The sequence below is a fragment of the Tahibacter harae genome (assembly GCF_024437735.1).
Taxonomy (GTDB): Bacteria; Pseudomonadota; Gammaproteobacteria; order Xanthomonadales; family Rhodanobacteraceae; genus Tahibacter; species Tahibacter harae.
Map to the genome: position 1 here is coordinate 173,015 of NZ_JANFQO010000004.1, position 113,891 is coordinate 286,905.

A 113,891-nucleotide genomic window follows, 5' to 3' on the forward strand; every position below is an offset into this window, starting at 1 on the left:
CCATGAACGGCAGCTCCATGTGCGTATGCGGATCGATGCCGCCAGGCATCACCAGCAGGCCGCCGGCATCGACCACCGTGGCGCCGGCCGGTGCTTGCAGATCCGCACCGATCTGCGCGATGCGGCCATCGACGCAGAGCACGTCGGCGCGATAGCTATGGGTGGAATCGACGACGGTGCCGCCGCGGATCAACAAGGTCATGGGTTATCTCCAACGAAACACGACGCGCAGTTCCGGCGCGCGCGGGAAAGTGGTGTGATGCGACACAGCCAGGCTGTGCGACTCCCTCTCCCCCAACGGCAAAGCCGTTGGGGGAGAGGGTTGGCGTGAGGGGGCGTAGCAGATTCGCGTATTCAACACAGAGGAAACGAAAGCGGCCAGGCTTCGCTGCAGCGCAGCCGACAATCGACAGACACAGGCCGCCGGACTCAGGCACGCGAAGCCACATTCGCCTGCGCGGCATTCGATTCAGCCAGGCGCATCAGCAGCGCGTAGACCACGGCCGAAATGCCCAGCCCCGCAAACCAGGCATAGGTATACAGCGTGCGGAAAAACTCCGGCACGCCGCCGAAGGACTGCGGAAACGCCGCAGGCAGGAAGCCCGGCAGGTTGGGCAGCACGCCGGCCAGCAGGGCGATCACGGCCGCCGGGTTCCAGCCGTTGCGGTAGGCATAGACGCCGCGTTCCTCGAACAGCTGGCGCAGGTCCAGCCGCGTGTTGCGCAGGAAATAGTAGTCCACCAGCATGATGCCGGCGACCGGCCCCAGCAGCGCGGAATAACCCACCAGCCAGGTAAAAATATAGCCTTGGGTACTTTCCAGGATTTTCCACGGCATCGCCAGCAGCGCGATTCCCGCCGTGATCAGCCCGCCGGTGCGATAGGAAATCCGCTTGGGCGAAAGGCTGGCGAAGTCATAGGCCGGCCCGACCAGGTTGGCGGCGAGATTGCAGCACATGGTGTCCAGGGTCAGCACCAGCAGGGCCAGGCCTACGCCTATGCCGGTGAAGCGGCTGGACAGATCCACCGGGTCCCAGATCGCCTTGCCGTAGATCACCACCGTGGCCGACGTCACGATCACCGACATCAGCGCCAGCAGCCCCATGGGCACGGGCAGGCCTATGCTCTGGCCGATGAGCTGGTCGCGCTGCGAACGCGCGAAGCGGGTGAAATCAGGGATATTCAGCGCCAGCGTGGCCCAGAAACCGACCATCGCCGTCAGCGAAGGCCAGAACACGCTCCAGAACTGCCCGGCCTTCTCGCCGCCTTCGATGAACTTGGACGGCATGGCCATCATGCTGCCGAAGCCGCCGGCATGGGTCAGCGCCCAGCCGACCAGGAACAGGCACATCACGATCTTGACCGGCGCGGATACCGTCTCCAGCCAGCGTATCGATTCGGTGCCGTGCACGACGAAGTAGAGCTGCAGCGCCCAGAACGCGAGGAAGCAGACCAGCTGCCCCGCGTTGATGCCCAGCAGCGGCAGCGGATCCGCATGCAGCGCATTGCCGGTGATGATGTTGAGCAGGGTGTACATGGCCAGACCGCCGAACCAGGTCTGTATGCCGTACCAGCCGCAGGCAACCACCGCGCGCAGCAGCGCCGGCAGCCTGGCGCCCCGGGTGCCGAAGCTGGAGCGCACCAGCACGGCGTAGGGAATGCCGTACTTGGCACCGGCATGGCCGATCAGCAGCATGGGCACCAGCACGATGGCATTGCCCAGCAGTACCGTGGTCACGGCCTGCCAGGGCGACATGCCCTGATCGATCAGGCCGGCGGCCAGGGTATAGGACGGTATGCACATCACCATGCCTATCCACAGCGCGGCGAAGTGATACCAGGTCCAGGTGCGCTGCGCCGGCGTGGTGGGCGCCAGATCGGCGTTGTACAGCGCGCCTTGCGACACCTGGCTTTCGCTGGCGGGCGTTGCGGTCATCGACGGCTCCGGGGGCTGGTGCTGCGCAAGGGCTGAGGTTACGGCCTGGGGCGCGGCCGCGCTATGCCGGCTCCTTCACCCGCGCCGGATTGTTCTCGTGCGTGGTCCAGTTGGCATAGCCGCCCTCGTCCACCCGCACCATGCTGATGCAGCTGTCCACCGGGCAGACGTGCATGCACAGGTTGCAGCCGACGCATTCGGCGTTGTCGACCTCGAAGTGGCGCTTGCCGTCCTTTTCCTTGCGTATGGCCTGGTGTGCGGTGTCCTCGCAGGCGATATGGCAAAGCCCGCATTTGATGCACTTGTCCTGGTCGATCAGCGCCTTGATGTCGTACTTGAGATTGAGGAACTTCCAGTCGGTCACGTTGGGCACGGCGCGGCCGCGGAAATCCTCCAGCGTGCGATAGCCCTTCTGGTCCATCCAGTTGGCCAGGCCCGCGATCATGTCGTCGACAATGCGGAAGCCGTAGTGCATGGCCGCGGTGCAGACCTGCACATTGCCCGCGCCCAGGGCCATGAATTCGGCCGCGTCGCGCCAGGTGCCTATGCCGCCGATGGCGGAGATCGGCAGGTTCGGGGTTTCGCTGTCGCGCGCGATCTCGGCCACCATGTTCAGCGCGATGGGCTTGACCGCCGGGCCGCAGTAGCCGCCGTGGGTGCCCTTGCCGTCGACGGTGGGCGTGGGCGCCATCAGGTCCAGGTCCACCGAGACGATGGAGTTGATGGTGTTGATCAGCGATACCGCATCGGCGCCGCCGCGGAAGGCGGCGCGGGCGGAGTGGCGGATGTCGGTGATGTTCGGCGTGAGCTTGACGATGCACGGCAGGCGCGAATGCAGCTTGACCCAGCGCGCTACCTGTTCCACGTATTCGGGCACCTGGCCCACGGCCGAACCCATGCCGCGCTCGGACATGCCGTGCGGGCAGCCGAAATTGAGTTCCACCGCATCGCAGCCGGTGTCCTCGACCATGGGCAGTATGGTTTTCCACGACTGCTCATCGCAGGGCACCATCAGCGACACGACCATGGCGCGGTCGGGCCAGTCGCGCTTGACCTGGCGGATCTCGTCCAGGTTCACCTGCAGCGGACGGTCGGTGATCAGCTCGATGTTGTTGAGGCCGGCGATGCGCTGCCCGTTCCACTGCACCGCGCCGTAGCGCGAGCTGACATTGACCACGTGCGGATCCAGCCCCAGCGTCTTCCACACCACGCCGCCCCAGCCGGCCTCGAAGGCGCGGTTGACGTTGTAGGCCTTGTCGGTCGGCGGCGCGGAGGCGAGCCAGAACGGATTGGGCGAACGCACGCCGACGAAGTTGTTGCGCAGGTCTGCCATCTCAATTTCCCCCGTTGCCGTTGCCGACCAGGCGCGCATGGATCGCGCGCGCCGCCCGCTTGCCGTCTTCCACCGCCTGCACGGTCAGATCGACCTTGCCGCCGACGCAGTCGCCGCCGGCCCAGACGCCGCGCAGCGAAGTCTCGAATTCCGCATTGACCACGATGCGGCCTTTGCTGATTTCCAGCAGCGCACCGGCATCGCCGTCGGCGCGCGGCGGCAGCAGCACCTGGCCTATGGCCTTGAGCACGCTGTCGGCAGGCAGGGTGAGCAGGTCGCCGGTGCCGAGCAGGCGGCCGGATTCGTCGAGCTGGGTGTATTCGAATTCCATGGACGTGACCGCGCCGTCGCGGCCGAGGATGCGCCGCGGCGCGGCCCATTCGATCACGTTGACGCCCTGGGTCTTGGCGAATTCCTGCTCGGCCCAGGTCGCGCTCATGCTGGCGCTGCCGCGGCGGTAGACCAGGGTGACGGATTCCGCGCCCAGCTTCTTGCTCTGCACGGCCGCGTCGATGGCGGTATTGCCGCCGCCGATCACCACCACCCGGCGGCCCACCGGCAGCTGGCTCAGATCGTCGCACTGGCGCAGGTCGGCGATGAAATCCACCGCGTTGCGCACGCCGGCCAGTTGCTCGCCTTCCACGCCGAGCGCGTTGACGCCGGCCAGGCCCAGGCCCAGGAATACCGCGTCGTAGTCGCGGCGCAGGTCGGACAGGTGCAGGTTCTCGCCCAGCGCCTGCCCACCCTGCCAGGCGATGCCGCCTATGCCCAGCAGCCACTCGATCTCGCGCGCGGCGAATTCCAGCACCTTGTATTCGGCGATGCCGTATTCGTTCAGACCCCCGGGGCGCGGCTTGGCATCGAAAAGGGTCACGTCATGCCCGGCCCGCGCCAGCGCGTGCGCGCAGGACAGGCCGGCCGGGCCGGCGCCGACCACCGCGATGCGCCGGCCGGTCGCGGCGGCGCGCTCGAACAGCGCGGCGTCGGTGTCGAATACCCAGTCGGTGGCGTAGCGCTGCAGCGCGCCGATCTGCACCGGCTGCGATTCGGCCGTATTGCGCACGCAGCTGCCTTCGCAAAGGATCTCGGTGGGACAGACCCGCGCGCACATGCCGCCGAGGATATTGGCGCCGAGGATGTCCTGCGCCGCGCCGCGCAGGTTGTCCGTGGTGATGCGGCGGATGAAGCTGGGTATGTCGATGCCGGTGGGACAGGCCTGTATGCACGGCGCGTCGTAGCAGTAATAGCAGCGTTGCGCGGCGATCAGCGCACTCTGCCGGTCCAGCGGCGGCGCGACATCGTCGAAATTCTGCGCCAGCGTGGCGGCCGGCAGACGCGCGGCGGCGATGTCGGCGAAATCTTTGCGGGGCATTCGGACTCCTGGGTTTGTAGCGGTTGCCTTGGAAGTCACTGTTTCCCGGCCGGCACGTCAATCCTTGCCGGCGGCCGGCTTTCTGCTTTCACGCCAACCGCATCCGCCGTGGCGCTTCAAGCTCCCTCTCCGCCAAGCTCGCCTGGGGGAGAGGGTTGTGGCAAGGGGGAGACGCCGAGGATCGCCTGTCAGGGGATTTTCGCCGCGCCGCAGGTCACGTACCCGCGAACCTCACACGCTGCGCCTCGCTGAAACGCTTCCCCCTCACCCTGCCCTCTCTCCCAAGCAAGCCTGGGGGAGAGGGTTCTGCAGCTTCAAACTTTCCCGCCACCTGCGCGTTGCCTTCCCCAGCAACACCCGGGCAAATATCTCCGATCAGCTCTGCGCCCGCTCCAGCATCGCATGCAGCAACACATTCGCCCCGGCCTCGATCCACTCCGGCGTCGCATCCTCGATCTCGTTGTGGCTGATGCCGCCGATGCAGGGCACGAACACCATCGAGGTCGGCGCAACCTGGGCCAGGTAGCAGGCGTCATGGCCCGCGCCCGAAACGATGTCGCGATGGGAGTAGCCGAATTTCTGCGCGCCGGCGCGCACCGAGGCGACGCAGTCCGCATCGAAGGGCACCGGCGCGTAGTAGAAGATCTGTTCCAGCTTGCTGACCTCGACCGCCGATTCCTCGGCCGCCTCGGCGATGACGCTGCGCAGGTCGGCGTCCATCTGCGCCAGCACCGCGTCCTCGGGATGACGCAGGTCGACGGTGAAGAACACGCGGCCCGGGATCACGTTGCGCGAGTTGGGATGCACCTGCAGCATGCCGACCGTGGCGCAGGCATACGGCGCGTACTTGTGGCCAATGGCGTTGACGCGCTGGATCACCTTGGACGCTGCCAGCAGCGCATCGCGCCGGCGCGGCATGGGCGTGGGGCCGGCATGGGATTCCTGGCCGGTGTAGACCACCTCGTACCAGCGCTGCCCCTGGGCCGCGTGCACCACGCCGATGGTCACGCCTTCGGCTTCGAGAATCGGACCTTGCTCGATATGCAGCTCGAAAGCCGCATGTATCGGCCGGCCGCCGACCGGGAGATCGCCGGCATAGCCGATGCGCGCGAGTTCCTCGCCCATGGTCTTGCCATCGACATCGGCGCGCGACAGGCCATATTCCAGGCTGAACACGCCGGCGAATACGCCCGAGGACACCATCGCCGGGGCGAAGCGCGAGCCTTCCTCGTTGGTCCAGATCACCACTTCGATGGGCCGGCGCGTGACGATGCCGTGGTCGTTGAGCGTGCGCACCACTTCCAGTCCGCCGAGCACGCCGTAGATGCCGTCGAACTTGCCGCCGGTGGGCTGCGAATCCGCGTGCGAGCCGGTGATCACCGGCGCCAGGCTGTCGTCGCTGCCGGCGCGGCGCGCGAAGACATTGCCCATCTTGTCGATGCCGATGGTGCAGCCGGCCTCTTTCGCCCAGCGCACGAACAGGTCGCGGCCCTGGCGATCCAGGTCGGTCAGCGCGAGCCGGCAGACCCCGCCTTTCGGCGTCGCGCCGATCTGCGCCATCTCCATCAGGCTGTCCCAGAGGCGGCGGCCGTTGGTGCGGACCAGATCGGAAGGTTCGGACTTGAGTACGGCGCTCATGGCGGGCTCCGGTGCTGCGGGAAACGGGACTGTCGACGGGAAACGGGCGGCCTGGATCCGCGCTCAGGTATGCGGCATCACGAACTGTGCCCCGGCGCGGATGCTGGTGGGCCAGCGCGTGGTCACCGTCTTGAGCCGCGTATAGAAACGCACGCCTTCCGGACCGTAGACATGATGATCGCCGAACAGCGAGGCCTTCCAGCCGCCGAAGCTGTGGAAGGCCATGGGCACCGGTATCGGCACATTGATGCCGACCATGCCCACCTGCACGCGCTGCACGAAATCGCGCGCCGCATCGCCGTCGCGGGTGAACAGGGCGACGCCGTTGCCGTATTCGTGGGCGTTGACCAGGGCCAGGGCCTCGTCATAGCTGCCCACGCGCATCAGCGACAGCACCGGGCCGAAGATTTCCTCGCGGTAAATGCGCATGTCGGGCCGCACGTGGTCGAACAGGCAGCCGCCGAGGAAGAAACCGTCCTCGCAGCCGGCGACCCGATGGCCGCGGCCGTCGACGACGAGTTCCGCGCCCTCTTCCACGCCGAGATCGACATAGCCGCGCACCTTGTCGCGGTGCGCGCCGGTGATCAGCGGGCCCATGTCCATGCCTTCCAGGTCGCCGCGGCCGATCTTGAGCGCGGCCACGCGCGGGGCGAGCCGGGCGGCGAGCTTGTCGGCGGTCTCGTCGCCGACGGCGACGGCGACGGAGATCGCCATGCAGCGCTCGCCGGCCGAGCCATAGCCGGCGCCGAGCAGGGCATCGGCGGCCTGGTCCAGGTCCGCATCCGGCATCACGATCATGTGGTTCTTGGCGCCGCCGAGCGCCTGTACGCGCTTGCCCGCGGCGCAGCCGGTGGCATAGATGTAGCGCGCGATCGGGGTGGAGCCGACGAAGCTGACCGCGGCGATATCCGGATGGGCGAGGATGGCGTCCACCGCGGCCTTGTCGCCGTGCACCACGTTGAACACGCCCGGCGGCAGGCCGGCTTCGGCCAGCCAGTCGGCCAGCAGCAGCGACGGCGAGGGATCGCGTTCCGAAGGCTTGAGCACGAAGCAATTGCCGCAGGCAATCGCAATCGGAAACATCCACAGCGGCACCATGGCCGGGAAATTGAACGGCGTGATGCCGGCGACCACGCCCAGCGGCTGGCGCAGGCTGTGCGAATCCACCGCGCTGCCGACGTTCTCGGTCACTTCGCCCTTGAGCAGCTGCGGAATGCCGCAGGCAAACTCGACCACTTCAATGCCGCGCTGCACTTCGCCCAGCGCATCGCTGTGGGTCTTGCCGTGTTCGGCGGTGATGGCGGCGGCGAGTTCGCCGGCGCGCTGTTCGAGGATCTCGCGCAGCTTGAACAGCACCCGCGCGCGCTTCAGCGGCGGCGTGACCGACCAGGCCGGAAACGCGGCCCGGGCGGCGCGCACCGCGGCATCGACTTCGGCCGCCGTGGCCAGCGGCAGGCGGCCGGTCTGCTCGCCGGTGGCCGGGTTGTATACGGCCGTGGTGCGGGCATCGCCGGCGGCGGTGCGCTCGCCGGCGATGTAGTGCGGAATGACGACAGGAGCCAGCATGCTTTTCTCCCTGCGCCCTGCCTGGCGATGGCGGGGCCGGCGCAAAGGCGGCGCGCGCGCCGCCGGTTCGATGACGAGGTTCTAGCGCAAAACGGCGCGCGGCCGCATCAGGCCACGGCCCGGATGCAGGCGCGCACGCCTTCGATCATGTGATCCAGCTCGGCGTCCGTGGTGATTACCGGCGGCGCCATGGCGACGGTATCGCCGGTGAAGCGCAGCAACAGGCCGCGCTTGAGCCCTTCCTCGAACAGGCGCAGGCCGCGCAGGCCGGGCTGGCCCGGCAGCGGCGCCAGTTCCACCGCGGCGGCCGCGCCGCAGTTGCGGATGTCGACGACGTTGGGCTCGCCCTTGAGTCCGTGCACGGCGTCCCCGATCTTGCGCCCCAGCTCGGCAAAGCGCTGCGGCACGGCTTCCGCGTGCAGCAGGTCCAGCGTCGCATGCGCCGCGGCCACGGCCAGGGCGTGGGCGGAATAGGTGTAACCGTGGAACAGTTCCACCATGTAGTCCGGGCCCTGCATGAAGGCGTCGTAGATCGCGTCGGTGGCGATCACGCCGCCCATGGGCACGGTGCCGTTGTTGACGCACTTGGCGAAGGTGATGAGGTCCGGCGTGACGCCGAAGGCCTGCGCGCCGAACCAGTCGCCCATGCGGCCGAAGCCGCAGATCACCTCATCGAAGATCAGCAGGATGCCGTGCTTGTCGCAGATTTCGCGCAGGCGCTGCAGATAGCCCAGCGGCGGCACCACCACGCCGACCGAGCCCTGCATGGGCTCGACGATGACGGCGGCGATGGTGGAGGCGTCGTGCAGCGCGACCAGGCGCTCCAGTTCGTCGGCAAGATGCGCGCCCCAGGCCGGCTGGCCGCGCGAGAACGCCATTTCCTTGAGATTGTGCGTATGCGGCAGATGATCCACACCCGGAATCATCAGCGGCGCGAACATCTTGCGGTTGGCGACCATGCCGCCGGCGGAGATGCCGCCCAGGCCGACGCCGTGATAGCCCTTCTCGCGGCCGATGATGCGCGTGCGCGAGGCCTCGCCGCGCAGGCGGTGGTAGGCGACGGCGATCTTGAGCGCGGTATCCACGGCCTCGGAGCCGGAATTGGTGAAGAACACGCGGTTGAGGCTGCCCGGCGCAACCGCGGCGATGCGCTCGGCCAGGCGGAAGGAATCGGGACTGGCGACCTGGAAGGCCGGGATGTAATCGGCCTTGTCCAGCTGCGTCTTCACCGCCTGCACGATGTGCGGGTGGCGGTGGCCGAGCGAGCTGCACCACAGGCCGGAGAGGCAATCGAACAGGCGCTGGCCTTCGACCGTGGTGTAGTAGGCGCCTTCCGCGCTGACCAGCAGGCGGTCCAGCGGCCGCTGGCGCTTGAAATAGCGGTTGTGCGTGAACGGCATCCAGTACGGATCGAGGTTGAGATCCGTCTCGGTCTGCGGCGCCGGGGCGGCGGCTGCGTGATTCATGGTGGGCTCGGTCCTGGGTTGTTGCGCGGAGCGGCGGGTGCCTGCCGGGGCAGGCTCCGCCGCGTTGCCGCGCTAGCTTGCCGCGCGGCGGGAACTGCGGACAAGGCCGGGCCGGATGGAGCGGACCGCGGCCGTGTTCCAGCCGCGCGGGCGCGGCGAAAGTACAGTGCGCCGCGGACTGCCTGCCGCAGCGCGGATCGGCGAGACCGTTTCGCCGACCGAACGCGGAGCCTTGCACTACCGGCGCGCGGATGCAAGCGGCGGCGCAGCGCGGCGCCGGCGTGCTAGTTTTTCCGCCTCTACCGCCAACCGCCAGCACGCCATGGACCTCATCCTGCGCCACGCCAACCTGCCCGACGGGCGCCGCGACCACGACATCGGCATTGCCGCCGGCCGCATCCAGGCCGTGGCGCCGGCGCTGCCGGCCGGTGCGGCGCAGGAAATCGACGTGCGCGGCCGGCTGGTGTCGCCGCCCTTCGTCGATGCGCACTTCCACCTGGATTCCGCCCTGACCCTGGGCCAGCCCCGCCTCAACCGTTCCGGCACCCTGCTCGAAGGCATCGCGCTCTGGGGCGAACTCAAGCCCGAGCTGACCCAGGCGGCGATCCGCGAACGCGCCCTGGCGTATTGCGATCTGGCCGTTGCCCAGGGCCTGCTCGCGATCCGCAGCCATGTCGATGTCTGCGACGACCGCCTGCTCGCGGTGGATGCCCTGCTGGAAGTGAAGCGCGACGTCGCACCGTATCTCGACCTGCAGCTGGTCGCCTTCCCGCAGGACGGCCTGCTGCGCAGCGCGACGGCGCAGCGCAATCTGGTCCGCGCGCTGGACCGCGGCGTGGACGTGGTCGGCGGCATTCCGCATTTCGAACGCACCATGGCCGACGGCGCCGAGTCGGTGCGCATCCTGTGCGAGCTGGCGGCCGAACGCGGCCTGCTGGTGGACATGCACTGCGACGAATCCGACGATCCGCATTCGCGCCATGTGGAGAGCCTGGCCGCGCAGGCCCACCGCCTCGGTCTGCACGGCCGCGTCACCGGCTCGCACCTCACGTCCATGCATTCGATGGACAATTACTACGTTTCCAAACTGATACCGCTGATGGCCGAGAGCGGCGTCGCCGCCGTGGCCAACCCGCTCATCAACATTACCTTGCAGGGCCGCCACGACAGCTACCCCAAGCGCCGCGGCATGACCCGCGTGCCGGAACTGCTCGCCGCCGGCGTCAACGTCGCCTTCGGCCAGGATTGCGTGATGGATCCCTGGTATTCCTTCGGCAGCGCCGACCTGCTCGAAGTCGCCCACATGGGCGTGCATGTGGCGCAGATGACCTCGCAGGACGCGATCCGCCAGGCCTTTGACGCCGTCACCGTCAACGCCGCGCGCATCCTGCATCTGGATGGCTATGGCCTGGACGTGGGCTGCCGCGCCGACCTGGTCGTGCTGCAGGCGGCCGATCCGTTCGAGGCGATACGGCTGAAGGCGGCGCGGCTGTTCGTGCTGCGCGGCGGCAAGGTGATTGCGCACAGCGAGCCGCGCAACAGTGTGCTGGCGCTGGCGGGAAGGCCGCAGCGTATCGGTCCTGAATTTGCCCCGGGCTCCATCGCCTGAAAGCAGCGGCGGTGCCGCTCAGCGGTGTTCGGTCTGCCAGGAAGCGTTTGCACAAGGCCCGCATGCCGTCGTACACGGCGGCATGGCCGCTTGTCCAATCCGATCTGTCCTGCCTGGCGGCAGGGAAAGGGCATCGGCAAATTCAACGGGCGCGAGGAATTTTCCGAATTCAACTTACCTCATGAATTGAAGCTACTCATCGCGGATGATGAGTTTTGCCAAGCTGCGATCGGGCGGCTTGCCGGCGTGGCACCCACAAAAAAGCCCCGCATCGCTGCGGGGCTTTTTGAGGTGATCCACCGGCCGGAAGCACGGTGGATCGTGGTGCAGCGCTGACGCGGACTATCAGAAGTCCATGCCGCCCATGCCGCCCATGCCGCCACCGTGGTCGTGGCCGCCGGCAGCCGGCGCTTCCTTCTTCGGCGCTTCGGCGACCATGGCTTCGGTCGTGATCATCAGGCCGGCGATGGAAGCCGCGTTCTGCAGGGCCGAACGGGTGACCTTGGTCGGATCCAGGATGCCGAACGCGATCATGTCGCCGTATTCGCCGCTGGCGGCGTTGTAGCCGAAGTTGCCCGAACCTTCCTTGACCTTGTTCAGGACGACGGAGGGCTCTTCGCCGCAGTTGGACACGATTTCACGCAGCGGCGCTTCCATCGCGCGCTTGGCGATGTTGATACCGTGGTTCTGGTCTTCGTTGTCGCCCTTGATGGCGCCGATGGCCTGCAGCGCGCGGATCAGCGCGACGCCGCCGCCCGGGACGACGCCTTCTTCCACTGCCGCGCGGGTCGCGTGCAGGGCGTCTTCGACGCGGGCCTTCTTTTCCTTCATTTCGACTTCGGTCGCGGCGCCGACCTTGATCACCGCCACGCCGCCGGCCAGCTTGGCCACGCGTTCCTGCAGCTTTTCACGGTCGTAGTCGGAGCTGGTCTCTTCGATCTGGGCCTTGATCTGCTTGATGCGGGCCTGGATCGCTTCGGCATCGCCGGCGCCGTCGATGATGGTCGAATTTTCCTTCGACACGACGATCTTCTTGGCGCGGCCCAGATCCTTGATCGTGGCCTTTTCCAGCTGCAGGCCGACTTCCTCGGAGATCACGGTGCCGCCGGTCAGCACGGCCATGTCTTCCAGCATCGCCTTGCGACGGTCGCCGAAGCCCGGGGCCTTGACGGCGCAGACCTTGACGATGCCGCGGATGGTGTTGACCACCAGGGTGGCCAGCGCTTCGCCTTCGACTTCTTCCGCCACGATCAGCAGCGGCTTGCCGGCCTTGGCCACGCCTTCGAGCACGGGCAGCAGCTCGCGCACGTTGGAGATCTTCTTGTCGTGCAGCAGGATGTACGGATCGTCCAGCTCGGCCTGCATGGACTGCTGGTTGTTGATGAAGTACGGCGACAGGTAGCCGCGGTCGAACTGCATGCCCTCGACCACGTCGAGTTCGTTGTCCAGGCCCGAGCCTTCTTCAACGGTGATGACGCCTTCCTTGCCGACCTTCTTCATCGCCTCGGCGATGATGTCGCCGATGTTGGAATCGGAGTTGGCCGAGATGGTGCCGACCTGGGCGATGGCCTTGTCGTCGGCGGTGGGCTTGGACAGGGACTTCAGCTGGGTGACGGCGGCCGAGACGGCCTTGTCGATGCCGCGCTTGAGGTCCATCGGGTTCATGCCGGCGGCGACGGCCTTCATGCCTTCGCGGATCAGGGCCTGGGCCAGCACGGTGGCGGTGGTGGTGCCGTCGCCGGCAACGTCGGAGGTCTTGGAAGCGACTTCCTTCACCATCTGCGCGCCCATGTTCTCGAACTTGTCGGCCAGTTCGATTTCCTTGGCGACGGAGACGCCGTCCTTGGTGATGGTCGGGGCGCCGAAGCTCTTTTCGAGCACGACGTTGCGGCCCTTCGGACCCAGCGTGGCCTTGACGGCGTTGGCCAGGACATTCACGCCGCGGACCATGCGGGCGCGGGCGTCTTCACTGAAGCGGATTTCTTTGGCTGCCATGGGATATGACTCCGGAAAATGGGGGTTGAACGTGAGTAACTAGAGAAAGGCGGGGCGGGCTGCGGCGGGGCTTGCGGCCTTCGCGCCCGGCCCGGGCCGGTCTCAGGCTTCGATGACGGCCAGCAGATCTTCTTCGCGCATGACCAGCAGCTCTTCGCCGTCGATCTTCACTTCGGTGCCGCTGTACTTGCCGAACAGGACCTTGTCGCCGGCCTTGACCGCGATCGGGCGGACCTTGCCGTCTTCCAGGATCTTGCCGGCGCCGGCGGCGATGACTTCACCGCGGACCGGCTTTTCGGTGGCGCTGTCGGGGATGACGATGCCGCCGGCGGACTTGGTCTCGGCTTCCAGGCGCTTGATGATGACGCGGTCGTGCAGAGGACGAAGCTTCATGGGTTGTTCCCTCAGGTAGTGGCAAGGAATTGATTGAAAGAGATTTTCCAACGGTTGCTAGCACTCTCCGTCGGTGAGTGCCAATTTTAGCCCGGCACGGTGACAGAAGGCCAATCCCCCGTTGCGTGGCCGACACATAGGGCGCCGGAAATAGCTTTCAAGGGCACCGGGGTGGGCGGCGCGGGCGGCACGGGTTATGGTGCGCGCCCCTGAAGCCGCGGCTGCCGCCATGTCCGCCCTGATCGTCTATTGCACCGTGCCGGACCAGGATCTGGCCGACCGCCTGGCCCGCGCCCTGGTCGAGGAAGGCCTGGCCGCCTGCGTCAACCGCCTGCCGGGCGTGGTCTCGACCTACCGCTGGCAGGGCCAGACCCAGGTCGATGCGGAGCTGCTGTTGCTGATCAAGACCACGCGCGCCCGCTTCGAGGCGCTGCGCCGGCGCATCGTCGAGCTGCATCCGTATGAACTCCCGGAGGTGATCGCGGTCGATGTCGCCCTGGGCCATGCGCCCTACCTGGACTGGCTGGCCGAAAGCACCGCCGCCAGGCACTGAGCCGCCGCTACGCACATCGAACTGCAAGGACTGCGCAGCCGCGCCGGTCTGTGTCTGCCCCCGAACCGCTGGAGCCGCAATGAGTCGTTTCGCCCGCTATGCCCTGCTTGCCGCCGGCCTGCTGGGATTCACCCAGGCCCAGGCCCAGGACGACGAGCTGCTGCGGGTGGAAGAGGCGTTTGCGCTGACCTCGCAGGTAGTCGGGCGCGACGCGATCAAGCTGGAATGGAAGATCGCCGACGGCTATTACCTGTACCGCACGCGCATGAGCACGCGCAGCAGCCAGGCGGATCTCAACCTGGCCCCGCTGGAGCTGCCGCCGGGCGAGCCCAAGAACGACGAGTTCCTGGGCCAGGTCGAGGTCTACCACGGCAAGGTCACGGCGACGCAGGCGCTGAAACCTGGCCCCGACCTCACCACGGCCGAGTTCGCCGTCACCATCCAGGGCTGCCACGAGCGCGAGCCCAAGATCTGCTACCCGCCGTATACCGCCAAGCTCAGCCTGCCGCTGCCGCCGCCCGAACCGGGCGCCGCCGCGGCGGAACCGGCCGGCGCCGGCCTGCTGCGCGGCCCGGCCGCGGCCACACCGCCCGGTGCGCTGAGTTCGGCCCTGAACCAGCTGGGCAAGCCGGCCGCGGACGCGCCCATGGACACCGGTACCGCCGTCCCCGGCGAGGAAAAGCTGCCGCTGCCGCCGGAACAGGCCTTCGTGTTCGAGACCATCGCCACCGGTCCCACCGAGCTGCTGGCGCGCTGGACCATGCCCAAGGGCTATTACCTGTACCGCGACAAGACCCGGCTGAGCGTGCCCGCCGACAGCGGCGTGCGCCTGGGCACGCCGCGCTGGCCCGTAGGCACGCCGCACAAGGACGAGCACTACGGCGACGTCACCGTCTATTTCGACCAGGTCGAGCTGCCGATAGACCTGGGCCGTGACGACGGCAAGCCGGCCAAACTCAAGCTGCAGGCCGAATTCCAGGGCTGCGAGAACGACGGCGTCTGCTATCCCATCATGACGCGCACGGTCGAGGTGGAGCTGCCGCAGGCGTCGGCGGCGCAGCTGGACATGGCGCGGGCCAAGCTCGCCACCAGTGCGGCACCGGCCGCCGCCGCGAGCGGCAATGCGGAAGACCAGTCCGAGGAACAGCGCCTGGCCGCCCAGCTGTCCAGCGACCGCCTGCTCGCCCTGATCTCGTTCTTCGGCTTCGGCCTGCTGCTGGCGTTCACGCCCTGCGTATTTCCCATGCTGCCGATCCTGTCGGGCATCATCGCCGGGGCCGGCGAGAATGTTTCGACGCGGCGGGCGTTTGTGTTGTCGACGGTCTATGTGCTCGCGTCCACCCTGGTGTTCACCATCGCCGGCGTCGCCGCCGGCCTGGTCGGGGCAAACCTGCAGGCGCTGTTCCAGCAACCCTGGATCCTGACCAGCTTCGCCATCCTGTTCGTGCTGCTGTCGCTGTCCATGTTCGGCTTCTACGAACTGCAGCTGCCCTCGTCACTGCAAAGCCGCATCGCCAGCGTGAGCAACCGCCAGCAGGGCGGCTCGCTGACCGGCGTGGCCGTCATGGGCGTGCTGTCGGCGCTGATCGTAGGCCCCTGCGTGGCGCCGCCGCTGGCCGCGGCCGTGCTCTACATCAGCCAGACCCGCGATCCGGTATTCGGCGGCCTGGCCCTGTTCACGCTGTCGCTGGGCATGGGCGCGCCGCTGGTGGTCGCCGGCACCGCCGCCGGCAAATGGCTGCCGCGCGCCGGCGCCTGGATGGACTCGGTCAAGGCCGTGTTCGGCGTGAGCTTCCTCGCCCTGGCAATCTACATGGTGTCGCGCTTCCTCGATGCGGGCTGGATCATGCTGATGATCGGCGTGCTCGCCGTCGCCTGCGGCGTCTACCTGGGCGCGCTGGAGCGCCTGCCGGAAGAAGCTTCGGGCTGGCGCCGCCTGTGGAAATCGCTGGGCGTGGTGTTGCTGATCGCCGGCGCGGCCCAGCTGGTCGGCGCCTTCGCCGGCTCGGCCGATCCACTGCAGCCGCTGCGCGGCCTGGGCGGCGGCGGTGGCTCAGCGGCCGCGCCGCAGCACCTGCCCTTCCGCACCATCAAGACCATTGCCGACGTCGAAGCCCAGCTCAAGCAAGGCAAGCCGGTGATGCTGGACTTCTATGCCGACTGGTGCGTGTCGTGCAAGGAAATGGAGAAGTTCACCTTTACCAAGTCGGACGTGCACGCGGCGCTGCAGCCCTACACCCTGCTCAAGGCCGACGTCACCGCCAACGACGCGGAAGACCAGGCCCTGCTCAAGCATTTCGGCCTGGTCGGCCCGCCGGTGACGATCTTCTTCGGCGCCGACGGCAAGGAACGGCGCGCCCAGCGCCTGACCGGGTTTGAATCGGCCGAGAAGTTCGTCGCCCGCGTGGCCAAGGCGGCCGGCCGATGAGCTGGCGTCAGACTGCACTGATCGGCGTGCTGGCCCTGGGCGCGGGCGTGGCCGGCCTGGTCGCCGGCAGCATCCTCACCGGCCAGGGCGCGCCGCGCGCGATCACCGACGCCCTGAGCACCACCGCGGCCGGCCGCTGGCTGGCCGAAGCCTGGATCGACGCCGCCACGCCGGCCGGCCCGCCCGGCGTCGCCGTCGCTGCCAAGGGCGATCCCGCGCCCGCGCTGGCCCTGGCCGACCGCGAAGGCCGCAGCACCTCGCTGGCGCAGTGGAAGGATAGGCTGGTCGTGATCAATTTCTGGGCCACCTGGTGCGCGCCCTGCCGCAAGGAAATGCCGGAACTGGACCGCTTCCAGCGCAAGCATGCGGGGGCCGGCGTGCAGGTCGTCGGCATCGCCGTGGACGGCAGCGCCGAGGTCGAAGCCTTCCTGCGCGAGACGCCGGTGGGCTATCCCATCCTGCTCGCCAGCGGCGCCGGCCTGAATCCGTCGCTGCCGTTCGGCAACACCTACGGCGCCCTGCCCTTCAGCGTCCTGCTGGGCCGCGACGGGCGCATCCTCGATACCCGCCTGGGCGAGGTCACCGAGGCTTCGCTGGAAACCTGGACCGCGCCGCACCGCGGCAGCACGCTCTGAGCCCGGCAGCGCGGCGCGCAGCTCCGGCAACGCCGCCGCGCAGCGGGAAACAAGGCCTCGCCGCGGCGGCGGCGAGGCTGCGCCACGGCGTTGCCGCCGCGCGCCGTATGGAAACCCGCGTCCGGCTGCGCCTGCCTAGACTGGCGCGATCCCGCGGAGCCCGCCATGACCGAATTCATCCTCAACGGAAATCCCGCCAAGCTCGATGCGCCGGCTGAAATGCCGCTGCTGTGGGCGCTGCGCGATGTCGCCAACCTGACCGGCACCAAGTTCGGCTGCGGCCTGGCCCAGTGCGGCGCCTGCACCGTGCATGTGGACGGCAATCCCACCCGCGCCTGTATCACGCCGCTGGGCAGTGTCGCGGGCAAGCGCGTGACGACGATCGAAGGACTGGGCGCCGGCAGCGCCGAACACGCCGTGCAGCGCGCCTGGCAGGAGCTGAATGTTCCGCAATGCGGCTACTGCCAGGCCGGCCAGCTGATGAGCGCCGCGGCGCTGCTGGCGCGCAATCCGGCGCCGGCCGATGCCGACATCGACGCGGCCATGGCCGGCAACCTGTGCCGCTGCGGCACCTATGTGCGCATCCGCGCCGCCATCCACCGCGCCGCGCAGCTCGCGCGCGAAACCGCGGCGGGAGGCTGACATGGACGGCTCCCGCCGCGATTTCCTGCGTCTGAGCCTGCTCGGCGGCGGCGCCATGCTGCTGGGCATCGCACTGCCCGCCGCGCAGGCGCAGACCGCGGCGCCGCCCGCACCGCCGCCGGATCCGAACCTGTATGTGCGCATAGACCCGGACAACCGCATCACCATCACCACGCCGCGCTCGGAAATGGGCCAGGGCGTGCGCACCAGCCTGGCCATGCTGGTAGCCGAGGAACTGGAGGCCGACTGGCGCCAGGTGCAGGTCGCCACGCTGGGCCTGGACGCCCGCGCCGGCGACCAGGGCACCGGCGGTTCCAACAGCGTGGCCGGGCTGTACGAACCGCTGCGGCGCATCGGCGCCAGCCTGCGCGAACTGCTGATCGCCGCGGCCGCGGCGCGCTGGCAGGTGCCGGCCGGCGAGTGCGCGGCGCGCGACAGCGTGGTCACGCATGCGCGCTCGCAGCGTTCGGCACGCTATGCGGACCTGATCGAAGCCGCAGCGAAACTGACGCCGAATCCCGCGCCGGCGCTCAAGCCGCGCGCCCAGTGGCGCCTGCTCGGCAAGCCCCAGACCGGCAAGGACTGCGCCGACATCGTCCACGGCCGCGCCGGCTACGGCCTGGACGTGCGCCGCCCGGGCCAGCTCTACGCGCAGATCGAACGGCCGCGCCGCTTCGGCGCCCGCGTCGCCAGCTTCGACGCACAGGCCGCCCTGGCCGTGCCCGGCGTGAAACAGGTGTTCGCGCTGGAGCCCGGCCCGGGCAACATCGCCGGTGGCGTGGCCGTGGTCGCGACCTCGACCTGGGCCGCCGCCCAGGGCCGCGCGAAACTGGCCGTGCAATGGAACGAACAGGACGCCGGCAGCGACGACAGTGCGGCGCTGGCGAAAGCCGCCCTCACCGCGCTGGACGCGGAACCGGCCGAGGCGGTGAACAAGGTCGGCGATCCGGACGCGGTGCTGGCCGCGGCGGCCAGGGTGATACGCGCGGACTACCAGCTGCCCTTCCTCGCCCATGCCACGCTGGAACCGCAGAACGCGACCGCGCAGTGGAGCGGCGACCATCTCACCGTCTGGGCGCCGACCCAGTTTCCCGGCCTGGCCGCGCGCGGCATCGCCAAGGCGCTGGATATCAAGCCGGAACAGATCACCCTGCATATCACCCTGCTCGGCGGCGGTTTCGGCCGGCGCATCAACGGCGATTACGCGGTCGAGGCCGCCCTGGTCGCGCGCCAGGCCGGCGCACCGGTGCAGGTGATGTGGACGCGCGAAGACGACCTGCGCCACGACTTCTACCGGCCCTTGGCCGCGCACCGCTTCGAGGCCTGCCTGGACGCGGACGGCTGGCCGCAGGCCCTGCGCCACCGCCAGGCCGGCACGCCCATAGGCGCGACCTACGACAGGACCGGCCAGCGCACATTCGGCGCCGAGGAGATCGAAGGCGCCGGCAACGGCTTCTACCGCGCCCCCAACCGCAGCAGCGGCTATACCGCCCTGGCCGCGCGCGTGCCGCGCGGCTGGTGGCGCGCCGTGCACACTACCCATGCCAGCTTCGCCATGGAGTGCTTCATCGACGAACTGGCCGCGGCCGCCGGCAAGGATGCGCTGGCCTATCGCCTGGCCCTGATCGACACCATTCCCGTGCCCGCGCCGGGCCAGGACAGCGACTACGCTTTCAACCCGGCACGCATGCGCGCCTGCCTGCGGCGCGCGGCCGAACTGGCCGGCTGGGGCAAGCCCCTGCCCAAGGGCCAGGCCCTGGGCCTGGCCTGCGCCATCGACCACCGCAGTTATGCCGCGCTGGTGCTGCAGGTCTCGCTGCAGGAACGGGAACTGCGCATTCACCGCGCGACCTGCGTCGCCGACTGCGGCCTGGTCATCAATCCCGACGGCGCCCGCGCGCAGATCGAAGGCGGCATCGTGCAGGGCCTGTCGGCGGCGCTGGGCGAGGCTGTCACGCTGAAGGACGGCGCGGTCGTCGAGGGCAACTTCCACCAATACCGCCTGCTGCGGCTGGCCCAGGCGCCGCTGCACATCGACGTGCAGTTCATCGAAAGCGACGCGGTAAAGCTCACCGGGCTGGGCGAACCGGCGCTGCCGCTGGCCGCGCCGGCCCTGGCCAATGCGCTGCACGCGCTCACGGGCAAGCGCCTGCGCGAACTGCCGCTGCGCTGGAGCTGAAACCACGGGAAATCGGGCCGGCGCGCCGGGAGGTGCCCGGCCGGCCCAGGCGGAGGCAGTCAAACATCGGCGAATATCGCCGATATGGACAAGATCGGCAGGCAAGCGCAGACTTCGCGCCCCAGCCGGCGCCTATGCCGGCACCGGAGAGCCGGCTTGGCCAGAATCCTGCTGTTGCATGGTCCCAACCTGAACCTGCTCGGCACGCGCGAGCCGGACAAGTACGGACATGCAACCCTGGCAAGCATCGTCGGCGATCTTGAGGCCATCGCGCAAGCAGCCGGCCATGAACTGCACAGTTTCCAGTCCAACGCCGAGCACGCCCTGATCGACCGCATCCACGCTGCGCGCGAGGACGGCACCGCCTTCATCCTGATCAATCCGGCCGCGTTCACCCATACCAGCATCGCCCTGCGCGACGCCCTGCTGGCCGTGGCGCTGCCGTTCATCGAGTTGCATCTGTCGAACGTGCATGCGCGCGAGCCCTTCCGCCAGCACTCGTATTTTTCCGACATCGCGGTCGGCGTGATCTGCGGCTTCGGCGCGCACAGCTACTCGCTGGCGCTGCAGGCCGCGCTGCAACGCCTGACCTGATGTTTCCTTTCTAGTTCACCGCACCTGAGGATCCGTCTGTGGACCTGCGCAAAATCAAGAAGCTGATCGACATTCTGGAAGAGTCGAATCTGGCCGAGCTGGAAATCAAGGAAGGCGAGGAAGTCGTGCGCCTGAGCCGCATGCCCCGCGGCATGCCCCTGCCCCAGGCGCCGGCGCCGGTCGTAATCGCGACCGAGAACGTGGCCATGCCGATGCCGATGAAGTCGCCGACCGAGGCCGCCACCGGCAGCAACGGCAACAAGCCCGCCAACGACCTGCCCCCCGGCCACATCGTGCGCGCGCCCATGGTCGGCACCTTCTACGCCTCGCCGGCGCCGGACAAGCCGGCCTTCGTCAGCGTGGGCCAGTCGATCAAGGTCGGCGACACCCTGGGCATCATCGAGGCGATGAAGATGTTCAATCCGGTCGAGAGCGAAGTCGCCGGCACCGTACTGAAAATCCTGGCCGAAAGCGGCCAGCCCATCGAATTCGACCAGCCCCTCTTTGTCATCGGCTGAGGGGCGCGTCCATGCTGGATAAAGTAGTCATCGCCAATCGCGGCGAGATCGCCCTGCGCGTACTGCGCGCCTGCCACACCCTGGGCATCAAGACGGTGGCGGTGCATTCCACCGTCGACCGCAACCTCAAGCACGTCGGCATGGCCGACGAATCGGTCTGCATAGGGCCGGCGCCGGCGGCGGAAAGCTATCTCAACGTGCCGGCCATCATCGCCGCGGCGGAAGTCACCGACGCCCAGGCCATCCATCCGGGCTACGGCTTTCTGTCGGAGAACGCCGATTTCGCCGAACGCTGCGAGAAATCCGGCTTCATCTTCATCGGCCCCACCGCCAACGTGATCCGCCTGATGGGCGACAAGGTCGAGGCGATCAAGGCCATGAAGGCCGCCGGCGTGCCCTGCGTGCCGGGTTCGGGCGGACCGCTGGGCGACGACCCGGTGGAGAACGGCCGCATCGCGCGCGACATCGGCTATCCGATCATCGTCAAGGCGGCCGGCGGCGGCGGCGGCCGCGGCATGCGCGTGGTGCATACGGAAGCGCATCTGCACAACGCCATCACCATGACCAAGTCCGAGGCCAAGGCCGCCTTCGGCAACGCCATGGTGTACATGGAGAAGTTCCTGGAGAACCCGCGCCACGTGGAAATCCAGGTGCTGGCCGACGGCCAGGGCAACGCCATCCACCTGGGCGAGCGCGACTGCTCCATGCAGCGTCGCCACCAGAAAGTGGTGGAAGAGGCGCCGGCGCCCGGCATCACGCCGGAGCAGCGTGCCGAGATCGGCAAGGTCTGCGTCGAAGCCTGCCTGCGCATCGGCTACCGCGGCGCCGGCACCTTCGAGTTCCTGTACGAGAACGGCCGCTTCTACTTCATCGAGATGAACACCCGCATCCAGGTCGAACATCCGGTGACCGAGCTGGTCACCGGCATCGACCTGGTGCGCGAACAGCTGCTGATCGCTGCCGGCGAGAAGCTGTCCATCCGCCAGGAGGACGTGCAGTTCACCGGCCACGCCATCGAATGCCGCATCAACGCCGAGGATCCGGACACCTTCATGCCCTCGCCGGGCACGGTGAAGCGCTTCCTCGGCGCCGGCGGCCCCGGCGTGCGCCTGGACACGCACATCTACGACGGCTACAGCATCCCGCCCAACTACGACTCCATGATCGGCAAGCTGATCGTGCACGGCCGCGACCGCGCCACCGCCATCGCGCGCATGCGCCTGGCCCTGGCCGAGATGGTCATAGACGGGGTCAAGACCAATATCCCGCTGCAGCAGCGCATCATGAGCGACGTGGGCTTCCAGGCCGGTGGACAGAACATCCATTACCTGGAGAAGCGCATCGCCGAACAGAAGGAAAAGGGCATCGCCCTGGGCTGAGCCCGCCGACCATGGCCTGGATAGAACTCTCACTCACCATCCACTCCAACGAGCAGGAGCGCATCGAACTCGCGCTGGAAGACCTGGGCGCGCTGTCGGTGACCCTGCTGGATGCGGAAGACCATCCGATCTTCGAGCCCGCGCCGGGCGAAACGCCGGTGTGGCCGACGATCAAGCTGGCGGCGCTGTTCGATGTGGCGGTAGACCGCGCCGGCCTGGTGCATGCGCTGACCGAGCTGGTGCCGGAGATCGCGCCGGACCAGCTCGAATTCCGCGACATCGCCGACGCCGACTGGGTGCGCGCCTGGATGGATACCTTCCAGCCCATGCAGTTCGGCCGCCGGCTGTGGATCTATCCGTGGAACATCGAGCCGCCCGAGGACCCCGGCGACAGCGTGATCGTGCGCCTGGACCCGGGCCTGGCCTTCGGCACCGGCACGCATCCGACCACGGCGCTGTGCCTGGAATGGCTGGACGGCATCGACCTGCGCGGCAGGCAGGTGCTGGACTACGGCTGCGGCTCGGGCGTGCTGGCCATCGCCGCGCTGAAGCTGGGCGCGGCGCACGTGATCGGCGTGGACCTCGACCCGCAGGCGATCGAAGCCAGCCGCGACAATGCCGAGCGCAACGGCGTGGCGGCGGGGCTGGAACTGTGCCTGCCGGCCGCACACCACAACGCGCCGCAGGACGTGCTGGTCGCCAATATCCTGGCCGGTCCGCTGGGTGAACTGGCGCCACTGTTTGCCGCCGCCTGCAAGCCCGCCGCGCCGTTCGCGCTGTCGGGCATCCTGGCGGGACAGGAGGCCGAGCTGCTGGAACGCTATGCGGAATGGTTCGAGCAACTGGAGGTCGCCCAGCGCGAGGACTGGGTGCGCATCAGCGGGCGGCGCAAGGCATAGTAGGCAACGCCCGCGACGGCACGGCACCAGCCCGCCGTACCGCGCCGCCGGTGATTGGCGCAGGCACGGCGTGACCACCGCAAAGCCGCGGCCGCCGTCGCAGCAGATGGACTGCCTGGCGGGAATACGCCGCTGCCGCGCTTGAAAACCCCGTTGCGCCAGTCCACGCTAGCCGCGCCCTTCCGCCTGACCCGCTCCACACACGCCGCCCCGCCATGTACACGCAATGCCCCGAATGCGCGACCGTCTACAACGCCGATGCGGCGACGATCGCGCGCGGGCACGGCATGGTGCGCTGCAGCCATTGCGATGCGCTGTTCGATGCACTGCTCACTCTGGCCGACCACCTGCCGCCGGAACCGTTTGAACGTCTGGACGTCCATACGCAGGACGCGGACCCGCCGCGTCTGGGCGTGCCCGCCTACCGGCCCAATGCCCAGGCCGTCACCTACACCTTCGATCCCGACGAACGCCCGCGCGCGCGCGAAGCACGGCGCCAGTCCAACCTGCCGGCCTTCGCGCGCCACGCGCGCCGCAGCGGCGGCCGGCGCTGGCCCTGGGTGATCGGCGTGCTGCTGCTGGGGCTCAGCCTGGCCGGCCAGCTCGGCTATGCCGAACGCGACTATCTGCTCAACAACGATCTCGCGCGGCCGTGGCTGGACCGCGCCTGCGCCAGCCTCGGCTGCAAGCTGCCGCTGCGCCATGCCAGCCAGCAGCTGGAACTGCTTTCGCGCGACATACGGCCGCACCCTTCGGTGGCCGGCGCACTGATTGTTTCCGCCACGGTGCGCAATGCGGCGGAGTTCGACCAGACGTTTCCCGTGGTGGAAATCACCCTGTCGGACCTTGACGAAAACCGTGTCGCCATGCGCCGCTTCCAGCCGCGCGACTACCTCGGCGACACGCGCGCGATCGAGCGCGGCCTGGCTGCCGGCGCCAGCAGCGCGCTGGTGTTTGAAGTGCGCGATCCGGGCAAGAACGCGGTCGCGTTCGAATTCAAGTTCCTCTGAGCCGCGCACGCGGCGCGCGACGCATTTCTGCTGAGAGATGTTTGCCGATTGCGACAGTTGGCACTTACCAAGCCGCCGCCGGCGCGCTAACATCCCCGCCCCGTCGGCACTCGCATCCGGCGGTCATGGAAGATCAGACCCAGGTTGCCCAACACCGTGAATGCCGTCACCGTCCTGCGCCCTGAACAGGCCCCCGATGCCGTCGCCGCCCAGCCCGCCCTGCGCGAATGCGTGGCGCGCGCGGTACGCCGCTATCTCGTCGACATGGACAACAAGCAGGCCGAAGGCCTGTTCGACTTCGTCATGCAGGAAGTCGAGGCGCCGATGCTGCACGAAGTGATGTCGTGGTACGGCGGCAACCAGAGCAAGGCGGCGCTCGCCCTCGGCATCAACCGCGCCACCCTGCGCAAGAAGCTGTCCCAGTACGGCCTGCTCTGAACCGCGCCAGCCCGCCGGCACCTGTTCCCGACAGCGCCGCTTTCGACGGCGCCGACACGCCAAATAATCATAGGCCGCAGCGGCTCGCCCGCGCCGGCCGCGGGCTATAATCCGCGGCCCATTCTGTCTGGCGATTTCCCATGTTCGACGCCACTCTCGTGCCGGTGCGGCGCGCCCTGATCAGCGTGTCCGACAAGACCGGGCTGCTGGATCTCGCCCGTGGTCTGGACGCACTCGGCGTCAGCCTGCTCTCCACCGGCGGCACCGCGCGCGCGCTGCGCGACGCCGGTCTGCCGGTCACTGACGTCAGCAACATCACCGGCTTCCCCGAGATCATGGACGGCCGGGTCAAGACCCTGCATCCCAAGATCCACGGCGGCCTGCTTGGCCGGCGCGGCATCGACGACGCCGTCATGGCCCAGCACGGCATCAGTCCCATCGACCTGCTGGTGGTCAATCTCTATCCGTTCGAGAAAGCCACGGCGCGGCCGGACTGCACTCTGGACGAAGCCATAGAGAACATCGACATCGGCGGCCCGGCCATGCTGCGCGCCGCGGCCAAGAACCACGAGCACGTCGGCGTGGTGACCGATCCCGCCGACTACGCCGACCTGCTGCAGTCGCTGCACGCCTTCCAGGGCACGACCATGGAGCTGCGCCGCCGCCTCGCAGCGAAAGCCTTCGCCCACACCGCGCGCTACGACGGCCTGATCGCGAACTGGCTGGGCGCGCGCACCGGCGAGCGCGAGGACAACTACCCGCCCAGCCTGCACCTGAACTTCCGCCGCGCGCAGACCCTGCGCTACGGCGAGAACCCGCACCAGTCGGCGGCGCTGTACATCGAAAGCGATCCGCCGGCCGGCATCGTCGCTACGGCGCGCGTGCTCGCCGGCAAGGAACTCTCGTTCAACAACATCGCCGACGCCGACGCGGCGCTGGAATGCGTCAAGGCCTTCGGCAGCGCGCCGGCCTGCGTCATCGTCAAGCATGCCAACCCCTGCGGCGTGGCCCTGGGCGACACGCCCATGCTGGCCTACGAACGCGCCTATGCCTGCGACCCGGTCTCGGCCTTCGGCGGCATCATCGCGCTGAACCGCTCGCTGGACGTGGTCACCGCGCGCACCATCCTGGACCGCCAGTTCGTCGAGCTGGTCATCGCCCCGGAAGTGGACGAAGCTGCATTGGCGGTATTTGCCAAAAAGCCCAATGTGCGCGTGCTGGCCACCGGTCACTGGCCGGAGCAGGCCGCGCATACCAGCGACTACAAGCGCATCGCCGGCGGCCTGCTGGTGCAGGATGCGGACCGCGACACCCTGCTGCTGTCGGACCTGCAGGTCGTGTCCAGGCGAGTGCCCAATGCCGAGGAACTGCGCGACCTGCTGTTCGCCTGGCACGTGGCCATGTACGTCAAGTCCAACGCCATCGTCTATGCCCGCGGCGGCCAGACCATAGGCGTGGGCGCCGGCCAGATGAGCCGCGTGATCTCCGCCCGCATCGCCGCGATGAAGGCCGAGGAAGCCGGCCTGGAAGTGAGCGGCAGCGTAATGGCCTCCGACGCGTTCTTCCCGTTCCGCGACGGCATCGACGCCGCCGCCCAAGCCGGCATACGCGCGGTGATCCAGCCGGGCGGCTCCCTGCGCGACGAGGAAGTCATCGCCGCGGCCGACGAGAACGACATGGCGATGGTATTCACCGGCGTGCGCCATTTCAGGCACTGAGCCGCAGTGGAGCCGGGATTGGGAATGAAGGGATGCGGGATTCGCAGGAGCAGCGGCCGCAGCGCTTGAATGCCGCGGCGCTGTCCTGCGGCACGAAGCCGGGATTGGCGAGTGAGGATCAGCGTTGATGAAACGGCCACAGCGCCGCTTCACCAATCCCGCATCCCTTCATTCCCAATCCCGGCTCCTCAGTTCCACTCGTACAGCTTGTAATAGACCGGCGCGACCGGGCCGTCCTTGGGATTGCCTTCCAGGCGGCCGTCGCCGTCGGTGTCGATATAGGTCCTGGTGATGCCGCTCTTGCTGGTAATGCGGATCATGCTGATCTTGCCGCTGGCGCGGTATTCCTCGACCGTGTCGTCGCCTTCCTTGCGGATCTTCACGTCCGGCGGCGTATCGCCCTTGGCGTCGGCGGGCTTGGCCTTGACGCCCGGATCGTCCAGTGCCGGCGGCGGCGCATCGACGAGTTCGCTGCCGTCCACCGGCTTCTGCTTGGGCGGCTCGGCGGCAGTCGCCGCATTCAGTCCGCAACACAGGCCGAGCAGAAGGAACATCAAAGGTGCGGGTTTCATGGCGCGCTCCGGTAGCTGCTGGTGACCGGCGCCGCGGCACCTGCGGCGCCGCTGCCGGAATGCCGAGCAGGATAGCAAACGGGCCTGAACGGATTGTCGGCAAAGCGCTGCCGCCGCGTCCGCATTGAAAGGCGCGCCGGGCTGGGCCAAGCTCGGCGTCTGCAAGGAGACTGCCATGCCTACCCTGGTGCTGATCGACGGATCCAGCTATCTCTACCGCGCCTTCCATGCGCTGCCGCCGCTGAGCAACGCAGCCGGCGAGCCGACCGGCGCGCTGTTCGGCGTCGTCAACATGCTGCGCACGCATCTGAAGGCCAAGCCCGATTACGCCGCCTTCGTCTGCGATGCTTCCGGCCCCACCTTCCGCGATGAACTCTATCCGGCCTACAAGGCCAACCGCCCGCCCATGCCGGACGAGTTGCGCGCGCAGATCGACCCCATGCTGCAGATCGTGCAGGCGCTGGGCCTGCCCATGCTGCGCGAATCCGGCGTGGAGGCCGACGACGTAATCGGCACGCTGGCGCTGCAGGCTGCGGCCCAGGGCATAGACGTGATCGTCTCCACCGGCGACAAGGACATGGCGCAGCTGGTCGGCCCGCGCGTGACCCTGAGCAACAGCATGACCAATACCACGCTGAACGAGGCTGGCGTGTTCGAGAAGTTCGGCGTGCATCCGGCGCAGATCGTCGACTTCCTCGCACTGATGGGCGATTCCGTCGACAACATTCCCGGCGTGGAGAAATGCGGCCCCAAGACCGCGGCCAAGTGGCTGGCCGAATACCAGACGCTGGACAATGTGATCGCCAACGCGGCCAAGGTCGGCGGCAAGATCGGCGAGAACCTGCGCAGCGCCCTGGCCCAGCTGCCGCTGTCGCGCCAGCTGGCGCAGATCAAGACCGACGTGGCGCTGACCCAGGCCGTCACCGACCTGGTGCTGCGCGAACGCGACGTGGATGCACTGCGCACGCTGTATACGCGCTACGGCTTCAACGCGGCACTGAAGGAACTCGAAGGCAAGGCCGGTGCGGGCGCCGGCGAGGAACTGCGCGGCGCCGACGTGCCGGCGCAGTACCGCAAGCCGGTCGCGGCGGATCTGGGCCTGGACCCCGCCCTGGCCGCGCCGGGCAGCTACGAATGCGTGACCAGCGAGGAACGCCTGCAAGCCTGGCTGCAGAAGCTGCACGCGGCGCCGCTGATCGCCTTCGACACCGAGACCACTTCGCTGGATCCGCTGCAGGCCGAGATCGTCGGTCTGTCCGTGTCGGTGCAGCGCGGCGAAGCCGCCTATATCCCGCTGGCGCACGATTTCCCCGGCGCGCCGCCGCAGCTGGCGCGCGATCACGTGCTGGCCGCGCTCAGGCCGCTGCTGGAAGATCCGGCAAAACCCAAACTGGGCCAGCACGCCAAGTACGACGTCAACGTACTTTCGCGCTACGGCATCACGGTGCGCGGCGTGGCCTACGATTCCATGCTCGAATCCTATGTGTGGAACTCCACCGCGACGCGCCACGACATGGATTCGCTGGCCAAGCGCTATCTCGGCTACACGCCCATTCCCTACGAAAGCGTCGCCGGCAAGGGTGCCAAGCAGATCCCGTTCAGCCAGGTCGCGCTGGAACAGGCCACGGCCTACGCCGCCGAAGACGCCGATGTCACCCTGCGCCTGCACGAGGTGCTGTGGGCCAGACTGGAAACCGAGCCGCGCCTGCGCGAGGTCTACGAGACGATAGAAGCACCGCTGATCCCGGTGCTGGCGCGCATGGAACAACGCGGCGTGCTGATCGACACCCAGGCCCTGCGCGTGCAGAGCAACGACCTGGCCAGGCGCATGCACGAGATCAGCCAGCACGCCTTCAGCATCGCCGGGCGCAGCTTCAGCCTGGATTCGCCCAAGCAGCTGCAGGCCATCCTGTTCGACGAGCTGAAGCTGCCGGCCGTGGTCAAGACGCCGACCGGCCAGCCTTCGACCAACGAAGAAGCGCTGGACGCCATCGCCGACCAACATGAGCTGCCGCGCCTGATCCTCGACTACCGCGGCCTGGCCAAGCTGCGTTCGACCTATACCGACAAGCTGGCCGACAACGTCAATCCGCATACCGGCCGCGTGCACACCAGCTACGGCCAGGCCATCGCGGCGACCGGCCGGCTGTCCTCGTCCGATCCCAACCTGCAGAACATCCCCATCCGCACCGAGGAAGGCCGGCGCATACGCCAGGCCTTCGTCGCGCCGCCGGGCTTCGTCATCCTGGCCGCGGACTATTCGCAGATCGAGCTGCGCATCATGGCGCACCTGTCCGGCGACGCCGGCCTGCTCAGCGCCTTCGTCGGCGGCCAGGACGTGCATCGCGCCACCGCGGCGGAAGTGTTCGGCCTGCCGCCGGAACAGGTCGACGCCAACCAGCGCCGCGCCGCCAAGGCGATCAACTTCGGCCTGATGTACGGCATGGGCGCATTCGGCCTGGCGCGCCAGCTCGGCATTGCGCGCAACGAGGCCAACGACTACATCGCGCGCTACTTCAACCGCTATCCCGGCGTGCGCACCTTCATGGACAACATCCGCGAACAGGCGCATCGCGACGGCTACGTGGAGACCGTGTTCGGCCGGCGCCTGTACCTGGACGACATCCGCGCGCGCAATCCCAACCTGCGCGCCGGCGCCGAACGCGCCGCGATCAACGCCCCCATGCAGGGCACCGCCGCCGACATCATCAAGCGCGCCATGATCACGGTCGACGCCTGGCTGGGCGAACGCGAGGACGCGCGCATGCTGATGCAGGTGCACGACGAACTGGTGCTGGAGGTGCGCGAGGACCAGGTCGAGGCCGTCAGCGCCGGCCTGCGCGAGCGCATGTGCGCGGCGGCGGAACTCGCGGTGCCGCTGGTCGTCGATATCGGCACCGGGGCGAACTGGGATCAGGCACATTGAGGCGGCACCGGCGCACCGGACGCTTCGGGAGGACCGGAATTGCGGCATAACTTGTTGATTCGCAATCCAATGAACGGATTCTGAATCGAATCGGCCAAGGCTGCGAACCTTTCTCCCGGCCTATCGTCTTAAGACGCAGGTGCACGCAACGGCACCTGGTTCATTCCCCTCCCTGGATGAACCACCGGTACCAGGTTCCTCCCCAGACCTGTTACCGCACCCCAGACCTCGAAGGTCCTCCCCTGGCCTTCGGGGTCTTTCTATTTCTGGCTTCCGATTTCTGGGGTTTCGATTTGGTGGGCGGAGTTAGCTTCTTGGATTTTGGAAGCGTGCTTGTGTGCGTCTTTGGGGCTTAGTTATTGATTATTCGAGCAGTTTCGTCCGCCTGCGGCGGCCGACCTACTCTCTCTTTGCTTGCGCAAAGAGAAAGTAGGCAAAGAGAAACACACCCCAGAAGCCGCGGCCTACGGGCATCCTGCCCTCCGGCTGCGCGAGGCGGCTGCGGAGTCCGCTGCAGGGCCATCCTGGCCCTGCAGCGGACTCGCGCCCATCCCTGGGCGCGACCCGCGCTGCGCGCGGGCTGATCCTGCGCCGCCTCGCCGCGGCTTATGGGGCCCCCGGAGGAGCGGCGCACACCCCTGTGCGCAGAAGCAACGGCAACGGCAACGGCCGCAGCAGCGGCAGCGGCGCCTACTGCCGTAGCGACGCCAATGTGAATGCCGCCGGCTCTCGGCTCGATCCGGCTCCAGCACCAGCAACGTCAGCGCCAAAAGGTCATAGTCAACGTCGACGTGGACGTCGACAGCAACCGCCGCAGCCATAGCCGCAGCCGCAGCAAAGACATCGGATTTCCGGGCGGAAAAAGCCCTCTCCCCCAAGCGCGTTTACGCGCTTGGGGGAGAGGGTTGGGTGAGGGGGCAGCGCATCCATCGCGAAACCGCCCAACGTTCCGCCGCAACACTCACACGCGATTCCGTTCGCGGATCAGCACCGCAAATCCAGGCCCTACGCCAGATAGCCTCCGTCCGCCACAAACCCCGCCCCGGTCACATAGCTCGCCGCTGGCGAGCACAGGAACAGGATCAGTGGCGCAATCTCCCCGGGCTGCGCCGCGCGCCCCAGCGGGATCGTACGCAGCAGCTGTTTCATGGTGTCGGGGTTCTGCGTCAGCGCACTGGCGAATTTGGTGTCGGTGAGCCCGGGCAGTACGGCGTTGACGCGGATGCCGGCGGGAGCAAGTTCGCGTGCCCAGGCTTCGGTCATCGAGAGAATCGCAGCCTTGGAGAAGGAATACACGCCTTGCCCAGGCGCCGCGCGGCGGCCGTTGACCGAGGCGACGTTGACGATGGCGCCGCCGTGTTCGCGCATGCGGCGGGCGGCTTGCTGGGTCATGTAGAAGTAGCCGCGGATATTCACCTCGACCGTCTTGTCGTAGGCGCCGAGCTGCATGTCCAGCATGGGGCCGTGATAGGGATTGGCAGCGGCGTTGTTGACCAGGATATCGAGCCGCACACCTTGGCTGTCCAGTTCTCCGAACAGCGCGTCGATGGCGCCGATTTCACCGATATGCGCGGCCAGGGCGCGGGCCCTGCCGCCGCCGGCGGTGATGCTGTCGGCGACTTCCTGGCAGGCGTCCTGGCGGCGGCTGGAGACGATGACTTCGGCGCCGCACTGGGCCAGCAGCTGCGCGGTGGATGCGCCTATGCCGCGGCTGGCGCCGGTGACCAGGGCGGTCTTGCCGGTGAGATCGAACAGGGACGGGATCATGCGGGCTCCGTGATGGTCTGGATGCAGTTGAAAATGACGGCAAGGCAGCGGCGGCAGGCCGGGATCGCGGCCGGCCCGGCCGCCTACCCACGCCCCGCCGCATTCAGGCACATTAGCGCCAAGCCCACGGACTGACGAGGACGCCGGCATGCGCAGATGGGTGCCTATCACCGGCGACGGCAGCCTGGACCACGTGCCGGCATTGCGCCATGCCCGGACCGACGGGCGCGCAGGTCCGGCGGAGATTTCCGGCGGGCGGGCCGCCGCGCTCGCCGGCGAGGCACGCGCTCCGGGTGTGCCGGCCCATGCCTTCGCAGCCAACGACGCTTCGTTCCAGACCCGGCGCGAGGACGCGCGGGCGCGCTTGCGCCGCCTGATCGCGGCACAGCACACATTCGGAGGTGGCGCATGAACCCGTTCCTGATCTACGGCGCCAATGGCTACAGCGCCCGCCTGATCATCGACGAGGCGCTGCGCCGCGGCCTGCGTCCTATGCTGGCCGGGCGCAACGGCGCGGCGGTGCAGGCCCTGGCGCAGGAGCTGGACCTGCCCTGGCGCCAGTTCGGGCTGGACGATGTGGCCGAGGTGCAGCGCCAGCTGGAGGACGTCGCCCTGGTGCTCAACTGCGCCGGTCCGTTCAGCGCGACTGCCGCGCCCATGCTGCAATCCTGCCTCGCCGCGCGGCGGCATTACCTGGATATCACCGGCGAGATCGACGTGTTCGCGCTGTGCCACAGCACCGACGCACGGGCGCGGGAACAGGGCGTGGTGGTCGCGCCCGGCGTAGGTTTCGACGTGGTGCCTACCGACTGCGTCGCCGCCCTGCTCAAGCAGCGCCTGCCGGATGCGACGCATCTGGTGCTGGGTTTCGAGGCCGGCGGCGGCCCCAGCCCGGGCACGGCGAAAACCAGCGTCGAAGGCCTGGCCAAGGGCGGCCGCGCACGCATCGATGGCCGCGTGGTGGAAGTGCCGCTGGGCTGGAAATCACGCACCTTCCAGCGCGACGGCGTGGCGCGCAGCGCCATGACCATTCCCTGGGGCGATGTATACACCGCCTACATTTCCACCGGCATCCCCAACATCGAGACCTACATGACAGTTCCGCCGGCGACGATTCGGCGCGTGCGCCGGCTGCGCTGGCTCAAGCCGCTGCTGGGCGCCGCCCCCGTGCAGGCCTGGCTCAAGCGCCGCGCCGGCGCAACCGCCGGCCCCAGCGCACAGCGGCGCGAGGCCAGCGACTGCCGCGTCTGGGGCGAGGTGCGCAATGCCCGCGGCGCGACGGCCAGCCTCGGCATCGCCGCACCGAACGGCTACGCGCTGACCGCGACCGCCGCCGTCGGCATGGTCCAGGCCGTGCTGGCCGCGCCGCGTGCCGGCGGCTTCTACACGCCATCGCTGCTGATGGGCGCGGACTATGTGCTGGGCCTGCCCGGCGTGCGCGTGACCGGGGCGTGAAGGCTCCGCCGGCGGGTTGAAACCATCATCCCGCGGCCCCATCCAGGGGCGGTTCCGGCTCAGCCGCCGGCGTGTCTTTACGCGAGATTTCAACCCGCCGTTGCTAGACTCGCGCGCCTTTTCCGCCCCCTTCCGTGATCCCATGAGTACCGAAAAACAGAACCTCGGGCCCTTGCCGGCCCTGATCTTCTCCTCGCGCTGGCTGCAGCTGCCGCTGTATCTGGGCCTGATCGTGGCCCAGGGCATCTACGTGGTGCAGTTCCTGCGCGAGCTGTGGCACCTGCTGGCGACCACGCTGTTCTCCCATGCCGATACGGCCGCCGCGGCGGCGGAAGCCGGCGGACACAGCCCGGAAACCACCATCATGCTGGCCGTGCTGGGCCTGATCGACGTGGTCATGATTTCCAACCTGCTGGTCATGGTCATCGTCGGCGGCTACGAGACCTTCGTCTCGCGCCTGCGCCTGGAAGGCCATCCGGACCAGCCGGAATGGCTGTCGCATGTGAATGCGGCGGTGCTGAAGGTGAAGCTCGCCACCGCCATCATCGGCATCTCCTCCATCCACCTGCTGGCCACCTTCATCAAGGCCGACGAGCTGACGACCAAGACCATGCTGTGGCAGACCCTGCTGCACCTGACCTTCGTGGTCTCGGCCGTGGCGATCGCGCTGATCGACCGCATCATGTCTTCGCCCAAGCACGACTGAAACGCGCGATTTTTGTTGCACCCGAACGGCGGCCCTGGGCCGCCGTTCTGCGTTGTGTCAGTGCACCAGTCTTTCTCGCTGCCCTTCTCAGCGCCGCGCGCCGGCGTCACCCTCACCACGCATGATGGCGTCGCGCACCGCGGCGGCGGGTGCCTCGCGCAACTGCACCTTGCCGTCTGCCGACAGTTCCAGTCCCAGTTCATCCTGCAGCGCCTGCAGCGGCGGAAATCCGCGCCGCGCGGCGTATTCGCGCCAGCGCGGCAGGAACACATCGCTGCCCAGCAGCGCATCCAGCCGGGCGACGAACGCCTGCGGCGCCCATTCGCGCCGCGGCTGCAGGCAGCATGCGGCGAAGCGCTGCAAGGCCAGGTCCACGCTGAGCCGGCCGCCGCTGGCGCGGCGCAGTTCCACATCGACCTGCAGCCAATACGCCGCACCGGACCAGTACACGGCGTAGTAGGCGCGCCGCGCATGCATGTCCTCGCTCAGTTCGGCCAGGCTGGCCTGGTCCGGCATGGTCCTGCGGCCGCGTTCAAAGCCGGCCAGCAGTTGCTCCCAGGCCTGCCCGGCACTGAGCAGGCCGGCACGCGCGCGCAGCACGTTCTGCCAGTAGCTGGCCAGCCCTTCCGCCAGCCAGGCGCCGCCGTCGGCGAGATAGGGATGGGCCCAGTGGGAGAACTCGTGCACGGCGGTCCAGTCCGCATTGAGATCCTGCAGCGACCGCGCCGGATCCACCCACAGATGCACCGCATTGCCCTGGCCGCGCAGGGACTGGCCGAACCCCACGCCGCGGCGGCCGCCGGTGCCGGGCGCGGCCAGCAGGACGACTTGCGCAAACGGCAGCGGCAGGCGGCCGTAGCCGCGGCTGGCCGCGTCCAGCGACTGCCGCATCCAGTCCCGCAGCACGCGCCGCTGCGCCGGCGTGGTATCGCCCAGTATCGCCACGCGCACGGCGCTGCCCGCGGGCTTCACGGTGATTTCCTCGAACGACCCCAGCGCAACCAGCGCCGTCCAGCTGAACGGCGTCTGCGGCAGGCGGTAGCGCTGGACGCCGCTGCCGTCGTCCTCCAGGCGCTGCCACGGCGGCGAGAAGGCCTGTCCCGGCGGCAAACGCAGCCGCACTTCTGCCGCTTCGTCGTCGGCCCCGGCCAGCAGCCACTGCTGCGGCGCGAGCAGCAGGCTGCCGCCGGCGCGGGAGCCGATATCGCGGTCGCCGCTGCGCGAGAGCCGGCCCAGGTCGGCCGTATAGTCCACGCACTCACCGGCACGCCAGTCGCTGATACGCCAGCGCGCAGGGCCGCTCTTCTCCACGCGGCCCTGCGCGCGCCGCAGCTCGCCCACATACGCCGCACCGCCACGGTGCAGGCGCAGATCCTGTTGCGCCCGCGGCGTGTCGCTGCAGATGCGCACCTGCATGCGTTCTTCCGCCGCGTGATAGTCCAGCTCGTAGCGCAGCAGCGCCTGGGCCGGCGCGGTGAGCAGTATCGCCATCAGGCCCAGGCAGCGGCCGAACACGCGACGCGGCCCAGGCCGGCGCATCGCGGGTAAAATCGGCGGATGGACGTCTCTCATCTGCTCGATCATCTCAACCCTGCCCAGCGCGAAGCGGTCTCTGCACCCAGCGGTCACTATCTGGTCCTTGCCGGCGCCGGCTCCGGCAAGACGCGCGTGCTGATCCACCGCATCGCCTGGCTGCTGGAGGTGGAGCGCGTCTCGCCCTATTCCATCCTCGCCGTCACCTTCACCAACAAGGCCGCCGGCGAGATGCGCGGGCGCTGCGAAGGACTGATTGAACACGGTACGCGCGGGCTTTCCATCGGTACCTTCCACGGCATCGCCCATCGCCTGCTGCGCCGCCACTGGCGCGAGGCGCAGCTGCCGGAAACCTTCCAGATCCTCGACGCCGACGACCAGCAGCGCCTGATCAAGCGTGTGATCCAGAGCCTGGACCTGGACGAGGCACGCTGGCCGGCGCGCCAGGCGGCCTGGTTCATCAACACCTGCAAGGACGAAGGCAAGCGCCCCGATGCGATCCAGCACGGCGAGAACTCCACGACACGCACGCTGCTGGAAATCTACACCAGCTACGAGGCGCAGTGCCGCCGCTCCGGCCTGGTCGATTTCGCCGAACTGCTGCTGCGCTCGCATGAACTGTGGCTGCAGGACGCCGCGCTGCTGGCGCACTACCAGGAACGCTGGCGCCATCTGCTGATCGACGAATTCCAGGACACCAACAGCCTGCAATACGCCTGGGTGCGCATGCTCGCCGGACAGAGCGGCAAGGTGTTCATCGTCGGCGACGACGACCAGGCCATCTACGGCTGGCGCGGCGCCAAAGTGGAAAATGTTCAGCAGTTCCTGCGCGATTATCCGTCGGCGAAAACCATCCGCCTGGAACAGAATTACCGCTCCACCGCGACCATACTCAAGGCCGCCAACGCGGTGATCGCAAACAACCCGCAGCGCCTGGGCAAGCAGCTGTGGACCGCCGGCGAAAGCGGCAATCCCATCGATCTCTACGCCGCCTACAACGAACAGGACGAAGCGCGCTACGTGGTCGAGCGCATCCGCGAATGGATCGCCGGCGGCGGCGAGGCATCGGATGTGGCGATCCTGTACCGCTCCAACGCACAGTCGCGCGTGTTTGAAGAGCAGTTCAACCAGCATCGCATCCTCTATCGCGTCTACGGCGGCCAGCGCTTCTTCGACCGCGCCGAGATCAAGGACGCGCTGGCCTATCTGCGCCTGATCGCCAACCGCCACGACGACGCCGCGTTCGAGCGCACCGTGAATACGCCGCCGCGCGGCATCGGCGAACGCAGCCTGGATCTGGTGCGGCAGCAGGCACGGCGCGACGGCAGCTCGCTGTGGGAGGCCACGCTCACGGTGATCGCCGGCAGCGAACTGGCGCCGCGCGGCCGCGGCGCGCTGCGCGCCTACATCGAACTGATCGAACAACTGGCGCGCGAGGCGCTGGGCCAGGAAGAAGAAACGGCGCCCGGTCCCGCCGGCCTGTTCGACAGCAGCGGCGATGCGCTGGACGAGATCGAGGTCGGCCTGACCCTGTCCGAACAGATCGAGACCGCCATCGCGCGCAGCGGCCTGCGCGACTACTACGAAAAGGATTCCCGCGGCAGCGCCGAGGCGCGGGTGGAAAACCTGGACGAATTGGTCAATGTCGCCGGCCGTTTCCAGCTCAGCGCCGAGGACGAGGAAGCCGGCCTCAGCGAACTGGCCGCGTTCCTGTCCAATGCCGCGCTGGAAGCCGGCGAAGGCCAGGGCGAGCCCGGCCAGGACTGCGTGCAGCTGATGACCTTGCACACCGCCAAGGGACTGGAGTTTCCGCTGGTGTTCCTGGTCGGCCTGGAAGACGGCCTGTTCCCCAGCCAGAAATCGCTGGACGAACCCGGACGACTGGAGGAGGAACGCCGCCTGGCCTATGTCGGCATCACCCGCGCGCGCGAACGCCTGACCCTGAGCTATGCCGAATCGCGCCGTCTGCACGGCATGGAAAGCTATGCGCGGCCTTCGCGCTTCCTCAACGAAATCCCGCGCGAGCTGCTGCACGAAGTGCGGCCGCGGGTGCAAGTGAGCCGGCCGGCCTATTCCGCGCGCGGCCACGCCAGCCTCGACGAGGCGCCCAGCCTCAAGCTGGGCCAGCGCGTGACCCATGCCAGCTTCGGCGGCGGCGTGGTGATGGACTACGAAGGCGCGGGCGAGCACACCCGGGTACAGGTGAACTTCGAGAACGTCGGCGCCAAGTGGCTGGTGCTGGCGTACGCGAACCTGCAACCGGCCTGAGGCGGCGCGCCGAACACACTCGCGGCGCTGCCGCGCGCCGGCAACGGCAGCGACGACGGTCTGCGGGGCCTTCCCGGCCCCGCAGATACCGCCTGCCGCCCTCCGGCCCCTCCCTATTGCATGCCGTCGGAAAACAGCAGGTCGTCCGACCTGGCCGGTCCTCCGACAAACAGGATGTCGTCGGCATCATTGCGATAATTGCCCTGGCGCAGCGCATCCACGCGCAGTTCCCAGGTCTGGCCGTCGATGCGGCGCGCGCCGGCGAAGCGGTACCAGCCGAACGTGGATGCGTCGCCGCGCACGCGCGGGCCGTAGTTGCGCCAGCTCCAGTCCGGGCCGAAGCTGGCGCCGTGGAAAGTCACGCGGACCACGCTGCCGGCACAGCCAGGCAGCGAGAAACCGGCCAGGCCCCAGGCGGAATGACTGCCGGCGCCGGCCAGCGTATCCGGCGGATAAAGCGTGTCGCCCAGCGTGGCGACATCGTTGAGCTGGGTGCAGCTGCCCGGCACGATCGCGACGGTGACGGCGCCGCTACCGCCCGCCGCACGCGCGAAAGTACCGCTGCTGTTGAGCGAAGCCACGCCGGCCTGGGTCGAATCCTGCACGCCGTCGCCGTTGCCGTCGCCGCCGAGGATGGCGTTCTCCACCGGCGTCGGCGATCCGTCGGCATCGCCGTCGGCGGGCGCGGTGTAGTCCCACACGCCGGCCGAGGTGCCGGCGAGTATGCGCGGCGCGGCGCCAGCCGCGCGCCGCGGCAGCGCCAGCGACGTAGCCGAATCGGCCGGCAGGCCTAGGCTGATCGAATTCCAGCTCGCGCCGCCGTTGGTGCTGCGGTAGACGCCGCCGGGGTTGGCGCCGTCGCCGCCGGTGCCGGCGTAGATCGTGTCGCCGCTGGCATCGGCAGGATCGATGAACAGCGCGCGCACATCCTGGCCGGCGATGCCGCTGGAAGCCGGACTCCAGCTCGCGCCGCCATTGGTTGTCTTGTACACATTGCCGGTTGCGGCACCGCCATAGAGATTGGAGGTGCCGGCGTAGATCACCTGCGGATTGGCCGGATTGATCGCCAGCGCAAGCACGTCCCAGTGGGAACTGGCCGGTCCGCCGTAGCGCGGCATCCCGTTGCTCATGTGGGTCCAGCTGGCGCCGCCGTCGGTGGATTTGAACACGCCGTTGGCGATGGTCGGCTCGGCCGCGCCGGCGACGCCCGGCGACCAGGTGATGAAGGTGCCGATGTACAGCGTCTGCGTATTGGACGGGTCGAACACCAGCGGCACCACGCCGCCCATGCCGGCGTAGTTGAACGCGCCGGGCGGGCCGAGGTCCTGCGACAGCGGCAGGCCGGCGTCGGAAGCACTCCAGCTGGCGCCGGCATTGGTGGATTTATAGATTCGGGCAGAAATATACGGCAGGCCGGGGCCGCCGGAATTGGGGCGCCCGCCGCCGGCGGCGAACAGGGTGCGCAGGCCGCCGCTGCCCGGCGCACAGGGACCGCTGGCCGGCGGCGCGGCGCAGGAGCGCGGATCGGCGGCGATGGTGCGCACCGTGCCCATGTCCGGGCGTCCGCCGACCAGGGCGATGCCGCTGTCGATGGTGTTCCAGGTGACGCCGGCGTCGGTGCTCTTGTACAGGCCGCCGTCCTTGGCCGCCGCGGTCGGAATACGCTCGGAACGGCCTGCGGCGTAGACGGTGAAATTTTCCGCCGTCAGCGGATCCGCGTCGACCGTGGTGGGGTCTATCGCGATGCTGCGGATCTGCTCGGCATTGAGACCGGCGCCGGACGCCGTCCAGCTGCTGCCGCTGTCGACCGAGCGGTACAGCGCCCGCGTCGTCGTGACGGAATCGCCATAGCCGGCGAGGAAGATGGCGCCGCTGCCGGTATCCAGCGGATGCGTGGCCAGGGCGCGGATATTGGTCGACTGGAAGCCCGTGTTGATCGCCGTCCAGCTGGTACCGCCGTTGCTGCTGGCGAGCAGGCCGCCGTCGCTGGCGCCGACCCACAACGACGGCGTCGCCGCAAAGTTCGCATGCACGGCGATTGCGCTGAGCTGCGCCGGATCGGTTCCGTTGGCACTGAGGCCGTTGGCCGCGTCGTAGGTCTGCCAGGCCGGACTCGCCGCCGTGGCGTCGGCGCTGTAGATCAGGCCGCGCGCGCCGCACGCGACGAACAGGCCGGTGGCCGCGGCGGGATTCGCCGCGATGCGCGTAATGCGGCCGCATGACGTGCCTGTGGCGGGCAGCGCGAGCGTGCTCCAGCTCGTGCCGCCGTTGGCGCTGGTGGCCACGCTGTTGCCGTCGCTGGCATACAGGCGCAGCGGCGTCGCGGGCGCGCTGATGATCTGGGTGATGCCGCCCAGCGCCGTGGGCTGTGCCGGTGTCGCCGCCCAGCTCGCGCCGGCGGTGGTGCTGCGCACCACGATGGCGCCGCCGAAGCTGCCCGGGTCGCTGTCGCTCAGCCCCGCGTACAGCGTGCCGTCGGCGGCGTAGTGGATGGCGGCGTAGTAGTTCGCGCCGCCACTGAGCGTGCCGCCGGGGGCGCTCCAGCTGCCGCCGCCGTCGCCGGAAACGTAGAGTTCCGTCCCGGTCGCCGCAGCCAGTGCATTGCTGTCGCCGCGGCGCAGGGCCAGCTGGCCGACCGTTTGCGTGGACGAGGGCGGCGTCACCGGCACCCAGAGGTCGCCGCCGTTGCCGGAGCGGTAGACCTGCCGCCCGGCGGACAGGTACAGCACCGGCGCGCCGCTGGCGGCGACCAGGTCGTTCGTGTACAGCGCCTCGGGCAAGCCGACTTCGATGCGGGTCCAGGCGGTGCCGCCGCTGGTGGAGCGGAAAACGCCGCCGCGGCCGGCCGCCCACAGCGTGGTCGGCGACGCTTCGTAGCTGACCAGGGCGACGACGTTGCCGCCGCCGGGTCCGGCAGTGGTCCAGCTGCCGACGCCGGCCAGCGCGGCACTGCCGGCCAGTCCCAGCGACAGGGCCGCCGCCAGACGCAGGGGCTGTTTGGATTCACGATTCATGGCTACACCGTCGGGTTGCGGATCCTGCGAGCGTAATACGCAAGTTGGCGCGGCAAAGGGAAACGGCCGGCGCGGCGGCGGCGCTGCAGGCGGGCGGATCTGCCTGCACGCCAGGACACGCGCGTCGCGGCCGGCGCCTCAATGCCGCTCGAACCGGCTGGCGAAGATGGCATCGTTGGCGAACACGCGGATCGCGGCGAAATCGTAGTCGCCGGCCGATGCGCGCTGGATCGTGCCGCCTACCCAGGCGCGGTAGCCGCGGATCTGCAGCGCGTTGCCGAAATCGTTGTTGGCATTGCCGAGATTGGGCGCGAAGGTGGCGCGGCCGTTGACGCCAAAGCGGGTGTCGGCGCCGCCGGCAAAGGACAGCCGGGTCAGCGCGATCTCATAGCCCGAGCTGGCCGGCGCCGTGTTCAGGGCAAAGCCGGCCAGGGTGATGTGTGTCGGCGAAAGCAGGAAAGAACCTATGGACTCGATGGCCACGGCCTTGGCCACATCGCGGTTCGCGCCGCCCAGGTCGAATTCCACGGTGCGCCGGCCGCTGCCGTTGAAACCGGTGTCAAGCTGGCCGGCCTCGTCGAGCACGGCCACGGAGAAATCCCAGTCGGCGCCGGAAATGCAGGAAGTCCCGGCAATGACTACGCCGTTGCCGGGAGGGCTGAACAAGCTGTAGCGCGCCGCCACCGCCGTGGCGATGTCGTCCTTGCAGCTGGTGCCGAAGTCGATGAGCTTCGCGCCGGTGCCGTTGCCGCCGAACCCCGTATCCAGCGACCCGTTCGCGTTCAGGCGGATCACGCCGAAGTCGGCGCCGCTGGCGGTCTGCTGGCTGGTGCCGACGACGACGATCTTGCCGTCGCCCTGGATCGTGACGGCGCTGGCGCGGTCGTTGAGCGGATCGTCGAGGGAATCGCCCCAGGAATAAACCTGATAGCCGTTGCCGTTGAAACTGCTGTCGCTGGTGCCGTCGGCGTTGAGGCGCACGATGGCGAAGCCGGTCAGCGAGCCGATCAGGTTGACCGTCGCATAGCCGACCGCAACGATCTTGCCGTCGCCCTGCAGCGCAAGCCCGCTCGCGCCCGAAGCACTGTCGCCGCCGAGGCTGGGCGCAACGATGCCGATGGCGGGAAACGAGCCGAAGCTGTCATCCAGGCCGCTGCCATCGGCCTTTACCCGGCCGACGATGAACTCCGGATCGTTGCCGTCGCCCTGGTAGGTGCCGGCGAACACGATGCGGTTGCTTGAGTCGATCTTCACCGCGGCAATGCGTATCGACGCGCCGCTGCACAGTACGGGCTCGGTGTAGCGGCCGTCGCCGGAGAAGGACGCATCCAGCGTTCCGTCCGGCAGCAGCCGGGCGATGGCCAGGCAGTCGTGCGTCGCATCGATGCGCGCGCTGCCGGCAAGCACCACGGTGCCGTTGGCCGCCACGTCCATGGCCAGGGCATCGTCGAGGCGGTCGCCGCCGATATCGAACACCACATTGCGCCGGCCGCCGTCGCCGAACTCGGCGTCGATATTGCCCGCGCCGGATGCTGACGAAGTCGCCGCAGCGAGTAGCAGGGCGGCCAATGGACGGAACAGCGGCATGACGGTCTCCTGGCGTTGGTTGCAAACCAGTACGCAGGAGCGGCGGCAAGCATGACAGCGGGACGGCGGACGCGGGCAAAGCCAATTGCGCGGCTCGGTCTGCGCGAGACCGGGAAGTGCGGGCCTTGCAGGCCGTGCAATGTGGAAAGCTAATTTTCCGCGACGCGGCCGCCGCGGCGCAGATGCCGCCATTCGCAGGCCATGCCCGGCGGCGCAATCCAAGATTCGCGGAATTGCGGTTCGCGAAATTGCCGGCGTGCCGCGCACAGCGCCGGTCGCGCGGGGCACCGCGGCAGCGCTCCTTTCCCGGCCGCCGTCTGCTCAGCGGCGGCAGCCTTCACTCGCGACAGCGCCGCGGTGCCCGCAGCCGCGGCGCTTGCCTCGGCGCGAAGCGCCGTCGCGGCCGTTCAGTCGCGCCGCCGGCTGCGGCGCCGGGGCTGTTCGGCCGGCGCGGCCTTTTTCTTCGCCGCCGGTTTGCGCTGCGGCGCAGCGGCTGTTGCGGTTGCGGCCGCGGCGGCGGCGGGCACGTAGTCGCCGATGCTGCTCTTGAGCGGGCAGACCGAAAACACCGGGCACTTGCGGCAGCCCACCGCCAGCGCGACAGGACACAGAACCATGGTTTTCCCCTACGTGGCACCGGGACGCGCCCGGATCGCTGCGTGGGGCCTACGTTACAGGGAAAGGCCGGGATTGGGGATGCGGGACTGGTTGCGCGGTTTGGGCACGTGGAAATGCTTCGCCGGTTGCGCAGGCGGCGGACGGATGCGGAAACCGGAACAGGACGGCTTCGTGACCGGGCCGGGCGGCCCGGCGGCGCGCCGTCCAAGAAAAAACCGCCCTTGCGGGCGGTTTTTCCGGCAATGCGAACGTACTTGCCGATCAGCCGCGGCCGCCGCGGGCACGGAATTCGCCCAGGGCCTGGGCCAGGTCGTCGGCCATGGGTTCTATCACTTCGCGCGCCTGCTCGGAGGCATTGAGCGAGGTGAAGTTGACCTGTTCGGTCCAGCCGGCGCCGAGCGAGCGGCGGCCCTTCAGAGCGAAGGCGCGCAGCGAGATCTGCGCCGTGTACAGGGTCGAGGCCTGGCCGTAGTAGGTCAGCACCTGCGAACCGACCGGACGCACGTAGACCACGACCGCGGCATTGGCCTTGCCGGCCAGGCGGCCGATATCGCCGTCGCTGTCGTCGCGGGTACGGCCGCCGTCGATCACGTTGAAGCCGGAACGCTGCAGCGCGCGGGTGACTTCCTGGCGCGCCGGGCCGGCGATGACCGCGTCGCCGCCGACCAGCACGGCAATGGTCGGCACCTTGGGCTCGGCCGGCGCGGCCGGCGACTCCGGCGGCGCGGCGCGGGCGATGCGCGGGCCCGAAGGCTCGTCGCTGTGGGCGATGCGCGGCGCCTGCGAGGCATCCTCGCTGGCGCGGGCGGCGGCCAGGTCACGCAGGGCGTCGACGCGGGAAGCGCGCGGTTCCGGCGCATTCGTGTCGCCGGCGGACGGTTCCACGCTGGCGACCGTCTGCACCGGCGCATCGGCGGAACTGCCGGCCGGCAGCGCGGACGCGGTGGCGGCGGGCTCGGTGGTCGACGGCGCGGTGGCCGCTGCCGTCGATGCCGTCGCCGCGTTCGGATCGGTCACGGGCGGCGTGGCCGTGGCATCGCCGTTGGCGGCCGGCAGCGCCGACGGGGTGGTCGGCGTGCTGGCGGCAGGCAGCGCCGCCGGCTGCGTCGCCGTCGTGGTGGCCGGCGCGGTCGTGGCCGGAGCCGTCGTGGCTGCAGGCTGCGTGGTCGTAGTCGTCGCCGCCAGCGTGGCCGGCGTGGATTTCAGGAACGGAATCTGGTCGCGGAAGGCGAATACGCCGCCGCCGGCCAGGGCCAGCACAGCGACCGCCGCAATCGCCCAGGGCAGCGCCGAGGAACGCCGGGCCGGCGGCTGCTTGACCATGCTGGGGCGGGTCGCCGGCGCGGCGGCGGGCTGGCGCGGCGGCGGGGTCGGCATGGGTGCGGCGGCGGTGCCGGCCTGGAAGCCGCCGGGACGCGGCGTGGGCGCCGTCTGCGGCAGCGGACGCTGGGCCGAGGCCGGCGTCTTCATACCGATCACGGTGGCCGCGGCGGTGGAGACCATGGGCTTGAGGCCTATGGTCGGCGCGCCGGCCAGGGCCGGGTGGCGGCTCAGGTCTTCGACCAGTTCGTGGCAGTTGTTGTAGCGGTCGTTCGGGTCCTTGGCGATCATGCGCGAGAGGATGCGCGACAGCTCGGCGTCGACATCGCTGTTGAGCTGGCGCACGTCCGGAATCTCGGCGCGCACCACTTCCAGCATCAGGCCCAGCGGCGATTCGTCGGTGAACGGCATGCGGCCGGTCAGCATCTCGAACAGCACGATACCCAGGGAGAAGATGTCCGAGCGCGAATCCACCGGCTTGCCCAGGCAGACTTCCGGCGACAGATAGCCCGGGGTGCCTACGAATTCGCCGGTGGAGGTGAGCTTCTTGGAGAAATCCTGGGTCACCAGGGCGATGCCGAAATCGGCGATCTTGATGGCGCCGCGGCTGGTGACCATCAGGTTGCCGGGCTTGATGTCGCGGTGGACCACGCCCTTGTCGTGGGCGCTGGCCAGGCCCATCGCGGTCTGCAGAATGACCCGCGCCGCCTGTTCCGGGCGCAGCTTGCCGTCGCGCTTGAGCAGCGAACCCAGCGATTCGCCTTCGACGAATTCCATGACGAAGAAGGTCTGGCCTTCGTGCTCGCCGATGAAATAGATCTGGATGATGTGCGGGTCGTTGAGCGAGGCCATGCTGCGCGCTTCGCGCAGGAACCGCTCCTTGACGCTTTCGTCGTGGGCCAGCGATTCGGCCAGCACCTTGATGGCGACATAGCGGTTGAGCGAGGACTCGTAACCCTTGTAGACCACGCCCATTCCGCCGCGCCCGAGTTCGGCAACGATGTCGTAGTGGCCCAGCTGCGTTTTCATGACGGCTCCGGTTAGGCGATGACGCCTGTTGACTCTGTTGACAAGCTTAGCACCGTATGATCTCGGTGCCGTGGCGGGCTTCGCGGGTCGCTGCGTGAACCGCTCACCCTGGCGGCGTGACGGAGTTGGCAGTTTCGCCAGCCCGGCCCCGCGACGGCAAGCTGCCGCCCGCCCTGACTGCCAAATACGCAAAACGGCGGCGGGCGCAGGCAGCGAACAGCCCTCCGTTGGGGAAGCTGAACGCCGCGGCAGGCATGGCGGGGCTTCGCGCCGGCGAAATGCGCGCCGGGCCGCCCCTGGCGGGCCGCCCGATGTGCGCTGCTTGTGCGGTCCCGCGTTGGCTGCCGCAGCGAGAATCCGCGCCGTCCGGCAGGCAGCCGGCAGGAACGATCCGCCATCGGCCTTGCATTGCGCAGATGTGGAAAAGGTAATTCCTGAATAACGGTCGCGCGCGCCAGACCGGTTAGGCCCGGTCTGGCGCACGCGACCGTTTCCGCGCAAACCGCTGCAATCGGCGCTTCATATTCGCGCCGCAGAATTTCCACGCCGATTTTCCCCGGCTGTAACACCTCGCGTGGTATCTGCCCGCCGATGAAAACGACTCCCCGCCCCGTGCTGGTGCTGATCCTGCTGGCCTTCGCGCTGGCCCTGCTGCGCGCCGTGCCGCTGCTGGCACATACGCCGCTGCTGGGCATCGCCAACAGCTTCGACCAGGCTCGCTATACGGGCTGCTTCGATCTCTACCCGGACCGCCCGGCGCCGATACGCCCGGACGAGAACAGCCCCAACGCGCCGTTCGAGTTCTACCGCTTCCAGCAGAATCCGGTGCCGCTGTGCTACGGCTCCAGCGAGCTGCTGCAGCAAGGGGTGGCGGTGGGCATCTACAAGCTGCAGCAGGCCCAGGGCGTGGAACGGCATTCGGTGCGCTGGCTGGGCTGGCTGCGCCTGCTGCTGCTGAGCGCGCTGGTGGCGGCGTTCTGCCACGCCTGGCTGCGGCGCGGGCTGTGGCCGGCGGCGCTGGCCAATGCGGCGGTGTTCGCGGTAGTGCTCAGCGATCCGTCCAACACCCTGTACTTCCACACCTTCTACGCCGAGCCCAGCGCGCTGTTTGCAGCCTATGCGCTGTTCAATCTCATCGTGCTCTACGCCCAGCGCAAGCCCAGCGTGCGCGGCGCGCTGCTGCTCGGCGTGGCGGCGCTGCTGCTGGCGGTGAGCAAGATCCAGCACCTGGCCCTGCCGCTGGCTCTGGCCGGGGTGGTGCTGCTGCTGGGTCTGTGGCATCGCCGCCGTATCGCCTGGCAGGGCCTGCCCCTGCTCGCCGGCGCAGTGCTGGGCCTGGGCCTGCAATTCGCCCAGCTGTCGCGCGACGATCCGATGATGAAGTCGATCCGTTCCTTCAACCGCGCCAATGTGGTGTTCACCTCGCTGCTGCCGGCGGTGGCCGATCCGGTGGCGACCACGCGCCGCCTGGGCCTGCCCGAATCCTGCGCCGCCTACGCCGGCAAGGTCGCCTGGCAGCTGCCGGGCCTGGCCGAGGACATCTGCCCGGGCATGGAAAAGGTCAGCCGCCTGCACGTGCTGCGCGAATTCCTGCGCGAGCCGGCCTCGCTGCTGCGCTTTGCGCGCAACGGCATCGCCGTGCTCAATCCCTGGCTGCCGCGCAACCTGGGCCATGTGGAAGGCGCCGTCCTGGGCAAATTGCCGGCCCGCTTCGTCAGCTGGAACGGCCTGCTCGACCGCAGCCCGCTGCTGCGCAACCTGTTGTTCGCGCTGCCGTTGCTGTTCGCCCTGGCCGCGCTGCGCCGGCCCGACCGCCTGGCCCTGTTCGCCGCGCTGCTGGCCACGCTGATGCTGGCCACCTTCGGCGTGGCGGTGTTCGGCGACGGCCTGGCCGACGTGGCCAAGCAGGGCCATCTCGTCTTCAATGCGGCGCTGAGCTGGCTCTGCGTCGCCACGGTACTGCTGGCAACGCGGCGGCTGTACCGCCGCTCAGGCCGCGGTGTGGATGCCGTCGATCTCGACCAGCAGCTCGGCCCGGCATATGTCGCCCAGCAGCACCAGGCGCTCGGCCGCCTGCGGTAGGCGCTGCTGCAGGGCGGCGGCGATGGGCTCCATATCCTCGCGGTGGCGCACGTAGGCCTTGAGCACGCTGCCGCGGCCGAAGCCGGGCAGGTCGCCGGCGCTGGCCAGCAGGCTGGCGAGATTGGCGAAGGTTTCGTCGAGCTGGGCCTGTACGTCGCCACTGTGGCGGGACACATGGCCGACCACGGCCGCCGTGCCGGAAATATGCAGCTGGCCTTCGCGGCAGGGACCGCGCATGGCGCGGGCGAAGGTGGGCGAAGTCGGTCCGTATTCGCGCGGATAGCGCCAGGCGCTGACCTGGCGCGGGTTCTCCACCGCCACGCCGGGCTGGCGCGCGGCCAGCCAGTAGACCTGCAGCACCGGCACCGCGTCGCTGCGGCCGATCGCGCTGGCAGCGGGAAAGCCCTGGCCGTGCACGCCGCGCATGCCGGCCGAGCGGCCGGTGCAGAAATGCTTGTAACGCTCGGCGTCGCCGTCGCCCAGGTTGATGTCGGCCAGGTAGTTCCAGATGCGCAGCAGGTACGGCCAGGAACGCGCGCCGGTGAAGCGCGCCAGTTCCGCATAGGCGCATTCGGTGGCGGCGGCCAGACTGGGGTGATCGGCTTCGGCCACTTCCACCGCGCCGTAGCAGTAATCGGCGGAAGCCGCCCAGCGCACCAGGCCGTCGATGCCGCGCTGCACCGGGCCGGGAACGCGCCAGACTTCCAGCGGGGCGCGGCCGCCCAGCGGCTCCAGGCCTACGCGCAGGTAGCGCGGATCATCGGCCGCAGCGGGCGCGGCGGAACCGAAGCCCAGCACGGCCAGCACATCCGGCTGGGCCAGCACTTCGGCCGCATCGGCCTGGACATAGCTCACGTCCAGCGCCGGCAATGCAGCGGCACTCATGCGGGACGGGCCCCGCGGAAACGCGCCGGGCGGCGCGGCGTGGATGACGACAAAGACATGGTCTGCGGGGATCCCTGAACCTGCCGAAGTGGCCAGGCAAACCCCTATGATACACTCGCGCGCCGCAGCGGCCGCCGGTCCGGCGCCGCCTCTATCCCGTGGAATTCCGATGGCGCAACTCTCACCCGCCGAGCGCGAGCTCGCCGAGCTCCTGGTCGACAGCCTGAATCTGGAAGGCGTCACCCCCGAACAGTTTGAACCCGAAGCCCCGCTTTTCGGCGGAGATCTCGGCCTGGACTCGATAGATGCGCTGGAGATCGCCCTGGCCGTGTCCAAGCGCTACGGCTTCCAGCTGCGCTCGGACAACGAGGAAAACAAGCGCATCTTCGGTTCCCTGCGCGCCCTGTCGGCGCATATCGAGCAGAACCGCGTCAATTGACCGCAGGCGGTTGCGGCGTCCTGCCGCAGCCGCCGGGCCTCAATCGAACGAATCGGCGAAGATCTGGAAGATCGAGATCGGCTCGCCGTAGATGAAGTCGTCCATGGCGACCACGTCCACGCCGCCGACGCCGTCGCTCAGGCCCGCATCCAGGCGCGAATTGCCCACTTCGATGTTGCAGCGCGCGAAGCGCTCGTTCCCCTCGGTCAGCAATCCGATGAAACTCAGGCCGTTGTTCAGGACCGGCACGCTGGCGGCGATGATCTGGCTTGCATCCGGGCCGTAGCAGCGGATCGCGGTGCGGTCGGCGGCGGAGGTGCCGTCCACGTCGGTGAAGATCACGCCGAAGCCGCGCGTGGTGGCCGGGATCGTGGTGCCCGGCACGAAGAACAGCACGTCCATGGCGTGGGCGTTGCGGATATGCAGCAGCCGCTCGGCACTGAAGGTATGGAAGCCCGCGGCATAGGACGCATTGATATTGCCGAAGCGGACCTGCGTCATGGTCGGGTTGTTCGAGTCGGCGCTGACCATGAAATCATTCAGGCCGCTGCCGGTTTCGTACTCCAGCGCCGAGAACACCACACCGCGCGGCGAAGTGGTGTTGAAGAAATCCGGCGGCAGGAAATTCGGCTGGGCGGAACTGTCCGGCACGCCGTCCCAGTTGATCTCGCGCCGGCCGCTGGGGAAGCTGTTGCCGACGCCATTGTTGACGCCCAACGCCAGGCGGAAGGTATCCACCGTCCCCTGTATCGCCGGCGCGTTCGCGCCGGTGGCCGTACTCACCGTGGCCGCCGTCGCGTCCAGCGCGACCGCCGCCAGCAGGCCGCCGAACACGGCCGCGCAAAGCTGCATGCATTTCATCTGTCTGTGCTCCCGCCGGCCCCTGGCCGGGCATGTCCATGCTCAAGGCGATGCCGTGCAGCGGCAGCGCCGGGTGGCGCCTGTCGCGGGACAGGCGTTGCCACTGGACATACGTAAAACAAGTCAGCCAGAGATCATCCGCCGCCGCGGACGATCAGTGCGTGCAACCCGGGCTCAGCGCGGATCGACCGGCGTGGTGCCGCCGCTGAATTCGCTGGCGGACTGGCGCTTGCGCTCGCGCAGGTCGGCGCGCCAGCGGCGGAAGTTGACCAGGCCGGTGGCCGCGTAGATGGCCTTGAACAGGTGCAGGCGGCGCATCACCGGGCCGCTGTCGAACACGTCGCCCGCGAGCATGGAGATCACGCCCTGCTCCACCTTGAGCCAGTTGCGCGGCGCGGCGAACAGGCTGCGCATGACCGGCGAGTTGAAGCGGTAGATGAACCAGGAAAACACGCGCACGCCGCGGCGTATGCGCTTCTCGAACGCCTGCTGCAGCGCCTGTTCTTCCTGCGGCCGCTTGAGGATCCGGTCGACCAGCTCCGCCGCGTGCTTGCCGCTGTGCATGGCCAGGTACACGCCCGAGGAAAACACCGGATCGACGAAGGCGAAGGCGTCGCCGATCATGACGTAGCCCGGCCCGCTCATGCGGCTGCAGGTATACGAATAATTGCCGGTGACGCGGGTCTCGCCGACGATTTCCGCATTCATGGTGCGCTCGGCGGCGCCCGGCATCAGCTTCAGCGTTTCCAGCAGGAATTCGGCGGTGCGGCCCTTGCGCTTCTTCAGGTATTCCGGGAAGCACACGCAGCCTATGCTCATCAGACCGTCGCTGAGCGGGATGAACCAGCTCCAGCCGTAGTCGAAGCGATAGATGCTGATGTTGCCGGCCTCGTCGCCGGGACGGCGCGCGACACCCTTGAAGTGGGCGAAGATCGCGGCGCTCTGGTGCTTGTCGTTCTTCACCTTGATCTTGAGCGCATTGCCCAGCAAGGTGTCGCGGCCGCTGGCGTCGACCAGGTAGCGCGACTTGATGGTCAGCTTCTCGCCGGTCTCCACCGTGGCCTGGGCGATGCAGCTGCGGTCGGGCTGGATCTCGACCTTGTCCACCTTGACGCCCTCGCGCGCGTCCACGCCGTTGCGCTGGGCGTTGCGGAACAGGATCTGGTCGTAGTCCTCGCGCTTGACCTGGAACGCGAACGGCGGCGTCTTGCCCAGGCTGAAGCCGAAGCGGTAGGTGTAGTAGCGGTCGCCTTCCTCGGGGAAGTCGGCGCCGAGCTTGAGCACGCCGATACTGCGCACCTCTTCCAGCACGCCCAGTTCTTCCAGGATGGGCATGTTCGCCGGCAGCAGCGATTCGCCGATATGGAAGCGCGGGTGGTGATCCTTCTCCAGCTGCAGCACCTTGAGGCCGCGGCGCTGCATCAGGGTCGACACGGTCGACCCGGCCGGACCGCCGCCTACCACCAGCACATCGCATTCGATCGTGTTGCGCGCGTTTTCCTGCATGTCCGCCACCGCCCCCAACTTTCCGTTCAGCCCCGTATCATAGCCGGCTTGCACGCCACTCCGGCCCGTCGCTCCCCAGTACGCGATTCGCGCATGAAATCCGTCACTGCCCGTCCCCAGCGCCTGGGGCTGATCCTGCTCGCAGCCTATCCGCTGCTGCTGCTGGCCGCGCTGTGGCTGCAGCGCAGCTGGATCTCGGCGCTGGCCGCGCTGGACCTGATCAGCCTGCTGCTGCTGGGCGGGCTGTTGCGTGGAAACCGCATGATCTGGACGCTGTGGCTGGGCGCCGTGGCCGGCACCTTCGTGCTGAGCGTGCGCGGCCAGGCGGAAATCGTGCTGCTGCTGGTGCCGGTGGCGATCAATGCCGGCATGGCCTGGTTCTTCGGCCGCACCCTGGGTACGGGCCGGCGTCCGCTGGTGACCCGCGCCATCCTCGCCTTTGAAGGCGAACAGCGCCTGGCCCAGCCCGGCGTAAGCCGCTACGCACGCAGCCTGACCTGGGCCTGGACCCTGCTGCTGGCCGCCCAGGCCGTGCTGATGCTGCTCTGCGCCGCCTGCGCCCTGCCCAATGGCATCCTGCCGCGGCTGGGAGTGGCGCCGCCGCTGGCGATTCCGGGCGGCCTGGCCAACTGGTATCTGCACCTGGGCGGCTTCGTCGTGATCGGCGTGTTCTCGGTGCTGGAGTTCGCCTGGCGCAACTGGCACCTGCGCCACCTGCCGCATGAAAACCCGCGGAGGTATTTCGCCACGGTGGTGCGCAACTGGCGCCGCGTGCTGCATGACGAGACGCCCGGCGCCTGAGCCTGGCCGCGCACCGGAACCGGCCTGCCTTCGATCAGCTGCCGCGCGCCGGAACTGCCTTCCCTGAGCAACCGGCTTTGACCAGCGCAACCGGCACCAAACCGCACACACCACCGTTTTCGGGCGATTTTTCCGCCTTCGGCACTCTTTCCGGGGCTGAAAACCCCTGATGTTGCGGAAAGTGCGGACAGACTGGCGCGCCTGTTTTTCGACGCCGGAACGGTTTCCAGCACCGAAAGCCGGCGGTGTTGCGGAAAATGCGCGCAGCCGGAACACCTGCACCTGATGCGCCCAACCCGGTCGGCGGCCGCTTCCAGCGCACCTCAGCCAGCCTCGCCCGCCCCCTGGCGTCCACCCCGTCACCAGGCACGCAACTTGCCCCGCCCCGGCAAACCCGCGATCCTTGCCCGCCGCTAGCCTCCGCTTTTTCGCCATGGCGTCCGTCAGTCACCACGAGTCCTTCCGCATTCCGGCCGGGCATCCCGCCCTCGCCGGGCATTTCCCCGGCAATCCCGTGGTTCCGGGCGTGGTCGTGCTGGACCAGGTCGCCGCGGCGCTGGCCCGCGCCGGCGGGCGCCGCCTGGCCGAGCTGGTCCAGGTCAAGTTCCTGGCGCCGCTGCTGCCGGAACAGGAAGCGCAGCTGCAGCTGGAGACGCGCGAGGATCGGCTACGTTTTCGCGTACTGCGGCAAGACAGCCTGATCGCAAGCGGCGAGGCCCGCCTGGCATGAGCAATCCCCACTGGACCGACCGGCCCGAAGGCGGCGGACGTTTCGCCATCTGGCTGATCCGCAATATCGGCCTTTACGGCGGCCGCACCTTCGCGCGGCTGTTCCTGTACCCGATCACCCTGTATTTCTATTTCCGCCGCCGGCCCGAGCGCGAAGCCTCGCGCGCCTTCCTCAGCCGCGTGCTCGGCCGCCCCGCGAATGCCTTCGATGTGATGCGGCATATCCACCGCTTCGCCGGCGTGATCCTGGACCGCGTGTTCCTGCTCGCGCGCAACGATGTGCGCCAGTTCCAGCTCACCATCCACGGCCTGGACCTGCTGCTGGACACCTACCACCAGGGCCGCGGCATGCTGCTGCTGGGATCGCATGTGGGCAGCTTCGAGATCCTGCGCGTGCTGGCGCGGGAGAAGCCCGAGGTCAAGCTCAAGGTGCTGCTGGACAAGTCGCAGACCCCGGCCATCACCGAACTGCTGCACGCGCTGAACCCGGCCGTGGGCGAAAGCGTCATCGACGCCTCCGAAGGCGGCACGGCCATCGTGCTCAACATCAAGGACGCGGTGGAACAGGGCTCCGTGGTCGCCCTGCTCGGCGACCGCGCGCGACCGCAGGAGCCGACCCGCAAGGCCGTCTTCTTCGGCGAACCGGCACCGCTGCCGACCGCGCCGTATCTGATCGCTTCGGTGCTGGACACGCCGATGGTGCTCTGCTTCGGCCTGTACCGCGGCGGCAGCCGCTACGACCTCTACTTCGAGCACTTCGCCGAGCGCATCGAGATACCGCGCAGCGAACGCAGCGCGCGGCTGGACGAGTGGATCGCCCGCTACGCCGCACGGCTGGAGCATCATGCGCGCCTGGATCCCTACAACTGGTTCAACTTCTATGATTTCTGGCAAAGCGATCGCGTTGAGCCTGCTGTTCCCGCTGGCGAGCCACGCCGCGCCTGAAGGCGCCGCCTGCACCAAGGATTGCGCCGCACCTGCGATCGCCGCCCTGGTCGAGGGCCTGAAACGGCCGCTGCCGGCGCAGACCGCCTATACCGAAGTGCGCTTCGTGCAGATGCTGGAAGCGCCGCTGGTGCTGCGCGGCGAGCTGGAATACCAGAGCAGCGCCGAATTGGGCAAAAAAGTTACTTCTCCGTATGTGGAAAACACCACCATCGAGAACGGCCAGGTGCGCATAGAGCGCCCGGGCAAGCCGGCCAAGCGCTTCAGCCTCAAGCGCGCGCCGGCCCTGGCCGGCTTCCTGGAAAGCTTCAGCGCGACCCTGGCCGGCGACGCCCAGCGCCTGGCGCGCAGCTACGAACTCAGCCACAGCGGCGATGCGGCACACTGGCAGCTCACCCTGAAGCCGCGCGACCCGGCCCTGGCCAAGCAGGTCCGCCAGGTGCTGATCAGCGGCGAGGCGAACACGCCGCTGTGCTTTGAAGTCGAGGAAGCCGGCGGCGACACCAGCCTGCTGCTGGTAGACAAGCTCGCCGGCCAGCCCCTGGCCGATCCGCCGCAGCGCGCCGCCCTGCAGCAGCTCTGCCGCGGCCGCCCGTGAGCCTGCGTTCGCGTTTTGGCCTGCTGCTGGTCTGGCTGGCGCTGCTGGCCGGGCTGCTTTACTACGTCGTCACCGGCCTGAAGGTCAGCACCGACCTGCGCAGCTTCATGCCGCCGGCGCGCACGCCGGAACAGCGCCTGCTGCTGGACGAGATCGGCGAAGGGCCGGGCTCGCGCCTGCTGCTGCTGGCGCTGGACGGCGCCGAGCCGGACACCCTGGCCGAAATTTCCAGGCAGCTCGCACCGCGCCTGCGCACCGATCCGCGCTTCGTGCGCGCGCTCAACGGCGAAGGCGATCTCGCCGCACTGACCGAGGACCTGCTGCCCTACCGCTATCTGCTGTCGCCGACGCTGGATACGCAGCCGCTGGACCGGGACTTCCTGCGCGCCGAGCTGGAACAGCGCGTACAGGACCTGGGCTCGCCCGCCGCCGCCTGGCTCAAGCCGCTGCTGGGCCGCGATCCCACGCTGGAAATGCTCAAGCTGGCCGAAGCCTGGGCGCCGCCGGGCGAACCCGAGCGCTATGCCGAAGTCTGGTTCAGCCGCGACGGCAAGCGCGCCCTGCTGCTGGTGGAGACGGTCGCCGGCGGCTTCGATCCGGCCGCCCAGCGCGAGGCGATGGATGCGTTGCAGGACCATTTCCGCGCCATCGCGGGCGATGCCAGGGCGACGCTGATCGTCAGCGGCCCCGGTGCCTTCACCGTGCACATCAACACCGCCACCAGCGAGGAAGCCAACCGCATAGGCCTGTTCGATTCGGTCGGCTTCATCCTGCTGCTGCTGATCGCCTATCGCCGCATCGGCACGGTCGCCGCCGGCGCCCTGCCCCTGCTCAGCGGCGGCCTGGCCGGCATGGCCGCGCTGGCCCTGCTGTTCGGCGGCGCCCACGGCATTACCCTGGCCTTCGGTTTCACCCTGATCGGCGTGGCCCAGGACTATCCCATCCACCTGTTCAGCCATCTCAGCCGCAGCCGCACGCCGGCCGAGGTCGCGCGCCTGCTCTGGCCTACGCTCGCCACCGGCGTGGCTTCGACCTGCATCGCCTACCTCGCCTTCTTCGCCTCCGGCGTGGACGGCCTGGAACAGCTGGCCGTGTTCACCATCGTCGGCCTGGCCACGGCGGCGCTGACCACGCGCTTCGGCCTGGTCCACCTGCTCGGCAGCCGTCCGCACGATGCGGCCGAGTCGGCCTGGCTCGCGGCGCTGTGGCGACGCCTCGCGGCACTGCCGCGGCCGCGCTGGCTGGCGCCGCTGCTGGCCGCCGCCGCCGTCGCCGCCATCGCCGCCGCGCCGGGCGCGTTCTGGGAAAACAACCTCGCCGCGCTGACTCCGGCGCCGCCCGAACTGGTCGCGCGCGATGCCGAACTGCGCGCCGAACTTGGTGCGCCGGACGTGCGCTACTTGCTGGTGATCGAAGGCAAGGATGCCGAAAGCGTGCTCGCCGCGAGCGAAAAACTCGATCCGCTGCTGGCCGAAGTCCAGGCCGCCGGCGCCATCGCCGGCTACGAACTGCCGTCGCGCTACCTGCCCAGCGCCGCGACCCAGCGCGCACGCCAGCAGCAGCTGCCGGATGGCGAAGCCCTGCATGCCGCCCTCGCCGCCGCGCAGCAGGGCCTGCCGTTCAAGCCCGGCAGTTTCGACGCCTTTGAACGCGACGTGCAGGCCGCGCGCGCATTGCCGCTGCTGGATGCGGAACGCTTCTTCGCCGGCCCGCTGGGCCTGCGCCTGAAATCGCAGCTGCAGCCGCGCGACGGCCACTGGATAGGCCTGGTCAGCCTGACCGGCGTGAACGATGCGGGCGCGCTGGTCGCACTGGCGGCGCGGCCGGACGTGCCGGCCCATCTGCTGGACCTCAAGCACGCTTCCGAATCCCTGGTCGCCGCCTACCGCACGCGCGTACTGCTGTCGCTGCTGGCGGCCGGCCTGCTGCTGGCCGGCGTGGTCGCCGTCGCCCTGCGCCGGCGCAGCCGCATCGTGCGCGTGCTGCTGCCGATGGCGGTGACTACGCTGCTGATCCTGGCCTGCCTGCGCCTGGGCGGGGTGTCGCTGTCGCTATTCCACCTGATCGCGCTGGTGCTGGCTGCCGGCCTGGGCCTGGACTACGCCCTGTTCTTCGAGCATGCCGAAGACGACGAACGCGAGCAGCGCCGCACCCTGCACGCCATCCTGGTCTGCAGCGCCAGCACGTTCCTCGTCTTCCTGCTGCTGGCGCTGTCCTCGCTGCCGGTGCTGCGCGCCATAGGCACCACCGTGACCCTGGGCGTGGCCTTCAATTTCGTGCTGGCGCTGCTGCTGGCGCGGCCGCGCCAGGAAACCTTTCCCGCCACGGAAAAATGACGCACGACGATGCTGGATAAATCGCAATGGGCGCACCTGATCCCGCACCAGGGCGGCATGTGTCTGCTGGATACGGTGCTGGCCTGGGATGAGACACGCATCCATGCACGCAGCGCCTCGCACAACCGCGCGGACAACCCGCTGCGCAGCGACGGCCGCCTGCGCGCGCTGCACCTGTGCGAATACGGCGCCCAGGCCATGGCCGTGCACGGCGGCCTGCTGGCCCGGGCCGCCGGCGGCCGCGCCGAACCGGGGCTGCTGGTGTCGCTGCGCGCGGTGCGCCTGCTGCGCGACTACGCCGACGACCTGCCCGGCGAACTCGACATCCACGGCGAACGCCTGCTGGCCGGCGCGCAGAGCTGGCAATACGCCTTCCGCATCGAACACCAGGGCGAACTCATCGCCGCCGGCCGCGCCGCGGTGATGGTGCAGCCGGACTGACGGCAACACAGGGAGAATCCGATGAATGCAGGCCCCATCCGCGCCCTGGTCACCGGCGGCAGCGGCGACATAGGCGGCGCCATCTGCCAGGCGCTGGCGCGCCAGGGTGCGCAGGTGATCGTGCATGCGCACAGCGGCCTGGCCCGGGCCGAGGCCGTGGCCGAGGCGATACGCCGCGACGGCGGCACGGCCGAGGCGGTCGCCTTCGATCTCAGCAACGCCGCGGCCACGCGCAGCGCGGTGGAGAAGTTGCTCGCCGACGGCACCATCTCGACCCTGGTACACAATGCCGGCATCCACGACGACGCGCCCATGGCCGGCATGACCGACACGCAGTGGCGCCGCGTCATCGACGTCTCGCTGCACGGCTTCTTCCACGTCACCCAGCCGCTGCTGCTGCCCATGGCGCGGCAGCGCCGCGGCCGCATCATTGCGCTGTCCTCGGTCGCCGCGGTGCTGGGCAACCGCGGCCAGACCAACTACGCCGCGGCCAAGGCCGGCCTGCACGGCGCGGTCAAGTCGCTGGCGCGGGAAATGGCCAGCCGCGGCATCAGCGTCAATGTGGTTGCGCCCGGCGTCATCGCCGGCAAGGTCAGCGAAGCGGCCTTCAGCCCGGAACAGGTGCGCCAGACCGTGCCCATGGGCCGCGCCGGCAAGCCCGAGGAAGTGGCCGCCCTGGTCGCCTTCCTCGCCAGCGACGCCGCCGGCTACATTTCCGGCCAGATCATCGGCATTGATGGCGGAATGAGCTGAGCCGCCGCCGTAGCGAATCCCCACTCTCCAGGTACGAATCCCGTATGAGCACCCTGCCCCGCTGTCCCCAGTGCAATTCCGAATACACCTACGAGGACGGCGCCCAGTTCGTCTGTCCCGAATGCGCGCACGAATGGCCGCGCGTCGCCGCCGCGGCGGAAGAAACCGCGCGCGTCTGGCGCGACGCCCATGGCAACGTGCTGCAGGACGGCGACAGTGTCACCGTCATCAAGGATCTCAAGGTCAAGGGCTCCTCGGCCGTGGTCAAGGTCGGCACCAAGGTGCGCAACATCCGCCTGGTCGACGGCGATCACGACATCGACTGCAAGATCGACGGCATCGGCGCGATGCAGCTCAAGACCGAGTTCGTCAAGAAAGCCTGATGGAACTGCGGCTGCGTCCCGAACGCGCGGCCGACGCCGCGGCGATAGACGCGCTCATCCGCACCGCCTTCCTGCATGCGCCGCACAGCGACCACAGCGAGCACCGCATCGTCGCGGCGCTGCGCGCGGCGGGCCAGCTCAGCGTCTCGCTGATGGCCGAGGACGCCGCGGGCATCGCCGGCCATGTGGCGGTGTCGCCGGTGACCATCAGCGACGCCACACCCGGCTGGTACGGCCTGGGACCGATCTCGGTCGCGCCCGCGCGGCAGGGCCGCGGCATAGGCGCACAGCTGATGCGGGCCGCGCTGCACAGCCTGCGCGAGCGCGGCGCCGCCGGTTGCGTGGTGCTGGGCGATCCGCGCTACTACGCGCGCTTCGGCTTCGTCGCCGATGCACGCCTGCGTTTTCCGGGCGTGCCGGCCGAATACTTCCAGGCCCTGCACTGGCAGGGCGCCACGCCCGCGGGTGACGTGCGCTATGCCGCGGCGTTCTACGCCGGCGGCTGAAGCGCGCCGGCCAGCACGCGCGGCCGCGCGGCGCCACCCCTCGTTCGGTGTATTGTCCCGTGACGGATTTGCTTCAGGCTTCACCGGCACAATCCGCATACAGGGGAAAATTCATGCACAAGTACCGTTCTGCCGCGGCCGTGGCCGCTCTCGCCGTGGCCGGCGCCGCCCAGGCCGACAGCATCACCTTGCCGCGCAGCGTGCCGTATGCAGCCGACAGCCATATCGCCAGCAACATCAAGGCCGAATGCGACCTGCCCAACAAGCTGGCCGCCTATCTGGCCGAATACGCCCAGGAAAAGCGCCTGGAGACGCGCATCGCCGATGAAGTGTCCGCCGGCGATCCGGGCAAGGTGCTGGTCATGGAGATCGAGGAAGCCGTATCGCGCGGCAATGCCTTCATAGGCCATCAGAAATTCACCCGCGCCCGCGGCACGCTGTACCAGGACGGCCAGGAGATAGGCAATTTCATCGCCCAGCGCTATTCCATGGGCGGCGCCTTCGCCGGCTACAAGGGTTCCTGCTCGGTGCTGGGCCGCACGGTCAAGGCCATAGGCAGCGACGTGGCACAATGGCTGACCGCCCCGACCAAGGACGCCCAGCTCGGCGACAGCTGAAGCCGGGCGCGTACACCGCGGGCAGCGCAGGAGGCCCGCATCATGGACGCGATCCGCTTCTACCGTACCGGCGACGACTACGGCGCGTTCTCCAACTTCTCGCCCCACCGCATTTTCCTCGACGGCAAATACTGGCCAACCTCGGAACACTACTTCCAGGCGCAGAAATTCGAGGATGCCGCGCACCGGGAAGAAATCCGCCAGGCGAACACGCCCATGATCGCGGCCCAGCTGGGCCGCGATCGCAGGAAAAAGCTGCGCCGGGATTGGGAATCGGCCAAGGACGGCGTGATGAAGAAAGCGGTACTGGCCAAATTCAGCCAGCACGAAGTACTCAAAGCCCTGCTGCTGTCCACCGGCGACGCGCTGCTGATCGAGCACACCAGCAACGACGCCTACTGGGCGACGGCGGCGACGGCCACGGCCGCAACCGGTTGGGCCGGATCCTGATGCAGGTGCGCGAGGAATTGCGCGCGAATCCGGCCTGAAACAGCGCGCGCCGTGCGCCAGCGCGCGCGTCGGCATCTGTGGCCGTAGCGATTACACACGGCCGCGGGCATTCGATGTGCAAGCTGCGCGCGCACCCCACCGGGAAATGAAAAGCCGGATTGTTCCGGCAGCTAGTGCGACTGACCGCCGACGCGCTTGAGCAAGGTGCGGTAGAAGTCGAACGCCGGATCGTCTTCGAGCGTGGTGCGTATGTCGGCGAACTTCACATCGCCCAGCAGCGCGGTTACTTCGTCGCTGGCCAGTTCCGGCACGGCGTAGAAGTACCAGTCGTGCTGCTGGTCCCAGTCCAGTACCGCGACCAGCTCCGCCTTGCCCCGCAGCCCCTCGCGCAGGCGCTTTTCGCGCTGGTCCAGCTCGGGCTGCAAGGGCTGCATGACCTGGCTGCTGGTCGCCGCTTCCACGCCCTGGGAAACCACCAGCAATCGCGGCCTGGCCGCGTCCGGAACGAAATCTTCGCGATAGGTCCAGATCATGGCCTGGCCCTTGCGCTCGCCCTCGGCGCGCACCCAGGTGCCGGCGCGTGCACCGCCCAGGCTCGGGTCGGGACCGGCCGCCGGCGCGGCCGGCGGCGGCGCCTGCGAACAGGCGCCCAGCGCCAGCAACAAGGGCAGCAACAGGCGTTTCATGCGCGCATTGAGCGTTGCGGTTGCGGCCGGGTCAAGCCTGCCGGCGCGCAGGCGGCCAGCTCGAACAGCTGCGGCGTGGCGGCGGCATCGCCGGTGCCTGGCAGCCCGGCCAGGCCGGGGCAATCGGCCTGGGCCTGCGCCACGATGCCGGCGGCGAGATTGCGCAGCATCTGGATGTAGCCGCGGATGCGCTCGCGCACCTGGGCGTCGTCCAGCGGCTCGTGCAGGCGGCTGTTGAGTTCGACGAACCAGGGCAGCTCGCCCTGGTCGAGGAAGGTGGCCGGATTGAGCGGCGGATTCACCGCCAGCCAGCGCCGGAAGAACGCCTGCATCTGGATGTTGAGTTCGCGCACGGATTCCAGCTCGGCCTTGAGATCGGCGAACAGGCGCAGATCGGTCAGGCGGCCCTGGAACACGATCTGGCACAGCACGCCCCAATAGTAGCTGTAGTCCCAGATCACCTTGGTCGACATGATTTCCGCATCGCCGAACAGCGCGTACTGGTCGCGGTACAGCGTGAGCGTGGATTCGTAGAACGAGAAATACAGCTGCTGGTAGATCTTGGCGTAGGGGCCGACGGGATCGCCCTTGCGGTCATGTTCGATCAGCGCGCAGACATAGCTGTTGGACATGCCGATGAAATCGCTGCCCGGCGAATAGAACGGATCGAGGAACACGCCGGCTTCGCCGGTGATGGCCCAGCGGTCGCCGGAGAACACCTGCTTGCAGCCGTGGGAGAAGCCGCGCAGGAATTTGAAATCCAGCAATTTGTCGCGGCGGCTGTCGCATTCGCGGAAGACCAGCGGCTGGAATTTCTTCAGCCAGTCCATCGCCTTCTCGAAGGTATTCATGGTTTCCAGCGGATGCATCTTGGCATCGCAGACGATGCCGACCGAATGCGCGCCGGAACCCAGCGGAATCAGCCACACCCAGTAGCCCGGGCCGCACAGGTGGTTGGTCGAGCGCCAGCGTTCCGGCGGCGTGCATTCCAGGCGCCAGCGTTCGTCATTGCACCACTGGTCGATTTCCAGCTTGTCGTCGATGCGGAACCAGACCGAATTGGCGTCGTGGCCGTTGGGCTCGGCCAGGTCGAACTTGCGCTTGAGGATGTTGGCGCGGCCGGCGGCGTCGATCACCCAGCGCGCCCGCGCCACATGGCTTTCGCCGTCGTGTTCGTAGCGCACGCTGTGGTCGTCCTCGCCGCTGGCGATGTCGACGCCGCGCACCACCGCGCCGTCGAGGAAATCCATGCCGCGGCGGCGCACTTCCTCGCCGAGGTGGTTTTCCAGGATGCCGCGGTCGAGCTGGTAGGTGACGCGCGGCAGCACCTGGCGCACGCCCAGCTCGGTCACTGCGGGCAGGTCCTCGCGCCCTTCGGAGTAGAAGAAGCGAAAGCCGAACTTGTGGATATGTTTTTCTTCCAGGTGGTCGCGCAGGCCGATCACCGTATCGAAGTAGTGCGCGCCGATCTCCACGCTGGATTCGCCGACCTTGTGCGCCGCCGGCGGCAGCGGATGCGCGCGCCGCTCCAGCACGCGCACGGCGATGCCGGGAAAGCGCTGCTGCAGCTGCAGCGCCAGGCACAGTCCGGCCAGGCCGCCGCCCATGATCAGTACATCGTGTCGGGTATCGCTCATTGCTTTCGTCCTTGCCTTGCAGATGACGCCGCGGCGGCGCGGCGGCAGAAAACGGAAAACCGTGCCGTCACAGCGACGGCACCTTGCGCTGGCTCGGCTCGGCCGCACCGTGCGGGCGCCGCATCAGCAGGTTGAGCAGCGGCGAGGTCATCAGCGTGGTGAGCACGGCCATCAGCATCAGCATGGTGAAGATTTCCTTGCCGATCACGCCCACGTCCAGGCCCACCTTGAGCACGATCAGCTCCATCAGCCCGCGCGTGTTCATCAGCGTGCCCAGGCAGAAGGCGTCGCGCCAGCCCAGGCCGGCCAGACGCGCGCCGGCCGCGCCGCCGAGCACTTTGCCCAGTATCGCCAGCGCGACGATGACCAGCAGCGTGACCGCGCCCAGGCCGACGAAGGCGTCGGGGCTGGTATTGAGCCCGGCCAGGGCGAAGAACACCGGCATCAGCACCAGCACGGCCACGTGTTCCAGGCGCTCCACCAGGGTATCCAGCAGTTTGTCGTCGCGCGGCAGGCACAGGCCGAACACGAAAGCGCCGAACACTTCGTGCAGGCGCAGCCATTGGGTCAGCGCGGCGAAGGCGAAGGTGACGATGAGCAGGCCCGAGATCACCGCGCCGTCGGGCCGGCCGTCGGCCACTTGGCGGCGCAGCAGCGCGGCCAGCAGCGGCCGCACGCCGGCGAAGGCCACCACGCCGAGCAGGATCGCGCCCAGCAACATGCGCGCGATGTCGCCCCAGCCGGAACCCGCCGCGGCCAGGGCCACGACCAGGGCCAGCAGTATCCAGGCCAGCAGGTCGGCCAGGGCGGCCGAGGTCAGGCCCAGCTGGCCGATGGGGGTGGCGGCCAGGCCCTTGTCCTTGAGGATGCGCGCCAGCACCGGGAAGGCGGTGATCGCCATTGCCGTGGCGATGAACAGCGCAAACGGCAGGAAGGGCACGCCCGGCGGCGCCAGCTGCGGATGCAGCCAGGGCGAAAGCCCCAGTCCGAGCAGGAACGGCAGCAGCATGGCGCAGCCGCCTATCCAGGCCGAACTCACCATCTGGCTGCGCAGGCCGGTGGGCATGCGCAGCTCCGCGCCGACGATGAACATGAACAGCACCAGGCCGATCTGACTCACGCCCTGCAGGGCGGAAAGGCTGGACGGGGCGAACAACTGGGCATGGAACTCCGGCGCCAGACTGCCCAGCACCAGCGGCCCCAGCATCAGTCCGGCGATCATTTCGCCGATCACCGGCGGCTGGCCGAGATAGCGCAGCACGAACGACAGCAGCCGCGCCGTGAGCAGAATGACGACCAGTTGCAGCAGCAGCGGGGAATGGGCCATGTCTCAGGATTCCTGTGAGCGCGCCAGGCCTGGAGCCGTCGCCGTGCCGGCCTGGTCGGGATCGATCAGCTGTATCGGCGTGGTGCGCGCGATACCGTAAGTACGGATTACCGAGCCGACTTCCACCACACGGCCGAACACGTGCGAGGTGATGCGGCAGAAGTCGCGCAGCGGCTTGAAATGGCTGCGGCGGAATTCGCCGGCGTAGCGCACCTCGATCGGCACCGCGGCGACTTTCGTGCCTAGGCGGCGCGCGGCCTCGATGAGGATATCGGCCTCGAACACGAAGCCCTGCGGCGCCACGTCCACCGCCAGTTTCACCACCTCCAGCGGATACCAGCGCTGGCCGCTCTGCGAATCGATCAGGCGCTGGCCCACCGCCCAGGCTATGCCCCAGTCGGCGATGTCGTTGGCGATGCGGCGTATGCGCGGCTGGCGTTCGCGCCCGATCAGGCGCGCGCCGACGACGATGGTATTGGGCAGCTGCGCGGCCACGCGCAGCAGGCGAGGGATGTCGCCGTAGAAATGCTGGCCGTCGCCGTCCATGGTGACCACGCCGTCCACGCCCAGCTCCAGCGCGCGGCGGAAGCCGGCGCGCAGGGCGTTGCCTTTGCCGCCGGGCCGCTCGTGGCGGATCAGTTCTATCGGCAGCCCGTGCAGCGCCGCGACCGTGCCGTCGCTGGAGCCATCGTCGACCACGATGACCCGCTCACAATGGGACAATGCCCCTTCGACGATGGCGCGGATCGCCCGCTCCTCGTTGAGGCAGGGAATCAGCACCGCCGCACGCAGCGCGCCGCTCACGGGCGCACCTCGGCGGCGAGCAGGAAATCCGGCCCCGCGGCGATGTCCACGCACGCCGGCTGCGCGCCTGCCAGTGCCTGCAGCAGCAGCAGCGCATCGGCGCTGGCATTGCGCCGGCGCAGAGCGCAGGCCCAGTCGGCCTCGGGCTCGCCGGCAATCGCCTGCGCAGCGGCCGGTTGCAGCCGCAGCCGCGCGCCGCGGCCGTCCGGTGCGTCCGGCGCCAGCACCAGCGCTGCGGCAAAGCCGCAGTCGAACGGGATCACCGACTGCAGCGCGCCCACCGCGGCGGTGTCGTAGACCGACAGCAGCACCGGCGCGGCGCAGTCGGCCGCCTGCAGCGCGGCTTCCAGCAGGCCATTGCCGAAATTGCTGGTCCAGGCGCTGATCGCGGTGGACGCAGCGCGGCAGCCGGTGGCGATGCTCCAGTAGCCGACCGCGGCGTTGTGCACGGAGTTGTGGAACTTGGTCGGCGACAGTTCCAGCGGCGCGCTCGCCAGCGTGGCGCACATGTAGTCGTTGATCGCGATATCGCCCTGGGCCGAAGCGAATATGCAAGGCAGGACCGCGGGATCGAGACCGGCCTGGGCGCAGGCCTCGGCCGCAGCCTGGGCCGCGTACAGCACGGTCTCCGGCGCGCGGCGGCGCTCGGCCGCCGGCAGCAGCGGCGGCGACGGCCGCGGCAGGGTGGTGGTGTCGGGCTGGTGCCCGCCGCGCAGCGCGGCGGCGGCCGTGGGCCAGTCCGGCAGGCCGGGCGCGTACACGCCCACGCCCAGTACACGCAGGGCCACGGCGCTCATGCGCGGCCTCCCTGGCCGAATACCAGCACAGCGTTGTTGCCGCCGAAACCGAACGAGGACGACAGCGCTACCTGCGGCGCGCGGTCTTCGTTGTCGAGGGCCAGCTGCGGGCCGCAGGCCGGATCCGGCTGCGCGCTGTTGAGCGTGCCCGGAACAAAGCCCTGCTCCAGCGCGATCAGGCTGATTACCGCCTCGACGATGCCGGCCGCGCCCAGGGTATGGCCGGTCCAGCCCTTGGTGGAACTGGCGCGGGCCGAAGGCGCGAACAGCTCGGCCACGACCGCGGCCTCCATCGCATCATTGGCCAGCGTCGCCGTGCCGTGCAGGTTGATGTAGTCCACTGCCGCCGCGTCCAGGCCGGCGCGGGCCAGCGCATCGGCGATGGCCAGGCGCGCGCCCAGGCCCTGCGGATGCGGCGAGGACATGTGGTGGGCATCGCTGGATTCGCCCCAGCCCAGCAGGCGCGGCGCGCCGGGCGCGGCGGCGGCGCGTTCGAGCAGGGCGAAACCGGCCGCCTCGCCGATGGAGATGCCGCGCCGGTCCGCGTCGAACGGCCGGCAGGGTTCATCGGAAACGAGCTGCAGCGCGTTGAAGCCGAACAGCACGCTGCCGCACAAGGTGTCCACGCCGCCGACCACGGCCGCATCGGCCCAGCCCAGGCGGATCAGGCGCTCGGCCTGGGCGAATACCTTGGCGCTGGAGGAACAGGCCGTGGCCACGGTGCAGGCCGGGCCGGTGGTGCCGAGCACGCGCTGCACGAAGGCGGTCAGCGAATGCGGCGAATGCAGCAGGAAATTGCGATAGGCGCGGGCGAAGCCGCCATCGGGCTTGAGTTCGCGATAGGCCTGCTCGGTGGCGCCTATGCTGCCGGTGGAGGTGCCCAGCACGACGGCGACGCGGTCGCTGCCATGGCGCTCGACCAGGGTGCGCGCGGCGTCGAGGAAACCGTCCTGGTTCAGCCCGGCCCAGGCCAGGCGGTTGTTGCGGCAGTCCAGGCCGGCGAATTCGGCCGGCACCGGGGCCTGTTCCAGGCCGTCGACGCGGCCTATCCAGCAGGGCAGCGGCGTAGCGGTGAAATCGTTGCTGCGCAGGCCGCTGCGGCGCTCGCGCAGGGCCTGGGCCAGGGCTGCCAGGCCGCTGCCGGCGGCCGAGGTGGCGGTATGGGCCGTCACGGCCAGCGGGGGAATCGGAGTCGGCAAGCGCTACACCTGATCGATAGTCGGGTTGCCACGGCTTGCAAGGCCGGGGCGGCCGACTATACAACGGCGCCTGCGTTCAGAAAGCCGGCCACGCCGCGTCATGACCCGACCCTATTCGCCGTTCCGCGACGGCCCCTGGCGCCACCTGAGCGACCGCGATGTCTGGCATTCGCTCGGCGTCAGCGCCCTGGCCGTGCTGCTCAGCGGCGGCCTGCTCTGGCTGTTCTACTTCGGCCTCACCCTGAGCCTGGCCGCCCGCGCCGGGCTGCGGCCACGCCGCGCACAGACCCTGCTGCTGTTCGGCAAGCGCCTGGACGAGGGCCGCATCGACGCCGATTTCGCCGCCCGCATCGCCCGCGTGCACGCCCTGCTGCAGGAAGATCCGCAGCGTCCCGCCCTGCTGCTGGGCGGCCATACTGGCGCCGGCCTCAGCGAAGCCGCCGCGGCCCTGGCGCGCCTGCAGCAACTGGGCCTGCCCGCGGGCGCCAGCCTCAAATGCGAGGACACCTCCACCGACACCCTGGAAAACCTGCGCAACGCGCGCGAGCTGCTGGCGGGCATGGATTGCCACGTGGCCCTGGTCAGCAACCGCTATCACCTGCCGCGCTGCCTGTTGCTGGCCCGTTCGCTGGGGTTCGAGGCCGAAGCCGTCGCGGCCGAGGCGCGCCTGTCCTGGCGCCCGGGCGTGCTGGGGCGCATCGCCCTGGAAGCCAGCTACTTCCTCTGGTTCGACGTGGGCCGGCGCTGGGCGCGGCTGATCGGCAACCGGCGCATGTACGGCCGGGTGAGCTGAGCCGGGCTGTGCATTGCCCGCCGCCCTGGCGCCGCCTACCATGCGCCGGGGCCAGTCCGCCCCTCTTTATTCAACGGAGTGAACATGCTGCGCAATAAATTTGTACTTTTGCTGCTGTTGCCGCTGCTGCTGTTGCTCGCCGGCTGGCGCGAAGCCCCGCTGGTGAACCCGGATCCGATCGCCGTGCCGGCCAAGGTCAGCCAGGCCGAAGTCGGCAAGATCATCAAGAAGGCGCTGATCCAGCGCAAATGGATCGTCTCCGAGGACAAGCCCGGCGCGATCAAGGCCACCCTGCTGGTGCGCGACCACAAGGCGCGCATCGCCATCGACTGGAACAGCAAGGACATCCGCATCAGCTACATCGATTCGGAAAACCTCAACTTCACCGAGAAGAAGGGCCAGAAGCTGATCCACCAGAACTACCTGAGCTGGATCAACAACCTCGTCACCGACATCAGCGGCGAGCTGGTGATGCTCTGAGCAGCACCCGGGCAGGCCGGCGCCGCGCACCGCGCGCGCCGGCCCGTCCGCACTTCCGCCGGACGCCTGCGGCGCGGGCATCCGGCGCAGCCACCGCGCCGCCCTTCCCCCGCCGAAGCAAGATCCCGCCGATGTCCGAAGCCATAAGCCGCCTGCAAACCTTCCTCCACGCCCTGCAGGACGATATCTGCGCGCAGCTGGAACAGGCCGACGGCCAGGCCCGCTTCGCCGAGGAAACCTGGCAGCGCGCCGAAGGCGGCGGCGGGCGCTCGCGCGTGCTCAAGCAGGGCGCGCTGTTTGAACAGGCCGGCGTGGGTTTCTCGCGCGTGCACGGCGAGCGCATGCCGCCTTCGGCCACGGCGCACCGGCCGGAGCTGGCCGGACGCAGCTGGAGCGCGCTGGGCGTGTCGCTGGTGCTGCATCCGCACAACCCCTACGTGCCGACCACCCACATGAACGTGCGCTACTTCGAGGCGCACAAGCCCGACGCGGAACCGGTGTGGTGGTTCGGCGGCGGCTTCGATCTCACGCCGTTCTATCCCGTCGACGAGGATGTGCAGCACTGGCACCGCGTCGCCCGGGATGCCTGCGCGCCCTACGGCGCCGAGGTCTATCCGCGCTACAAGCGCTGGTGCGACGAGTATTTCTTCCTCAAGCACCGCAACGAGACCCGCGGCATCGGCGGCATATTCTTCGACGATCTCAACGAAGGCGGCTTCGAACGCTGCTTCGGCCTGACCCAGGCCGTGGGCAGGGCCTTCCTCGACGCCTACCTGCCCATCGTGCAGCGCCGCCGCGACACGCCCTACGGCGAGCGCGAACGCGAGTTCCAGCTGTACCGGCGCGGCCGCTACGTGGAATTCAACCTGGTGTGGGACCGCGGCACCCTGTTCGGGCTGCAATCGGGCGGCCGCACCGAATCCATACTCATGAGCCTCCCGCCGCGGGTGCGTTTCGAGTACGGTTACCAGCCTGAACCAGGCAGCGCCGAAGCGCGCCTGAACGATTACCTGGTGGCGCGCGAATGGATCTGAGGCGCGTCCCGGCACGGCTGCGGTAAGGCATGAAGTCGCGACTCGATCTGCTGCGTGGCACGGCCCAGCTGGCCGGCGAAGGTTTCCTCGGCGCGCTGGACGTGGTCGAGGGCATGCACCAGGCCGTGCTGGACCCCTTCGCCCGGCTGCTGCCGTTCGGCGACCTGCTCACCCGCACCACTGATTTCGTCTACGCACGCATCCGCGATGTGGGCCAGGCCGCCAGCACCGCGGCGATAGGCTCGCTGGGCCTGTACGAACGCTACCTGCTGCCGCGCGACGCGCAGGAAGCCGACGAAGCCGCCGCCAGCGCCTGGGTCAGCGCGCTCAACGGCGCGGTCGGCGATCATCTGGAAGAAACCCGCAATCCGCTCGCCCTGCGCATGGAATTCTGCCGCGCCGGCCGCGCCCTGGCGCCGCAGCCCGAGCTGCTGGAACAGGAACTGCCCTGCGCCAACGGCCGCCTGTACGTGTTCGTGCACGGCCTGGGCATGAACGACAGCCAGTGGCAGCCGCGCGACGGCGCGGATTTCGGCCGCCGCCTGGAACAGGATTTCGGCGGCAGCGCCGTGCACCTGCGCTACAACAGCGGCCGGCGCATCTCCACCAATGGCCGCGAGCTGGCCAAGCGCCTGCAACAGCTGGTCGAGGCGCATCCGCGCGCGATCGACGACATCGTGCTGGTCGGCCACAGCATGGGCGGCCTGGTCTGCCGCAGTGCCTGCAGCCATGCCGCGCGGACTGAACTGGAATGGCTGGACCGCGTCAGCGCCGCCGTCTGCCTGGGTTCGCCGCACCTGGGCGCGCCGCTGGAACGCATAGGCGGCCGGCTCAGCGCGGCGCTGGAATCCCTGCCCTATACCCGCGCCCTGGCCAAGCTGACCGAACGCCGCAGCGCCGGCGTGAAGGACCTGCGCCATGGCTGGTGCAGCGACCGCGACCGGCCGCGCCAGGAGCGCAAGCCCGCCGCGGTGGAACCGCTGCCGCAATTGCCGCGCGGCCGCTGGCTGCTGGCCGCGGCTACCCTGGTCGGCAGCAGCCACGGCACCCGCGCGCGCTGGATAGGCGACGGCCTGGTGCCCGTGCCCAGCGCCCTGGGCGAACATGCCGATCCGGCCCTGGGCCTGCAGCTGCCCGCGGCCCAGCGCCACGTCTTCCGCGGCCTGGGCCACATGGATCTGCTGAACAATTCAAAAGTATACGAACAGTTGCATCAGTGGCTGGACGAAGGCACGGCCCGCGGCGCACTGCGCGCAACGGGCTGACTGCGCTACGCCCGGCGTATGTCGTGCTTGGCCCGCACCTCGTCGATGCGCGCCTGCACCGTCTCCGGCAACGTGCTCTTTTCCGCCTGTGCAAAGATCGTGGCGAGCACGCGCTTCTCGTCCTCGTCGACTTTACCGTCGCGCAAGGCAAGACCAAGCAGGAAATTGATCTCGCCCAGATCCAGCTGCCCGTCGTCGCTGAACACCGGAATGGACTGGAACGCGATCTCGATATGGCTCTTGGCTTGCGGCATGAGGATGCTCCGTACCTGAAGAATCCGGCGGTGCGCGCCACCACCGGGAGCACGGAGTATGCCTGCCTCCTGCCGGTTGCGTGAATAGCGGGCAGTTCGCCGGCAGGCACGGCCACAACAGGCATGCAGAGCCGGGGCTGCGGATTCCGCAGCGCTTTCCACATCGCGGCATCAAGGCCGGGCCAGCATGCCTGCGCGAAGTCCGCGGAAGGGAAAATTCCACGTCAGCGGATTGCGTCGAGCATATTCACCACTGCCGATTCACGCAGCGCCGCTGCCGCCCGTCTGTTCCAGGCGATCAGCCGGAAATAGCCAATTTCTCCGATTTGTATACATGCGTCGTCACCAGCGCCACCAGCGCCGCGGCAACCAGGCCGCAGATCAGGCACAGCAGCAGCTGCTGCGCGGTGACGATTTCCGCGCGCACCAGGCGCGTGATGATCAGATGCTGGCTCAGCAGCGGCACGCCGAACATCCAGCTCTCCGCCTTGAGCGGCAGTACGGCGAGGATGGCCGAGGGCAGCATGGGCACCAGCAGCAGCAGCGAGAGATAGGTCTGCGCCTCGCGGTAGCTCTTGGCGAAGGCGGCGATCAGCGTTTGCAGGCAGCTCGCCAGCAGCACCAGCGGCACCATCACCAGCAGCGCGACCGCGGCGAAATGCGGGCCGAAATCCAGCACCATGCCGAGTTTTTCCACCGGGATGAAACGGCCGGCGAAGCCGAAGGCCAGCAGCGACAGGCCCAGGCTGGCCATGGCGAAGGCGAACGTCGCCGCCAGCTTGCCGGCGAGGATGCGGCTGCGCGGCACCGGATTGGCGAACAGCGGCTCCAGCGACTGCCGCTCGCGCTCGCCCGCGGTGGTGTCAATGGCCAGGTACATGCCGCCCATGAAGCCCGCCAGGATCAGGAAATACGGCAGCATCGCGAACAGCAGGGTGGCGCGGCTCTGCGGCGTGGACTGGTCGCGCGAGGCCACCAGCACCGGCGTGGCCACCGCCGGCGACAGTCCGCGCGCGAGCAGGCGCAGCGCGCCGGTCTGATTGGAATAGGCCTGCACCAGGCCGCGCAGGCGCTCCACCGACGAGGCCGCGTCGCGCTGCGAGGAATCGAACAGCAGCTCGACCTGGGCGGTCTTGCCTGCGTTCCAGGCCTCGGCGTAATCGGCCGGTATGCGCAGCACCATGTCCTCGTCCTGCACCCGCACGCGGGTCTCCGGATCGTCCACCGCGGGCTTAGGCTTGACGCCGTTCTGACGCAGGAACTGCACCAGGTTGGGCGCGTGCTCCACGCCGACGATGGACACTTCGATGGGCTTCTCGCCGCGGTCCAGCTCGCGCGTGATGAGCAGGGAGGTCAGGCCCACGAACAGCAGCGGCCCCAGCAGGGGGCCCAGCAGCAGCGCGTTCATCACGGTGCGGCGGTCGCGCAGGTTCTCCAGCACTTCCTTGAAGAAAACCACGATCGCGGCATTCATGCGGCCAGGCCCTCGCCGCTGCCGATGATGTGCACGAAGGCATCCTCCAGGTTCGCCTCGCCGGTCTGCGCACGCAGTTCGTCGGCCGTGCCCTGGGCCACGACCCGGCCCTTGGCGATGACGACGATGCGGTCGCACAGCGCCGCCACCTCCTGCATGATGTGGCTGGAGAACAGCACGCAGCGCCCCTCGTCGCGCAGCTTGCGCAGGAAGTTGCGCATCGCCCGCGTAGCCATCACGTCCAGGCCGTTGGTGGGTTCGTCCAGGATGATGTTGCGCGGATCGTGCACAAGGGCGCGGGCGATGGCGGTCTTGACCCGCTGGCCCTGGGAAAAGCCCTCGCTGCGGCGCGCGGCGATGTCCTGCATCTCCAGCGCCTGGATCAGCGTCTCGCAGCGGCTGCGCATGGTCTGCGCATCCAGCCCGTGCAGGCGGGCGAAGTATTCGATGTTCTCGCGCGCAGTCAGGCGCTTGTACAGGCCGCGCGCATCCGGCAGCACGCCCAGGCGGCGGCGCACCGCATCGGCCTGGCTGGCGGCGTCCAGGCCGTCCACGCGCACCGCGCCGCGGTCGGGCGTCATCAGCGTGTAGAGCATGCGCAAGGTCGTGGTCTTGCCGGCGCCGTTGGGGCCGAGCAGGCCGGTGATCTCGCCGTCGCGCGCGGCGAAGCTGACACCGTCCACCGCCTTGACCGCGCCGAAAGCCTTGTGCAGGTCGTCCACTTCGATCATGGGCTGGCCCCGTTGTAGTCGAGGAAGAAGGGCGTGGCGCCCATTTCGGCGATGCAGCCGGCGTCGAGCTTGTCGGTTTCCAGCGTGTCGAGGAAACGCCCCAGCAGGCGCGGCAGGCAGCCGCGGCCGATCACGTTGTGGCCCTGTCCCGGCGCGACCAGATGGCGTGCCCGGCTCAGGCCCTTGGCGACCTGGTCGCCGTAGCGCGGCGGCGTGACCGGGTCGTACTGGCCGGACAGCAGCAAGGCGGGCAGATCGGATTTCAGAGCTTCGTGAAAATCCGCCGGACGCCTGCCGCGCGGCCAGACTTCGCACTGCGCCTTGGTCATGTCGACGAAATCCTCGCCCAGGATCAGCCCGGCGCTGGCCGCGTCGGCCTGCAGCAGGTCCACATCTTCGGCGCAGATCACCGACAGTCCCATGCCCGACGTGATGCTGTCGCCGAGATTGCTCAACACCATGCGCGCCTGGCCCAGCAGCGGCGCGGCATTGCCGGCGCGGGCCTCGCTGATCGCCAGCGGCAGCAGTGCGGCGGATTCCGGCGCATAGGCATACAGGCGCACCAGGCTGGAATAGGTTTCCGCATCCAGCGTTTCCTCGCGCCGGGCGAAGGTCAGCGGATCGCGCAGCGCGACCGTCATGGGCTTTTCGCGCAGCTGCCGGCGCAGCGCGTACAGCGCGGCATGGATGTCGCCGAAGCGCTGGTTGCAGGCTTGGTCCTGCGCGCACAGGGCGAAGCGTCCGCGCAGAGAATCATCCAGCGCGCGCGCGAACTCCGCGCCCAGCACCAGTTCATTCGGCACCACACCGTCGAGAATCAGGCTGCGCACGCCGTCGGGATGGCGCCGCGCGTACTGCTGCGCCACGCGGGTGCCGTAGGAGATGCCCAGCAGGTTGAATTTCACCCCGCCCAGGGCCTGGCGCAGAGCTTCCAGATCGGCCACCGCCTCGGTGGTGGTGTACCAGGCCGGATCGGCCTTGTCCTTGATCTGGGCGAGGCAGTCCGCCGTGTATTTCCTGGCTGCGGCCGCGTCCACCACGGCGGCCGCATCGGCGGCGGCCTCGGTCTGCGGCGCCTCGCAGCGCAGTGCGTTGGAACCGCCGGTGCCGCGCTGGTCGAGCAGGATCACATGCCGCTCGCGCCGCGCCAGCGCCAGCGCTGCGGCCACCGACGTCCAGTTCTCGCTGGCCGCCTGGCCCGGCCCGCCGGCCAGCAGCACGATGGGATCGGGCTTCACCGCGGCCACCTCGCTGCGGATCAGCGCAAGGCGGAATTCGATGCGGCGGCCCTGCGGCTGTTCCGGATTCTCCGGCCGCGAGAACGGCGCACACCAGGCCGCTGTCGTCGCCGCCGATTTCGGCTGGCTCAGCTCGCAGCGCCGGAACGTCAGCTCGCCCAGTTGCAGGCCGTCGCCGTTCGCCGCAACCGGCGTCAGGGACAGCAAGGCGGCGGCCAGGGTGGCAAGCATGGGGCTACCTTGGTGGTGGGGACGGGCGAGTGTAGCCTGAGGCCATCGGGCACGGACATGGCCGAACAGGCTTCCTGGCGCCGCGCGATGGCGGGCCGGCACAGCGGCAAAACTTGCGTGCCGCAGGTCTTCATCCGCGACGGCCAAGGAGCAACCGCATCATGCATTTCCGCATCGCCTGCTGCCTGGCATTTCTGGTGTGGCCGCGACTGGTCCAGGCCGATGCTTTTCAGTCCGTTGCCGACGACATCAGCGCCGCTGCCGGCATGCCCAGCCTGGAAACGACGCCGCTGCCGCAGGGCGCGGTGGAACTGCGCATCTGGGCCGGATTCGGCGTGATCGTTCCCAGCCGTATGCTCCGGCTGCAGCGCAGCACCGATGGCGAGGTCACTGGTGAAAGGCTGCACTATTTTCCGCTTGACCTGTCCTACATGAAGGGCGGTGCTGCCGCTTTCCGCCGGCAGGCCAGGCACGGCTGCGGCCGGCTGTACAAGGGCAGAGAGACCGAGGTCTGCGTGCTCGCGCGCAAGCCCCGGCCCGGCTGGCGGCGCAGCTACGAATCCCTGCTCAAGCTCGGCATCACCACACTGCCGGACGATTCACTGCTGCCGCCGCCCCAGCTGGAAATGAACGACGGCTATAGCATCCACGTGGAAGTCCGCCAGGGCGCGGACTATCGCAACTACTCCTATTCCAACCCCGCCCTGATCGACGCGCCGGAAGCCCGGGCAATACTGGAGATTTCGCGCATCGTTTCACGCTTGTTCCGCTGAAGGCCTCAGCCGGCAATTCTGCGCGGTCAAGCCTGCTTTTCCGCACCTTGCAGTCATCCCTCGTCCGCACGCGCTTTCCGCCTGCCTCCGGCCGGCATCGTATGCAGCGGCCCTGCACCAACGTATCGAGTACGGAAAGTGTCTTCGCCGCGGACAGGGGCATGAAATATTTTCATGCATTTCAAGCGGATTCCGGATCACTGTAACGATTGGTTTCCGTAACGATAATTGGCTGGCGCATCACGCATCCGCTTCCTAGTCTCGCGCGCTCTGAAACCGTATCCAGGGAATACGCATGCAGGGCACTTACGATCTGTGGCTGGTCGCGCTCTCCTATCTGATCGCCTCGCTCGCCGGCTATGTCGCGCTGGTGTTCGCGACGCGGCTGCGCGCGCGCAGCAATGACCGCCGCCCGTGGCTGATCGGCGGCGCGCTGGCGATGGGCACGGGCATCTGGTCCATGCACTTCGTCGGCATGACCGCGTTCTCGCTGCCGGTGCCGATCAGCTACGACCTCGGCATCACCTTCCTGTCCTGGACCGCGGCGGTGGCGGTGTCGGCGATCGCGCTCTATATCGTCGGCTACGGCCGGCTGAGCAGCGTGACCTTGACGCTGGGCGCCGTGGTGATGGGCGCCGGCGTCTGCCTGATGCACTACAGCGGCATGTGGGCCATGCGCATGATCCCGGGCATCAGCTACGACCCGTTGCTGTTCGTGATTTCCGCCGTGATCGCGGTCGCCGCCTCCGGCGCGGCGCTGGTCATCATCGCCTACCTCGACGAAGTGCGCAGCTGGAAAGACATAGGCCTGCGCGTGGGCGCGGCGCTGGTGATGGGCCTGGCCGTGGTCGGCATGCACTACACCGGCATGGCGGCCGCGATTTTCAGCGACGGCGCCTATTGCTACAGCGGCAACCAGCTGCCGGCCACCGCCCTGCCCTGGCCGACCACAATCGCAACCCTGCTGATCCTGGGCTTTGGCATAGGCTTCGCCGCCTCCGACGCGCGCCAGCTGGCGCGGGCGCGCAAGGCCGCGCACGTTTCGGAACAGCGCGTGCAGCAGTGGGCCTTCGTCGATCGCGAGACCGGCCTGCCCAATCGCGCGCGCCTGTCCCAGCTCGTGGTCGAGCGCATCCGAAGCCGCCATGCCGACGGCTTCGCCCTGGTCACCTTCCGTCTCGAAGGTCACGACGGCTCGGTGCCTTCGGCCGAAACCATGTGCCTGCTGCGCGACCGCCTGCAGGCCGCCTTCCCGAATGCGGACCTGGCCCGGACCCAGCCCGAACACCTGGTCGTGCTGCTCGTCGGCAGTGCCGCCGACGTGGCCTGGCGCTGCGCGCCGCTGATCGAATCCCTGCGCCGCGACACCGCCCTGAGTTCGCGCCACCAGCTGATGATCGGCAGCGCGCACAGCCCCACCGACGGCGAGAACATGCAGTGGCTGCTGCTGCGCGCCGCGCCGAAGTCGGCGGGCATCGATCTGTTCGGTATCGAGCTGCAGCCGGCGAGTGCGTGAAGCTTCGCATCTGTAACGACGGCGATACGGATACCTTCGCGGCAGGAGCGCCGCGGAGGTATCCGGTCAACCAGGCGAACTGGATCGCGACGGCGTGTTCAAGACTTCGACCTGCCCGGTGCTGGCCGGCCAGGGCGGCTACGAGATGTGGCCGCACCGGATCGGCCAGCTGACGCTGACGGATTTCCGCCTGATCGCCGGCGACAGCCAGGAAATGCTCTGCGACTGAAACGCTGCGGCCAGAACGCCGGCAGGGGCGCACAAGGCTTCCTGCCGGTGTCCGCCTAGTTGTGCATCTGCACTTCCTCCACCGCCTGCTCGTCTTTCCAGCGCGCCAGGTCGCTCAAGGTGACCACCTGCCCGCCGCAGACTACGACGACCACGTCGCGGCAGCCCAGCAGCGCGGGATGGCGCTGGTACAGCGGCGCGAGTGCGGTGCCGCAGGCGGGTTCGATCATCTGGCCGTGCTCTTCGGCCAGGCGCACGCAGGCGGCGGTGGCGTCGGCATCGCTGACGGTGACTGGCACCACGTCGAAATCGCGGCAGGCCGCGATCAGCGCGGGCGCGATGCGCTTGACGCACAGGCTGGTGGCGAGGCTGCGCGGCGCGTTGAGTTCCACCACGCGGCCCTGGGCCAGGCTGAGGGCGAGCGAGGCCGAGCCCTCGGGCTCGACCGCGATGACGCGGGTGCCGTGCCAGCCGACCCGGCGCAGACCTTCGAGCACGCCCAGCAGCAGGCCGCCGCCGCCGACCGCGACCAGGATGGCGTCGGGCTGGCGCTCGCATTGCCGCTGCAGTTCCTGCACCAGCGAGGCATGGCCCTGCCACAGCAGCGGATCGTCGAACGGCGGGATAAACGCCGTGTCGGGCGCCTGGGCCAGGCGCAGCGCAACCGCATTGGCCTCGTCCCAGACGGCGCCTTCGCAGCGCAGCTCCGCACCCAGGCCGCGGATGCGCGCGCGCATGTAGGCCGGCGTGGTTTCGGGAATGACGACGGTGACGGGGATGCCCAGGGCGCGGCCGGCCCAGGCGACGGCATAGCCGGCGTTGCCGGCAGAGGAACACACAAAGCGGCGTATGCCGCGGGCCGCGTGGTGCTGGCAGAGAAGACCAATACCGCGCAGCTTGAAGGAACGGGCCGGCTGCAGGTTGTCCAGCTTGAGGCCTACGTGCTGGTCGCCTATGCGCGTGCACAGCAGCGGCGTGACGATATGCAGCGGCGCGCCCGGGCCGTCGCCGGCCGGCGCGGTGAACGGAGCAGGCGGATCAGCGCGTAAGGTGTTTGCCGAGGCGGAGTACAGGGTCATGGCGGCGTTCGCAATTGAGAAGGGAAGTGCGCACTGCGGACGACACCTGGCTAATTCGAATGCTCTGGATATGCATGGCCTTGACTCCGGTCGGGTGGATGCGCACGTGGATCGCGCGCATCGCTGTACTTGGGATACTAGGGTGCTTCGGCGGACAAGCCTTGCACCAATACCGTTTTTCGCTGTTGGTTTCGGTCGAAATCAGCGACGAGGTTCAACCTGCTTCATCGCTTCGGGTGACGCAGCGATAGCCCTCTCCCCCGCGCTTGCGCGAGAAGAGGGTTGGGTGAGGGGGCAGCGCCGACGACTGGCCTCAGCTGTTGGCTGTGCGACTTCAGTGTCCTGCGAAACCGGATTCCTTCGCCAGGTTCATCGTCGCCCCCTCACCCAACCCTCTCCCCCAGGCGCGTTCCGCGCCTGGGGGAGAGGGCTTTCCACGCAATCACGCAACGGTGTGGCGGCATGAGCGATGGAGGGATACCCGGCAACGTGTCCGCCAACAAGGAGCCGACGACAACGCTACCCATGTATCCGCCCGCCTTGCAGCACGAACCCCGGCGGAAGAAAGCACTGCACACCGCCAGCCCGTCCGCCGGGCAGCAGGCCTCTCTCAGGCGCCTGCCACCTTCGGCTCCACCACCGTCACCTCCCGCACATCGACCAGCCGCAGCAGCTGGCGGCACAGGATTTCCGGATCGCGCTCCCCTTCCAGGGTGACGTTCACCGCATAGGCCTGCGCCGTGCTGGCCGCGTTCACGCTCAACACATTCCAGCCACGCCGTTCTATGGTGCCCAGCACTCTGAGCAACGCACCTTCGGCCCGATCCAGCGCGAGCTCCAGGCAGCAACTCATGCGGCGCACCCCATCATTTCTCCATTGGATTTGCCCGGCGGCACCAGCGGCCAGACGTTTTCGCGCGCGTCGATCCTGACGTGGCAGAACAGCGGGCCGGGCTCGCGCAACAGGCGCTGGATGGCGCCCTCGACCTGGTCGCGCCGATCGATGGCGAAGGCGGGGATGCCGAAGGCCCGCGCCAGTTCGGCGAAATCGGGATTGTCGGAAAGATCCACTTCGCTGTAGCGCCGCTCGAAGAACAGCTCCTGCCACTGTCGCACCATGCCCAGGCTGGAATTGTCCAGCAGCAGGATCTTCACCGGGATGTTGTAGCGCTTGAGCGTGGCCAGCTCCTGAATGTTCATCATGATGGAGCCGTCGCCGGAGACGCAGACCACGCTCGCGCCCGGCCGCGCCAGCTGCGCGCCTATGGCCGCGGGCAGGCCGAAGCCCATCGTGCCCAGGCCGCCGGAGGACAGGTGCGCCGCGGTATACGGCACGCGCCAGTGCTGCGCCACCCACATCTGGTGCTGGCCGACGTCGCTGGCAACGATCAGGCGGTTGCCGCCGGCTTCGGACAGCTGGCGCAGCAGGGCCGGCGCGTAGATGCCTTCGCCGGGCGCGTCGTAGCGCCAGGCATGCTGCTGCTTGAGCACGCGGCAGCGGCGCTGCCACGGGCGGATGGCGACCGGGTGCACCAGCCGCGGCAGCAGTTCGCGCAGGTCGCCGACCAGGCCCACGTCGCAGGCGCGCAGCTTGCCCAGCTCGGCCGCATCGGCGTCGAGATGGATCACGCGCGCTTCCGGCGCGAAGCTGGCCAGGCGGCCGGTGGCGCGATCGTCGAAGCGCGCGCCGATGACCACCAGCAGGTCGCATTCCTGCACGGCGAAATTCGCCGCCGGATTGCCATGCATGCCGAGCATGCCCAGGTAGTGCGTCTCGTCCGGATCGCAGGCGCCCAGCCCTTTCAGCGTGGACACGGCGGGGATGCCGGTCATGCGCGCGAACTCGCGCAGCTCGCGTTCCGCGCCGGCGATGCCGACGCCGCCGCCGACGTACAGCAGCGGCTTCTTCGCCCGCGCCAGCAGCGCGTGCGCCTCGGCCACGCGCGCCTCGGACGGCGTGCTCAGGCGGATGGCGACGTCGCGCACCGCGCGCGCCACGGCGCGCGCATTGGCCACGTCTTTCGGCAGGTCGATCAGCACTGGCCCCGGACGCCCGCTGGTGGCGATAGCAATGGCCTCGCACACCACGGCATGCACGTCTTCCGCGCGGCGCACGATGTAGCTGTGCTTGACCACGGGCAGGCTCATGCCGAACACGTCGACTTCCTGGAACGCATCCGTGCCCATCAGGCTGGTCGGCACCTGGCCGGTGATGGCCAGCAGCGGTACCGAATCGAGATAGGCATTGGCCAGTCCCGTCAGCAGATTGGTCGCACCCGGACCGGACGTGGCCATGCACACGCCGACGCGGCCGCTGGCGCGGGCGTAGCCGTCGGCGGCCAGCGCCGCGCCCTGCTCATGCCGCACCAGGATGTGCTTGAGCGGCGAATCCACCAGCGCGTCGTAGACCGGCATGATGGCGCCGCCGGGATAGCCGAAGATGGTGTCCACGCCGCAGGCATGCAGCGCGTCCAGCAGATGCTGGGCGCCGGTGCGCACCTGGCCGGCCGTGGCCGGCGCCGCGGCGGCCGGGCCGGCCGCCGTGGTATTGCGATGATCCCGCCCCCCGTCCATGGTCAGGCACTCCGTTTCAACGGCGCGTCGGCCGCAGGGGCCGGCACCGCGGTCAAGGTGGGCTGGGCCGGATTCAGCCACGGCATGCGCGCGCGCAGGCCGGCGCCGACCTGTTCGATCGGGTGGTTCAGGTCCTTCTGCTTGAGCGCGCGGTAGTTGCCGTTGCCGGCCTTGTATTCGGCCACCCATTCCTGGGCGAAACGGCCGTCGCGGATCTCGTCGAGGATCTGCTTCATGCGTGCCTTCGTAGCGCCGTCGACCACGCGCGGACCGCGCGTGAGATCGCCGTACTGGGCGGTTTCGGAGACGAACTGGTGCATCTTGGCCAGGCCGCCTTCGTGCAGCAGATCGACGATGAGCTTGAGTTCGTGCAGCACTTCGTAATACGCGATCTCGGGCTGGTAGCCCGCTTCGGTCAGGGTCTCGAAGCCGGCCAGCACCAGCTCGGTGGCGCCGCCGCAGAGCACGGCCTGTTCGCCGAACAGGTCGGTCTCGGTTTCCTCGGCGAACGTGGTCTCGATCAGCAGCGCGCGGGCGCCGCCGATGCCGGCGGCATAGGCCAGCACCTTGTCGCGCGCCTTGCCGCTGGCATCCTGGTGGATGGCGTAGATGCAGGGCACGCCGTGGCCTTTCTCATACTCGCGGCGCACCAGCGCGCCCGGGCCCTTGGGGGCGACCAGGATCACGTCGATGTCGGCGCGCGGCGCGATCTGGCCGAAGTGCACGTTGAAGCCGTGGGCGAACAGCAGCGCGGCGTTGGGCTTGAGGTTGGGCGCGATGGCATCGGTATAGAGCGCGGCCTGCACCATGTCCGGGGTGAGCACGGCGACCAGGTCGGCGTTCTTCACCGCATCGGCCGGCTCGGCCACCTTGAGGCCGTCGGCCGCGGCCTTCTCCCAGGACGGACCGTTGCGGCGCACGCCGACGGTGACGTCCAGGCCGGAATCCCGCAGGTTGAGCGCGTGGGCGCGGCCCTGGCTGCCATAGCCGAGTACGGCGATACGGGCGGATTGCAGGGCGGCGGTGGTGGGTACGTTCGTGCTCATGCAGGCTCTCCGGAAAGTTGTGGAACGGTGTATTCAGCGAAAAGACAAAGTGTTTCCAGCTCCATCTCCCCCGGCTGCGCCGGGGAAGAGGGGTGGGATGAGGGTGCGGCGCTGAGCAGTGCTGCGGTGGGTTGCGTTTCGCGGCACCGCGACGATTTGCGATCGTGGTGCGAAAGGAATTCGCCGAAGCGATGAGCGGATCCAGTATTTGACGTCGCCCCCTCACCCAATCCCCTCTCCCAAGCGAGCTTGGGGGAGAAGGCTGAAGCGAGGCTGCGCTTCGCACGAGGAGCGATGCACGCGGTAACGCCGGAACTAGCCATGCGTTACCGCCCCTTCCGCCGCCGATCCGACCAGGCGCGCGTACTTGGCCAGCACGCCGCTGGTGACCTTGGGTGCGGGCGGCTGCCAGCCGGCGCGGCGGTCTTCCAGCGGCGCGTCGGTGGACAGGGTGCGCGATTCCACGTCGATGACGACATGGTCGCCTTCGCGCAGCAGGGCGATGGGGCCGCCGCGCGCGGCTTCCGGCGCGATGTGGCCGACCATGAAACCGTGCGTGGCGCCGCTGAAGCGGCCGTCAGTGATCAGCGCGACATCGTTGCCCAGGCCGCGGCCGACCAGGGCGGCGGTGACGGCGAGCATTTCGCGCATACCGGGGCCGCCGGCCGGGCCTTCGTTGCGGATCACGACCACGTCGCCGGCCTTGATCGCGCCGGCCTGCACCGCGGCGAAGGCCTGTTCCTCGCCGTCGAACACCCGCGCCGGGCCTTCGTGGCGCACGCGGCCATGGCCGGCCAGCTTGAGCACGCAGCCCTGCGGGGCGACATTGCCGTAGAGGATGGAATAGCCGCCGCGCGGCTTCAGCGGCGCATCGGCCGGGCGCACCACGTCCTGGCCTTGCATGCGCGGCGCGGCCGCATCGAGTTCCTCGAACAGCGTGCGGCCGGTGACGGTGGCCGCATCCTCGATCAGGCCGCCGTCGCGCATGGCCGCGGCGACCAGCGCCGCACCGCCGACGTCGGTCAGTTCCACCGCGGTGTAGCGGCCGCCGGGCTTGAGATCGGCCAGCACCGGCGTGGAGCGCGAAGCCTGTTCGAAATCTTCCAGCGTCAGCGCAACGCCGGCTTCACGCGCAATCGCCAGCAGATGCAGCACGGCATTGGTCGAACCCGCCGTCGCCGCGACCAGGCGCGCCGCGTTGCGGAAGGCGACCGGCGTCAGCAGCTCGCGCGGCAGGCGCTTGGCGTTGAAGCAATCCAGTGCCAGCTCGCCGCAGCGGAACGCGGCATCGCGCTTGGCCGCGTCGGTGGCAATGATGTCGTTCAGGCCCAGCGGCGACAGGCCCAGCGCAGTCAGCACCATCGCCATGGTGTTGGCAGTGAACTGACCGCCGCAGGCGCCGGCGCCGGGGCAGGCTTTCTTTTCCACCTGGCACAGGCGTTCCGACGACAGCTTGCCGGCGCCGTGCGCGCCAACCGCTTCAAATACATCCTGGATGGTGATGGCGCGCTCGTCCAGGCGGCCGTGGGCGATGCTGCCGCCGTACAGCGCAACGCCGGGAATGTTCAGCCGCGCCAGCGCCATCGCCGCAGCGGGAATGGTCTTGTCGCAGCCGCACAGCACCACCATCGCATCCAGGCAGTGGCCGTCCACCGCCAGCTCGATCGAATCGGCGATGACCTCACGGCTGACCAGCGAGGCGCGCATGCCCGACGTGCCCATGGCGATGCCGTCGGTGACCGCGATGGTGTTGAACTCGATGGGCGTGCCGCCGGCGGCGCGCACGCCTTCGCAGGCGGCGGCGGCGAGATCGCGCAGATTCAGATTGCACGGACTGACGTTGGACCAGGTATGCACCACCGCGACCAGCGGCTTGGCGATGGCCGCGTCGTCGAGTCCGGTGGCGCGCAGCATGGCGCGCGCCGGGGCGCGGTCGGGGCCGTGTTTGATCGCGTTACTGCGCATGAGCAGGAGATTCCGTGGCGTTCGGCGCCCGCGGCGCAGGACTGCGCGCGGGCTTGGCTGGGGAGGAAGGTTTGGCCTGGGCATCGCGCCAGGCGGCGGCGTGGTCGCCGCAGCGTTCGGACGAAAAGGAGATATTGCGATAAGTTGACCTCAAGCCCGCGCCCAGGTCTTGCGCGCGGCCGGCGTTTTTACGCGCAAATGCGACGAAAGCGCTCATGCGGCCTCCTGCGCCGTGGGGCGTTCGCTCAGCGCGGCGATCACCGCCGCCGTGCTTTCGCGCGTGCCGGCGCTGCCGCCCAGGTCGCGCGTGAGCACGCCGGCCTCGACCACGCGGTCCACCGCCTGTTCGATGGCCGCGGCTTCCTCGGCCAGATCCAGCGAATGCCGCAGCAGCATCGCCGCGGACAGGATCGCGCCCAGCGGATTGGCCACGCCGCGGCCGGCGATATCCGGCGCCGAACCGTGGATGGGCTCGTACAGGCCGCGCGTGCCTTCGCCCAGCGAGGCCGACGGCAGCAGGCCCAGCGAACCGGCCAGCGCCGCGGCTTCGTCGGTGAGGATGTCGCCGAACAGGTTCTCGGTGACGATGACGTCGTAGGCCGCCGGCCGCGTCAGCAGCAGCATGGCCATGGAATCGACCAGCTGGTGTTCCAGCGCAACATCCGGGAATTCGTGCGCCACGCGCTGGGTGGTTTCGCGCCACAGGCGCGAGGTTTCCAGCACATTGGCCTTGTCCACCGAGGTGACGCGGCGGCCGCGCGTGCGCGCCAGCTGGAAGGCACGGCGCAGCACACGTTCGATTTCCGCGGTGGTGTAGCGGGTTTCGTCGGTGGCAGTGTCGGCCGTGCGCGTCTTGGCGCCGAAGTACGCGCCGCCGGTGAGTTCGCGCACGAACAGCAGGTCCACGCCGGCCAGGCGCTCGCTCTTGAGCGGCGACAGCGGCGCCAGACGCGGATGCACGCGCACCGGCCGCAGGTTGGCGAATACGCCCAGTTCCGCGCGCAGGCGCAGCAGGCCCTGTTCCGGGCGCAGCTTGGCCTTGGGATCGGACCACTGCGGACCGCCGACCGCGCCCAGCAGCACCGCATCGGCCTGCTTGCACACGATCAGGGTTTCCGCCGGCAGCGGATCGCCGTGGGCGTCGATGGCGCAGCCGCCGATGGCGTGCTCGCTGAACTCGAATTCGTGGCCATGGTGCGCGGCGATATGGCGCAGCACGCTGACCGCGGCCGCGGTGACTTCCGGACCGATGCCGTCGCCCGGCAGAACGGCGATGCGCGCCTTCATGCGGCCACCCCGCGCAGGCGTTCGTACTGTTCGATGCTGTCGTTGTGCGCCAGCAGGAAGCCGAGCTGGTCCACGCCGGCCAGCAGGCAGTGCTTGGCGAAGGCATCCAGCTGGAAGCCGAAGCGGCCGCCGTCGGGCAGTTCTATGGTCTGCGCGGCCACGTCTATGGCCAGCTCCAGGCCCGGATGCGCCAGCAGGTAGCGGTGCTCGGATTCGCTGATGACCAGCGCGAGCAGGCCGTTCTTGAGCGAGTTATTGCGGAAGATGTCGGCGATCTCGCTGCTCAGCACCGCGCGCAGACCATAGTCCAGCAGCGCCCAGGGCGCGTGTTCGCGCGAGGAACCGCAGCCGAAGTTGCGGCCGGCGACCAGGATCTCGCAGCCGCGCGCCTCGTCGCGGTTGAGTTCGAACGACGGGTTTTCGCGCCCGTCGGCCAGGTAGCGCCAGTCGTTGAACGCAAAGCGGCCCAGGCCGGCGCGCTCGGTGGTGGTGAGGAAGCGCGCCGGGATGATACGGTCGGTGTCGATGTTCTCGTGCGCGAGCACCGCGGTGCGCGAGCGGATATGGCTGACGGGTTTCATGCGGCCTGTTCCTGCAGCAGGGATTGCGGATCGGTGATGCAGCCGGCGACGGCGCTGGCCGCGGCGACGGCGGGGCTGGCCAGCACGGTGCGCGCGCCCGGCCCCTGGCGGCCTTCGAAATTGCGGTTGGAGGTGCTGACCACGAGCTGGCCGGGCTGGGCCAGATCGCCGTTCATGGCGATGCACATGGAGCAGCCCGGTTCGCGCCATTCGGCGCCGGCGGCGCGGAAGACCTGGTCGAGTCCTTCCTGCTCGGCTTCGCGCTTGATAGCGAGCGAGCCGGGCACGACCAGCATGCGCACGCGCTCGGCCAGCTTGCGGCCGCGCAGCACGTCGGCCGCGTCGCGCAGATCGCTCAGGCGCGAGTTGGTGCAGCTGCCGACGAAGACCACGTCCACCGCCATGCCGGTCAGCGGCTTGCCCGCTTCCACGCGCATGTAATCCAGCGCGCGGCGGTCCTGCAGCGAGGTCGCCGCCGGTACTGCGGCATCCAGCGCGACCACCATGCCCGGATGCGTGCCGTAGGTGACAGTGGGCCGCACCTGGCTGGCGTCGATATGCACTTCGCGGTCGTAGCTCGCGCCGGCATCGCTGCGCAGCGCGTTCCATTCGGCCACGGCCTTGTCCCAGTCCTCGCCCTGGGGCGCATAGGGACGGCCGCGCAGATAGTCGTAGGTGACCTGGTCCGGCGCGATCAGGCCGGCGCGCGCGCCGGCCTCGATCGACATGTTGCACACGGTCATGCGCTGTTCCATGGTCAGCGCACTGATCGCCGCACCGCGGTATTCGATGACGTGGCCAGTGCCGCCGTTGACGCCGATCTTGCCGATGATGTGCAGCACCAGGTCCTTGGCGCTGGTGCCGCGCGGCAGGCTGCCGTCGACATGGATGGCCAGCGTCTTCGGCTTGCTCTGCAGCAGGCACTGCGTGGCCAGCACATGGCCGACTTCAGTGGTGCCTATGCCGAAGGCCAGCGCGCCGAAAGCGCCGTGGGTCGAGGTATGGCTGTCGCCGCAGACGATGGTCATGCCGGGCCGGGTCGCGCCCAGCTCCGGGCCTATCACATGGACGATGCCGCGGTGGTCGCTGCTCCAGCCGTTCAGGCGTATGCCGAACTGGGCGCAGTTCTTTTCCAGCTCAGCCACCTGGGCGGCGGCTTCCTCGCTGGCATAGACCGGCTGGCCCAGGTCGTCGAACGGCGTGGTCGGAGTGGAATGATCCAGCGTCGCCAGGGTGCGTTCCGGGCAGCGCACGGTGAGATTGCGCGCGCGCAGCTCGGCGAAGGCCTGGGGCGAGGTCACTTCGTGGATCAGGTGCAGGTCGATGTAGAGGATGCCCGGCGTGGCCGGCGTCGGCGCCTTGACCAGATGCGCGTCCCACAGCTTGTCGAACAGGGTACGGGGAGCGCTCATCACGCGGCCTCCTGGGCATAGGCCTTGGCTTGGACCGGCGTCAGCCAGCCCCAGTGGTCTTCGGTGCTGCCGTCGAACAGGCCGAAGAACGCGCGCTGCAATGCCTTGGTGATGGGACCGGGCCTGCCTTCGCCGACCGGCTTGCGGTCGACCGAGCGCACCGGCGTGATTTCCGCCGCGGTGCCGGTCATGAACACTTCGTCGGCGAAGTACAGCATTTCGCGCGGCAGCGGCTGTTCGTGCACCGCATAGCCCAGTTCCTGGGCCAGGGTTATGACCGTGTCGCGGGTGATGCCGCAGAGGATGCTGGCACCGGCGGGCGGCGTGTAGATCTTGCCGTTGCGCACGATGAACAGGTTCTCGCCGGCGCCTTCGCTGAGCAGGCCGCCGGGCGCAAGGGCTATGCCTTCGACGAAGCCGCCGTTCACGGCCTCGCGCGCGATCAGCTGGCTGTTGAGGTAATTGCCGCCGGCCTTGGCGCCGCTGGGATAGGTGTTGGGCGCGGCGCGGTTCCACGAGCTGACGCAGACATCGACGCCGTTCTCCAGCGCCGCCGCACCGTGCATGCTGCCCCATTCGATCGCGATCACGGCGACGTCGACCGGGGTATCCAGCGGCGGCGCCAGGCTGAAGGTGAAACCCGACCGATACACGATGGGGCGCAGATAGGCGCTGCCCAGCTTGTTCGCCAGCACGACTTCGGCGCAGCCCTGGTCGATTTCCTTCGCGCTGTAGGGGAAATTGAGGTCATACACGCGGGCCGAGTGGAACAGGCGCTCGGTGTGGTCGCGCAGGCGGAAGAACATCGGTCCCTGCGGCGTGGCGTAGACGCGCTCGCCTTCAAACACCGAGGAACCATAGTGCAGCGCATGCGCGCCTACGCTGACGCTGGCCTCGGCCCAGGCTTTGATGCGTCCGTTGTGCCAGATGTATGCGGGCGTTTTCATGCGGTTTCCTCAGGCGTGGTTCGCAGCCGCGGGCGCGGCGGCGTCGGTTTTGCTGCGTTCTATACGGTTTGCTATTTCCAGCGCGGCCAGGGCGGCGGCTTCGACGATGTCGGTGGAGACGCCGCGGCCGCGCAGTTCGCGTCCGGCGTGGCGCACGCCCAGGGTGGCCTGGCCCTGGGCGTCGCCGCCTTCGGACAGGGCGCGGATATTGAAATCGACCAGTTCGAAGTCCTGCCCCACGGCGCGGCCGATCGCGCGCAGCGTGGCATCGACCGGGCCGTCGCCGATGGCTGCCTCGCTGGCCAGGCCGCCGTCCTCGTGCTGCAGCCGCACCGAGGCCGAGGCGCTGCCACCCAGGTGCGAAGCGGCGTGCAGGTGGACGATGCGCCAGGGACCCAGCGCCTCGGCGTCGCGGCCCAGGGCCAGCGCTTCCAGGTCGCTGTCGAACACTTCGCGCTTCTTGTCGGCCAGGGTCTTGAAGCGGGTGAAGATCTGGTCCAGCGCGGCCTCGTCCGGCGTATGCCCCAGCGCGGCCAGGCGCTCGCGCAGGGCGTGGCGGCCGCTGTGCTTGCCCAGCACCAGCTGCGAACGGGCGAAGCCCACGTCTTCCGGCCGCATGATTTCGTAGGTGCCGCGGTGCTTGAGCATGCCGTGCTGGTGGATGCCCGACTCATGCGCGAAGGCGTTCTCGCCTACCACCGCCTTGTTGCGCGCGATCGCATGGCCGGTGATCTGCGCCAGCAGGCGCGCGGCTGGATACAGCTTGGGCGTGCGCAGGCCGGTATCCACGCCGAACAGCTCGGCGCGGGTCTTCAGCGCCATGGCGACTTCTTCCAGCGCGGCATTGCCGGCGCGCTCGCCTATGCCGGTCAGGGTGCATTCGACCTGGCGCGCGCCCGCGGAAACCGCGGCCAGGCTGTTGGCCACGGCCATGCCCAGGTCGTCGTGGCAGTGCACCGACAGCACCGCGCGCTCGATGCCGAGCACGTTGCCGCGCAGGTAGCTGATGCGCTCGTGCATTTCCGCCGGCGTGGTATAGCCCACCGTATCCGGCACATTCAGCGTGGCCGCGCCGGCCTCGATCACGGCGGCGAAGACTTCGGCCAGGTAGTCGGGCTCGGTGCGCATCGCGTCTTCCGCGGAAAATTCCACATCGGCGCAGAGTTCGCGTGCGCGGCGCACCGCGGCCACGGCGGCGTCTATCACCTGTTCGCGGCTCATGCCCAGCTTGTGCTCCCGGTGCAGCGGGCTGGTGGCGATGAAGACGTGGATGCGGCCGCGCGCCGCCGGCTCCAGCGCGCGCGCGGCGGTCTCGATGTCGCCGCGCTGGCAGCGCGCCAGGGCGCAGACCGAGGCGCCGCGCAGCTCCCGCGCGATAGCCTGGACCGAGGCGAAATCGCCGTCGGAAGCCTGCGGGAAGCCGGCTTCGATCACATCCACGCCCAGCTCGGCCAGGGCGTGGGCGATGCGCAGCTTCTGCGCCCGCGTCATGGAAAAACCGGGCGCCTGCTCGCCGTCGCGCAGGGTGGTGTCGAACACGCGCACGCGGTCGCGGCTGGATACGGGGAAGGCTGCTACAGGGGAGTTTGTCTGTGTCATGGTCTGCTCTTGGCAGGCCAGGGCAACAAAAAACCCCGCACTCGTTGCCGGGTGCGGGGTTTTTTAGTGTTCGTGTCGTGGTGTTATCGACGCGCGCCCTAACCCGCACCTCCGGTGGTAATGAGAAGTACGAGTACGAGTACGAGCGAAATTCGCGCAGCGATTACGCGCAGGCCGACTACGGCGAGCGAGGGCTCGGCGGATTCGATCTGGCGGTGGTTGGTGCGCTGCGTCATGGGATCCGACGCTATTCGCCGGGCTTGAGAGGTGTCAAATAGCTTCGCTTTTTTTGACTAAAACAGGCACTCAGACAACCGGATCGTACAAATACTGGCACTTATGCCCTTTTTGGCGGGCCGGAATCTGTCCGGACAATTATTTGCACGGATCGGTGCTGCCGGTCCGAACCAATCAGTGGCGAGGTGCCCTGACGGCTTCGGCCGCAACCCGTCGGCCAGCGCGCCGGCCCAGTCCGCAGGCCGCGTCGTACCGCATCGGGGCTTCGACGGCTTGGGCGGCCGGCCCCGGCCCGCGCCTTCGCCCGCTCAGCCTGCGCGGCGCACAGAAATTCTGCGCCCGATGCTGCCGGCCAGCACGCGACACGCGCCGCATGGCTGCGCGCACGGCAGCCAGCCTGGCCAATACAAAGGCATTGACCTAAGCGAAAGGCGCACCTATTGTTAGGCACATGCCTAAGCAATCCGAAGCCCTCAACCTGTTGTTCCAGGCCCTGGCCGACCCCACCCGCCGCGCAGTGGTGGAACGCCTGGGCCGTGGCGAAGCGAGCATGAGCGAGCTGGCCCAGCCGTTCGGGATGGCCCTGCCCTCATTCGCCCAGCACCTGAACGTGCTGGAACGCAGCGGCCTGGTGAAATCGCACAAGCACGGCCGCGTGCGCACCTACCAGCTCGCGCCGCGGCGGCTGAAACTGATGGAAAACTGGATGGCGGCACAGCACGCGCTGTGGCGCAAGCGCCTGGACCAGCTCGACGACTACCTGCATACCCTCAAGGAGCAGAAACCATGAACCGTGCACTGATCCACAAACCCGACCCGCGTTTCGATCTGGTACTGGAACGCGTGATCGACGTTCCGCGCAAGCTCGTCTGGCAGGCCTGGACCCAGCCCGAGCATCTGAAGAAATGGTTCACGCCCGCCCCGTGGCAGACCGTGGGCTGCGAGATCGACCTGCGCCCCGGCGGCGTGTTCCACACCGTGATGCGCTCGCCCGAAGGTCAGGATTTCCCCAATCCCGGCTGCTATCTCGAAGTGATCGAGAACGAGCGCCTGATCTGGACCAATCTGTTCGCGCCGGGCTTCCGTCCCGCTGTCGAACGCGAAGCCGGCAAGGAATGCGCCGCGCTGAACTTCACCGCGGTGATCACGCTGGAAGACCACGGCGCCGGCACGAAATACACCGCGCTGGTGATCCACGGTGACGAAAAATCCCGTGCCAGCCACGAGGAAATGGGCTTCCATGAAGGTTGGGGCATAGCGCTGGATCAGCTGGTAGCGCTGGCGAAGACGTTTTGACGCCGGAGGCGCCGCATGGGCGGAGCCGCCAATCGGGCAGCCCGAAGCCGGTGTGTGCCATCAGCGCGCTGCGCACGGCAATGCCGTCGCGCAGCTACCAACGAGTGCTGCGGGCACCAGCAGCCGCACGCGACGCCTCAAGCCGTGGGCGCGGACACAGGAAGGAACTGCACCACCTTGTGCTTGAGCAGGCATACCAGCTCTTCCTGCATGTAATCGTAATCATCCGGAATCCCCAGGCAGAGGATACGCTTGCCGCCCACTGCCGCGCGGAAACGCTGCTGCAGCTTGCGCCGGTGCGTCTGCTCCATTACGAAAATAATGTCCGCCCACTGCAACAACTCCGGCGAAGCCGGCGTCTCCGCATCGGCATTGGTGCCGCAGGACGCGGTCTCCACGCCGGGCCACTGTGCGAACACCTGTTCGGCCGTGGGGCTGCGCAGGCGGTTCTGGCTGCAGACGAACAGGAGTTTCAGCATGGCACTCACTGACACACTGGACAGATGGCCGCTGCCAGCGCTAATGAAATTCCGATTATTTCCTCAATCCACCTGCACCAGATTGATCAGATTGCCGCAGGTGTCCTCGAAGCTGACTGCCGTGATGTTGCCGGCCGTCTTGGGCTCGCCGCGGAAAACCACGCCGGCGGCCTTTAGCCGTTCGTACTCGGCCGCTATATCCCGGCTGATGAAGGCCGTGGCCGGTATGCCGGCTGCGTACAGGGCCTGCTGGTAGGTGCGCGCCGGCGGAAAGCTCATCGGTTCCAGCACCAGTTCCATACCGTCCACGCCTTCGGGCGAGCTGACGGTCAGCCAGTGGAATTCGCCCATGGGAATATCGGCCTGGACGCGAAAGCCCAGCACGCGGGTATAGAAGTCGCGGGCTTTTTCCTGATCTTCGACGAAAATGCTGGCGAGCTTGATCTGCATGGCGGTCTCGGTCGTGGGCAAGGGTATGTCCTACGATCGCATATCTCGCCTGGCCGCGGCGCACGCCCTGCATCATTTCAGAGCGGACAGTCCGGCCTGCGCACCTAACCGCTTCCGCCGGCAGCGGCAATCCCTCGCCGGCGCGGAACGGCTGCGGCCGACGCAGGCGGTCAACAGCTGCGCGAACCGCCGCGCACCGCGCGCCTCATTGCCGTGCGCCGCGCGGATTGTCCGGCTGCTCGGCCACGCTGCTGCGGAACGGATTGATATCCAGCCCGCCGCGGCGCGTATAGCGCGCATACACCGACAGCGCCTGCGGCGCGCAGCGGCGGCTCAGATCCATGTAGATGCGCTCCACGCACTGTTCGTGGAAATCGCTGTGGCGGCGGAACGAAACCAGGTAGCGCAGCAGGCCGCCGCGGTCCAGGCGTCCACCGCGGTAGCGGATACGCACGCTGGCCCAGTCGGGCTGGCCGGTGACCGGGCAATTGGACTTGAGCAGGTGCGAGACCAGGGTTTCTTCCACCAACGCGCTGCTGTCGGCGGTGAGGAATTCCGGCTGTGGTTCGTCGTAGCTGTCAATCGCGATGTCCAGTCCGTCGATCACTTCGCCATCCAGCTCGCGCAGCGTCTCCCGGGCGAAGCCGGCGGCGAGCTGCAGCGCCACGGCCACCTCCGCTCCGGCCGCCGCGGAAAGATCCTGGCGCAGCCGGCGCTCCACTTCCGTAACGCTGTCCAGCCGCGTCTGCGCAAAGGAATTCAGATACAGCTTGAACGACTTGGATTCGATGATGTTCGGCGAGGCCGCCGGCACACGGAACTCGGCCAGCGCCACCACCGGCTTGCCGCGCGGATCCAGCCACGACAGCTCGTAGGCGTTCCAGATATCCACGCCGTGGAACGGCAGCGGCGAAGGCACGCCGATTTCCTCGCGCTTGCCGCTGCGCGGAATCGGAAACAGCAATTCGGGCGAATAGCTGTCGCTGTAGGAGACGGTCTTGCCCAGGGGCGAATGTTCTACGGGATTCATGGCTGCTGTCTTTGCCTACGTATCTTGGGCGGCCACGTGATTACGCGCCGCGCGGTCGATGTTGTCGCGACACCGGAGTCTAGCGCGCCGCCACACGCCAGCGCCGCGTTCGGACCGCGCGTAACCAGGCCGCACGACCGCGCAGGGTAAGCCCGAGGCTTCCCCACGGCAGCGCGACTGGACATTCCACACCCGCGCGCCAACCCGGCCGTGCCGGACCTGTTGCATGATCGCCGCATTCCAGGCCCATCCCCGAGGATGACGATCATGCTCCGACTGCTCTCGCTGGCGCTGCTGCTGGCCTCGCTATGCGCCTGTGCCGCCACCGCGCCACGGCCGACGCCCAAGGTGCCGGATGCGGCCCGCCTCGATGCGGAAGTCGAACGCCTGCTGCGCGAAGCCCAGGTGCCCGGGCTCGCCCTGGCCGTGATCGCCGACGGCAGGATCGTGCATCTCAAGGCCTACGGCCAGCGCGACCGCGAGCAATCGCTGCCGCTGCAGACCGATACCGTCATGTACGGCGCCTCGCTGACCAAGGCCCTGTTCGCCTACCTGGTCCTGCAGCTGGTCGACGAGGGCAAGCTGGATCTGGACCGGTCCATCGCCGACTACCTGCCCAAGCCACTGCCCGACTACGAGAAATACGCCGAACTGGCCGGCGACGAACGCTGGCGCAAGCTCACCCCGCGCATGCTGCTCAGCCATACCGGCGGCTTTCCCAACTTCCGCTTCTTCACCGCCGACAACCGCTACGACAAGGACGGCAAGCTGACCTTCTGGTTCGAACCCGGCACGCGCTACGCCTACTCCGGGGAAGGCATCAACCTGCTGCAGTTCGTGATTGAGAACGGACTGGGCCTGGACCTGGCCCAGCTGCTGCAGCAGCGCGTCTACGACCGCTACGGCATGCACCGCAGCAGCATGACCTGGCGCGACGATTTCGCCGGCAACCTCGCCATCGGCTACGACGCCGCCGGCAAGCCCCTGGGCCACCGTCAGCGCCGCGGCGTGCGCGCGGCCGGTTCCATGGACACCACCATCGCCGACTACGCCGCCTTCCTCGCCGCCCTGATGCGCGGCGAAGGCCTCAGCCCCGCGGCGCGGCGCGAACTGCTGGCGGCGCAGGTGCGCATCCACTCCAAGCGCCAGTTCCCCACCGCCGCGCCGGAAACCACGACCGACAACGACGGCATACAGCTGTCCTACGCGCTGGGCTGGGGCCGCTACGAATCACCGCAGGGCACGGTGAACTTCAAGGAAGGCTCCGACGATGGCTGGAACAACTACGCCGCCTTCATCGACGCGCGCAAGTTCGGCTTCGTGGTCATGAGCAACAGCGACAACGCCCGCGGCATCTTCAAATACCTCAACGACCTCATCCTGGGCGAGACCTGCATGCCCTGGTACTGGGAAACCTATATTCCCTACGACCATCCGGAACTGAAGCAGCCGGAGGCGCTGGCGCAGTCGCATCCGCCGTGTGGGCCGGTGCGCTGAACTTCAGCCTGCCGCGCTGTCCTGCGCCACGGCGGGTAGCGCGGACACCGCCGTCGGCGAGCCGTGCGCATCCAGCGCAATCATGGTGAAGCGTCCGCGCGTGCACAGCCGCGCGTCGCCGCTGAGCGGGTCTTCGGCGATCAGGTCGACTTCCACCTGCATGGAGCTGCGTCCGGTCGCAACGATGCGGGCGATCAGTTCCACCAGCTGGCCCTGGCGCACCGGCTGGCGGAAATCCACCTGCTCCGAACGCGCGGTGACCACGGTGCGGCGCGCGTAGCGCGTAGCGACGACGAAGGCGGCCTTGTCCATCCAGGCCAGGGCCTGCCCGCCGAACAAGGTGCCCAGGTGGTTGGTGTGATCGGGAAACACAATCTCGATCAGGCGGGCCTCGGTCGCGCCGGTGCGGCCGGTTTCGCTTGCGTGCATGCGTTCGCGCCCCGCTTCAGAACGCGGCGTCGAAAGTAACTTCGCCTTCCACCGCCACCTGATACGCCGAGACGCGGCGCTCGAAGAAGTTGGTCAGCTCCTGCACATCCTGCAGGTCCATGAAGGCGAAGGGATTGCGCGCGTGGTAGCGCTTGGGCAGGCCGAGCTGGGCCAGGCGCTGATCGGCCACGTATTCCAGGTACTGGCGCATGTCCTTGAGCGACAGGCCGGCCACGCCGCCGGAGAGCACGTCCTCGGCGAACTGCTGTTCGCAGGCGATGGCCTCATCCAGCATGGTGGCGATATCGGCCTGCAATTCGGCGTCGAACAGGTCCGGCTCTTCCTCGCGCGCGACGCGGATCACTTCGAAGGCGAAGGCCATGTGGCCGGATTCATCGCGGAACACCCAGTTGGTGCCGGCGGCCAGGCCGTGCAGCAGGCCGCGCGAGCGCAGGTAGTAGACATAGGCGAAGGCGGCGAAGAAGAACAGGCCTTCGATGCAGGCGGCGAAGCAGATCAGGTTGAGCAGGAACTGGCGGCGCTGGGCGCGCGTTTCTATGCGTTCGAGGTTCTGGATGGAATCCATCCACTTGAAGCAGAACTCGGCCTTGTGCCGTATCGCCGGGATGTTCTCTACCGCGGCAAAGGCCTTGGCGCGGGCTTCCGGCTCGGGCAGGTAGGTGTCGAGCAGGGTCAGGTAGAACTGCACATGCAGCGCTTCCTCATACAGCTGGCGCGACAGGTACATGCGCGCTTCCGGCGCGTTGATGTGCTTGTACAGGTTCAGCACCAGATTGTTCGCGACGATGGAATCGCCGGTGGCGAAGAACGCGACCAGGCGCTCGATCAGATGCCGCTCGGCCGGGCCGAACTTGTGGCGCAGATCGTTCACGTCCAGCGAGAAATCCACTTCCTCGACGGTCCAGGTATTGCGGATCGCGTCGCGGTACATGTCGTAGAAGCCCGGATAGCGCATGGGGCGCAGAGTGAGGCTGAAGCCCGGGTCGAGCAGGCGCGCCGGCGCGGCCGCGGCGGCAGGGGAATCGGTGAAGGAAGGCTGCTCGAACTGGGAAGCGCTCATGGTCGGGTACTCGCTGGAGCTGGCTGCGCCGTTGGTGGTGAAACGATGACGGCGATGGCGTTGGGAACGGCGAAAGGAAATCGCGCAATGTTTTGTTGCTCCCTCCCCCCGAGCTTGCTCGGGGGAGAGGGTTGGGGTGAGGGGACGACGTCGGAACGTGCTTCGTCGCTGGGCTGTCGTTGTTGAATCGGGATGCGATGTGTACGGCGGAAATCGGGCGCTGGGTCCAGCCGAAGCGCTACCTCCTCACCCACCCCTCTCCGGCCCGCTGGGCGTTCAGGGGCGTCAGAACCTGCGGTTCTGAATGACGCCCCTTCCCCCCAAGCAAGCTTGGGGGGAAGGGCTTTTTCATGCTCAGAACGGAGTCGGGGAGTATGGACAGGTGTCGCGCCGACAACAAACTCTCACCGCGCCACCACCCGTTCCGCATTCACCGGCAACAAGAGACTTACTGACACGCCTCGCAGTACTCCGGATTCTCCAGCGAACAGAACACCGCCGCCTCGGCCTGCTCCTGCGTCACCACCGGTGCCGGCGCGGCGGCCGGAGCTGCCGCAGCGACGGTGGTCTTGGCGATCTTGGTCGCCGGACGCGAGCGCAGGTAGTAGGTCGTCTTCAGTCCGGCCTTCCACGCATACATGTACATGGACGAGAGCTGGCCGATGTTCGGGCTTTCCATGAACAGGTTGAGCGAGGCCGACTGGTCGATATAGGCACCGCGCGCGGCCATCATGTCGATCAGCGAGCGCATGGGGATTTCCCAGGCGGTGCGGTAGATCTGGCGCAGGCGCTCGGGGATCTCGGCGATGCCCTGCACCGAGCCTTCGGCCAGCTTGATGCGGTCGCGCATCTCCGCCGTCCATTGGCCCAGCTGCTTGAGTTCTTCCACCAGGTACTTGTTCACCTGCAGGAAATCGCCCGACAGCGTCTCGCGCTTGAACAGGTTGGACACCATGGGCTCGATGCACTCGTAGCAGCCGGCGATGGAGGCGATGGTGGCCGTCGGCGCAATCGCGATCAGCAGCGAATTGCGCAGGCCGCCCTTGCGGATGTTTTCGCGCAGGGCGTTCCAGCGCTCGCTGTCCGGCGGCGTGATGCCCCAGGCGTCGAATTGCAGCTCGCCCTGGGCCGCGCGCGTGTCGGCGAAGGCCGGGTGCGCGCCGCGTTCCAGCGCCAGTTCGTGCGAGGTGACCAGGGCGTGGTAGTAGATTTCCTCGGCGATGCGCGTGGACAGCTCGCGCGCGGCGTCGGAATCGAACGGCAGGCGCAGCTTGAAGAACACGTCCTGCAGGCCCATCACGCCCAGGCCGACCGGACGCCATTTCAGGTTGGAGCTGCGCGTGGATTCGATCGGATAGAAGTTCAGGTCGATCACGCGGTCGAGCTGGCGCACGGCCACGCGCACCGTATCGGCGAGCTTGGCGTAGTCGAAGCCGTCGGCGTTCATGTGCTGGCCGAGATTGATCGAACCCAGGTTGCACACCGCGGTCTCGTTGTGCGAGCTGACCTCGATGATTTCCGTGCACAGGTTGGACAGGTGCACGACATTGCCTTCCTTCGCCGTCTGGTTGCAGGCTCGGTTGGACTTGTCCTTGAAGGTCATCCAGCCGTTGCCGGTCTGCGCCAGCGTGCGCATCATGCGGGCATAGAGATCGCGCGCCTTGACCTGTTTGACGGCGAGGCCGGCGGCCTCTGCCTGCTCGTAGGCGGCTTCAAACGCCGGCCCCCAGCGATCGACCAGATGCGGCACGACCTTGGGATCGAACAGCGACCACTGCGCATCCGCCTCGACCCGGCGCATGAACAGGTCCGGGATCCAGTTGGACAGGTTGAGGTTGTGCGTGCGGCGCGCCTCGTCGCCGGTGTTGTCGCGCAGTTCGAGGAATTCCTCGACGTCGGCATGCCAGGGTTCGAGATACACGCAGGCCGCGCCCTTGCGCTTGCCGCCCTGGTTCACCGCCGACACCGACGCATCCAGCGTCTTCAGCCACGGCACGATGCCGTTGGAAAGCCCGTTGGTGGACTTGATCAGCGAGCCGCGCGCACGCACGCGGGTGTAGGCCAGGCCGATGCCGCCGGAGAACTTGGACAGCATGGCCACGTCGGCGTAGCGCTTGTAGATGGATTCCAGCGAATCATCCGGCGAATCCAGCAGGAAGCAGGAAGAAAGCTGCTCGTGCGTGGTACCGGAGTTGAACAGCGTGGGCGAGCTGGGCAGGTAGTCCAGGCTGCCCATCAGACGGTACAGCTCCAGCGCCTCGGACACGTCCTCGCACAGCGCGCAGGCGATGCGCAGGAAGAATTGCTGCGGCGTCTCGATGACCTTGCGCGTCTTGGGATGGCGCAGCAGATAGCGGTCGTAGACCGTGCGCAGGCCGAAGTAGTCGAAGCGGCGGTCCAGCTCCACATCCAGCGCGCTGTTGAGCTTGCGCGCATTGGCCTGCACAAATTCGAGCAGGCGCGCATTGATCAGGCCCAGCTCGTGGCCGCGCGCAACCGACTGCGAGAAAGCGTGGATCTCCTGGCCGGCGACTTCCTTGGCGATGTAGTCGGACAGCAGGCGCGCGGCGAGACGGCCGTATTCGGGCTCCTCGGCGGTGAGCATGGCGGCGGTGCGGATGGACAGCTCATCCAGTTCGCGCGTGGTCGCGCCGTCGTAAAGGCCGGAGATGGTGCGCGTAGCCACGCGCATGGGATCGGTGGAGTACAGGCCCTCGGCAGCGCGGGTGACCGCGCGCACGATCTTGTTCAGGTCGACCGGCTCGCGCTTGCCGTTGCGCTTGGTCACGGCCATGGTGCCGCTGGAATGCGGCGGGGTAAGTGCGAACTGCGGCGCGCGGGTATCGGCTTCGCGGGTGGCGCTGCGGGCGATGCCGGCAGCGGTCTCTTGTTGTGTGGTGCTCATGTTCTCTCTCCCTCCGGTGCGAATGGGGCACGGTCGCCGGCCCTGCCCAGGGGACGGCAAAACGAAGGGACGGCAACGCCGCGGTCAGGGCCGCGGTCGTGGCCACGCCCCCTCGGGCGTGCGGAGTTGCAAGGCGCAGGTCGGGCAGCGCGACGCGCCGGGCGCGCAGCTGCCACCGACCCGCCTCCCCGCGGAGACTCCAGGCCGTTACCGCGCGGTGTGCGACGCACGGCTGTCGGCAGGTATTCGGGCTTGCAGACGCGGACCGGCTCCCGGTCCCACCTAGTGGCCGTCGCTTCCCAGCCCACCTGGGGCCAGTGCCTCTGACGACGTTCGTTTCCGCTTACCGCTGCGGGGCAGCTCCGGAGTTCCACCGGATTCCCGTTTAATCCCGGCCGTGACCGGGAACCGACCAAACACAAGATATAGAGGTTGACAGCGCAGGGTCAACACAATCGGCTGGGAATCTGCGCGTAATTTGTGTTTCAGGAAGTGAAGAAAAGGCTTGCAATCGAGGCGGGGAGCGGGGCTGCGGCATGGCTGCCGGAGGCGGCCTGGTCGTTGCGACAGCGACTTCGGAATTCGGGATTTTCGGACGGCGGGGAATTTCGGGACACCCACGGGGAATTTCGGGACACCCACAGTTTCGCAGGGGGAATTTCGGGACACCCACAGTTTCGCGAATTTCGCGGCGCCGAATTCGGGACACCCACCGTTTTCAGGCAGCGAATTCGGGACACCCGGGGAATTTCGGGACACCCACGGGGAATTTCGGGACACCGGAATTTCGGGACACCCACAGTTTCGCGAATTTCGCGGGGTGAATTTCGGGACACCCACCGTTTCGCAGCGGGACGCCGGGGGAATTTCGGGACACCCACAGTTTCGCAGCGGGCGCCGAATTCGGGACACCCACCGTTTTCAGGCAGCGAATTCGGGACACCCACAGGCCCACGAACATCCCATTGCCCACCGCGCGATCCCGTGGGGCACTGAACGACGCCTCCGGGTCCTGGCTCAGAACGGCAGCCTGCCGCAACAGCGACCACCCACAGGCAATGCCCCCGCCATAGCGGACTCAGCAATTTGGGCAATTTCGGGACACCCACAGAATCCGGACTCAGCAATTTGGGCAATTTCGCGGGCAATTTCGGGACACCCACAGAATCCGGGACACCCACCCAGATTCCAGGACACCCACAATCCCGCGCGAGCATCCCATGTGCTCACCGCGCGATTCCGCAGCGCGCCGAACGACGACGTGCACGGAATTCGGCACACCCACAGCCTCGCGGGAATCCCACAGGCCCACCCTCGCAATTCCGCGAAGCACTAAACACCGCCGCGCTCCCGGCTCAGGACGACAGCCTCTGCCGCAGCAGCGACCGCCCGCAGGCCATGCCGCCGCGCCATAGCAGGCTCAGCAGTTTCGTCACGAAAAGAACCGCCAGCAGCACCGTCGCCAGCGCCTGGGACAAACGCAGCCAGTCCGTGGGCGGCCGGTAAAGGGGGCGCCAGGACCAGGCCGTATCGCCCAGGACGATGTCGTCCGCGGTGAAGATCACGCGGTCGCGGCCGGCCGAGCGCAAGGTGAAGCTGCCTGCGGCCGGCGCATAGTGGTAGGCGCTGCCCCAGGCGTCGCGCAACCGGAACGGGGCTGCCAGGGACTGGTGCTGACAGGCGGCCGGCCCGGCAGCAGTGTGGGTCAGGTCGCGCAGCCGGGCCGGCAACACGCCGCATTCGGCCTGGAAATGCTCGATCGCGGCAGCTACCGAGCGCAACTCGGCCTCGTAGCGGAAAACCGGGCTGTACGGCGCATGGCGCAGCAAACTCGCCTGCCCGAGCAGCAGCACGGCAATGGCGAGACCAAGCAGTAACGCGATTTCCCGCAGCACATCGCCATACCGCCGGACCAGCATGGCGGCTGTGGCAGCGGCAGAACCTCCGTTTTTCGAGCAACGCATAGAGTCCTGATGCGCCATAGCCACGTCACCGCTGCGATCACCGTTTGCGCCGGTGCAAGCCTTGCCCGGATCTACGGACGGCCTGCCAGTTCCTGCCACCCCGACCGTGACGCCACCGGCCACGTCATCCCCCAACGGGAACGCCATGAAACCGGGCCGGCTTCCAGCACCGGAACGGGACGACGGCAAACAGCACGCCGCCGTTGCAGGCCGAACTGCACGCAGACTGCCGGCTATCGGCATGCCCGCCGTTCACGGGCGCCGACCGATCCGCGGTACCAACTCCGCCACGGCGGAAATCACGGCCTGCGTGAAAGAAAACGCAGCGATCACCAGCAAAATCGGGATGAGCAGAAATCCCAGCACCGGCCGGAATGGCTGTAGCCATGCCAGCCACTCTTTGTGGGGATCGGGCCAGGGCCAGTGCCAGCTGCCGGGCTCGTCGCTGTCCGAGGCATAGTCGTCTGCCGTGCCGAATACCCTGTCCCGTCCTGTCGAACGCACCACGAAAACCGCGTCGCTGGCAGATTTCCAATAGTGGAGATAGCCGTATCCGTCACGCAGCCCGCTCTCCCCAACGTAGCGCCGGCCCTGGCAGACCGCGGGAACCGCAACCGGACCGATCAGCTCGTCGAGGCTGTACGGCAGGCGTCCGCAATCACTGCGGAAGTTTTCAACCGCCTGGGCTGTCATCAACACCGCTGCTTTCCGCCCCATCCACTGGGTATCGCAACGCAGGCCGAATTCGGCAAAGGGCAGCAGCACCGCCACCGCCAGCAACAGCTTCCAATGCAAGGCCATGCGCCTGTACTCCGTGCCGTGCCCGCCCCGCGGCAAGACGCACGGCGCCGCCGCGCACGCGGCGCGTGCGATGGCTTCATGGCTTTGCGGGAAACGCGGGAAGATGTCCGGCAGCAGCGTGCTGCCGTGCGGACGTGACGGCTATGGACAAGCAGCGGCGCCCGCGGTTCCGCAGCTGGTGAAATGTGCAGCACGTTCGCGGATGCGGCCTCGGCGCTGTCATGACAGCGCCGGTTCCATCACGGAAACAAACAGCCAGCGATCAAGCAGCCCTGAGCATCGGCCGCAGGCGCAACGCTGAACCCAAGCGCGCCTGCAACCGCCCTGCGCGCAACCCTACTGCGCCGGCTTCGTGTTGAGGAAATCCACCGCCAGTTGAAGCATCGCCCGCGTGCCCACGTCCAGCGATTTTTCGTCGAGGAAGAACTTGGGCGAGTGATTGGGCGCGGCCTTGGCCAGATCCTGTCCCGGCGGCACCACGCCGACGAAGAAGTACAGGCCAGGTACTTCGTCGGAGAAGTAACTGAAGTCCTCGGCGACCATGTTGGGCGGCACGTCGATGACGTTGTCGGCGCCGACGGCACGCTCCAGGCTGGGGCGCATGCGTTTGGTCAGCGCGGCGTCGTTGCGCGTGACCGGATTGGTGGCCTCGGGCATGGGCGCTTCCAGTTCCACCCGCGCGCCCTGTGCCTGTGCCACGCCTTCGGCGGTGCGGTGCAGGCGCTGGAACAGGTCGTCGCGCATAGCCTTGTCGAAGGTGCGCACGGTGCCTTCCAGCTCCACCTTGTCCGGAATGATGTTGTAGCGCACGCCGCCCTGGAACATGCCGAAGGTGAGCACGGCCGGCAGCTTGGAAATGTCCATCTGACGGCTGACGATGGTCTGCGCCTGCGACACGATGGCCGCCGCAGTGACGATGGGATCGACGCCGCGCCAGGGCTGGGCGCCGTGGGTCTGGGATCCGAACACGCGGATCTTGAAGCGGTCCGAGCCGGCCAGCAGCGGGCCTTCGCGCACGCCGACCTGGCCGGCGTGCAAGGTGTAGAACACATGCAGGCCGAATACCGCATCGGGTTTCCAGTCGCGGAACAGGCCTTCCTTGAGCATCAGGCGGGCGCCGCCTTCCTCGCCCGGCGGCGAGCCTTCCTCGGCGGGCTGGAAGATGAACATGACTTCGCCGGCCAGATCCTGCTTCATGCCGGCCAGCGCGGTGGCGACGCCCAGCGCGATCGCCGCGTGCGCGTCGTGGCCGCAGGCATGCATCACGCCGACGTCCTGGCCGCCGTAGGTGCTGCGCACCTTGGAGGCGAACGGCAGGTCGACTTCCTCGGTCACCGGCAGCGCGTCGATGTCGGCGCGGATGGCCAGGCGCGGGCCGGGCCTGCCGCCCTTGAGCCAGCCGATCACGCCGGTATGCGCGACGCCGGTCTTGACCTCGAAGCCCAGCTTCTTCAACTGCGCGGCGATCACACCGGCGGTGCGCTTCTCGCGGTTGCCCAGCTCCGGGTTCTGGTGAAAATCGCGCCTCCATTTCACCACCTGCTCGTTCACGCCCGCGGCGGCGGCAGTCGTGTCGGCGGCCAGCGCCGGAGCGGCGGCGAGAGCGGTCAGCAGGGCAACGCAGATTCGGCGCATGGCAGTGGGTCTCCGCGGAAAATCCGATGGTAGGGCAAAGGGTGGCGGGGCGTTCCAGTGGACTTTGGTCTGGCGCGGGCGCGCGCTCCGCCGCTGTCCATGGCGCACAGCGCGGCCCGGCGCGAATCCCAATCGCCAGTCCCCGCCCTCAAGGCAGGTGCTCCCGCGCCAGATAGTCTTCGCTCTGCATCTCGATTAGCCGCGACTCGGTGCGGCTGAACTCCGCGCGCAGGCGCTCGCCGTCGTAGAGGTCGATGATGGGCACGGCGGCGGACAGGATCAGCTTGACGTGGCGGTCGTAGAACTCGTCCACCATTTCGATGAAGCGCCGCGCCGCATCTTCCATGGTCGGCGTGAACTGCGGCACGCCGGAGACGATGACGCTGCCGTAGAGCTTGCCGATCTCGATGTAGTCGGCCACCGCGCGCGGACCTTCGCAGATCGCCTCGAAGGCGAACCACACCACGTCCTCGGCCAGGCGCAGCACCGGGATGCCGCGGTCGTGGACGCGGATTTGCGTCTGCGCCAGTGCCGCGCCGTGGCTGATGCGCTGGAAGCAGTCGCCCAGGGCGCGCTCGGCGTCATGGCCCAGCGGGTGATGGAATACGCGCGCCTGGGTCAGCGCGCGCAGGCGCCAGTCCTGCGCCGAGACGATCTCGAACACCGTGCAGTGCTGCTGGATCAGCGCGATGGCCGGCAGGAAGCGATCGCGCTGCAGGCCGTTCGCGTACAGGTTCGGCGGCGCGGTATTGGAGGTGGTGACCAGGCATACGCCGCGCGCGAACAGATGCTTGAGCAGGCCGCCCAGGATCATTGCATCGCCGATGTCGCTGACGAAGAACTCGTCCAGGCACAGCACGCGCGCCCCGGCGGCGATGGTCTCCGCCACGTCGGCCAGCGGATCCTCGCGCCCCGGCAGATCCTTCAGCTGCGCCTGCACCTCGCGCATGAAGCGGTGGTAGTGCACACGCTTTTTCTGCGCCAGCGGCAGCTGCTCGTAGAACAGGTCGATCAGGAACGTCTTGCCGCGGCCCACACCGCCCCAGAGGTACAGCCCGCGCACCGCGGCCGGCGCGGCGAAGCGCGCGCGCAGGCGCGCGAACAGGCCGGCGGGTTCGCTTGCCAGCAGCTCGGTGCTGATGCGGTCCAGCTCGGCCAGGACGGCGCGCTGGGCGGCATCGTCCTGCCAGTCGCCGCGGGCGACGCCGGCGCGGTAATGCGCGCTCGCGCTCACTCCGCGGTACGCAGCGGCGGCAGGTTGTCGCGTACGCCGTTCTTCACTGCGCCGCGCAGATCCATCAGCCGGCGGTGGAAGAAATGGCTGGTATCGGGCATGCGCACCAGCTGCGGCGGCTTGGGCAGGCCGGCGACCCAGGCGAACACGGCCGCCGGATCGACCACTTCGTCGGCCTCGCCCTGCACGATCAGCCAGGGGCATTCCGGCAGCGTCACGGCGGAAAAATCCCAGCGCCCCACCGGCGGAGCAATCTGGATCAGCTGCTGTACGCCCAGCGTGTGCGCCGCGCGCAACGCGACGTAGCTGCCGAAGGAAAAGCCCGCCAGCCACAGCGCGTCGCCGGGGCGTTCGCGCCGCAGCCATCCGGCCACGGCGACGAGATCGTCGGTTTCGCCCTGGCCTTCGTCGTAGCTGCCGGCGGAGTTGCCCACGCCGCGGAAATTGAACCGCACCGTGGCCAGGCCCAGCTCGACCAGCGAGCGCGAGACCATGGTCACGACCTTGTTGTGCATGGTTCCGCCGTGCAGCGGATGCGGATGGCAGACGATGGCGGCGCCGCGGCGCGCCTCCTGTTCCGGCAGTTCCACCAGGCATTCCAGCACGCCGGCGGGTCCGTGGAGTTCCAGTGCGCCGGACTGGGCGGGAAAGGCCGGCTGGGAAGTGGGCGATGCGCTCATCCGCCGATTGTAGCCAAGCACCGCCGGCCCGGCGACGCGCGCTGTTTCCCGCCAGGACGCTGCCACGCGAGACTTGGCTGTCGCGCCGCGCCCCCGTGGCCGCCGCCGCGGTAGCGGCCCGCGCCGTTGCGCCCTGTGGCGCGCATCGCAGCGGCATTGGGCCGCGGCCGCTGCGGCGCCCCCTGCGCCGTTGCGCCATCCGGCCGGGACCGCCGCACGACTGCGCGCTGGTTCGCAGTCCGCCGCCCGGCCTATGGATTTGTGCGTGGGCCGGCTGCACAGTCGCCGGTCTTCGTTTTGTACGCTCCCAGGGGAGAACATCATGTCGCACTACCCGACGCTGGGCCGCACCGTTGCCGGCCTGATGCTGCTGGCCGCCGCCGGCGGCGCGGCGGCGGCCGGGCTGTGGTCGGAAGCCAACGCGCCGCTGCGGCTGGACGGCAACGGCCCGCAGCCGGCGAACTACCGCAGCCTGCTGCTCGATGTCCCGGCCGTGACGGCAGCGCTGGACGAAGCCGTCGCCAGCGGCACCCCGTTCCCGCTGCCGCGGCCCGACGGCAGCTACGCCGCCTTCGTACTGGAGGATTCCGGCACCTTGTCGCCGGAACTCGCGGCAAAATTCCCCGAGCTGCGCAGCCTGCGCGGCCGCGACGCCGACGGCAACCGCCTGCGCCTGGACATGTCGGTACTGGGGCTGCAAGCGCTGGTGTTCGACCAGGACGGCAGCTGGGTGGTGCAGCCCGGCACGCTGGGCCTGGGACCGGACTACCTCGCCTTCCGCCGCAGCGACGCCGCCGCCAGCGGACGCTTCCGCTGCGACGTGCACGGACGCGACGAAACGCCCGGGGAACACGTGCGCAATTCGCCCCAGCCGAATACGGTGACCGGCGCCAACCGGCGCGTGCTGCGCATCGCGGTCGCCGCCACCGGCGAATACACCGCGTTCTTCGGCGGTACCGTGAATGCCGGGCAGGCGGCGATTGCCGCGGCGGTCAACCGCGTCAACGAGGTTTATGGCAACGAGTTCAGCGTGACCCTGCAGCTGGTCGCCAACAACAATCTGGTCGTCTACACCAACAGCGGAACCGATCCGTATACCAATAACAGTGGCAGCACCATGCTGGGCCAGAACCAGACCAACCTGGACAGCGTGATCGGCAATGCCAACTACGACCTGGGCCATGTATTCAGCACCGGCGGCGGCGGCGTTGCCACGCTCAACTCGGTCTGCAGCAATTCGACCAAGGCGCGCGGCGTCACCGGCAGCGGCGCGCCCACCGGGGATCCGTTCTGGATCGACTACGTCGCGCACGAAATGGGCCACCAGTTCGGCGGCAGCCATACCTTCAACAGCGAAACCAGCTCCTGCGGCGGCGGCAACCGCAGCGGCGGCGCGGCCTACGAGACCGGCAGCGGCTCCACCATACAGGCCTATGCCGGCATCTGCGGCAGCGACGACCTGCAACCCAACTCCGATCCGTATTTCCACGCCAAGAGCCTGGAACAGATGCAGGCGCGCCTGGACGCCGTGCCGTCCTGCGGCAGCTCCACGCCCAATCCCAGCAGCGCGCCGGTGATTCCGGCCATGACGACGAGCTATGCAATCCCTGCGCGCACGCCGTTCCGCCTGATCGGGCCCGTGGCGACGGACGCCGACGGCGACAGCCTGAGCTACGCCTGGGAGGAATACGACCTGGGCGTGAGCACCCCAATCAATGTCGACAATGGCAGCAGCCCCATCATCCGCTCGTTCAATCCCACTGCCAGCCGCCAACGCATGGTGCCGCGGCTGTCCGCCCTGCTGAGCAATGCGAACCTGCCCGGCGAGATCCTGCCGCAGGTGGACCGCACCGCCCTGCGCTTCCGCCTGACCGTGCGCGACAACCACGCCGGCGGCGGCCGCAGCAGCAGCGCCGACATGCCGGCGATACGGGTGGTCGGCAGCAGCGGGCCGTTCCAGGTCACCACGCCGAACACGGCGCTGAACTGGGCCGCCGGCATTCCGCACACCGTGACCTGGGACGTGGCCAACACCACCGCCGCGCCGATCTCCTGCGCCAGCGTCGCCATCGACATCTCCAGCGACGGCGGCGCCAGTTGGGCCGCAGTGCTGCGCAGTGCGACGCCGAACGACGGCAGCGAGAACGTCGTCATCCCCGGCGCACTGACCGGCAGCCAGGCGCGCATCCGCGTGCGCTGCCCCGACAATATTTTCTTCGATATTTCCAATGTGAACTTCAGCGTGAGCGCGTCGAACGACGGGATCTTCTACGACTCGTTCGAGACGCGCTGAGGCGCAGCGCGCATCGTTGCGGCGCTGCCGCTCGACGGCGCCGCGGCACACCGGTGGCGCGCTGCCGGCCGGCGCGCCGCAGACCGCAGCGCCTCGGGCCGCCCACACCTGGCACCACGCCGGACACAGCGCCACCAGCGACAGCGCGCCGGATGCAACGCCCCGGCCACGCGCCGCCGGCAGAAGGCACCGCAGCCCGGCCTTCGCCGGTCGGCCCACGATCGTCGGGCGGGCTAAGCACCCGCAGCGCCCCGGTACGGATCGTTGCCCCAGCTTTGATGCACCACCCAGCCCAGCGCCACCAACGCCGGGACAGCCAGCAGCAGCGGCGGCAACAGGATGCGATTGCGCAGCAGGCCGGGAATCTCCAGGCGGCCCACTTCGGCGCCGCCGCGGTACAGGCTCAGCTGCGACGGAAGGAAACCGCGCGGCGGCGGTACGCTCCAGCCCGCGTCTTCGCCGGCCGGCTGCAGCGTGATCGCGCCGGCGCGCAGGAACGAGGATCGGCTGTGGACGCGCGCCAGCTCCATCTCGCCCTGCAGCAGGGTATACCGCTGGTCGGCCTGCAGGCGGCTCCAGACGGCCCGCAGCACGCCGCGGCGGCCGCGGGCCAGATCAGCTGCACGGCGTTCGCTGCGGATCACGTATTCGCCGCCGTCCAGACGCAGCGCGGCCAGGCCATTGAAGTCCGCCTGCGCGATCTCACCTACACGACGGCCCTGCGCCAGCACCACGTAGTGCACGGCGCGGCTCTCGTCGACGATCTTCAGCTCCAGCACGGCGGTCTCATTCGTGGCAATGCCTCAGCGTAGTATCCCGACACCATGAATTTTCTGGCCCACGCCCTGCTCGCCGGCGAGGACGACGAACTGATCCTGGGCTGCCTGCTCGGCGACTTCATCCACGGCCGCATCGCACCCGGCCTGCGGCCTGTCGTCGAACAGGGCGTGCGCCTGCACCGCGCCGTGGACGTGCATACCGACGCCCATCCTGTCGTGGCCGGCCTGCGCAGCCATATCCCCGCGCCGTTCCGCCGCTATGCCGGCATCCTGCTGGACATCTGGTTCGATCATCTGCTCGCGCGCGACTTCGGCCGGTGGAGCCGTACGCAGCTGCGGGATTATTCGCAACAGCTGCGCGATCTGCTGCGCAGGCACGACGCGGAACTACCCGAGGAAATGCGCCGCTTCGCCGCCTACATGGAGCGCAACGGCCTGCCCGCGGCCTATGCCGATCCCGCCGTGGCCGGCCGCGCCATCGCCGGCGTGGGCCAGCGCCTGCGCCGCGAGAACCCGCTGCACGAGGCGCTGCCGCTGCTGCAGCAGCTGGACCCGCTGCTGGAAGCCGGCTTCCGCGAATTCTTCCCGCAACTGCAGCAGTTTGTGCGGGAATGGCGGGCGGCTCAGGCGGGCTAGGACACGCGCTCCGGCGGCGAGCCGGAGCGGAACGCCGCCTCTCGCCTTCGGTTGCGCCGCTGCGGCAACCGGCACGCAAGCGGCGGCGCGCGGATCGACAGCCCACAGGCCGGACGACAAGCCGCATCGGCCAGCCCAAAAAGAAAACCGGCGGGACGCGCTCTACGCATCCCGCCGGTCTGTCATACCGCTGTGCTCGCGTGGCGGCGCGGGCTTGCTTACTTGAAGTGGTCCATCATCCAGTGGACGGTGACCTTGATCTGCTCGTCGTTGATCGACGGGTTGCCACCGCGCGGCGGCATCACGCCCTTCTTGCCGGTGAAGCCTTCGGTCGCGTGCTTGATGAGCGTATCGGCGCCCTGGGCCAGACGCGGGCCCCAGTCGGCCTTGTCGTCCATCTTCGGTGCGCCGCTGGCGCCGGTGTTATGGCAGGCGAAGCAGAGGCCGTCGTAGATGACCTTGGGATCGGTGCTGCCGCCGAAGGCGACCTGGGCGGCAGCGGCCTTCTTGCGCGCTTCCTCGGCGGCCAGCATGGCGGCGCGGCCGGTATCGCCGGCGTAGGAATCGCCGACCGGGGCCAGGCGGTCCTGCACCACCTTGTCCGCAGCCGGGCTGGGCTGGGCCGGGTGCTTGGTATAGATGTAGTGGGCAAGCAGGATGAAGGCCAGCGCCATCAGCGCAAGTACGCCGATCAGCATCGAAAAGCGCTTCAGGAATTCGAGGTCGGTCTTGGTAATCGGGCTGCTCACGAAAACACCTTTCCTAGCGGCGGCTGGGCCGGAGAGGCTCCCGGCACGGAAAAAAGACGGGCAAGTATAACGGCCGGCCCCCAGGCACGGAAGCACAGGACTAGCCCGCGCCCCGGCCGGACCGCTATGATGCGCCCCGGTCCGGCCCCACCGCCCGCCGCCGCGAGGCAGCGATCCGGCTAAATCCGCGACCCACTTGGAAAATCCGCCCGGCCGCCGCCACCCGGCAATACCGGACCGGCGGCCCCGTCGTCCAAGGCCATCTACAACGCGCCCGTAGCTCAGCTGGATAGAGTACCGCCCTCCGAAGGCGGTGGTCGGGGGTTCGAATCCCTCCGGGCGCGCCACGACGACCAATCTCCTTGACCTCGCACAAGGCTTGCAGCCCGCGCCAGAACCCCGCCGCGCTCAGCGCCTCGGTTTCAACTGGTGCAGCATCAGCGCGTTTCCCTCGCTGTCGAGGCAGACCGCCATGCGGCAGGCCGGTCCGTGGATGATGTCGCCGCAGAACTGCACGCCTTTGGCGGTGAGTTCTTCGACCAGCCGGCCGAGGTCCTCGACCTCGAACGCGACCATGCCGCCCGCGGAGCGGCTGGGTTCGTTCGGCGTGGTGTTGGTGATGGCCAGGCAGCCGCCTTCGGGCAGGTCGTATTCGATCCAGTGCCTGTCGCCCTGACCGCCGACCAGGCCGGGCGACAGGCCCAGGATCTGTTCGTAGAAGGTGCGCGCCCGGGCGACGTCCTTCGCCGGATACATGACAAACGCCAGCTTTCTGAACATGGGAATCCTCGTGAGGTATTGCGGGGAATATGACTTCGTACAGCAGCGGCGTCAGAGGTAGCCGGCCCACCAGCTGTCCTTGTACCGGCCCTTGAAGCGATCGAACCCGACGCAGGCGGGATACAGGGCGAGCACCACGCCGAACCAGGCGAGGTAGACGACGCCCAGCGGCCAGCCGAAATCCGGAGGAAAGGCTTCGCGCGAGCCGCCGAGCGAGGGGAACGGACCTGAGAAGAACGCCATGCGCACATCGTGATAGCGCGCAACGGCGAGGCACGATGCGATCAGGTGCGCCAGCAGGAAATGCGCGAGGTAATAGAACAGCGGCACGCGGCCGATCACCACCAGCGGATGGCTGATGGACAGCGGGTGGCGCTCCAGCCAGGCCAGTCCCAGCAGCACGGGGCCCAGTGTCATCAGCAGGAACAACAAGGACGGCGGGTATTTGGTCGTCGCCAGGAACGACAGTGCCGTGAACGCCGGCGTTGCCTGCACCGACCAGGGCGAAGGATCGCCGTAGGCATTCACCGCGCGCAGCACGACGAATGCGCCCAGCGACAGCGCGCCCGCCGCCAGGAAGACGTGGCGGCGCTTCGCCGCGCCCGCGTCGTAGAGCGAACCCGCAGCGAAGCCGACGGCGAGCACGCCGAACCACGCCAGCACCGGATAGCCCACGACGACGACCTGCCCGGCAATCCCGAACGCTCCCGGCTGGTGCAGGAGCAGCCACACCGGCGCCAGCGCGCCCCAGTGCGCGGCCTGTACCGGATCGAGCAGATTGTGCAGCAGGACGATCGCCAGCCCGATCGCGCCGATGGTGCGCGCGGAGAGCACGGCGACCAGCGGCGCCAGCGCCAGCATGGACAGGCCAAGCGCGCTCAGGACCAGCACCAGCAGCGGATTCCCGCCCAGCAGCCGGAAATCGAGAATGAAACGGAACACAGTGAGTTCGAGCAGGATCAGCCAGAGTCCGCGCGTCGCCAGGAATTTCGCGACGCCGCGTGCGCAGCCCTGATGCGCCAGCCTGCGCTGCGCGGACAGGCCGGCGATGAACAGAAAGGCCGGCGCGCAGAAACAGGTGATCCAGCGCGTCATGAAGGTCGCGATGGATGTGCGCGACAGATCGCCGGGCGCGAATGCCATGGCATCGGCATGGACGAAATCGCGCACGTGATCCAGCGCCATCAGGATCATGGCGATACCGCGCATCGCATCGATAGCGCTGTGCCTCAGGCCGGGAGCTGCCGCTGTCTTCATCGATCGCTCCGTCTGTCCTGGGCCGCGCGTCGATATTCCACACGCTCTCCCTGCGCGTTTGCACCGCATATCCGGACCATTGGCAGAGCACCTGCCGATTGGTCGATGGAAAGTGCGTGTTCGGCGGAATGCGCGCTTACGTCGGCCGGCTTTCGCCGATTCGACGGATGCGGTGTTCGCGGCGACCGGCCTGCGCGGGCGGTTCCTAAGATGTGCGGAACGCCCGATCACGGTCCGCCACCATGCGCAGTACAGCCAGGCTTCCCTGCATACTCCTACTGCTCGCGGCGGCCTGCACCGCTGCGCCGGTATTCGCCGCGGAAGGATTCCGCAACGCTTTCGTCGCTTCGGACGACGGAGCGCGCATCCACTACCTGGAGGGCGGGACGCCGGCGCGCCGCCCGGCGGTGGTCTTCATTCCGGGGTGGACCTGGACCGCGGACGTCTGGATCGACCAGATGCGGCAGCTGGATGGCAGGGCCGTGTTCGCGATGGATCCGCGCTCGCAAGGGGATTCGTCAAAGACGCACGAGCGCAATTCGCCTGAAGGCCGCGCGGCCGATATCGAGGCGCTGCTGCGCAGGATAGACCGCGGCCCCGTAGTGCTGGTGGGATGGTCGCAAGGCGTGCAGGACATTGCCGCCTATGTGGCGCGTTACGGAACCGCGCGCATCGCCGGCCTGGTCTGGGTCGATTCGGCGCTCTCGGCGGGGCCGAAATCCATCGCGCAGGACCCGGCCGGCACGGCCAGGCTGCTGGAACGCATCGCGATCCTTGCCGAATATCCCAGGGAATACATCGGCGGCATGCACGATGCGTCGCGGATGCAGGCTGTCGATGGCGCCGAGCGTTCGCGCTATATCGCGCTGTCGCGCAAGACGCCCGCCGACCTCGGCCTGGCCATGCTGGTGACCGATCTGCTGACCGTGGACAGGACGCCGGTGCTGGCGAAGATCGACAGGCCGCTGCTGGTGCTGGCCTCGGCCGCGTCGCCCGAGCTGGATGCGCAACGGGCAATCGCCGCGCGCGTGCCGGGTGCGCGCATCGTCGTGGTGGAAAACGCGGGCCATGCGCTGTTCCTGGATCAGCCCGCCGTGTTCTCCAGTGAACTAGCGAAATTCCTGTCGGATCTCGATGCGCGCTGAGCCGCTCAGTCCTTGGGCAGCGGTTTGCCGGCGAACTGCTCGTGCAGAAAGGCCCGCATCATCGCGAAGGCGCGTGCCGCCGCGCGTGCGTCGTAGCGGCAATTGCTGTCCGCCGGGTTGCCGGCGCTGCTTTCCTGCGCGAAGCAATGGCGTGCGCCGCCGAAATCGACCAATTGCCAGTCCGCCGCCACGCGCGTCATTTCTTGCTGGAATTCGGCGACCTGCGCGCGCGGAACGCTTTCATCGGCAGCGCCGTTCAGGACGAGGATCGCGGCCTTCGGCGTCTTGTCGGCGGGCTGGTAGCTGTCGAGATTGCCGTGGAAGCTCACCACGCCGCCGCGCAGCTCAGCCCCGGTCCGCGCCAGTTCCAGCGCCACGCCGCCGCCGAAACAGAAGCCGACTGCGCCGATCGCCTGGGCGTCCAGCGGAAGCTGCGAGGCTTGTTGCTTCAGGACATCGAGGGATTTCAGGGCGCGCGAACGCAGGGTCTTGCCGCGGTCGGCATAGACTGCCTTGACCGCCGCGAGCGACTCGGCATCGTCCTTCGGCCGCACGTCGCTGCCGTAGAGATCGGCCACGAGTACGACGTACTGGCTTCCGGCGATCTGCGTGGCCATCCGTATCGCCTCGTCACCCGCGCCGCGCCAGTTCGGCAGCATCAGGAGTCCCGGGCGCCGCAGCGCCGATGCATCGTCGTACACCGCATAACCGCGGAAATGCACCTGTTCCATCGCCCATTCGACAGGCTTCACCTGCACCGCCCCGATCGCCGGCGCGGCGGCGAGCAGGAGGCCGGTCATGGCCAGCAGTCCGTTCATGCCCAGCTTCGTTGTCCAGCGCATGGTCAATTACCTCGTCGGTCCGGCGGAGTGCGTCCTGAGGAACAAGTGTCCCCCGGCCCAGCACTGGGGAAAAGCCAGCAGGACAAGCGCGATGGGATACCAGGCCGGCGCCAGTCCGTTGCCCCAGGTGGCGGCGAGGGCGACCAGGCCGAGCAGCGTCCCGACCACGCCGAGGTACAGCGCATGCCGCAGCGGCGCGCGCGGCGCGAGCCAGGCCGTGAGTGCCGCGCCCAGGATGCTGATGACGACCCGATAGCTGGTCGCCAGCACGGCCTCTGCCTGGGACAAGGGTTCGCCCCAGGGCCGGTAGATATGGACGGCGTGCAGCAGAATGTCCACCAGAGTACTGGCGACGACGATGAACGCGATACCGGAAACGACAGCAATGATGGATCTTTTCATGGGCGGGGCCGCGGCCTGGAGAAGTGCGTTCACCATAAGGGCGGCGCCTGCCGCCCGCACCGGCCTTGTCGACGAACACGGCATTTACATCGGTGAATTGCACCCTTTTCGACCGGGACCGCGGCGCTGTCGGCGCAGCCCGGCCGGGCCGATGCAGGCTTCGGCTATGCTACGGCCGCAATCACGCCTGACCCTGGGCGCATCCAGCCGATGACACACCCCGCAGGCGCTTTCGACCGGCAGACGCTCGCCCTCACCGCCTGCGTGTGGGCCGTCCATTTTTTCTTCAACGGCGCACTTTTCACCCTGTTCATAGGCTCGCACCACGGCTGGGATGTGCAATTGGCCCGCGCCATCTGCACCCTTCTTGCGGCCGGCCAGTGCTGGCTGGCGCATCTGCTGCTGCGCTGGCGCCGTCAGGTGACCTTCGGCTTTCTCATGGCCGTGCTTCTGAGCACGATTCCGCTCGCGCTCGTACAGACAGGGCTGGGCGCGCTGGTCTTCCGCGACGTGGCCGGCATAGGCGACCCGTGGCCGGGCACGAGCGAGCTGGCGCTGGACTATCTCGGCTATCAATGGGTCTTCCTGGCCTGGGCGGGCCTGTACGTGGGCTTGTCGCATGCGCTGGAAGTCCGCGCGCGCGACGCGCGCCTGGCGGAGGCCGAACGCCTGGCGCAGCAGGCACAACTGGCCGCGCTGCGCCTGCAGATCAATCCGCATTTCCTCTTCAACACGCTCAATACCGTCGCCGGCCTGGTCGCGCTCGGGCGCAAGGAGGAAACCGAGGCGACGCTGCAGAATCTGTCCCATTTCCTGCGCTATACGCTGGCGGCGACGCCCGCCGGCTTCGCCACGGTGACCGACGAGGTCGGCATGCTGCAACGCTATCTGCGCATCGAACAGGTG

The 113,891-nt window shown here is 68.5% G+C and carries 102 protein-coding genes, 1 tRNA gene and 1 riboswitch (2 of these 104 running past the window's edge); of the genes, 46 read left to right on the forward strand and 57 right to left on the reverse strand.

The features are described from left to right. From hydA to aptA, 7 genes are all read right to left on the reverse strand, one after another. A protein-coding gene (hydA, locus tag NM961_RS05755; RefSeq protein ID WP_255912682.1) for a dihydropyrimidinase crosses the window boundary here: on the reverse strand, positions 1-202 show its 5' portion. It extends 1,217 nt beyond the left edge of the window; only the first 202 of its 1,419 coding nucleotides appear in the window; the start codon lies at positions 200-202; its stop codon lies off the left edge, out of view. A 227-nt stretch (positions 203-429) separates the two neighbouring features. Beyond that, positions 430-1,935 carry an NCS1 family nucleobase:cation symporter-1 gene (locus NM961_RS05760; protein WP_255912684.1) on the reverse strand — a complete coding sequence of 502 codons (1,506 nt, stop codon included), beginning with the start codon at positions 1,933-1,935 and terminating at the stop codon, positions 430-432. A gap of 61 nt (positions 1,936-1,996) precedes the next feature. Then, positions 1,997-3,268: an NAD-dependent dihydropyrimidine dehydrogenase subunit PreA gene (gene preA / locus NM961_RS05765; protein ID WP_255912686.1), complete on the reverse strand. Its 1,272-nt coding sequence runs from the start codon at positions 3,266-3,268 to the stop codon at positions 1,997-1,999. Position 3,269: 1 nt separating this feature from the next. Then, on the reverse strand, positions 3,270-4,640 hold the full coding sequence (locus NM961_RS05770; protein WP_255912688.1) for an NAD(P)-dependent oxidoreductase: 1,371 nt from the start codon (positions 4,638-4,640) through the stop codon (positions 3,270-3,272). A 375-nt stretch (positions 4,641-5,015) separates the two neighbouring features. Then, positions 5,016-6,278: a Zn-dependent hydrolase gene (locus NM961_RS05775; RefSeq protein WP_255912689.1), complete on the reverse strand. Its 1,263-nt coding sequence runs from the start codon at positions 6,276-6,278 to the stop codon at positions 5,016-5,018. 63 nt (positions 6,279-6,341) lie between these two features. Next, complete coding sequence (locus NM961_RS05780) at positions 6,342-7,844, reverse strand: CoA-acylating methylmalonate-semialdehyde dehydrogenase (protein ID WP_255912691.1); 1,503 nt, start codon at positions 7,842-7,844, stop codon at positions 6,342-6,344. A 107-nt stretch (positions 7,845-7,951) separates the two neighbouring features. Further along, positions 7,952-9,310: an omega-aminotransferase AptA gene (aptA, locus tag NM961_RS05785; protein WP_255912693.1), complete on the reverse strand. Its 1,359-nt coding sequence runs from the start codon at positions 9,308-9,310 to the stop codon at positions 7,952-7,954. Between the two features lie 322 nt (positions 9,311-9,632). Between aptA and NM961_RS05790 the strand changes: the two genes are divergently transcribed. Both NM961_RS05790 and NM961_RS05795 read left to right on the forward strand, forming a co-directional pair. Then, entirely contained in the window at positions 9,633-10,919 is a 1,287-nt protein-coding gene (locus NM961_RS05790) for an amidohydrolase family protein (protein WP_255912695.1), read from the forward strand. Positions 10,920-11,009: 90 nt separating this feature from the next. Continuing rightward, complete coding sequence (locus NM961_RS05795) at positions 11,010-11,255, forward strand: hypothetical protein (protein WP_255912697.1); 246 nt, start codon at positions 11,010-11,012, stop codon at positions 11,253-11,255. A gap of 9 nt (positions 11,256-11,264) precedes the next feature. Here NM961_RS05795 and groL read toward each other — a convergent pair whose 3' ends face one another. Next, positions 11,265-12,914: a chaperonin GroEL gene (groL, locus tag NM961_RS05800; RefSeq protein ID WP_255912728.1), complete on the reverse strand. Its 1,650-nt coding sequence runs from the start codon at positions 12,912-12,914 to the stop codon at positions 11,265-11,267. Between the two features lie 102 nt (positions 12,915-13,016). Then, the gene (groES, locus tag NM961_RS05805) at positions 13,017-13,307 is read right to left on the reverse strand and encodes a co-chaperone GroES (RefSeq protein ID WP_255912730.1); all 291 of its coding nucleotides are present in this window, start codon (positions 13,305-13,307) and stop codon (positions 13,017-13,019) included. 229 nt (positions 13,308-13,536) lie between these two features. On the opposite strand from groES, the gene cutA reads away from it, so the two are divergent. The 12 genes from cutA (at position 13,537) to purH (ending at position 26,300) form a co-directional block, all read left to right on the forward strand. Then, positions 13,537-13,860, forward strand: a complete 324-nt coding sequence (gene cutA, locus NM961_RS05810) for a divalent-cation tolerance protein CutA (RefSeq protein WP_255912732.1) — start codon at positions 13,537-13,539, stop codon at positions 13,858-13,860. Between the two features lie 79 nt (positions 13,861-13,939). Continuing rightward, on the forward strand, positions 13,940-16,288 hold the full coding sequence (locus NM961_RS05815; protein ID WP_255912734.1) for a protein-disulfide reductase DsbD: 2,349 nt from the start codon (positions 13,940-13,942) through the stop codon (positions 16,286-16,288). Next, positions 16,285-16,923 (forward strand): TlpA family protein disulfide reductase, encoded by a 639-nt coding sequence (locus NM961_RS05820; RefSeq protein ID WP_255912736.1) that lies wholly within the window; start codon positions 16,285-16,287, stop codon positions 16,921-16,923. Before NM961_RS05815 ends, NM961_RS05820 begins: the two co-directional genes overlap by 4 nt. A 165-nt stretch (positions 16,924-17,088) precedes the next feature. After that, complete coding sequence (locus NM961_RS05825; RefSeq protein WP_255912739.1) at positions 17,089-17,565, forward strand: (2Fe-2S)-binding protein; 477 nt, start codon at positions 17,089-17,091, stop codon at positions 17,563-17,565. A gap of 1 nt (position 17,566) precedes the next feature. Further along, positions 17,567-19,744: a xanthine dehydrogenase family protein molybdopterin-binding subunit gene (locus tag NM961_RS05830; RefSeq protein ID WP_255912749.1), complete on the forward strand. Its 2,178-nt coding sequence runs from the start codon at positions 17,567-17,569 to the stop codon at positions 19,742-19,744. A 156-nt stretch (positions 19,745-19,900) separates the two neighbouring features. Then, on the forward strand, positions 19,901-20,338 hold the full coding sequence (gene aroQ / locus NM961_RS05835; RefSeq protein ID WP_255912751.1) for a type II 3-dehydroquinate dehydratase: 438 nt from the start codon (positions 19,901-19,903) through the stop codon (positions 20,336-20,338). Between the two features lie 38 nt (positions 20,339-20,376). Next, entirely contained in the window at positions 20,377-20,856 is a 480-nt protein-coding gene (gene accB, locus NM961_RS05840; protein WP_255912753.1) for an acetyl-CoA carboxylase biotin carboxyl carrier protein, read from the forward strand. An 11-nt stretch (positions 20,857-20,867) separates the two neighbouring features. Further along, entirely contained in the window at positions 20,868-22,235 is a 1,368-nt protein-coding gene (accC, locus tag NM961_RS05845) for an acetyl-CoA carboxylase biotin carboxylase subunit (RefSeq protein ID WP_255912772.1), read from the forward strand. Between the two features lie 11 nt (positions 22,236-22,246). Then, positions 22,247-23,134 (forward strand): 50S ribosomal protein L11 methyltransferase, encoded by an 888-nt coding sequence (prmA, locus tag NM961_RS05850; RefSeq protein WP_255912774.1) that lies wholly within the window; start codon positions 22,247-22,249, stop codon positions 23,132-23,134. 215 nt (positions 23,135-23,349) lie between these two features. Continuing rightward, positions 23,350-24,144, forward strand: coding sequence for a DUF3426 domain-containing protein (locus tag NM961_RS05855; RefSeq protein WP_255912776.1), 795 nt, complete (start codon positions 23,350-23,352; stop codon positions 24,142-24,144). A gap of 156 nt (positions 24,145-24,300) precedes the next feature. Then, positions 24,301-24,582: a helix-turn-helix domain-containing protein gene (locus NM961_RS05860; RefSeq protein WP_255912778.1), complete on the forward strand. Its 282-nt coding sequence runs from the start codon at positions 24,301-24,303 to the stop codon at positions 24,580-24,582. Between the two features lie 140 nt (positions 24,583-24,722). After that, positions 24,723-26,300, forward strand: a complete 1,578-nt coding sequence (gene purH / locus NM961_RS05865; RefSeq protein ID WP_255912790.1) for a bifunctional phosphoribosylaminoimidazolecarboxamide formyltransferase/IMP cyclohydrolase — start codon at positions 24,723-24,725, stop codon at positions 26,298-26,300. A 188-nt stretch (positions 26,301-26,488) separates the two neighbouring features. Here the strand turns inward: purH and NM961_RS05870 are convergent, their stop codons facing one another. Beyond that, positions 26,489-26,872 (reverse strand): DUF2782 domain-containing protein, encoded by a 384-nt coding sequence (locus tag NM961_RS05870; protein ID WP_255912792.1) that lies wholly within the window; start codon positions 26,870-26,872, stop codon positions 26,489-26,491. 175 nt (positions 26,873-27,047) lie between these two features. On the opposite strand from NM961_RS05870, the gene polA reads away from it, so the two are divergent. Beyond that, positions 27,048-29,798, forward strand: a complete 2,751-nt coding sequence (gene polA / locus NM961_RS05875; RefSeq protein WP_255912803.1) for a DNA polymerase I — start codon at positions 27,048-27,050, stop codon at positions 29,796-29,798. A gap of 1,005 nt (positions 29,799-30,803) precedes the next feature. Here polA and NM961_RS05880 read toward each other — a convergent pair. After that, entirely contained in the window at positions 30,804-31,565 is a 762-nt protein-coding gene (locus NM961_RS05880; protein ID WP_255912805.1) for a glucose 1-dehydrogenase, read from the reverse strand. A gap of 408 nt (positions 31,566-31,973) precedes the next feature. On the opposite strand from NM961_RS05880, the gene NM961_RS05885 reads away from it, so the two are divergent. After that, the gene (locus tag NM961_RS05885) at positions 31,974-33,020 is read left to right on the forward strand and encodes a saccharopine dehydrogenase family protein (RefSeq protein WP_255912817.1); all 1,047 of its coding nucleotides are present in this window, start codon (positions 31,974-31,976) and stop codon (positions 33,018-33,020) included. Positions 33,021-33,162: 142 nt separating this feature from the next. Continuing rightward, positions 33,163-33,726, forward strand: coding sequence for a TIGR00645 family protein (locus NM961_RS05890; protein WP_255912819.1), 564 nt, complete (start codon positions 33,163-33,165; stop codon positions 33,724-33,726). A gap of 87 nt (positions 33,727-33,813) precedes the next feature. Here NM961_RS05890 and NM961_RS05895 read toward each other — a convergent pair whose 3' ends face one another. Continuing rightward, positions 33,814-35,298, reverse strand: coding sequence for a M61 family metallopeptidase (locus NM961_RS05895; protein WP_255912821.1), 1,485 nt, complete (start codon positions 35,296-35,298; stop codon positions 33,814-33,816). Here NM961_RS05895 and NM961_RS05900 point away from each other — a divergent pair. Further along, positions 35,284-37,527 carry a DNA helicase II gene (locus tag NM961_RS05900; protein ID WP_255912823.1) on the forward strand — a complete coding sequence of 748 codons (2,244 nt, stop codon included), beginning with the start codon at positions 35,284-35,286 and terminating at the stop codon, positions 37,525-37,527. The genes NM961_RS05895 and NM961_RS05900 overlap by 15 nt on opposite strands. A 113-nt stretch (positions 37,528-37,640) precedes the next feature. On the opposite strand, the gene NM961_RS05905 is transcribed toward NM961_RS05900, so the two are convergent. From NM961_RS05905 to NM961_RS05920, 4 genes are all read right to left on the reverse strand, one after another. Beyond that, positions 37,641-40,541, reverse strand: coding sequence for an exo-alpha-sialidase (locus tag NM961_RS05905; RefSeq protein ID WP_255912825.1), 2,901 nt, complete (start codon positions 40,539-40,541; stop codon positions 37,641-37,643). A 138-nt stretch (positions 40,542-40,679) separates the two neighbouring features. Continuing rightward, entirely contained in the window at positions 40,680-42,128 is a 1,449-nt protein-coding gene (locus NM961_RS05910; RefSeq protein ID WP_255912827.1) for a hypothetical protein, read from the reverse strand. Between the two features lie 407 nt (positions 42,129-42,535). Then, entirely contained in the window at positions 42,536-42,745 is a 210-nt protein-coding gene (locus NM961_RS05915; protein ID WP_255912829.1) for a hypothetical protein, read from the reverse strand. Positions 42,746-43,007: 262 nt separating this feature from the next. Further along, complete coding sequence (locus tag NM961_RS05920) at positions 43,008-45,095, reverse strand: serine/threonine-protein kinase (RefSeq protein WP_255912831.1); 2,088 nt, start codon at positions 45,093-45,095, stop codon at positions 43,008-43,010. A gap of 591 nt (positions 45,096-45,686) precedes the next feature. Between NM961_RS05920 and wsfD the strand changes: the two genes are divergently transcribed. Next, positions 45,687-47,177 (forward strand): glycan biosynthesis hexose transferase WsfD, encoded by a 1,491-nt coding sequence (wsfD, locus tag NM961_RS05925; protein WP_255912833.1) that lies wholly within the window; start codon positions 45,687-45,689, stop codon positions 47,175-47,177. Here the strand turns inward: wsfD and NM961_RS05930 are convergent. Continuing rightward, positions 47,085-48,062, reverse strand: a complete 978-nt coding sequence (locus NM961_RS05930; protein ID WP_255912835.1) for a chorismate transformation FkbO/Hyg5 family protein — start codon at positions 48,060-48,062, stop codon at positions 47,085-47,087. The genes wsfD and NM961_RS05930 overlap by 93 nt on opposite strands. A gap of 169 nt (positions 48,063-48,231) precedes the next feature. Between NM961_RS05930 and NM961_RS05935 the strand changes: the two genes are divergently transcribed. Beyond that, complete coding sequence (locus tag NM961_RS05935) at positions 48,232-48,501, forward strand: phosphopantetheine-binding protein (RefSeq protein WP_255912837.1); 270 nt, start codon at positions 48,232-48,234, stop codon at positions 48,499-48,501. Positions 48,502-48,540: 39 nt separating this feature from the next. On the opposite strand, the gene NM961_RS05940 is transcribed toward NM961_RS05935, so the two are convergent. Both NM961_RS05940 and NM961_RS05945 read right to left on the reverse strand, forming a co-directional pair. Next, positions 48,541-49,362 carry a hypothetical protein gene (locus tag NM961_RS05940; protein WP_255912839.1) on the reverse strand — a complete coding sequence of 274 codons (822 nt, stop codon included), beginning with the start codon at positions 49,360-49,362 and terminating at the stop codon, positions 48,541-48,543. A gap of 174 nt (positions 49,363-49,536) precedes the next feature. Next, on the reverse strand, positions 49,537-50,868 hold the full coding sequence (locus NM961_RS05945; RefSeq protein ID WP_255912840.1) for an NAD(P)/FAD-dependent oxidoreductase: 1,332 nt from the start codon (positions 50,866-50,868) through the stop codon (positions 49,537-49,539). 93 nt (positions 50,869-50,961) lie between these two features. On the opposite strand from NM961_RS05945, the gene NM961_RS05950 reads away from it, so the two are divergent. The 11 genes from NM961_RS05950 (at position 50,962) to ybiA (ending at position 59,427) form a co-directional block, all read left to right on the forward strand. Then, positions 50,962-51,669: a COG4648 family protein gene (locus NM961_RS05950; RefSeq protein WP_255912842.1), complete on the forward strand. Its 708-nt coding sequence runs from the start codon at positions 50,962-50,964 to the stop codon at positions 51,667-51,669. 433 nt (positions 51,670-52,102) lie between these two features. After that, positions 52,103-52,399 (forward strand): ApeI family dehydratase, encoded by a 297-nt coding sequence (locus tag NM961_RS05955; RefSeq protein ID WP_255912844.1) that lies wholly within the window; start codon positions 52,103-52,105, stop codon positions 52,397-52,399. Next, complete coding sequence (locus NM961_RS05960; protein WP_255912846.1) at positions 52,396-53,343, forward strand: lysophospholipid acyltransferase family protein; 948 nt, start codon at positions 52,396-52,398, stop codon at positions 53,341-53,343. The genes NM961_RS05955 and NM961_RS05960 overlap by 4 nt, the downstream gene beginning before the upstream one ends. After that, positions 53,303-53,941 (forward strand): LolA-related protein, encoded by a 639-nt coding sequence (locus NM961_RS05965; protein WP_255912848.1) that lies wholly within the window; start codon positions 53,303-53,305, stop codon positions 53,939-53,941. The genes NM961_RS05960 and NM961_RS05965 overlap by 41 nt, the downstream gene beginning before the upstream one ends. Beyond that, a complete protein-coding gene (locus tag NM961_RS05970) occupies positions 53,938-56,277 on the forward strand; it encodes an MMPL family transporter (RefSeq protein WP_255912850.1) in 2,340 nt (779 codons plus the stop codon). Before NM961_RS05965 ends, NM961_RS05970 begins: the two co-directional genes overlap by 4 nt. A 9-nt stretch (positions 56,278-56,286) precedes the next feature. Next, a complete protein-coding gene (locus NM961_RS05975) occupies positions 56,287-56,718 on the forward strand; it encodes a hotdog family protein (protein ID WP_255912860.1) in 432 nt (143 codons plus the stop codon). 21 nt (positions 56,719-56,739) lie between these two features. After that, positions 56,740-57,471, forward strand: a complete 732-nt coding sequence (gene fabG, locus NM961_RS05980) for a 3-oxoacyl-ACP reductase FabG (protein WP_255912862.1) — start codon at positions 56,740-56,742, stop codon at positions 57,469-57,471. 44 nt (positions 57,472-57,515) lie between these two features. After that, positions 57,516-57,854, forward strand: coding sequence for a zinc ribbon domain-containing protein YjdM (locus tag NM961_RS05985; protein ID WP_255912872.1), 339 nt, complete (start codon positions 57,516-57,518; stop codon positions 57,852-57,854). Next, on the forward strand, positions 57,854-58,360 hold the full coding sequence (locus NM961_RS05990) for a GNAT family N-acetyltransferase (RefSeq protein WP_255912873.1): 507 nt from the start codon (positions 57,854-57,856) through the stop codon (positions 58,358-58,360). Before NM961_RS05985 ends, NM961_RS05990 begins: the two co-directional genes overlap by 1 nt. 113 nt (positions 58,361-58,473) lie before the next feature. Further along, positions 58,474-58,977 (forward strand): hypothetical protein, encoded by a 504-nt coding sequence (locus tag NM961_RS05995; RefSeq protein WP_255912875.1) that lies wholly within the window; start codon positions 58,474-58,476, stop codon positions 58,975-58,977. A gap of 42 nt (positions 58,978-59,019) precedes the next feature. Next, on the forward strand, positions 59,020-59,427 hold the full coding sequence (gene ybiA / locus NM961_RS06000) for a riboflavin biosynthesis intermediates N-glycosidase (RefSeq protein ID WP_305119045.1): 408 nt from the start codon (positions 59,020-59,022) through the stop codon (positions 59,425-59,427). Between the two features lie 170 nt (positions 59,428-59,597). Here ybiA and NM961_RS06005 read toward each other — a convergent pair whose 3' ends face one another. The 6 genes from NM961_RS06005 to NM961_RS06030 all read right to left on the reverse strand — a co-directional run bounded on the left by NM961_RS06005 (position 59,598) and on the right by NM961_RS06030 (position 65,865). Continuing rightward, entirely contained in the window at positions 59,598-60,113 is a 516-nt protein-coding gene (locus tag NM961_RS06005; protein WP_255912877.1) for a hypothetical protein, read from the reverse strand. Beyond that, positions 60,110-61,750 carry an NAD(P)/FAD-dependent oxidoreductase gene (locus NM961_RS06010; protein WP_255912887.1) on the reverse strand — a complete coding sequence of 547 codons (1,641 nt, stop codon included), beginning with the start codon at positions 61,748-61,750 and terminating at the stop codon, positions 60,110-60,112. Before NM961_RS06010 ends, NM961_RS06005 begins: the two co-directional genes overlap by 4 nt. A 67-nt stretch (positions 61,751-61,817) precedes the next feature. Beyond that, entirely contained in the window at positions 61,818-63,077 is a 1,260-nt protein-coding gene (locus NM961_RS06015; protein ID WP_255912889.1) for a cation:proton antiporter, read from the reverse strand. A gap of 3 nt (positions 63,078-63,080) precedes the next feature. Then, entirely contained in the window at positions 63,081-63,881 is an 801-nt protein-coding gene (locus NM961_RS06020) for a glycosyltransferase family 2 protein (protein ID WP_255912900.1), read from the reverse strand. After that, entirely contained in the window at positions 63,878-64,678 is an 801-nt protein-coding gene (locus NM961_RS06025; RefSeq protein WP_255912902.1) for a beta-ketoacyl synthase chain length factor, read from the reverse strand. Before NM961_RS06025 ends, NM961_RS06020 begins: the two co-directional genes overlap by 4 nt. Beyond that, complete coding sequence (locus tag NM961_RS06030) at positions 64,675-65,865, reverse strand: beta-ketoacyl-[acyl-carrier-protein] synthase family protein (protein WP_255913092.1); 1,191 nt, start codon at positions 65,863-65,865, stop codon at positions 64,675-64,677. Before NM961_RS06030 ends, NM961_RS06025 begins: the two co-directional genes overlap by 4 nt. A gap of 112 nt (positions 65,866-65,977) precedes the next feature. Between NM961_RS06030 and NM961_RS06035 the strand changes: the two genes are divergently transcribed. The 4 genes from NM961_RS06035 to NM961_RS06050 all read left to right on the forward strand — a co-directional run bounded on the left by NM961_RS06035 (position 65,978) and on the right by NM961_RS06050 (position 69,449). Beyond that, positions 65,978-66,670, forward strand: coding sequence for a YdcF family protein (locus tag NM961_RS06035; protein ID WP_255912904.1), 693 nt, complete (start codon positions 65,978-65,980; stop codon positions 66,668-66,670). 84 nt (positions 66,671-66,754) lie between these two features. After that, positions 66,755-67,150, forward strand: a complete 396-nt coding sequence (locus tag NM961_RS06040) for a hypothetical protein (RefSeq protein WP_255912906.1) — start codon at positions 66,755-66,757, stop codon at positions 67,148-67,150. Positions 67,151-67,281: 131 nt separating this feature from the next. After that, complete coding sequence (hemF, locus tag NM961_RS06045; RefSeq protein WP_255912908.1) at positions 67,282-68,184, forward strand: oxygen-dependent coproporphyrinogen oxidase; 903 nt, start codon at positions 67,282-67,284, stop codon at positions 68,182-68,184. Between the two features lie 29 nt (positions 68,185-68,213). Next, positions 68,214-69,449 (forward strand): lipase family alpha/beta hydrolase, encoded by a 1,236-nt coding sequence (locus tag NM961_RS06050; RefSeq protein WP_255912910.1) that lies wholly within the window; start codon positions 68,214-68,216, stop codon positions 69,447-69,449. Positions 69,450-69,454: 5 nt separating this feature from the next. Here the strand turns inward: NM961_RS06050 and NM961_RS06055 are convergent, their stop codons facing one another. From NM961_RS06055 to NM961_RS06070, 4 genes are all read right to left on the reverse strand, one after another. Next, positions 69,455-69,703: a hypothetical protein gene (locus NM961_RS06055; RefSeq protein ID WP_255912912.1), complete on the reverse strand. Its 249-nt coding sequence runs from the start codon at positions 69,701-69,703 to the stop codon at positions 69,455-69,457. 298 nt (positions 69,704-70,001) lie between these two features. Then, positions 70,002-71,177, reverse strand: coding sequence for an ABC transporter permease (locus NM961_RS06060; RefSeq protein ID WP_255912914.1), 1,176 nt, complete (start codon positions 71,175-71,177; stop codon positions 70,002-70,004). Further along, complete coding sequence (locus tag NM961_RS06065; RefSeq protein ID WP_255912924.1) at positions 71,174-71,908, reverse strand: ABC transporter ATP-binding protein; 735 nt, start codon at positions 71,906-71,908, stop codon at positions 71,174-71,176. The genes NM961_RS06060 and NM961_RS06065 overlap by 4 nt, the downstream gene beginning before the upstream one ends. Beyond that, positions 71,905-73,377 (reverse strand): alpha/beta hydrolase, encoded by a 1,473-nt coding sequence (locus NM961_RS06070; RefSeq protein ID WP_255912935.1) that lies wholly within the window; start codon positions 73,375-73,377, stop codon positions 71,905-71,907. Before NM961_RS06070 ends, NM961_RS06065 begins: the two co-directional genes overlap by 4 nt. A gap of 161 nt (positions 73,378-73,538) precedes the next feature. On the opposite strand from NM961_RS06070, the gene NM961_RS06075 reads away from it, so the two are divergent. From NM961_RS06075 to NM961_RS06085, 3 genes are all read left to right on the forward strand, one after another. Next, complete coding sequence (locus NM961_RS06075; RefSeq protein ID WP_255912937.1) at positions 73,539-74,150, forward strand: hypothetical protein; 612 nt, start codon at positions 73,539-73,541, stop codon at positions 74,148-74,150. Between the two features lie 295 nt (positions 74,151-74,445). Then, complete coding sequence (locus NM961_RS06080) at positions 74,446-75,666, forward strand: MHYT domain-containing protein (RefSeq protein WP_255912939.1); 1,221 nt, start codon at positions 74,446-74,448, stop codon at positions 75,664-75,666. Positions 75,667-75,760: 94 nt separating this feature from the next. Beyond that, complete coding sequence (locus NM961_RS06085; protein ID WP_255912957.1) at positions 75,761-75,895, forward strand: hypothetical protein; 135 nt, start codon at positions 75,761-75,763, stop codon at positions 75,893-75,895. 55 nt (positions 75,896-75,950) lie between these two features. Here the strand turns inward: NM961_RS06085 and NM961_RS06090 are convergent, their stop codons facing one another. From NM961_RS06090 to NM961_RS06140, 11 genes are all read right to left on the reverse strand, one after another. Beyond that, positions 75,951-76,973, reverse strand: coding sequence for a pyridoxal-phosphate dependent enzyme (locus NM961_RS06090; protein WP_255912965.1), 1,023 nt, complete (start codon positions 76,971-76,973; stop codon positions 75,951-75,953). A 610-nt stretch (positions 76,974-77,583) separates the two neighbouring features. Next, on the reverse strand, positions 77,584-77,826 hold the full coding sequence (locus NM961_RS06095; RefSeq protein WP_255912967.1) for an ACT domain-containing protein: 243 nt from the start codon (positions 77,824-77,826) through the stop codon (positions 77,584-77,586). Further along, positions 77,823-79,547: an acetolactate synthase 2 catalytic subunit gene (ilvG, locus tag NM961_RS06100; RefSeq protein WP_255912978.1), complete on the reverse strand. Its 1,725-nt coding sequence runs from the start codon at positions 79,545-79,547 to the stop codon at positions 77,823-77,825. The genes NM961_RS06095 and ilvG overlap by 4 nt, the downstream gene beginning before the upstream one ends. Before the next feature lie 2 nt (positions 79,548-79,549). Further along, entirely contained in the window at positions 79,550-80,593 is a 1,044-nt protein-coding gene (gene ilvC / locus NM961_RS06105; RefSeq protein ID WP_255912988.1) for a ketol-acid reductoisomerase, read from the reverse strand. A gap of 315 nt (positions 80,594-80,908) precedes the next feature. After that, the gene (gene ilvD / locus NM961_RS06110) at positions 80,909-82,558 is read right to left on the reverse strand and encodes a dihydroxy-acid dehydratase (RefSeq protein ID WP_255912998.1); all 1,650 of its coding nucleotides are present in this window, start codon (positions 82,556-82,558) and stop codon (positions 80,909-80,911) included. Then, positions 82,548-82,775: a hypothetical protein gene (locus tag NM961_RS06115; RefSeq protein WP_255913000.1), complete on the reverse strand. Its 228-nt coding sequence runs from the start codon at positions 82,773-82,775 to the stop codon at positions 82,548-82,550. The genes ilvD and NM961_RS06115 overlap by 11 nt, the downstream gene beginning before the upstream one ends. After that, on the reverse strand, positions 82,772-83,845 hold the full coding sequence (gene leuB / locus NM961_RS06120; RefSeq protein WP_255913002.1) for a 3-isopropylmalate dehydrogenase: 1,074 nt from the start codon (positions 83,843-83,845) through the stop codon (positions 82,772-82,774). Before leuB ends, NM961_RS06115 begins: the two co-directional genes overlap by 4 nt. Then, the gene (leuD, locus tag NM961_RS06125) at positions 83,842-84,426 is read right to left on the reverse strand and encodes a 3-isopropylmalate dehydratase small subunit (protein ID WP_255913012.1); all 585 of its coding nucleotides are present in this window, start codon (positions 84,424-84,426) and stop codon (positions 83,842-83,844) included. The genes leuB and leuD overlap by 4 nt, the downstream gene beginning before the upstream one ends. Beyond that, positions 84,423-85,841, reverse strand: a complete 1,419-nt coding sequence (gene leuC / locus NM961_RS06130) for a 3-isopropylmalate dehydratase large subunit (RefSeq protein WP_439334197.1) — start codon at positions 85,839-85,841, stop codon at positions 84,423-84,425. The genes leuD and leuC overlap by 4 nt, the downstream gene beginning before the upstream one ends. Then, a complete protein-coding gene (locus NM961_RS06135; RefSeq protein ID WP_255913016.1) occupies positions 85,838-86,785 on the reverse strand; it encodes a branched-chain amino acid transaminase in 948 nt (315 codons plus the stop codon). The genes leuC and NM961_RS06135 overlap by 4 nt, the downstream gene beginning before the upstream one ends. A 9-nt stretch (positions 86,786-86,794) precedes the next feature. Beyond that, positions 86,795-88,384 carry a 2-isopropylmalate synthase gene (locus tag NM961_RS06140; protein WP_255913018.1) on the reverse strand — a complete coding sequence of 530 codons (1,590 nt, stop codon included), beginning with the start codon at positions 88,382-88,384 and terminating at the stop codon, positions 86,795-86,797. A 688-nt stretch (positions 88,385-89,072) separates the two neighbouring features. On the opposite strand from NM961_RS06140, the gene NM961_RS06145 reads away from it, so the two are divergent. Together NM961_RS06145 and NM961_RS06150 are read left to right on the forward strand one after the other, a co-directional pair. Then, positions 89,073-89,411, forward strand: a complete 339-nt coding sequence (locus NM961_RS06145; RefSeq protein WP_255913027.1) for an ArsR/SmtB family transcription factor — start codon at positions 89,073-89,075, stop codon at positions 89,409-89,411. After that, positions 89,408-89,917: an SRPBCC family protein gene (locus NM961_RS06150; protein ID WP_255913029.1), complete on the forward strand. Its 510-nt coding sequence runs from the start codon at positions 89,408-89,410 to the stop codon at positions 89,915-89,917. Before NM961_RS06145 ends, NM961_RS06150 begins: the two co-directional genes overlap by 4 nt. A gap of 137 nt (positions 89,918-90,054) precedes the next feature. On the opposite strand, the gene NM961_RS06155 is transcribed toward NM961_RS06150, so the two are convergent. The 3 genes from NM961_RS06155 to queF form a co-directional block, all read right to left on the reverse strand. Beyond that, positions 90,055-90,396: a low molecular weight protein tyrosine phosphatase family protein gene (locus NM961_RS06155; RefSeq protein ID WP_255913036.1), complete on the reverse strand. Its 342-nt coding sequence runs from the start codon at positions 90,394-90,396 to the stop codon at positions 90,055-90,057. A 63-nt stretch (positions 90,397-90,459) separates the two neighbouring features. After that, entirely contained in the window at positions 90,460-90,867 is a 408-nt protein-coding gene (locus NM961_RS06160; protein WP_255913038.1) for a VOC family protein, read from the reverse strand. Positions 90,868-91,051: 184 nt separating this feature from the next. After that, the gene (gene queF, locus NM961_RS06165; protein ID WP_255913039.1) at positions 91,052-91,876 is read right to left on the reverse strand and encodes an NADPH-dependent 7-cyano-7-deazaguanine reductase QueF; all 825 of its coding nucleotides are present in this window, start codon (positions 91,874-91,876) and stop codon (positions 91,052-91,054) included. Between the two features lie 267 nt (positions 91,877-92,143). Here queF and NM961_RS06170 point away from each other — a divergent pair, with 267 nt between their 5' ends. After that, a complete protein-coding gene (locus NM961_RS06170) occupies positions 92,144-93,373 on the forward strand; it encodes a serine hydrolase domain-containing protein (RefSeq protein WP_255913040.1) in 1,230 nt (409 codons plus the stop codon). 3 nt (positions 93,374-93,376) lie between these two features. Here the strand turns inward: NM961_RS06170 and NM961_RS06175 are convergent, their stop codons facing one another. The 8 genes from NM961_RS06175 to NM961_RS06210 all read right to left on the reverse strand — a co-directional run bounded on the left by NM961_RS06175 (position 93,377) and on the right by NM961_RS06210 (position 104,102). After that, entirely contained in the window at positions 93,377-93,802 is a 426-nt protein-coding gene (locus NM961_RS06175) for an acyl-CoA thioesterase (RefSeq protein WP_255913041.1), read from the reverse strand. Positions 93,803-93,818: 16 nt separating this feature from the next. Further along, positions 93,819-94,778 (reverse strand): ribonucleotide-diphosphate reductase subunit beta, encoded by a 960-nt coding sequence (locus NM961_RS06180; RefSeq protein ID WP_255913093.1) that lies wholly within the window; start codon positions 94,776-94,778, stop codon positions 93,819-93,821. A 553-nt stretch (positions 94,779-95,331) separates the two neighbouring features. Next, on the reverse strand, positions 95,332-97,788 hold the full coding sequence (locus NM961_RS06185) for a ribonucleoside-diphosphate reductase subunit alpha (protein WP_255913042.1): 2,457 nt from the start codon (positions 97,786-97,788) through the stop codon (positions 95,332-95,334). A 220-nt stretch (positions 97,789-98,008) separates the two neighbouring features. Continuing rightward, a riboswitch (cobalamin riboswitch) is annotated at positions 98,009-98,217 on the reverse strand. Positions 98,218-99,143: 926 nt separating this feature from the next. Continuing rightward, positions 99,144-99,770, reverse strand: coding sequence for a type II secretion system protein GspG (locus NM961_RS06190; protein WP_255913043.1), 627 nt, complete (start codon positions 99,768-99,770; stop codon positions 99,144-99,146). A 234-nt stretch (positions 99,771-100,004) separates the two neighbouring features. After that, on the reverse strand, positions 100,005-100,553 hold the full coding sequence (locus tag NM961_RS06195; RefSeq protein WP_255913044.1) for a hypothetical protein: 549 nt from the start codon (positions 100,551-100,553) through the stop codon (positions 100,005-100,007). A gap of 336 nt (positions 100,554-100,889) precedes the next feature. Beyond that, positions 100,890-102,188: an amidohydrolase gene (locus tag NM961_RS06200; RefSeq protein WP_255913045.1), complete on the reverse strand. Its 1,299-nt coding sequence runs from the start codon at positions 102,186-102,188 to the stop codon at positions 100,890-100,892. A 148-nt stretch (positions 102,189-102,336) separates the two neighbouring features. Beyond that, complete coding sequence (gene zapE / locus NM961_RS06205; RefSeq protein WP_255913046.1) at positions 102,337-103,422, reverse strand: cell division protein ZapE; 1,086 nt, start codon at positions 103,420-103,422, stop codon at positions 102,337-102,339. Beyond that, complete coding sequence (locus NM961_RS06210) at positions 103,419-104,102, reverse strand: alpha/beta hydrolase (protein ID WP_255913047.1); 684 nt, start codon at positions 104,100-104,102, stop codon at positions 103,419-103,421. The genes zapE and NM961_RS06210 overlap by 4 nt, the downstream gene beginning before the upstream one ends. A gap of 322 nt (positions 104,103-104,424) precedes the next feature. On the opposite strand from NM961_RS06210, the gene NM961_RS06215 reads away from it, so the two are divergent. Further along, entirely contained in the window at positions 104,425-106,395 is a 1,971-nt protein-coding gene (locus NM961_RS06215; protein WP_255913048.1) for a reprolysin-like metallopeptidase, read from the forward strand. A 233-nt stretch (positions 106,396-106,628) separates the two neighbouring features. On the opposite strand, the gene NM961_RS06220 is transcribed toward NM961_RS06215, so the two are convergent. Next, entirely contained in the window at positions 106,629-107,174 is a 546-nt protein-coding gene (locus NM961_RS06220; protein ID WP_255913049.1) for a hypothetical protein, read from the reverse strand. Positions 107,175-107,219: 45 nt separating this feature from the next. Here NM961_RS06220 and NM961_RS06225 point away from each other — a divergent pair, with 45 nt between their 5' ends. After that, positions 107,220-107,810 (forward strand): acyl carrier protein phosphodiesterase, encoded by a 591-nt coding sequence (locus tag NM961_RS06225; RefSeq protein WP_255913050.1) that lies wholly within the window; start codon positions 107,220-107,222, stop codon positions 107,808-107,810. A gap of 218 nt (positions 107,811-108,028) precedes the next feature. Here the strand turns inward: NM961_RS06225 and NM961_RS24130 are convergent, their stop codons facing one another. Next, positions 108,029-108,559, reverse strand: a complete 531-nt coding sequence (locus NM961_RS24130) for a c-type cytochrome (RefSeq protein WP_255913051.1) — start codon at positions 108,557-108,559, stop codon at positions 108,029-108,031. Between the two features lie 270 nt (positions 108,560-108,829). On the opposite strand from NM961_RS24130, the gene NM961_RS06235 reads away from it, so the two are divergent. Continuing rightward, positions 108,830-108,906, forward strand: a tRNA-Arg gene (locus NM961_RS06235). 61 nt (positions 108,907-108,967) lie between these two features. Here NM961_RS06235 and NM961_RS06240 read toward each other — a convergent pair. Both NM961_RS06240 and NM961_RS06245 read right to left on the reverse strand, forming a co-directional pair. Continuing rightward, entirely contained in the window at positions 108,968-109,339 is a 372-nt protein-coding gene (locus NM961_RS06240) for a VOC family protein (RefSeq protein ID WP_255913052.1), read from the reverse strand. Between the two features lie 51 nt (positions 109,340-109,390). Continuing rightward, entirely contained in the window at positions 109,391-110,596 is a 1,206-nt protein-coding gene (locus tag NM961_RS06245; protein WP_255913053.1) for an acetyltransferase domain-containing protein, read from the reverse strand. A gap of 242 nt (positions 110,597-110,838) precedes the next feature. Between NM961_RS06245 and NM961_RS06250 the strand changes: the two genes are divergently transcribed. Next, a complete protein-coding gene (locus tag NM961_RS06250; RefSeq protein ID WP_255913054.1) occupies positions 110,839-111,741 on the forward strand; it encodes an alpha/beta fold hydrolase in 903 nt (300 codons plus the stop codon). A 5-nt stretch (positions 111,742-111,746) separates the two neighbouring features. Here NM961_RS06250 and NM961_RS06255 read toward each other — a convergent pair whose 3' ends face one another. Continuing rightward, positions 111,747-112,559: a dienelactone hydrolase family protein gene (locus NM961_RS06255; RefSeq protein ID WP_255913055.1), complete on the reverse strand. Its 813-nt coding sequence runs from the start codon at positions 112,557-112,559 to the stop codon at positions 111,747-111,749. A gap of 30 nt (positions 112,560-112,589) precedes the next feature. Then, entirely contained in the window at positions 112,590-112,985 is a 396-nt protein-coding gene (locus NM961_RS06260) for a hypothetical protein (RefSeq protein WP_255913056.1), read from the reverse strand. 210 nt (positions 112,986-113,195) lie between these two features. On the opposite strand from NM961_RS06260, the gene NM961_RS06265 reads away from it, so the two are divergent. Then, positions 113,196-113,891, forward strand: partial view of a sensor histidine kinase gene (locus NM961_RS06265; RefSeq protein ID WP_255913057.1) — the 5' portion only. It continues 357 nt past the right edge of the window; 696 of the gene's 1,053 nt are visible here — the first part of the coding sequence; it begins with the start codon at positions 113,196-113,198; its stop codon lies off the right edge, out of view.

Excerpts from the sequence above, each read along its gene's own strand:
- NM961_RS05760 (WP_255912684.1), bottom strand. The coding sequence starts at position 1,935 with ATGACCGCAACGCCCGCCAGCGAAAGCCAGGTGTCGCAAGGCGCGCTG.
- preA (WP_255912686.1), bottom strand. The coding sequence starts at position 3,268 with ATGGCAGACCTGCGCAACAACTTCGTCGGCGTGCGTTCGCCCAATCCG.
- NM961_RS05770 (WP_255912688.1), bottom strand. The coding sequence starts at position 4,640 with ATGCCCCGCAAAGATTTCGCCGACATCGCCGCCGCGCGTCTGCCGGCC.
- NM961_RS05775 (WP_255912689.1), bottom strand. The coding sequence starts at position 6,278 with ATGAGCGCCGTACTCAAGTCCGAACCTTCCGATCTGGTCCGCACCAAC.
- NM961_RS05780 (WP_255912691.1), bottom strand. The coding sequence starts at position 7,844 with ATGCTGGCTCCTGTCGTCATTCCGCACTACATCGCCGGCGAGCGCACC.
- aptA (WP_255912693.1), bottom strand. The coding sequence starts at position 9,310 with ATGAATCACGCAGCCGCCGCCCCGGCGCCGCAGACCGAGACGGATCTC.
- NM961_RS05790 (WP_255912695.1), top strand. The coding sequence starts at position 9,633 with ATGGACCTCATCCTGCGCCACGCCAACCTGCCCGACGGGCGCCGCGAC.
- groL (WP_255912728.1), bottom strand. The coding sequence starts at position 12,914 with ATGGCAGCCAAAGAAATCCGCTTCAGTGAAGACGCCCGCGCCCGCATG.
- groES (WP_255912730.1), bottom strand. The coding sequence starts at position 13,307 with ATGAAGCTTCGTCCTCTGCACGACCGCGTCATCATCAAGCGCCTGGAA.
- cutA (WP_255912732.1), top strand. The coding sequence starts at position 13,537 with ATGTCCGCCCTGATCGTCTATTGCACCGTGCCGGACCAGGATCTGGCC.
- NM961_RS05815 (WP_255912734.1), top strand. The coding sequence starts at position 13,940 with ATGAGTCGTTTCGCCCGCTATGCCCTGCTTGCCGCCGGCCTGCTGGGA.
- NM961_RS05820 (WP_255912736.1), top strand. The coding sequence starts at position 16,285 with ATGAGCTGGCGTCAGACTGCACTGATCGGCGTGCTGGCCCTGGGCGCG.
- NM961_RS05825 (WP_255912739.1), top strand. The coding sequence starts at position 17,089 with ATGACCGAATTCATCCTCAACGGAAATCCCGCCAAGCTCGATGCGCCG.
- NM961_RS05830 (WP_255912749.1), top strand. The coding sequence starts at position 17,567 with ATGGACGGCTCCCGCCGCGATTTCCTGCGTCTGAGCCTGCTCGGCGGC.
- accC (WP_255912772.1), top strand. The coding sequence starts at position 20,868 with ATGCTGGATAAAGTAGTCATCGCCAATCGCGGCGAGATCGCCCTGCGC.
- prmA (WP_255912774.1), top strand. The coding sequence starts at position 22,247 with ATGGCCTGGATAGAACTCTCACTCACCATCCACTCCAACGAGCAGGAG.
- NM961_RS05855 (WP_255912776.1), top strand. The coding sequence starts at position 23,350 with ATGTACACGCAATGCCCCGAATGCGCGACCGTCTACAACGCCGATGCG.
- purH (WP_255912790.1), top strand. The coding sequence starts at position 24,723 with ATGTTCGACGCCACTCTCGTGCCGGTGCGGCGCGCCCTGATCAGCGTG.
- NM961_RS05870 (WP_255912792.1), bottom strand. The coding sequence starts at position 26,872 with ATGAAACCCGCACCTTTGATGTTCCTTCTGCTCGGCCTGTGTTGCGGA.
- polA (WP_255912803.1), top strand. The coding sequence starts at position 27,048 with ATGCCTACCCTGGTGCTGATCGACGGATCCAGCTATCTCTACCGCGCC.
- NM961_RS05880 (WP_255912805.1), bottom strand. The coding sequence starts at position 31,565 with ATGATCCCGTCCCTGTTCGATCTCACCGGCAAGACCGCCCTGGTCACC.
- NM961_RS05885 (WP_255912817.1), top strand. The coding sequence starts at position 31,974 with ATGAACCCGTTCCTGATCTACGGCGCCAATGGCTACAGCGCCCGCCTG.
- NM961_RS05890 (WP_255912819.1), top strand. The coding sequence starts at position 33,163 with ATGAGTACCGAAAAACAGAACCTCGGGCCCTTGCCGGCCCTGATCTTC.
- NM961_RS05900 (WP_255912823.1), top strand. The coding sequence starts at position 35,284 with ATGGACGTCTCTCATCTGCTCGATCATCTCAACCCTGCCCAGCGCGAA.
- NM961_RS05895 (WP_255912821.1), bottom strand. The coding sequence starts at position 35,298 with ATGAGAGACGTCCATCCGCCGATTTTACCCGCGATGCGCCGGCCTGGG.
- NM961_RS05905 (WP_255912825.1), bottom strand. The coding sequence starts at position 40,541 with ATGAATCGTGAATCCAAACAGCCCCTGCGTCTGGCGGCGGCCCTGTCG.
- NM961_RS05910 (WP_255912827.1), bottom strand. The coding sequence starts at position 42,128 with ATGCCGCTGTTCCGTCCATTGGCCGCCCTGCTACTCGCTGCGGCGACT.
- NM961_RS05915 (WP_255912829.1), bottom strand. The coding sequence starts at position 42,745 with ATGGTTCTGTGTCCTGTCGCGCTGGCGGTGGGCTGCCGCAAGTGCCCG.
- NM961_RS05920 (WP_255912831.1), bottom strand. The coding sequence starts at position 45,095 with ATGAAAACGCAGCTGGGCCACTACGACATCGTTGCCGAACTCGGGCGC.
- wsfD (WP_255912833.1), top strand. The coding sequence starts at position 45,687 with ATGAAAACGACTCCCCGCCCCGTGCTGGTGCTGATCCTGCTGGCCTTC.
- NM961_RS05930 (WP_255912835.1), bottom strand. The coding sequence starts at position 48,062 with ATGAGTGCCGCTGCATTGCCGGCGCTGGACGTGAGCTATGTCCAGGCC.
- NM961_RS05935 (WP_255912837.1), top strand. The coding sequence starts at position 48,232 with ATGGCGCAACTCTCACCCGCCGAGCGCGAGCTCGCCGAGCTCCTGGTC.
- NM961_RS05940 (WP_255912839.1), bottom strand. The coding sequence starts at position 49,362 with ATGAAATGCATGCAGCTTTGCGCGGCCGTGTTCGGCGGCCTGCTGGCG.
- NM961_RS05945 (WP_255912840.1), bottom strand. The coding sequence starts at position 50,868 with ATGCAGGAAAACGCGCGCAACACGATCGAATGCGATGTGCTGGTGGTA.
- NM961_RS05950 (WP_255912842.1), top strand. The coding sequence starts at position 50,962 with ATGAAATCCGTCACTGCCCGTCCCCAGCGCCTGGGGCTGATCCTGCTC.
- NM961_RS05955 (WP_255912844.1), top strand. The coding sequence starts at position 52,103 with ATGGCGTCCGTCAGTCACCACGAGTCCTTCCGCATTCCGGCCGGGCAT.
- NM961_RS05960 (WP_255912846.1), top strand. The coding sequence starts at position 52,396 with ATGAGCAATCCCCACTGGACCGACCGGCCCGAAGGCGGCGGACGTTTC.
- NM961_RS05975 (WP_255912860.1), top strand. The coding sequence starts at position 56,287 with ATGCTGGATAAATCGCAATGGGCGCACCTGATCCCGCACCAGGGCGGC.
- fabG (WP_255912862.1), top strand. The coding sequence starts at position 56,740 with ATGAATGCAGGCCCCATCCGCGCCCTGGTCACCGGCGGCAGCGGCGAC.
- NM961_RS05985 (WP_255912872.1), top strand. The coding sequence starts at position 57,516 with ATGAGCACCCTGCCCCGCTGTCCCCAGTGCAATTCCGAATACACCTAC.
- NM961_RS05990 (WP_255912873.1), top strand. The coding sequence starts at position 57,854 with ATGGAACTGCGGCTGCGTCCCGAACGCGCGGCCGACGCCGCGGCGATA.
- NM961_RS05995 (WP_255912875.1), top strand. The coding sequence starts at position 58,474 with ATGCACAAGTACCGTTCTGCCGCGGCCGTGGCCGCTCTCGCCGTGGCC.
- ybiA (WP_305119045.1), top strand. The coding sequence starts at position 59,020 with ATGGACGCGATCCGCTTCTACCGTACCGGCGACGACTACGGCGCGTTC.
- NM961_RS06005 (WP_255912877.1), bottom strand. The coding sequence starts at position 60,113 with ATGAAACGCCTGTTGCTGCCCTTGTTGCTGGCGCTGGGCGCCTGTTCG.
- NM961_RS06010 (WP_255912887.1), bottom strand. The coding sequence starts at position 61,750 with ATGAGCGATACCCGACACGATGTACTGATCATGGGCGGCGGCCTGGCC.
- NM961_RS06015 (WP_255912889.1), bottom strand. The coding sequence starts at position 63,077 with ATGGCCCATTCCCCGCTGCTGCTGCAACTGGTCGTCATTCTGCTCACG.
- NM961_RS06025 (WP_255912902.1), bottom strand. The coding sequence starts at position 64,678 with ATGAGCGCCGTGGCCCTGCGTGTACTGGGCGTGGGCGTGTACGCGCCC.
- NM961_RS06035 (WP_255912904.1), top strand. The coding sequence starts at position 65,978 with ATGACCCGACCCTATTCGCCGTTCCGCGACGGCCCCTGGCGCCACCTG.
- NM961_RS06040 (WP_255912906.1), top strand. The coding sequence starts at position 66,755 with ATGCTGCGCAATAAATTTGTACTTTTGCTGCTGTTGCCGCTGCTGCTG.
- hemF (WP_255912908.1), top strand. The coding sequence starts at position 67,282 with ATGTCCGAAGCCATAAGCCGCCTGCAAACCTTCCTCCACGCCCTGCAG.
- NM961_RS06050 (WP_255912910.1), top strand. The coding sequence starts at position 68,214 with ATGAAGTCGCGACTCGATCTGCTGCGTGGCACGGCCCAGCTGGCCGGC.
- NM961_RS06055 (WP_255912912.1), bottom strand. The coding sequence starts at position 69,703 with ATGCCGCAAGCCAAGAGCCATATCGAGATCGCGTTCCAGTCCATTCCG.
- NM961_RS06060 (WP_255912914.1), bottom strand. The coding sequence starts at position 71,177 with ATGAATGCCGCGATCGTGGTTTTCTTCAAGGAAGTGCTGGAGAACCTG.
- NM961_RS06065 (WP_255912924.1), bottom strand. The coding sequence starts at position 71,908 with ATGATCGAAGTGGACGACCTGCACAAGGCTTTCGGCGCGGTCAAGGCG.
- NM961_RS06070 (WP_255912935.1), bottom strand. The coding sequence starts at position 73,377 with ATGCTTGCCACCCTGGCCGCCGCCTTGCTGTCCCTGACGCCGGTTGCG.
- NM961_RS06075 (WP_255912937.1), top strand. The coding sequence starts at position 73,539 with ATGCATTTCCGCATCGCCTGCTGCCTGGCATTTCTGGTGTGGCCGCGA.
- NM961_RS06080 (WP_255912939.1), top strand. The coding sequence starts at position 74,446 with ATGCAGGGCACTTACGATCTGTGGCTGGTCGCGCTCTCCTATCTGATC.
- NM961_RS06090 (WP_255912965.1), bottom strand. The coding sequence starts at position 76,973 with ATGACCCTGTACTCCGCCTCGGCAAACACCTTACGCGCTGATCCGCCT.
- NM961_RS06095 (WP_255912967.1), bottom strand. The coding sequence starts at position 77,826 with ATGAGTTGCTGCCTGGAGCTCGCGCTGGATCGGGCCGAAGGTGCGTTG.
- ilvG (WP_255912978.1), bottom strand. The coding sequence starts at position 79,547 with ATGGACGGGGGGCGGGATCATCGCAATACCACGGCGGCCGGCCCGGCC.
- ilvC (WP_255912988.1), bottom strand. The coding sequence starts at position 80,593 with ATGAGCACGAACGTACCCACCACCGCCGCCCTGCAATCCGCCCGTATC.
- ilvD (WP_255912998.1), bottom strand. The coding sequence starts at position 82,558 with ATGCGCAGTAACGCGATCAAACACGGCCCCGACCGCGCCCCGGCGCGC.
- NM961_RS06115 (WP_255913000.1), bottom strand. The coding sequence starts at position 82,775 with ATGAGCGCTTTCGTCGCATTTGCGCGTAAAAACGCCGGCCGCGCGCAA.
- leuB (WP_255913002.1), bottom strand. The coding sequence starts at position 83,845 with ATGAAGGCGCGCATCGCCGTTCTGCCGGGCGACGGCATCGGTCCGGAA.
- leuD (WP_255913012.1), bottom strand. The coding sequence starts at position 84,426 with ATGAAACCCGTCAGCCATATCCGCTCGCGCACCGCGGTGCTCGCGCAC.
- NM961_RS06135 (WP_255913016.1), bottom strand. The coding sequence starts at position 86,785 with ATGAAAACGCCCGCATACATCTGGCACAACGGACGCATCAAAGCCTGG.
- NM961_RS06140 (WP_255913018.1), bottom strand. The coding sequence starts at position 88,384 with ATGACACAGACAAACTCCCCTGTAGCAGCCTTCCCCGTATCCAGCCGC.
- NM961_RS06145 (WP_255913027.1), top strand. The coding sequence starts at position 89,073 with ATGCCTAAGCAATCCGAAGCCCTCAACCTGTTGTTCCAGGCCCTGGCC.
- NM961_RS06150 (WP_255913029.1), top strand. The coding sequence starts at position 89,408 with ATGAACCGTGCACTGATCCACAAACCCGACCCGCGTTTCGATCTGGTA.
- NM961_RS06155 (WP_255913036.1), bottom strand. The coding sequence starts at position 90,396 with ATGCTGAAACTCCTGTTCGTCTGCAGCCAGAACCGCCTGCGCAGCCCC.
- queF (WP_255913039.1), bottom strand. The coding sequence starts at position 91,876 with ATGAATCCCGTAGAACATTCGCCCCTGGGCAAGACCGTCTCCTACAGC.
- NM961_RS06170 (WP_255913040.1), top strand. The coding sequence starts at position 92,144 with ATGCTCCGACTGCTCTCGCTGGCGCTGCTGCTGGCCTCGCTATGCGCC.
- NM961_RS06175 (WP_255913041.1), bottom strand. The coding sequence starts at position 93,802 with ATGCACGCAAGCGAAACCGGCCGCACCGGCGCGACCGAGGCCCGCCTG.
- NM961_RS06180 (WP_255913093.1), bottom strand. The coding sequence starts at position 94,778 with ATGCGCTATCCGGGCTTCTACGACATGTACCGCGACGCGATCCGCAAT.
- NM961_RS06185 (WP_255913042.1), bottom strand. The coding sequence starts at position 97,788 with ATGAGCACCACACAACAAGAGACCGCTGCCGGCATCGCCCGCAGCGCC.
- NM961_RS06190 (WP_255913043.1), bottom strand. The coding sequence starts at position 99,770 with ATGGCGCATCAGGACTCTATGCGTTGCTCGAAAAACGGAGGTTCTGCC.
- NM961_RS06195 (WP_255913044.1), bottom strand. The coding sequence starts at position 100,553 with ATGGCCTTGCATTGGAAGCTGTTGCTGGCGGTGGCGGTGCTGCTGCCC.
- NM961_RS06200 (WP_255913045.1), bottom strand. The coding sequence starts at position 102,188 with ATGCGCCGAATCTGCGTTGCCCTGCTGACCGCTCTCGCCGCCGCTCCG.
- NM961_RS06210 (WP_255913047.1), bottom strand. The coding sequence starts at position 104,102 with ATGAGCGCATCGCCCACTTCCCAGCCGGCCTTTCCCGCCCAGTCCGGC.
- NM961_RS06215 (WP_255913048.1), top strand. The coding sequence starts at position 104,425 with ATGTCGCACTACCCGACGCTGGGCCGCACCGTTGCCGGCCTGATGCTG.
- NM961_RS06225 (WP_255913050.1), top strand. The coding sequence starts at position 107,220 with ATGAATTTTCTGGCCCACGCCCTGCTCGCCGGCGAGGACGACGAACTG.
- NM961_RS06240 (WP_255913052.1), bottom strand. The coding sequence starts at position 109,339 with ATGTTCAGAAAGCTGGCGTTTGTCATGTATCCGGCGAAGGACGTCGCC.
- NM961_RS06245 (WP_255913053.1), bottom strand. The coding sequence starts at position 110,596 with ATGAAGACAGCGGCAGCTCCCGGCCTGAGGCACAGCGCTATCGATGCG.
- NM961_RS06250 (WP_255913054.1), top strand. The coding sequence starts at position 110,839 with ATGCGCAGTACAGCCAGGCTTCCCTGCATACTCCTACTGCTCGCGGCG.
- NM961_RS06255 (WP_255913055.1), bottom strand. The coding sequence starts at position 112,559 with ATGAACGGACTGCTGGCCATGACCGGCCTCCTGCTCGCCGCCGCGCCG.
- NM961_RS06260 (WP_255913056.1), bottom strand. The coding sequence starts at position 112,985 with ATGAAAAGATCCATCATTGCTGTCGTTTCCGGTATCGCGTTCATCGTC.